The sequence below is a fragment of the Pseudomonas fluorescens genome (genome assembly GCF_902497875.1).
GTDB lineage: Bacteria > Pseudomonadota > Gammaproteobacteria > Pseudomonadales > Pseudomonadaceae > Aquipseudomonas > Aquipseudomonas fluorescens_BR.
The window spans coordinates 1-115,343 of the sequence record NZ_CABVHY010000014.1; the positions used below are offsets into that span (position 1 = coordinate 1).

A 115,343-nucleotide genomic window follows, 5' to 3' on the forward strand; every position below is an offset into this window, starting at 1 on the left:
AGCAAGCTCCCTCGCCACAGGTTCTGCATTCGGCGCCTCGACACTTGACTGACTGGCATTCGCCCACTCCCATCACTCACATCGATGTTCACCATCGACCCAATGAAGTTCTCATAAAAATCCTGTCGCGTAACATCAGCTCCATACCAACTTATGACACCCCGGAGCACACCACCATGAAACGCCAAATCTTCCTCAGCATCGCTTTCTCGGTACTTGCAGCCAACGCTTTTGCCGCTTCCTCGGTTCAGCCAGTCCTCGCTGAAGGAGGCTCGGATCGCTTGATCGAAAGCCGCGTCGCTGAAGGTGGTTCGGATCGTCTGATCGAGAACCGCGTTGCTGAAGGTGGTTCGGATCGTCTGATCGAGAACCGCGTCGCTGAAGGTGGTTCGGATCGTCTGACCCAGAATCAGAACCATGCATGAATAGCCTTACTGCGGCACTCAACCCAAAAGCCCGGCTTGATCAGCCGGGCTTTTTTATGGGTGATCAGTTCGCACGGTCAACGACCCGCTGCCCTTTTCATGCAGCGCTGATGGCGTTCGTCGACCCGTTTGGCGAACCAGGCGGTGGTGAGTTTTCGGGTGATTTTCGGGCTTTTCAGCACGATACCCGGCAACACCGCACGGGGCAGTGGTTTACCTTCAGCCTGCTCGGCCAAGGCGAAGACTCGCCGGAAGAGCGTGCTGTCTTCGAATTCCAGGCTGTCGCCCTGCTCCAGCTGGCGTCTGATCGTCGGGTTGCGCAGGCCAAGCTGCTTGCCCAGGGTGCGCACCGCCAGTTCCGTGGTCCCGGGCATGATTGAGCCGTGGAGAATCAGGTCGCCATCGAGGGCCAGGGGGATGCCCGAAGCGCTGCTGACGGCATTCTGGAAAGCGGCGTTGCGGCTGGCGTACCAACCGGCATTGAAATCGGCGAAGCGATACAGCGGCTTGGAGTAACTCACCGGATAACCGAGCAAATGCGCGATACCGAAGTACAGGCCACCGCGCCGGCTGAATACTTCCCGGCGAATCGAACCTTCCATGGGATAGGGATAGTCCTGCGCCTGACTTTCGGCAAAGTCGATGCTGACTTGCATCGGGCCGCCGGTATGTACCGGATTGAAACTCCCGAAAAGGGTGCGGCCCATTGGCACCATGCCGATGAAGTCGTCGAAAATGCCGCTGATTTCCTTTTCGGTGCGGGCGGCATTCAGGCGTTCGCTGTAGCTTTTACCGTTCGACGAGCGAGCCATCAGGGCACCGTTCACCAAAAGACTGGGGACATGCACCGCTGCCGCGCGGCGGTCGATCTCCTCCCGGGCGATTTTCCCCAGCCCCGGCACTGCGGGATCAACCTGGAAAGTCGACTCCTGTTCGGTCACTGCCAGTACTGAACAGAGGTTTTCCGTGGTCGGCGCAAGGCCTTGCGCGGCGAAAGCTGCATAGATGTCGGTGGCCCAGCCCTCACGGTCAACGGTCTTGGGCGGCAATAGCCGAACAAGCTTCGCCTTCACCTCGGCCGGTCGTGCCGGCGCCTCCTGGGTGCGTTGGCTGCCGCAGCCGGCCAGCACCAGCAAGGTGGCGATACCCATGATTAATCGATTTGCGCGCATGTTTCCCCGAATCAAGCTGTTGGGCCAATGGAGCGACTATGAACAAAGCCACCGCGGATATCGACCCTTGAGCCGAACGGCTGTTCAATATCAGGTGTCTGCTCCGCACCCTTGGCAATGGAAAAGGAAATGCCGTTGTACTTCAATTGAGATTCTGAGGACTGCGCATGCTATTACAGGCCATGCGCAAAACTTGTGGCGAGGGGGCTTGCCCCCGTTCGGCTGCGAAGCAGTCGTAAAATCAGTGGATGCGTTTTTCCTGAAAAATTGCGGTTGCAGATTTTAGGGCCGCTTCGCGACCCAACGGGGGCAAGCCCCCTCGCCACAGGTCTGTGCTCGGCTCTCCGTCTCTTGACCATCCTTTCCCTCACACGCTGAGCTGCCAGACGGACAACATAGGCGCACAATCCACCCCATGGAATTGATCTCTATCGGAGGACAACGACATGAACCGCTGCGACGTTCTGATCGTCGGGGCCGGGCCGACCGGTCTGGTTCTGGCACTCTGGCTCAGCAAGCTGGGGATCAAGGTGCGAATCCTCGACAAGACCGCGACGCCCGGCACCACATCGCGCGCCCTGGCGGTCCAGGCGCGAACCCTCGAACTCTACCGCCAGCTCGACCTCACAGACGCCGTCCAGCAGGCTGGCCACAAAGTGCGGGCGGCGAATTTCTGGGTCAAGGGTAAACAGACTGCGCGCCTGCCCCTCGAGACCATCGGCAAGGGCCTCACGCCCTACTCGTTCCTCGAAATCTATCCTCAGGATCAACACGAACAGCTGCTGATCGAACGCCTGGAAAGGTTCGGCGTTTCGGTCGAGCGTGAAACCGAACTCAAGGGTTTCACCGAAGCCGACGGTTGCGTCATGGCTCATTTACTCTACGCTCAGGGTCAGGAAGAGACCTGCGAGGCGCGTTACCTGGCTGGCTGTGACGGCGCCCGCTCGACCGTGCGCAAGACCCTCGACATGGACTTCCCCGGCGGCACCTATCAGCAGGTTTTCTACGTGGCCGACGTGGACGCGCAAGGTCCGGCAATCAATGGCGAGCTGCATGTGGATCTCGACGAAGCAGACTTCCTGGCCGTCTTCCCCTTGTCCGGCACTGGACGTGCGCGGTTGATCGGCACGGTCCGCGACGAGCGCGCCGAACACGCCGAGACGCTCAAGTTCGAGGACGTCAGTCGCCGGGCGATCGAGCACCTGCAGGTCCAGGTGCTCAAGGTGAACTGGTTCTCGACCTATCGCGTGCATCACCGGGTGGCCGAGCAATTTCGCACTGGCCGAGCGTTCCTGCTCGGTGATGCGGCGCATGTCCACAGCCCGGCTGGCGGCCAGGGCATGAACACCGGGATTGGCGACGCGATCAATCTGGCCTGGAAACTCGCCGCGGTGCTGACCGGCAAAGCCTCGGACAGCCTGCTCGACACCTATGAAACCGAGCGCATCGGCTTTGCCCGGCGGCTGGTGGCAACCACCGACCGGGTGTTCAGCTTCGTCACCGCCGACGGGCCGATTGCCGGCCTGGTGCGAACCCGCCTTGCGCCGCTGCTGATCCCCAAAGTCACTTCGCTGGAAGCGGTACGTGAGTATCTGTTCCGGACGATTTCGCAAATCACCCTGAACTATCGAGAGATGCCCCTGAGCAGCGGCAGCGCTGGCGAGGTGCATGGCGGTGATCGGTTGCCCTGGGCACCTGATAGCGATAGCGACAACTTCCACTCACTGACGAGCCTGTCCTGGCAGGTCCATGTCTATGGGCTTGCCAGTGATCCACTGGTTGCCTGGTGCCTGGATCACGGTGTAGCGCTGCACATCTTTCAATGGAAAGCTGCTTATGAAACGGCCGGTCTTGCACGCAACGGCTACTATCTGCTGCGGCCCGACACCTATGTGGCACTCGCGGAACTGTCCAGCGATCCAAAGATTCTCGACCGTTACTTCAGCGAACGCGGGATTGAGCCATGAGCGCTTGAAGATCGCAGACCCGCTGGGAATCAACCCTTCAAGGAAGATGATAATGATGGAGTGTGAAGTTCGTTTGGCGAGGGAAAGCGATGCAGCGTCCATTAGCGCCGTCATTCTGGCGGCGTTGCGCACAACCAATGCCAAGGATTACCCGCCGAGTGTCATCGAGCGAGTGGAACTGAGCTTCAGTCCTGCCGCCGTGTTGATTTTTTTGGCCCGGCGCAAGGTCTTCGTCGCCCTGACCGACGATCACCTCGTCGGCACCGCCAGCCTTGATGGCAGCATCGTGCGCTCGGTGTTCGTAGCCCCCACGGCGCAAGGGCAAGGGGTCGGCAAACAGCTCTTGAATGAACTCGAACGAAGCGCACGGGAGATGGGCGTGACCTCACTGAGCGTACCGTCCACAGTCACCGCCGAGCGCTTCTACTCGACGCTCGGCTTCAGGGCGGTACGCGACAGTTACCATGGCGATGAACGTACCATCATCATGGAGCGGGATCTGGATAACTGAGATCGCCCCTCTCTACAGACTCTGTTTGGGGATTTCCAGACCGCGAATGACCGCCGGCCGCGCCACGAAGCGCTCCAGCGCCCGCAATACGTTGGGGTAGTTGTTGATCTCCACCAGATCACCTGCTTCATAAAACCCGATCAGATTGCGTACCCACGGAAAGGTCGCGATATCGGCGATGCTGTAGCGATCGCCCATGATCCAGTTGCGCCCGGTGAGCTGCAGTTCAAGCACATTCAGCAAGCGCTGGCTCTCTGCGACAAAACGGTCGCGCGGGCGTTTGTCTTCGTACTCCTTGCCGGCGAATTTATGGAAGAAGCCGACCTGGCCGAACATCGGGCCGATGCCCGACATCTGGAACATCAACCACTGGATCGTCTCATAGCGCGCGGCCGACTCTTGCGCCAGCAGTTGCCCGCTCTTGTCGGCGAGGTAGATCAGAATCGCCCCGGACTCGAACAATGCCAGCGGTTGATCGCCGGGGCCGTGGGGGTCGATGATCGCCGGAATCTTGTTGTTGGGGTTGAGCGAGAGAAACTCGGGAGACAGTTGGTCATTGCTGTCGAAACTCACACGGTGCGGCTCGTAGGGCAGACCGATCTCCTCGAGCATGATCGACACCTTGACGCCATTGGGAGTCGGCAAGGAATACAGCTGGATCCACTCTGGATACTGCGCCGGCCATTTTTTTGTGATGGGAAAAGCAGAGAGATCGGTCATGGTGCACTTCCAGTAACGGTAAGGATTGCTGAGAGCGGGTCGCAGACCTGCCCTCTCGGCGGTTGGATTCCAGGTCGACCTTTATTGCAATAGCCGACTGACACTGTCAACCATGGGGCTTTGCGTCTGCCCCTTCTTAAATCCGAAATATATTGTCGATAACCTTGCTATCAACCACGCCCCAGCCCGGATAAAGTGCTGTGAACTGGCAGGGATCGAACCAAACGGCTTCAACGGACTCTGAAAAGTATCCTTTTGGTAATCGACCCCAAGCTGCACCCTTAACGACATGGAAAACCACACAGAGCCGGGAGCTTGTAGTGGACAGGTTTGTCAGCCTCAATCGAATGCGCTGAAGATCAACTATTCAATGAAGAACCCGCTGAATTTCGTCAAACGCCTGAAACACCGGCCCTATATAGCCTTGTCCGCGCTGCTGGTGACCGGTGCGTTGTTCCTGGCACTGGAGGCCCGCGAAAGCCTTGCCCAACCGGCAGACGGAGTTCAGACGCTGGTATTCCTGCGCCATGCGGAAAAACCTGCCGGTGGCCTCGGGCAGCTCAACTGCCAGGGACTCAACCGTGCCATCGATCTGGCCACCCTGCTGCCGGAAAAATTCGGCAAGGCCAATTATGTGTTTGCCGCCAACCCGACCCGCAACGTCGAGGAAGGCGAACAAGACAACTCCTACAGCTATATCAGACCGCTGATGACCATCAGTCCCAGCGCGATAAAGCTCGGGCTGCCGGTGAACATCAACTTCTCCGCCAACGACACCAGCGACCTGGCGAACGAGTTGCTGGAAGACAAGTACCACAACTCGACCATCTACACCGCCTGGTCCCACGGCTATCTGCCGGAACTGATCAACAAAGTGGCGGAAGAAGCCGTCGGCGAAAAACGCACCATCACCGATGACTGGAAATCCAGCGATTTCGACTCGTTGTTCGTGCTGACGCTGACCTGGCACAACGGCAAGGCGACCTTGCTCAGTCACAGCTACAAGCAAGGCCTGGACGACGGGGCAGAGGATTGCCCGACATAGTCGGTCGGCTGCAAGCCACGCGCAGTGGGGTATACGGCTCTGAGTTATGAATCTCCCACATCGGTGTACATCCGCGAGAGACAGTCCGGCTGTCAGGCCGCCTTCGCAGGCAAGCCCACATTTTATTTAGGTACATCCGTGAGAGACAGGCCGGCCGGTCGGCCGCCTCGCTGTTGCTTTGGCTTTTGATCTGGCTTTTGATCTACCCGCCCCTTCGGAAGGCCGAGTGGAGGCGTTCATCAGGGGGGTGGCGCGAAGCGCCGTCAGCGCAGCTGACTCCGCCGCATTGCGGCGCCCCCTGATGGACGCCGGAGCGAGGGAACACCGAGCCTTGGCGAGGTGCCGTACGCTCGGGGCGAGACCTTTGGTTACTTTGGGGCGATTGCCAAAGTGACACGCCGTAAGGGCGGAACCATAAGTGGCCGTTACCGCAGAAATGGATATGTACACCTTCAAGGGATAGGCCGGCCGCCAGGCCGCCATCGCGAGCAAGCTCGCTCCCACAGTGGACCGAGTCCAGCTACCAGTTTGGCGATCAACACGCGATCTAATGTAGGAGCGAGCTTGCTCCGGGCGGCGTTCCAACGATGGGGCCGAAGAGCCCCAACACCTGACCCATTCAATCACCGAATCTGACCCGCTCCCGCAGATACTCGAGCACGGCAGCCTGCTCACCGACGAACTCGATGCGATCGCCTTTGCTCTCACGCTGAAAGGCATACATCGGGTCGTAGTACTCACTCAGCAAACCTTCGATCCAGGCACGGTGCTGATCCACCGCCCCGCTGCTCGCCTGCTGCGCCAATGCCGCCTCCATGAGCGCCAGCATCCGCTGGTGACGCTCGCCGCCCAGGCGCTTGTGAATGTTGTTCAAGCTCGCCAGCAAGCGCTCGGAAAACAGTGCAAAACCCTGCTCGCCATGCACCGCAATGAACTCCGCACACAGGTCGATCACGTAATCGCGCAGGATCCGCTCGACTCGCCCTTGCAGGCTGTCTTCGAGCCAGACCATGGGGAAGCGCTGCATGCCCTGATACAGCGGCAGTGGCAAGGCGCAGCTACCGACCATGCGACTCTCATCCTCCAACACGAATTGTTCGATGCCCCTGGCGCGCTTCTTCAGCACATCCACGGCCAGGCGGTTCTCAAAATCGATGTTGGAGGGTTGGCCGGTCGCGCGTTTGCCGAAACTGGAGCCGCGATGATTGGCGTGGCCTTCCAGGTCCAGGCCGTTGCTCAACTGCGTGAGCAGCTCGGTCTTGCCGGTGCCGGTCATGCCGCCGAGCAAAATGAAATTGCACTGCGCGATAGCTTGATCCACCGTCTCCAGCAGGAAGGTGCGCATCGCCTTGTAGCCACCACCGACGCGCGGATAGTCGATACCAGCCTCGTCCTTGAGCCATTGCTGGACGATCTGCGAACGCAAGCCACCGCGAAAGCAATACAAATAACCGTCGGGATTGGCCCGGGCAAAATCGGCCCAGGTCTGGATGCGTTCGGCTTTGATGGCGCCGTTCACCAGCTGATGACCGAGGACGATGGCCGCCTGCTGGCCATGCTCTTTGTAGCAGGTACCCACCCGCTGCCGCTCGTCGTCGGTCATCAATGGCAGGTTGATCACCCCGGGAAAGGAGCCCTTGGTGAACTCGACCGGCGCACGGGCATCCATCATCGGCCGGTCGTTGAGGAAGATGTCGCGGTAGTCGGTGGTGTCGATGGGCATCAAAACACCTCTACCGCGTTAGTCTGTCGGGCCACCAGTTCACCGATCGGCTCAAGGCTCAGACCCAGCTCGGCGGCAACCTCGAGGAACTGCGGGTTGCCCTCGGGAGTCACCGCCACCAGCAAACCACCACTGGTTTGCGGATCGCAGAGTACCTGCTTGTGCAGCTCCTGGACCGGACCGAGCCGGTTGGCATAGCTGTCGAAGTTGCGCAGGGTTCCGCCCGGCACGCAGCCTAGATCGAGGTAGTACTCGACACCCGGCAGTCGCGGCACGCGATCATATTCGATGCGCGCGGTCACGCCACTGCCATCGGCCATTTCCACCAGGTGCCCGAGCAGACCAAAACCGGTGACATCGGTCATGGCCGTCACGCCCGCCAGCTTGCCAAATCGACTGCCCGGCTTGTTCAGGGTGCACATCCAGTCGCGAGCCAGACCCACATCGGCGTCGCGCAGCTTGCCCTTCTTCTCCGCCGTGGTGAGGATGCCAATACCCAGGGGTTTGGTCAGGTACAGCAGGCAACCGGCGGTGGCGGTGTCGTTGCGCTTCATATGGCGCTTTTCCACCAGCCCGGTGACGGCCAGGCCGAAGATCGGCTCCGGTGCGTCAATCGAGTGCCCGCCGGCCAACGGGATCCCCGCCTCGTCGCAGATCGAACGCCCGCCACGAATCACTTCCCGGGCAATCTCCGGCGCCAGCACGTTGACCGGCCAACCCAGGATCGCAATCGCCATCAAGGGATCGCCGCCCATGGCGTAGATGTCACTGATGGCGTTGGTCGCGGCAATACGCCCGAAATCGAACGGGTCGTCGACGATCGGCATGAAAAAGTCAGTGGTCGATACCACGCCACGCTCTTCGTCGATGGCATACACCGCCGCGTCATCGCGGGAGGCATTGCCGACCCAGAGTTTCGGATCGAGGTTCTGCGCACCACTGCCGGCCAGAATCACCCCCAGCACCTGGGGCGAAATCTTGCAGCCACAGCCTGCGCCGTGGCTGTACTGGGTCAGGCGGATCGGCTCGCTCATGGGGTGCACCTCGTCATATCAAGGTGAGTGATTCTACAGCAACGTCGCCCCGCAGGAGTTTCCACAGAGTGCAATCTTCGGGTGGTTCGCCAGCTGGCCAGAATCAGAATCATAATCAGAATCAAAAGATCGCAGGCTGCGCCAGCTCCTACGCCAACCTCGTACACCCTGGATTAAACAGGTGTACACAAATCTCCGTGTAGGAGCTGCCGCAGGCTGCGATCTTTTGATCTTGCTCTTCGACAAGAAGTCAAAATCGCCAAAAGATCGCAGGCTGTGCCAGCTCCTACGACACCTCGCGCAACGGCCTACAACTGGGCCGGAATCCGCCGGCTTGTGCGCCTCGCTACCCGCCTCTATCGTTCCCCAGTCGCTGCCAATTCAGCGACCGGGTTTGGTAGCCCGATTTCATCAGGGCGCACAGCGCCAACTTTTTCAATCGGTTGACGTTTTGGTATCTCAAGGAGCGTCACCATGATCAAAGTAACCCCCAATACTCCCGAAACCGAAAGCACCTCCCCCTACACCTCCCTCGATTCAAAAAAGCTCCACCAAGCCGCCGAACGCGCCCTCGATTTCCACCTGCTGCCGTGCGAATCAAAACCAAAAACCGTCCCGATATCGCCGAACATCTTCACCGTGGTCGACGGCATCGATACCGAGCGCCTGTTGGTCAACCTCAGCGAAACCCTGGCCTCGGCCAATGTCATGGCCAGCGACCTGGCGTTCGAACTGGAAGGCTCGCGACGTCATTTCGCGCTGGGCATTCAGCAGATGATCGAACTGGGCGAACTGTTGGCGAATCGTGTGCTGGATAAGGTCGATCCACGGATCTAATGAAGTAGCAGGTCAAACCCGGCCGTGGCGCCTGACCCTGTGGGAGCGAGCTTGCTCCGGGCGGCGTTCCGACGATGACGGTCTAACATTCAAAAATCATGTGACTGTCTGTCCGCTATCGCGAGCAAGCTCGCTCCCACATTTTGGACCTATGGTTGTGGATCGCATTTCTCTGCAGGCGCCAATCCACTCAAACGGATACCATGCCATGAAAAATCAAACCCGCTCGGACCGCGTAGCATGACGACATCTAACAAGATGTTTCAATCCGCCATTTCGAGTGAATTTTCCGTGACGCCAGGGATCACTTGATTTACCAACAGGGAGGAATAGCGGATCTATGAACAACGCAAAACTTTTCGTCATTGAATACACACTGCACGGCACGCCAAAGTCTTTCATCATCCGCCTGGACAAAATGGACAATGCAGAGGCTTGGCACTGGGCGAGTTGTGATGCGGGGGTCGGCCGGATAGGTCGGTTCGGCCTGGAGAAAGTGAAAAAAACCAGCAGACCGGTGGCCGAGAAATTCGGCATCGAAAACGTCACCTGGCGACCGACCAATTGATCGTCGATTCGCTACGCCGGACGGCAGGCCGATCAGCGCCTGCCGTACCAGGCTCCCTCTTCAATCAGCAAGCAGCAACGTCAGCCGTGAGCACCCTTGGCACACTTGCAGCCGCTTGAAGCGCACGCTTCTCCATTGGGGTGATGATCGGCACACGCCTGGCAGCAATAGTGTTTGCCGTGACGGACGATGGAATGCTCGCCGATTTTGCAGTTGCAGTCTTTACAGGCACAGATGTCATTTGCCATGAGTTCGACTCCATTGTTGTGGTCGTCAAGGCACAGCTTAGCAGCCATACATTAATCAGCGACCGCCCCTTTCCACTGCGGGTTCCTGCCTGTCGGGAACCTGATCAGAGGCTAGTGTCCATGCCACAGGCTCACGTCCATCCCTCAAGCCGCAGCGTCGCTCGGACCAGGCGCTGCTCTTCGTTTTCGATTTCCTTGAGGTTCTCGCAAATGCTCTGAATGTGCGCGATCGCCGCCTTGCGAGCCTGCTCGGGCAAGCGCCCGGTGACGGCGTTGTAGAGCCGCGCATGCTGGCGGTCGATCTGGCGTTTTTGCGGTTCACGGTGGTAGAGGTTGTTGACCGAGGCGAACACCGAGTTGAGCAACAGGTCGGTCAATGAGCGCAGGGTCTGCACCAGCACCGGATTGTGCGAAGCCTCGCAGATCGCCAGGTGGAACGCATGATCGAGCCGGGCATGGGCCGAGGCATCGAGCGCCTGGGTGTGGGCCTCGACCAGGGCCTGGTAGCTGCGGGTGATCAGCACGAAGTCCGCCTCGGTGCCGCGCAAGGCGGCCAGTCGAGCGGACTCGCCTTCCAGCAGGCTGCGCACCTCGAACAGATCGTAGAGGGTGCGTGGCTGTGAGCTGAACAAGTGCATCAAGGGTGACGTCGGGGTATGCCCCGACAGCTGCGCGACAAACGAGCCCTTGCCCTGCTCGGTCTCGATGATCCCTCTGGCACGCAGCAGCTTGAGCCCCTCGCGCAGCGCGGTACGCGACACTCCGAGTTTTTCCGTCAACCGGCGTTCGGAAGGCAGCAGCTGTCCGGTCTTGAGCACCCCATCGACAATCAAGCGCTCGATGCGCTCGCACACTACATCCGCGACTTGCGGGGACCGGCCGGATTCACTGCTGTTCATGCCACCTCCAACTGGTATGACCAGTGATAACAATAAAACCAACCATGCCGATCAAAGCCATTAAGCATCTGAAATCATTAAGCTTTAATCGAAACACATAAATTAACCTGAAGAAAAACTGGTTCGACCAGCCTCACGACACATGGACAGTAATTGCCCCGAGGCCAATGATGCAAGTCAGCCGTTCCCATGAACGGGTCTAAAATAGACCTTATAAAAACAACTCAGGGTCATCAGCCACCCATGAACATTCTCTACGACGAACGCGTCGACGGCGCACTGCCTGACGTTGACAAGGATGCGCTGATCCGGGCGCTGCAAGAGCAATTGCCCGATCTGGATATCCTGCACCGCGAGGAGGAACTCAAGCCTTACGAGTGCGACGGTCTGTCCGCCTACCGCACCACGCCGATGCTGGTGGTGCTGCCGCGCACTCTCGAACAGGTAGAAGGCCTGCTCAAGCTGTGTCATGAGCGCCGGGTACCGGTGGTGGCACGCGGCGCCGGCACCGGGCTTTCCGGGGGCGCGCTGCCGTTGGAGAAAGGTGTGCTGCTGGTGATGGCGCGCTTCAACTGCATTGTGCACATCGACCCCGCCGCCCGCAGCGCCCGCGTGCAACCCGGCGTACGCAACCTGGCGATCTCCCAGGCCGCGGCGCCCTTCGGTTTGTATTACGCGCCGGACCCCTCCTCGCAGATCGCCTGCTCCATCGGCGGCAATGTCGCGGAGAACGCCGGGGGCGTGCATTGCCTGAAGTACGGGCTGACCGTGCATAACCTGCTCAAGGTCGAGATCCTCACGGTCGAAGGCGAACGGCTGACCCTGGGCAGCGACGCCCTGGACTCGCCGGGCTTCGATTTGCTGGCACTGTTCACCGGCTCCGAAGGCATGCTCGGGATCATCACCGAAGTCACGGTCAACCTGCTGCCCAAACCACAAATTGCCAAAGTACTGCTGGCCGCCTTCGACTCCGTGGAAAAAGCCGGTCGTGCGGTGGGCGACATCATTGCCGCCGGCATCATTCCCGGGGGCCTGGAGATGATGGACAACCTGGCGATTCGTGCAGCGGAAGACTTCATCCACGCCGGCTACCCGGTCGAGGCCGAAGCCATTCTGCTCTGTGAACTCGATGGGGTCGAAGCGGACGTCCACGACGATTGCGACCGGGTGCGCGCGGTACTTGAACACGCCGGTGCCACCGAAGTCCGCCAGGCCCGCGACGAAGCCGAACGGGTGCGATTCTGGGCTGGACGCAAAAACGCCTTCCCGGCAGTCGGACGGTTATCGCCGGACTACTACTGCATGGACGGCACCATCCCGCGGCGCGAACTGCCAGGGGTGCTCAAAGGCATCGCCGCATTGGCCGCCGAATACGACCTGCGCGTGGCCAACGTCTTTCATGCCGGTGACGGCAACATGCACCCGCTGATCCTGTTCGATGCCAATCAACCCGGCGAACTGGATCGCGCCGAAGCCCTCGGCGGCAAGATCCTCGAACTGTGCGTCAAGGTCGGTGGCAGCATCACCGGCGAGCACGGTGTCGGCCGGGAAAAAATCAACCAGATGTGCGCCCAGTTCAACAGCGATGAGTTGACCCTGTTTCACGCAGTGAAAGCCGCGTTCGACCCCAGCGGCCTGCTCAATCCTGGCAAGAACATTCCGACCCTGCACCGCTGCGCCGAATTCGGCGCCATGCATGTGCACATGGGCAAGCTGCCCTTCCCCGAGCTGGAGCGTTTCTGATGGGTGCCGAACAGAATATCGACGGCAGTGCGGCACTGCTGGAGCAGGTCAATCAGGCGCTCGCCAGTGCCACACCGTTGCTGATCCAGGGCTCCAACAGCAAAGCCTTCCTCGGCCGCCCGGTCGCCGGTGAAATACTCGACACCCGCGGGCATACCGGCATCGTTAGCTACGACCCGACTGAACTGGTGATTACCGCCCGCGCCGGTACAGCACTCAGTGAGCTATCCGCCGCGCTCGAAGCGGCCGGGCAGATGTTGCCCTGCGAACCACCGTCTTACGGCGAGGGGGCGACCCTCGGTGGCATGGTCGCCGCTGGCTTGTCCGGTCCGCGCCGGCCGTGGTCCGGTTCGGTGCGTGATTTCGTCCTCGGAACCCGAGTGATCACTGGCCTTGGCAAGCACCTGCGCTTCGGTGGCGAGGTGATGAAAAACGTCGCCGGTTACGATCTGTCGCGCTTGCTGGTGGGCAGTTACGGCTGCCTTGGCCTGCTGACCGAAGTGTCATTGAAGGTCCTGCCCAAGCCACGCTTGTGTGCCAGCTTCTCTCTGGAAATGGACAGCGCCCGGGCCTTGGCCAGGCTTGCCGAATGGGGTCAGCAGCCGCTGCCCATCAGCGCCGCCAGCCATGACGGTGAGCGACTGCATCTGCGCCTGGAAGGTGGCGAAGGTTCGGTGGCGGCTGCCCATGATCGCCTCGGCGGCGAACCGCTCGACCCTGGTTACTGGAACGAACTGAATGAACAGCGCTTGGCCTTTTTCGACGAAGGCCAGCCACTGTGGCGCCTGTCAGTGCCCAACAACACCGGCCTGCTCGACCTGCCGGGTGAGCAGCTGATCGATTGGGGCGGCGCTCAGCGCTGGCTGAAATCCGATGCCGATGCCAGCGTTATTCGTTCGATTGCCCTAGCGGCCGGTGGCCATGCGACCTGCTACAGCCACGCGCTCATCGACAGCCCGTTCCAGCCGTTGCCCCCGGCGTTGCTGCGCTACCACCGGCAACTCAAGGCGCAACTCGACCCGCAAGGGATCTTCAACCCGGGCCGAATGTACGCGGAGCTCTGAACCATGCAGACCACCCTGAGCGAGCAGGCCAAACGCCTGCCCCGCGCCGAAGAAGCCGAAAGCATCCTGCGCACCTGCGTGCACTGCGGCTTCTGCAATGCCACCTGCCCGACCTATCAGCTGCTCGGCGATGAGCTGGATGGCCCGCGCGGGCGGATCTACCTGATCAAGCAAGTGCTGGAAGGCCATGAGCCGACCGCCAAGACCCAACTGCACCTGGATCGCTGCCTGTCGTGCCGCAATTGTGAAACCACCTGCCCCTCCGGGGTGGACTACCACAACCTGCTGGACATCGGCCGCGCGGTGGTCGACGCCACCGTGCCTCGCCCCCTCGGCCAGACGCTGCTCCGTGAGAGCCTGCGGGCAGTGGTGCCGAACCCCGGGCTGTTCAAGTCGCTGATCAAAACCGCAGAGGCCTTTCGCCCGCTGTTGCCGCAGGTACTCCAGATCAAGTTGCCGCGCACCGTACACCCGGCCAAGCCACGGCCGACCACCCAACATGCGCGGCAGGTGCTGATGCTCGAAGGCTGCGTGCAACCGAGCCTGTCGCCCAATACCAATGCCGCCACGGCGCGAGTCCTCGACCGCCTGGGCATCGGCATCACGCCAATCAGTCAGGCCGGATGCTGCGGCGCCGTGGACTATCACTTGAACGCCCAAAAGGCCGGGCTTGATCGGGCCCGACGCAATATCGACGCCTGGTGGCCAAGCATCGAAAACGGTGCCGAGGCCATCGTGCAGACGGCCAGCGGTTGCGGAGCCTTCATCAAGGACTATGGTCATCTGCTGGAACAGGATCCGGCCTATGCGGCCAAGGCCAAGCGGGTCAGCGCCCTGGCCAAGGATCTGGTGGAGGTGCTGCGTGACGAGCCGTTACAGCAACTCCAGGTCAAGGCAGCAACCCGTATCGCCTTCCATTGCCCTTGCACCCTGCAGCATGCGCAAAAGCTGGGCGGCGCGGTGGAAGAACTACTGACCCGGCTGGGCTTCAATCTCACGTCGGTGCCCGACAGCCATTTGTGCTGCGGCTCGGCGGGCACCTATTCGCTGACCCAGCCGGAGCTGTCCCGGCAGCTGCGCGATAACAAGCTCAACGCCCTGGAAAGCGGCAAACCCGAGGTGATCGTCACCGCCAACATCGGCTGCCAGACCCACCTCGACGGCGCCGGCCGAACCCCTGTCAGGCACTGGATCGAACTGGTCGAAGCTGCCCTGTCTTAATCGAACCCCTGGAGCACCCCATGAAAACCAAAGCCGTATTGAGCCAGACCGAAGTCAGTCAGATCCTCGCCGCCGCCCGCAGCGAAGCCCAGAACAATCAGTGGGCGGTGACCATCGTCATCGTCGACGACGGCGGCCATCCACTGGCGCTTGAGCGTCTCGATGGTTGCGCGCCGATTGGCGCCTACATCGCCACGGAAAAAGCCCGCACCTCCGCCCTCGGCCGGCGTGAATCCAAGGGCTATGAAGACATGGTCAACGGTGGCCGCAGCGCCTTTCTTTCGGCGCCCCTGCTGACCTCGCTGGAAGGCGGCGTGCCGATCATCGTCGATGGCCAGGTGATCGGCGCAGTCGGGGTGTCGGGGGTCAAGGCCGAGCAGGACGCCCAGGTGGCCAAGGCCGGCGCCCAATGCCTGAATTGACCGCCGCTTCGCCAAGCCAACAGCGCCTGTGGCGCTGAATCGACAACCTCTGATGGAGACCCTGTGATGACCGATTTCGTCAACTGCCAGCGCCTTAAGGTGGCGGCTATCCTGCAACGCTTCATCGATGAGGAAGTCCTGCCAGGTACCGGCCTCGATCAGCAAAGTTTCTGGAGCGGCTTCGATGCGCTGGTGCATGAACTGGCCCCGAAAAACCGCGCCTTGCTCGCCGAACGCGATCGTCTGCAGAGCGAACTCGACAGCTGGCACCGGGCTCATCCGGGACCGATAAACGACATGCCGGACTATCGCAGCTTTCTCGGCTCCATTGGTTACTTGCAGCCACAAACGGCCCAGGTGCAGGTCAGCACGACCAATGTCGATAGCGAAATCAGCAGTCAGGCCGGCCCGCAACTGGTGGTCCCGGCGGTGAACGCCCGTTATGCGCTGAACGCGGCCAATGCCCGCTGGGGTTCGCTGTATGACGCACTGTACGGCACCGATGTGCTGTCCAATGAAGACGGCGCAGCGCCAGGCGCGACTTATAACCCGGTGCGCGGGGCGAAAGTCATCGCCTTTGGCCGGGCTTTTCTCGATGAAATCGTGCCATTGAACACTGGCTCCCACGCGGATGTGAGCAGCTACCGGATTGAGTCCGGCCAGCTGCAAGCGACCCTGAAGGACGCCAGTCAAACGACTCTGCAACAGCCTGAAAAATACCTGGGTTATCAGGGCCAGGCGTCGCAACCCACCGCCATTCTGCTGAAGAACCATGGCCTGCACGTGGAAATCCAGATCGACCCGGCCAGCACCATCGGCCGCGTCGACAACGCCGGAGTAAAAGACCTGCTGATCGAGGCGGCGCTGTCGACCATCATCGATTGCGAAGACTCGGTCGCCGCGGTCGATGCCGACGACAAAGTGCAGGTGTATCGCAACTGGCTGGGCCTGATGAAGGGCGACTTGAAGGAGGACCTGCAAAAAAATGGCAAAACCATTACCCGTCGCCTCAATCCGGATCGAGAGTACAGCGCTGCCGATGGCCGTTCCCTGACGCTGCACGGTCGCTCGCTGCTGTTTATTCGTAACGTCGGCCACCTCATGACCAGCCCGGCGATTCTTGACGGCGAAGGTCTGGAGGTCCCGGAAGGCATCCTCGACGGCGTGGTCACCAGCCTGATTGCCGTGCATGACCTCAAGCGCCGTGGCAACTCGCGCAGCGGCAGCGTCTATATCGTCAAGCCGAAAATGCATGGTCCCGCCGAAGTGGCGTTTGCCGAGCAGCTGTTCAGCCGCATCGAAGACCTGCTCAAGCTGCCACGGCACACCCTGAAGATGGGGATCATGGACGAAGAGCGACGCACCAGCATCAACCTCAAAGCCTGTATTGCCGCCGCCTCGTCGCGGGTGGCCTTTATCAATACCGGGTTCCTCGACCGCACCGGTGACGAGCTGCATAGCGCGATGGAAGCCGGCGCCATGTTGCGCAAGGGCGACATGAAAAACAGCGCCTGGATCCAGGCCTACGAACGCAACAATGTGCTGGTGGGTCTGAACTGCGGCCTGCGCGGCCGTGCGCAGATCGGCAAAGGCATGTGGGCGATGCCCGACCGGATGGCCGACATGCTCGAACAGAAAATCGCCCACCCCAAGGCCGGAGCCAACACCGCCTGGGTGCCGTCGCCCACTGCGGCCACCCTGCACGCACTGCATTATCACAAGGTCGATGTCCGCGCAGTGCAAGAAGTGCTGGAGCAAGTCGATCTGGCCGCGGTCAGCGAAGAGATTCTCAATGACCTGCTCAGCGTTCCGGTGGCCACGTCAAGCCAATGGTCAGTCGAGGAGATTCGCGAGGAAGTCGAAAACAACGCCCAGGGCCTGCTCGGCTATGTGGTGCGCTGGGTCGAGCAAAGTATCGGTTGCTCGAAAGTGCCGGATATTCACGATGTCGGGCTGATGGAAGATCGCGCGACCCTGCGCATTTCCAGTCAGCACATCGCCAACTGGCTGCGGCACGGAGTGATCGACCAGGCACAGACTTTGGAGATCCTGCAACGCATGGCCCGCGTGGTCGATCAGCAGAATGCCGGGGATCCGCTTTACCGGCCCATGGCCGCCGACTTCGATGGGTCACTGGCTTTTCAAGCAGCCTGCGCGCTGGTGTTCCAGGGCTGTGAACAACCCAATGGCTACACCGAGCCATTGCTGCACAAGTTCCGGGCGGCGTTCAAGGGGGCTCGGCGCTGAGACAGTTGAGCATCAAGCACCGCTAAAAGATCGCAGCCTGCGGCAGCTCCTACAAGGATTGCATACACCTACAACATCGCGGGTGTACTCGGTCGGCGTAGGAGCTGCCGCAGGCTGCGATCTTTTGACGATTTAAAACACACCAAAAATCTCTGGTTCAGCCCCCCTCACCCAAACTTCACCAGATTCAACGCCGGCAACGGCCCGCCAGGAAACTGCACCAGCCGCGCACTGATGCCGGCCAAAACCCGGGCCTTTATCGACTTTGTGGTCGAGGCCTTCGAGCGCGAGCGCCTGGCCGAGCGGTTTGCCGGGAGTCGGGGTTGAGCAGGTTTACCGAGTCATCGTTCATCGCGAGCAAGCTCGCTCCCACACTTGATCTTCGCCGATCACAAAAATGTGATACGGCGCAAATCCAATGTGGGAGCGAGCCTGCTCGCGATGAGGCCCTCACAGGCAACACATTGCCTGGCGAACGCATCTGGACATATAGACGGCCACGCCCAAGGGTGAAACACCGTGCTTAAGCCGAGTATGCTGTGGCGATGCCACTACCCTGGATGTGCAAGACCGGCCATGAAGACTGACGCTCAACCTCCATTAAGGCACCAGATGACCAACAGGACCCCGCCCTATCTTCAACCCGGCGACCGCGTCGTGTTGTTCGACGGAGTCTGCAAGTTATGCAACGGCTCGGCGCGATTCCTGATCCGGCATGACCGCCACAGGAAGATCAAGCTGGCGTCCATGCAATCGGTCGAAGGACAAGCGCTGCTGGCCTGGTTCTGCTTGCCGACCGAGCGTTTCGAGAGCATGGCCTTCATTGAAAACAACCAATTGTATGTGCGCTCGGAGGCGTTTGTGCGGGTCATGAAGCATCTGCCACAGCCCTGGCCCCTAATGACGGTGATCAGCGTCATTCCCAAGGCAATCAGGGACTGGTGCTACGACCGCATCGCCCGGAATCGCTACCGGCTGTTCGGCCGTTATCCTGTCTGCCAGTTACCCAGCCCGGATCATAAAGGACGGTTCCTGGATGATCAGGACTGAACCGGTTGCCTGGGGCCCGGGCACAACTCTCATATTCCGCCGAGCACACTACAGCCTTGAGCGCTGGCTTTGCGGCCTGTCACTCTCAGGTATTGTTCAGTGCTGATTCTCAAACTGTTGGTGGTCCCCGGATTTTTATTGCTGGTTTCTCTGGCTGGCAGACGCTGGGGGCCTAGCGTTGGCGGATGGTTGGCGGGGTTCCCGGTGGTGGTCGGGCCAATTCTGTTTTTCCTCGCCGTCGAACAAGGTCAAGTGTTTGCCGCTCAGGCCTCGATTGCGGCACTGTTGGCGGTATTTGCGATGATCGCGTTCAGCATCGTCTACGCCCAGGTCGCGCAAAAGCTCGCGTGGCCCTGGGCATTATCGATCGCCGTGGCGGTCTGGGCGGTGACGGCCGCGGCACTCTCGTGGGTCCCCGGTTCCATCGTGTTTTCGACCCTGTTTGCGGCTACCGCGCTGCTCGCTGCGCCACACTTGTTCCCAGTTGTACAACCGCTGGCAGCAGCGCCAGCGCCCAAGTCGGACAAACTCCTCTTTCGCATGCTCGCCGGCGCATTGCTGACGCTGGCGGTGACCACGCTGGCGAGCACCGTGGGCGAGCGCTGGAGTGGGTTTCTCGCGGTGTTCCCGGTGCTCGGCAGCGTACTGGCGGTGTTCTCCCATCAAAGCCGCGGCCCGGCGTTTACCGCCGCATTGCTCAGAGCCACGGCCACCGGTTTGTATTCGTTCGCTGCGTTTTGTCTGGTGCTGGCACTGGCCTTGCCGACGTTTGGATTGTTGGCCTTTGTGCTGGCCATCGCGGTTTCGTTACTGGTGTTGGCTGGCAGCAAGCGTCGGGTAGCCGGCCAATCGAAGAGTACCTACACCACAGCGACTGGCCGACAACCAAGACCTTGAGGCATGATGCCAGCAACACCCGCCAATGGAGAGGCGCACATGACTGAGTTGAGCCAGGTTTCTACCCATAGCAAAACCGCAAACTCCGCTACTGCCATTGGCGTGATCGCGGTGTTTCTCTGGTCCTGCCTGGCGCTGCTGACCACCCTGACTGCCGGTATCCCACCGTTCGAACTGCTGGCCTTGAGCTTTGCCGTGGCGTTCGTCGCGAGCCTGGTGGTTCTCGGTCGTCGCGGCATTGCCGGGTTTCGCAGCTGGCGTCAGCCGTGGTCGGTATGGGTCACCGGGTTTGTCGGGATTTTCGCTTATCACGCGCTGTATTTTTTTGCCTTGAAAGCCGCGCCTGCAGCCGAAGCGAGCCTGATCGCCTACCTGTGGCCGCTGCTGATTGTGCTGCTGTCGACCTTTTCCAGTGGCGAGCGCTTGAGGAAACGCCAACTGCTGGGAGCCTTGCTCGGGCTGGCTGGCACCGCCTTCATCATGCAACTGCGCACTGCGGATAACGTCGCCGCGGCGCCGATTGCCGGCTATCTGGCCGCCTTCGCCTGCGCCCTGGTGTGGTCGACCTATTCGGTGCTCAATCGACACTTTCGCGAAGTGCCGAGCAGTATCATCGGCGGGATCTGCGGCCTGGTGGCGGTGGCCGGGCTGGTCTGCCACCTGGCATTCGAAACCACGGTGCGCCCGGACTTCAGCCAGTGGGCGGCGATCATCGGCCTGGGTCTGGGACCGGTTGGCCTGGCCTTTTTCGCCTGGGATCACGCGACCAAACACGGCAGCCTGGCGATGCTCGGCGCCCTCTCTTACCTGGCCCCGCTGATCTCGACCCTGCTGCTGATCGCAATCGGGCAAACCCATGCCAGCCCGATGCTGATTCTTCCCGCGCTGCTGATCATCCTCGGTGCGGTGATTGCAACAGTGCAGCGGCGAACCAACATATAGAGGAACGCCCGGGAGCGGCCCCTAACTCCCCACAAATCACCTTTCGGACCATCGCACTGGAGTGATTCACCACGTCCATGGGATGATCGCGTCCCCCGCGCGATCACCCTGGAGAGTTTGAATGTCATTGTTTGGGAAAAAAGCCGCTGCCTTGTTCTTCGCAGCGATTACCAGCTTCGGCGCCATGAGCGCTCATGCGGCCACCCAGCCAGCGGCAAATACCTCGACTGCGCAAGAGATCTTCGCCCTGGGCGGCAAGTTCGCCTTCAACCTGCCTCAAGGCTTCGAGGCCAACCCGTTGCCCCCTGGCGATTCGGCCAGTGGCACGGCGGGTGCGATGGGCACCCTGTACACCAACCCAACCACCAAGACGGTGGTCATGGTCGCCGAAAACCTGCGCACCGATGGTGTGCAGATCAAAGACAACGACAGCCAGTTCCTCGACAGCGCAGTGGAAAGCTTCCTGCAGAAACAAGACACGACCTTGCCCGACTTCAAGAAAACCGGCGAAAAGAAACTGACCATCAAAAGTCTTGGCCTGCGCCAGGTCGACAGCACCGCGACCATGGGCGGCGGCAAGACCCTTGGCACTACGTTACTGGCCGGCTCAGGCATTCGCATCCTGGTAATCCAGATCATCTCCCGTGCCGATAACCCCACTGGACATGCGGCACTGGTCAGGCAGATTACCGGAGGGAAATAACCACGCACGCAGTGGCTCACAGCGCTTTATTGATTGATGCGCTGCAACCAGTTGTTCAGGTCCTGCATTTCAGTAGCGTTAATGCTGTGACCCATTCCCGGATAGGCATGGAACTCAGGCTTCAGGGAGAGGCTTTTCAGCAGGCTGTCGGCATCGCTGCCGTCGCTATAGGGAAGTAGCCGATCGGCCGTGCCGTGACCGATGAAAATCGCCAGGGATTCGAGGCTTTTGTCGGGTTTGAGCTGAGACTGCAACACGGGTAAAACCCGGCCACTCAACGCCGCGATCCCGCGCACCAACTGCGGATGGCGCAGGCCCACCTCGTAGGACATCATTGCCCCCTGGCTGAAACCCACCAGAAAAACCTTGTCGCTTTGAGTGTGATACTTCGTGGTGGCCTGGGCGATGAAGTCGACGAGCAGCCTGGCGCTGCTGCTCAGGTCATTGGTCTCGCCGTCGTAAGCGCCCTCGCCTTTCTTGTGAAACCACTGATAACTGTCCGCATCCAACGCCTGCGGCGCCCGTACCGAAACTACGGTATACCCGGCTGGTAGCTCATCCTTGATGCCGAACAGATCCTCCTCGTTGCTGCCATAACCATGCAGCACAATCACCAGCGGCTGGTTGCGTGAATCAGGGGTGACCTGCTCCAGATACTGCAGCGGCAGATCGCTTTGCAGCGCGGTTTGCGGGTGTGCGGCGGTGGACACCAACAACAGCGCCATGGCCAAAAACTTCAACATAGTCCTTCCTTTACTGCACAGCGGGTTCGCGCCAGAGCCTAGCACTGTGAAGCTGGATCACGAAGGTTCTTGCCCTAATGCCAGTCAGTTAAACTTTTACGCGGTCCGTAGCAGCTGCCGAAGGCTGCTACGGGCTTTGCCCGCGATTACTCGCCGTACACGTCGAACTTGAAGTACTTGTCTTGCACTTGTTTGTATTTGCCGTTGGCGCGGATTTCGGTGATGGCGGTGTTGAATTTCTCCGCCAGCTCTTTATCGCCTTTGCGCACGGCGATGCCGGCACCGCCGCCGAAGTATTTCGGATCGTTGGATTCCGGGCCAACGAAAGCGAAGCCTTTACCCGCGTCGGTTTTCAGGAAACCGTCATCGAGGTTGACCGCGTCGGCCAGCAGCGCATCGAGACGACCGGAGACCATGTCCAGGTTGGCTTCCTGCTGGGAGCCATAGCGCACCAGCGTGACACCGGCCGGCTGCAGCACTTCGGTGGCAAAGCGGTCGTGGGTACTGGCGCGCAGCACGCCGACTTTCTTGCCCTTGAGTTCGGTCAGCGGATCCTTGATATCGGTGCCGGCCTTCATCACGAAGCGCGCCGGGGTGTGGTAATACTTGATGGTGAAATCGACGTTCTTCTTGCGGTCGTCGGTGATGGTCATGGACGACAGGATCGCGTCGATTTTCTTGACCTTGAGCGCCGGGATCAGGCCATCGAACTCTTGCTCGACCCAGGTGCATTTGGCTTTCATCTGTTCACACAGCGCATCGCCGATGTCCACGTCGAAACCGGTGAGCTTACCGTCGGGCGTTTTCATCGAAAATGGCGGGTAGCCCGCTTCTATGCCGATGCGGATCGGTTTGGCATCGTCGGCCACGGCGGACAGGGACAATACGGACAGTGCCAGGGCACCGAACATTGCTAACTTCTTCATCTGTAGCTCCTGATGCGCAGATTCTTGTTTGGCAGATAATTCGATTGGCAGAAATCGAAGTGACCGGCAGTCTAGAGAGGCGCAACAGTAGCCAATTGTGTCGATGCGACATTTAGTTATAAAAAAATCACGACCATGTCAGAGACTGATACAGAGGAATCGCAGTGTCGAACAATCCGACTTCGCTGAACCTGATCCAGCACCATCCTGCCGAAGGACCGGGCGCCATCGCTCTCTGGGCCAAGGCCCGGGGGGTGAGCCTTAAGGTCTTTCGCGCTGACCTTGGCCAACTGCCGCCCATCGGCAGCATGCCAGTGATCATTCTGGGTGGACCGTACGAGTCCGGTGCCGGGCCGCACTGGCTGGCTGAAGAACGTCGCTGGTTGGCAGCAAGCCTGGCTGAAGACGCGCCGGTATTCGCCATCTGCCTGGGTGCGCAATTGCTGGCGCGGGCCCTGGGCGGGAATGTGCGGCGTATGGCCGAGACCGAGACCGGCTGGACCGAGGTGACCTTTGCCGATGGCATATCGCTGCAGGTGCTGGAATGGCATGAGGATGCGATCGATCTGCCGCCAGATGCGCGGTTACTGGCCAGCAGTGCCCGGTGCGAACAGCAGATGTACTCTGTCGGCCCGACGCGGTTGGGTTTGCAGTTTCATCCGGAGTGGAACGCTGAGTCAGTGGCACAACTCAATGCGCACTTTGCCGAGGAATCCCCCCTGCTCCGGGATCAGGATGACAGCGTCGCCCATGGGCAAGTCTTTGACTGGCTGCTGGGGACACTGGATGAGTGGTGGGCGGCTTCCACCCGGGCTTGATGTCAGGCACAACCCTGTGGCGAGGGGGCTTGCCCCCGCTGGGTCGCGAAGCGGCCCTAAAATCGGCAATCGCGGTTGTTCAGACAGAACGCATCAGCCGGTTTTACGACTGCTGCGCAGCCGAGCGGGGGCAAGCCCCCTCGCCACAAATGATCGCTAGACTGCAGGTTCACATCAGGGCTGTATCCTCAACAATCACAACTCACCACCGCACTCACCGGCCGTTCGACTGCGCCGGTCAACTGGAAACCACCGACCACATCGTCCAGTTGTGTGGCTACCGCTCGGTGGAAAGTTTTCGTGTGGCGTTTCGTACGGTGGTCGGTTTGCCGCCGTCGGTGTATCGCGAACGGTTTGGGGGTGGGGTCAAGGCTGGGAAATGCGCGGTGTTTGAGGGCCAATCGCGAGCAGGCTCGCTCCCACTTTAAATCTCGTCGAACCAGTAAGATGTGAACGACATAGATCCACTGTGGGAGCGGGCTTGCTCCGGGCGGCGTTCCGACGATGAGGCCAGGACAGACAACATGGTTTTCTGCTCAGTGCTCACTCACCACGCTTGCGCAACAAATAGGTATCCATGATCCAGCCATTGGCCAGCCGCGCCGCTTTACGCACCCGTTCGATCTCGTCGGCCACGTCCTTGAGCTTGCCGGCGATCAGGATTTCATCGGGTGTGCCCAGGTAAGCTCCCCAGTAGATATCCAGGTCCTGGTCAGCCACCCGCTGATAGGAATCCTCGGCATCGAGCATCACCACCAGGCTGTCAGCATCGCTGACCAGCCCCGCCGCGAGCCTGCGCCCGGTGGTGATCTCGACCGATCGGCCGATGCTGTTCAATGGCACTTTATGCTGTGCCGCCAGCGCCTGGACGCTGGTGATACCGGGAATGACTTCGAACTCGAAACTGCAGCGCCCGCCTGCAAGGATCGCCTGGAGAATACGGATGGTGCTGTCGTACAACGCCGGGTCGCCCCACACCAGAAACGCCGCGCATTCGTCGTCGGCCATTTCATCGCTGATCAGCCGCTCGAAGGTCTGCTGCTTGTCGCGGTTCAGCTCTTGCACGCTCGCGGTGTAGTCCACCTCGCCACGCACACGCTCGGGGCTGTGGGCCTCGACAAAACGGTAGTCGCGCCCGGTGATATAGCGCTCGCAGATGTCATGCCGCAGGTCGGTGAGTTTGTCCTTGCTGCGGCCTTTGTCCATGATAAAAAAAACATCGACCCGATTCAGCGCGTTGACCGCCTGCAGGGTGATGTATTCGGGGTTACCGGCGCCGATGCCGATGATCAGGATTTTCTTCATGGGGTCATCATCTCCGTGTCTGAGCGGTATTCCTGCAAGCGCAGGCGCCAACGTCCGTTGAAGCGCAATTCGGTGCTCGACAACGGCTCGACATCGATCACATTGAAGGCCGCGGACGGGCACTGCATGACGTGCATGATCGCTGCACGAATAACGAACGGGTGAGTGATCGCCAGGAAATGCCCCGGCGTACTGCGCAACGTCTCCAGCCATTCGGCCACCCGCGCGCAGAGTTGTTCGACCGACTCGCCGCCGTGGGGCGCGCAACTGCTGTCGGTCAACCAGGCTTGAAGTGCCTCGGGCTCATGTTTTTGCAGATCATCGATGGGCAGGCCCTGCCAACGGCCCATGGCGCAATCCGCCAGCGCGGGCACGATCTGCATCTGCCCCCCGAACAGTTCGGCGGTTTGCCTGGCCCTGGCTTCCGGAGCACAGAGCAGTTGCGGCGGGCGCTTGAAGGCGCCGGCGCGCGAGCCTCGCGCCGCTTGCCAATCCATTTCGAGCGGCTCATCGAGGGCAAAACGCGCCAGCTTCCAGGCGGCGGTACGGGCATGACAGATCAGGGTCAAGCGGGTGGCTTGCACGGTGAATCGCTCAGGTGATGGCAATCGCTGGATTTGTACCATGTTTGGAGGAAAGCTTCAGAGGGTTCGCCAAACTCAAGCCCCGCCTCCCTCGCGGGTCCTCTGGCGAATGCTTGACTATAAATGACAGTGGGCGAAACGCGATGTCAGTGATCGTCCGGGTAAAAACACGAGAGGGCGCGCATGCACACCTATCAGGTACTGATCATCGGCAGCGGTTTTGGTGGCCAATGCGCGGCGGTCAATTTGCTCAAGGAAGGCATCAGCGACTTCCGTATGCTGGAGCGGCGCGACTTTTTCGGCGGCACCTGGTGCCAGAACACCTACCCGGGCGCGGCGGTCGATGTGCCGTCACCGCTGTATTCGCTGTCATTCGCTTCTTATCCGTGGACCCGGATGTTCGCCGAGCAGGACGAGCTGCACCGCTACACCCAGCAGGTGGTGGAGCACTACGCGCTGCGCGACAAAGTCGAGCTGGAGGCCAACGTCGAACGGGTGCAATGGGACGATGCCGTCCAACGCTGGGCCGTGCAGACTTCGAGAGGGAGTTTTTACTCACAGTTCATCATCAACGCCTCGGGCCCGCTGAGCCAGCCGGTGATTCCGCACGTCGAAGGCCAGGAGCGTTTCAAGGGCAGGAGCTTTCACAGCAACCAGTGGGATCATCAATTCGACTACCGCAACAAACGGGTCGCCGTGATCGGCAGCGGTGCCAGTGCGGCTCAGATCATCCCGGCCATCGCTCCGCAGGTTGAGCACTTGCATGTGTTCCAGCGCACACCGCACTGGGTACTGCCACGGCCGGACCGCACCTTCAGCCGCTTCGAGCGCTGGTTGCTGGGGATCAAACCGGCTTACACGCTGTTGCGCTGGCTGATCTACTGGCAGCTCGAGACGCGGGTGATTGCCTTCAAGTACTCGAGACCGGCGATCCACCTGGTGCAGCTGCAGGCCTTGCGGTTGCTCAAGCGTCAGGTGAGCGATGCCGAGCTGCGCCGCAAGTTGACGCCCGACTACACCCTCGGCTGCAAGCGGGTGCTGCTATCGAGCACCCTGTATCCGGCGCTGTGCCGCGCCAACGTGACGTTGCACAGCCGCGAGCAAGGCATCGCGGCGATCGACGAAAGCGGGATCCTCACCCATGACAATCAGCATATCGAGCTGGACTTGATTGTCTGGTCGACCGGCTATGACGCTACCGACGGAGTGATTTCCTACCCGGTCCAGGGCAAGGGCGGCACCCTGCTCAGGGATGTCTGGCAGCAGTACCCGCGCGCTTACCTGGGCACCAGCATTCCGGAGTTTCCCAACCTGTTCATCGTCACCGGCCCCAACACCGGCATTGGCCACACCTCGGCGCTGTTCATTATCGAATCGCAGATGAACTACATCCTCAGTTGCATCCGCACCCTGCAGCAACAAGGCCTGCGGACCATCGAAGTGCGCAAGGACGCCGAAAACGCCTACACCCAAATGATTCATCGCGAGATGGAAAGAACCGTGTGGAAATCCGGTGGCTGCCACAGTTGGTATCAGAGCAGGAGCGGTCACGTCATCGCGATTTTTCCGGGGTTCAGTTTCACCTACCGTCGGCTGACGCGAACGCTCAAGCCTGCCGATCACATCCTGTCCTGAACACGCCTGGGGATAGCGCTCCATGTGAATGATCCTGGTACTTGCCGCGGCCTTCATCATTTTCAGTTGGTGGACCTGGCCGCGTCTCGGCCAGCTGCTGTATGACCTGAGCATGGCACTGGAGGCGCGCCTCTATCGTCTGCGAAAAGTGCCGGTGCCGATCGCCGAAATGACGCTAGTCACCTATCGGGGAGGTCCGCCCAAGGCGCCGACACTGTTGATGCTCCATGGCTATAGCGCCGACAAAACCGTCTGGCTGCGTTTTGCCCGGCACCTGGTCGATGATTACCGGGTCATCATCCCCGACCTGGCGGGCCACGGTGAAACCGGCTTTCGGCCACGCGGCAGTTACGACATTCCCTCCCAGGCCCAACGATTGATCCAGCTGCTGGATGCCTGCGCGGTCGAGAAAGTCCATGTGATCGGTAATTCCATGGGCGGCTACATCGCTGCCTGGCTCGCAGCGACTTACCCCGAGCGGGTTGCATCGCTGGCGCTGATCGACCCGGCGGGTGTCGCCTCGCCGCTGCCCAGTGACATGGAGCGCCTGCTCGCCCAGGGTAACAACCCGTTTCTGATCCATTCACGCGCCGACTTCGATCAGTTCTACGCCATGACCATGGCTTCGCCACCCTGGGTTCCCGATAGGGTGCTGGCGGCCCTGGCCGAACGTTATCAACGCAGGTGCGACGAACTGGCGGAGATCTTCCAGGACTTCCATGGCAGTGAACCGCTCGAGGCCCGGTTGGCAGATATCCAGGCCCCCACCCTGCTGTTGTGGGGGCGCCAGGATCGGCTGCTTCACGTCAGCAGCGCGCAAGTCTGGGCCGAGGGTATTGCCCGGATTCACCTGGAGCTGTGGGATGGCATCGGCCATATGCCAATGGTCGAACGCCCGGCCAGGACTGCGCAGCTGTATCGAGAGTTTTTGCAAGGGCAGGCCTGAGGCCTTCTTTCATGTGGCGGACATTTGTGGCGAGGGGGCTTGCCCCCGTTCGGCTGCGTAGCAGTCGTGAAACCGGCTGATGAGTTCTACCTGACACAATGCGGTTACCGACTTTAGGGCCGCTTCGCTGCCCAGCGGGGGCAAGCCCCCTCGCCACAGGTCTTGTGCTCGACATCAAATGCCGGTTTCACACGAGCAGTCATTTGCAGAATGAAGTTCGGAAGAAACTTCGTTTGTCAGCATCCCCTGCCCCGAACAGAATCGGGCAACGAAAAACCACCGTTGAACCCACGATATTCATTGTTCGGGAATTATCTCTATGAGCATCCAGAGCTTCGTCAGCCCTGACCTGATTCGCCAACGCTTTTCGCGGGCGATGTCAGACATGTACCGCGAAGAGGTGCCGCTGTATGGCGCGCTGATGGAGCTGGTGGCGCAGACCAACGCCCAGGTGCTGCGCGACGACAGCCGCGTTGCGCAACAGCTGCGCAACACCGGGGAAGTCCAACGTCTGGACCTTGAGCGCCATGGCGCGATCCGTATCGGCACCGCCGAGGAACTGGCGACCATCAGCCGCTTGTTTGCGGTGATGGGCATGCAGCCGGTCGGCTATTACGACCTGACACCCGCCGGGGTGCCGGTACACTCCACCGCGTTCCGCGCGGTGCATGAAGCTGCGCTGCAGGTCAGTCCGTTCCGGGTGTTCACTTCATTACTGCGCCTGGAACTGATCGAAAACCCCGAGCTGCGCGAGTTTGCCCAGTCGGTCCTGGCCAGACGCTCGATCTTCACTCCGGCCGCGCTGGCTTTGATCGACAAAGCCGAAAACCAGGGCGGGCTTGACGAACAAGACGCCAAGGCATTCATCGAGCAGGCGCTGGAGACCTTTCGCTGGCACCACAGCGCAACCGTCACGGCCGAGCAGTATCGGCAGTTGAGCGCGCAGCACCGGTTGGTTGCCGATGTGGTGGCCTTCAAAGGGCCGCACATCAATCACCTGACCCCACGCACCCTCGACATCGACCGGGTCCAGGCGCAAATGCCCGAGCATGGCATTACCCCCAAAGCCGTGATCGAAGGCCCGCCGCGCCGTGAGTGCCCGATCCTGCTGCGCCAGACCAGCTTCAAGGCCCTTGAAGAACCCATCGCCTTCCCCGGTCAGAGCAGCGCTAGCCACAGTGCCCGCTTCGGCGAAATCGAACAACGCGGCGCTGCCCTGACCCCCGTGGGTCGGGCGTTGTACGACCGCTTGCTGAATGCCGCTCGCGATGAGTTGAAGGATTTCCCCAACGAAGAAAATGCCCAGCGCTACAACGCACTGCTGCAAGCCCACTTCGTTGAATTCCCGGACTCCTGGGCCGGCATGCGCGAACAAGGACTGGCCTACTTCCGCTATTTCGTCACCGAACAGGGTCTCGCCGCGAGTGGCGATCTGTCGGTTTCAGAGACGTTGGAGGGGTTGCTCAGCCGAAACTATATTCGCTTCGAGCCACTGGTCTACGAGGACTTCTTGCCGGTCAGTGCGGCGGGCATCTTCCAGTCCAACCTGGGTGACGACGCGCAAAGCCACTACGCCAGCCAGTCGAACCAGCAGGAATTCGAAAAGGCCCTGGGCCGCTCGACCATCAACGAACTGGCGCTGTATGCCGAGACTCAACGGCGCTCGATCCTGGAGTGCTGCGCCACACTCGATCTGCCGCCATTGGCGTGAGGGTTGCCGAAAGAGAGTTCGCCCAGCGCGCTGGCCTGGCAATCCATGCACCGGTAAAGAACCAATACACTGGGCGAACGCGGGTATTTTAATTGAACGTACACAATAAGTCCCCGCTCAGAATCTGATAAATCCGGACACAATATTTCCAGTCTGAACTCACCAGTGTGAACATCCGGAAACGTTTCCATCGGTTCAATACCCGGTCATTTCCAGATAGCCGCTGCCGGTATGACTGCCACTCAACTGCACCGGGCCTTCCCAATAAGCAATCCGCAGCGCCATCCAGGCCTGGGGATTGAGCGCCTGCGCGGTGATGTCGAGGCCTTTGCCGGGAATCTTGATCGACCAGCGAGTCGGCATCTGGCGCCCCGCCACCGCAGTGGAATCCAGCGGCGTGAGACTGATGTCGTCCCTGGACAGCAGCTCGGTGCGACCATCGGCAGCGATCCAGGTCCCGGTCAGGTACGCGCTGCCATCCTTTTCGCGTACCCGAAACAGCATCACCTGCTCGGCGTTATCCAGGTGCAGGGAAAACCAGTCCCAGCCGGTTTGATCGGCGGTCAATGGCTGGCTGCTCCACTCACGATCGAGCCAGGCCGGACCGCTGACCTGATAGCTCTGGCCATCGATCTCAAGGCTGCCCTGCGCCTGAAAAAACGGCTGGCTGTAGTAATACGATGCCTGGCCGTGTTCGGATTTCTGGCTGTAACCCTGCTCGCCTTGCAGCACCAGAGGTTTGCTGGAGGTCAGGCGTAGTTGATAGCTGAAGCCCTGCCCGCGGGCGTGCAGCTGCATATCGGCCAAAGGGTTTGCAGGGTTTGACTGGCTGCTGAAACTCCAGTCATCAATCCAGGCGCTGAACGGTGCGCCAGTGACTCCGGCCTGCCCTACTCCGCCGCGGGCGTAACGTTCAGCCGCGTAGTGCCGAGTGGCCGAGGTCACCGCGGCATGGCCCAGCCAGACGGTCTGGCTGCCCCAGCCGGGTTGCTCGGGCCCGGCTTTCAATGCGTTGCGAAACAAAGTCCATTGCACCCCAAAACTGCGGCCCTGAGCGTCCTTGAGGTTGGCGGTGATGTACCACCACTCGATGCGAAAGCCCTCGTGAGGCCCGTGATCGGCGGGAAAGCTTAAGGTTTTGCCGGGAACCACCGGGGTGAACTCAGCGGCCTCGCTGCCCAGCCCGGCAAAACTTTCGGGATTTTTCGGCGAGTCATCGCAACCACTCAGTTGCCACAGCAGTAACAACAAGACGCCAGACCGCAGCCGCTTAATCTTCATGGGCAAAGGTCCTGAGCAGATCGGCCGGCCGGCTGCGGTAGAGTTTGAACAATGGCCAGGCCGACGCCAGCAAAGTCGCCAACAACGCCAGAGCGGTCAACTGCAGCAGTTGCAGCGGGAAGATCCGCAACGGCAGGCGCCAGCCAAAAGCCTGGACATTGATCACCGAGTTCAGGCACCACGCCAGCACCATTCCCAGCGGCAACGCCAGCAGCAAGGTCAGCACCGCCAACAGCCAGGTCTGCCCCAGATTGAGCAGCATCAGTTGGCGCCGGGTTACCCCCAGTGCCCATAACGGCGCCAGTTGCCCGAGACGACTCTGGCTCTGGGTCAGCAGGCTGATGAACAACGCGACACCCGCCACCCCCAGGGTCAGGCTGTTGAGCGCCGCGGTGGCGGTAAAAGTGCGTTCGAACACTTGAGTGGACCAACCCTTGAGTTGCGCCTGATCGACGATGCGATTGTCGTCCAGGGTAAAGCGCGCTTGCAGGGCTTGCACCAGCGGCGTCACGGACGCGGGGTCGACGCGCAGGTTGAAACGACTCGGCGCCAGCTGCGGCCAGTAACGTTGCAGGTGCCCGACATTGACCAGTAAATGGCCCTTCGGATTGCCGTAGTCGGCATAGATCCCGACGATGCGTGGCGACCACTGACCTTGCGGCGTGGGAATCACCAGTTGATCGCCCAACCGCACCTTCAGGCGACGGGCCAGTTGTTCGCTAAGCATCAGCGTGTCTTCGTCGACCAAGCGCTCCCAGGGATCGTCCCCCTGCGCCTGCAGCAACGGCCAGTGCTGGCGATAGCTCGGGTGATCGATGATGCCGTACACCTCGGCTGGCCAGCCTTGCAGCTGGATCGACAGCTGCCAGCTGGGCAATAGCGCAGAGACCAGCGGTTGTTCCTTTAACCACACTTGAAGCTCACGAGACTGAGTCGCACTGGTTGGATTGATATACAACTCGGCAGTCAGGCGTTGTTCGAGCCAGTCGCCGAAGGTCTGCCGAAAGCCGGCGGTCATGCTGCCAGCACCGATATTGGCGGCCAGTGCCAGCAATAGCGCCATCAACGCCAGACTCAAGGCCGGTAATTGCTGGCGGCAATCGGCAATAAACCACTGCCCCAACACCGAGCGATTGCGCCTGAGCAGCAGGTTCAACAGCCCATCGAGCAGCACGGGCAAACTCAGTGCCGCTGCCAGCAACAGGCCGGCCATCAGCACAAACCCACTGGCCAGACTGTCCCCCAGCAACCAGGCCAACAGCCCCACCGCGGCGGCAATTGCCGCCTCCCAACCCTGGCGCCGCAACCAGCGGGCATGAGCCTGGTGCCAGGCTTGCGGGTTGGCCAGCGCGAGCAGCGGCAGGCGTGCCGCACGCAACAGGCTGTTGGCGCCAGCCAGCAAGGCGCCCAGCAGACTCAACCCCACTCCACTGAGCCACCAGAGCGGGCCGAGGCTCAACCGCCCCGCCACCTCGGCCCCGTACAGCCCACGCAGGCTGGCGGCGACGTCCGGCAACAACACAGCGGCCAGCCAATACCCACTGACCACCCCGGCAATCCCGCCCAGCAAGGCCAGACCACCCAGCTCAACGCTCAGGCTGAAGATCAACATGCGTGCACTGACCCCGCAGGCTCGCAGGGTTCTCAGCAGACCACGGCGTTGCTCCAGGGCTAGGCCGATGGCGGCATGCACGATAAACAGGCCGACCACGAACGACAGAAAACCCAAGGCATCGAGGTTCAGATGAAAGCTTTCGGTCAGGCGCGACAGGTTGTTTTCTTCACCGCTGCGTTTGAGCACTAATTGCTCGGCAAACGCTTCAGGCAACCGCGGCTGCGACGCCGCGAAATCCTTGGGCAGTAACAGCCGCGAAAGCTGGTCTGGCATCCCCAGCAACTGTTGCGCGAAGCCGATATCCACCAGCAACACACCCGGTGCCATGTCGACCTGGCTGTGCAGCGGCGGCAGGCGCTGGCCACTCACCGTAAAGGGTTGGTCGCCCTCGCGATACCCCAGGGCCTGCAAGGTTTGCGGGGCGATCCAGGTATTGCCGGGCGGGCTGATGAAGTCGACCATCCGCGCCAGCTCCAGCGCCTGTCCGGCCACTGCCGACCCGGCTGGAAGCGATAACGGTTCGATGCCGATCAATTGCAGGCGATGATCTTCCCGGCCCTTGAGCGACAGCCGCGCTTGCAGCAGCGGCGACACCGGCCAACCGGCACGCCGCAGGCTGATGAACAAGGCTTGGGAGAAGGCCCCGCCATTCGGTGCCGCGAGACTGGCCTGGGGTTCGCCGCCAATCAACTGGCTGGCCCGCGCATAGCTTTCCCGCGCCTGGCTGTTCAGCGCTTGCACCCCGGTCAACAGGCTGGTGGCCAGCCAGAGCCCGGTCAGCACACTGAAGAACTGCACCGGATGCTGCCGCCAATGGCTGAGCAAGGCCCGCATCGTGCCCTGAAAAACCCGCACCTCAGCCCCCGCCTGCGTCGACCAGACGCCCGTTATGCAGCACCACTCTTTGTGCCAGACGGGCCGCGACCCGCGGGCTGTGGGTAACCATCAGCAGGCTGGTGGGGCTGTCGACGAGCAGCTCCAAAAGCAACTGCAGCACTTGATCGCTGGTGCTTTCATCGAGGCTGCCGGTGGGTTCATCGGCCAGCAGCAAACCGGGACGCGACGCCAGCGCACGTCCCAGCGCCACCCGTTGCTGCTGGCCGCCAGAGAGTTGTTCGGGATAACGCTCGAGCAAGTCCCCCAGCCCCAACCGCTCGATCAACTGCGCTTGCCAGACGGGATCAAGGCGCCCGGCCAGGCGTGCCTGAAAGGCCAGGTTGTCTTCGACCCGCAGGCTGCTGATCAGGTTGAATTGCTGGAACACCAGGCCCACCTCGGTACGCCGCCAGTTGGCCAGCTGCGCTTCGCTCATCCGCTCCAGCGAGTGCTCGCCAATGCGGATGGTCCCGCCATCCACCTTGTCCAGCCCGGCGACCAGGTGCAGCAAGGTGCTCTTGCCACTGCCCGACTCGCCCATCAGCGCCAGGCTGCTGCCCTGTTGCAGCTGCAAGTCGACGCCCTGCAGTACCGCCAGCGGGCCTTGCGGGGTCGAATAACTCTTGAACACGCCTTGCACCTGAAGCATGGGAACACTCGATTGACCGAAGCTGAAGCCAAGGATAGCGGTTGTGGCCGAGCGAAGCGGCGCTGCGGCATTCCGGTTCCCACAGGTTGTGCACCGATCATGTGGGAGCGGGCTTGCTCGCGACACAGGCGATGCGTTCTTTCAGACCCACCTCGTCATCGTTCATCGCAGGCAAGCCCGGCTCCCACAGGTCCTGCATCGATCTTGTGGGAGCGGGCTTGCTCGCGATGCAGGCGCTGCGGTACATCAGGCCCACCGCGTTATCGTTCATCGCGGGCAAGCCCGGCTCCCACAGGTCCTGCATCGATCTTGTGGGAGCCGGGCTTGCTCGCGATGCAGGCGCTGCGGTACATCAGGCCCACCGCGTTATCGTTCATCGCGGGCAAGCCCGGCTCCCACAGGTATTGCGCCGCTCTTGTAGGAGCGAGCTTGCTCGCGAAGCGGACGGCGCGGTGCATCAGGCCCACCGCGTTATCGTTCATCGCGGGCAAGCCCGCTCTCGCGTTAGATTTTCTTGACCTCTACGTTAAGCCTGTGCGGCATGTACACAGTTTTATTTCTGCCCTTTGATTGCTTACGGACATTTTCCAGCTACAAATGACAAGGTGGTGAGACGAGATGTGGGGGTCCGGTGTCGTGACTTTGATTGTCATGATCCGGACGTCGAGGAATGACGCGAGTTCCAGGGATGATCAGGCACATGGCTCAAAACAAGTACCGTTCCGATATCGACGGGCTACGAGCAGTGGCGGTGATTGCAGTCTTCGTCAATCACCTGAACAACAGCCTGTTGCCGGGTGGCTTCATTGGCGTCGATATCTTCTTCGTCATTTCCGGGTTCCTGATCACCTCACAGGTTTTTTCCGAGGTAAAACGCAACGCCTTCTCGCTGAAAGGCTTTTATCAGCGGCGCATCAACCGCATTGTTCCCGCCCTGGTGGCGGTGCTCCTGGCCACTGTGATCGCCGGAGCCTTCATCCTTTCCCCGGCCGACCTGACGCGACTCAACGCCAGCGCACTGTTTTCATTGCTCGGCGTCTCGAACATCTACATCTGGATGAAGTACGGCAATTACTTCGCCGGGGATGCCAGTGAAGCCCCCTTGTTGCATACCTGGTCGCTGGGCATTGAAGAACAGTTCTACGTAATCTGGCCGTTGTTCATCGTGCTGCTGTATCGCTGGGCGCCACGCTATATGTTGCCCGTACTGGTCGTGGGAGTGGTGGCCGCCATCGGCCTGTCAGAATACGCGACCGGGGTGTTTGCCACCGCCTCCTACTACCTGCTGCCCATGCGATTTTTCGAACTGATGCTGGGCGGGCTGCTGGGCATTTACCTGCACCAGCCACGCGTCATCGGCAAGCTGGCAGCCTATGGTTATGCCTTGGTGGGCTCGCTGCTGATCGGGGTTGCGCTCTTTGCCTTGAGCGAAGGCGCGCCCTTTCCCGGAATCAATGCCCTGGTACCGTGCCTGGGGGCCGCCTTGCTGATCCTGGCCGGCAGTGGCGACGTTCGTTTACCTTTACTGACCAGCCGGCCGATGGTGTTTATCGGCTTGATCTCCTATTCGCTCTATCTGGTTCACTGGCCGCTGATTGCCTACCTGAACTATCTGGATATCCGCATCGATCTGCCGGTGGCGCTGCTGGTGGTGCTGGGCTCGGTAGTCATGGCCTGGTTGTCGTGGCGTTTTGTCGAAGTGCCCTTTCGCCGCTCCGGCGCGCCTTTGCGCTTTTCGCAGGTGTTTACCCGGCGCTTTGCCCTGCCGGCCCTGGCATTGGCCTTGTTGGCCGGGTTGAGCCAGCAGTGGGATGGGTTCCCGAAACGCTTCAGCCCGGAAGTTTCGACGCTTGAGGCGATGACCCTGAACAAACCCAGTGAGGTTCGCAGCGGTTGCCATGTAGCCAATGCGCTGTACCGTACCGACCCCAATGCCGAATGCCGTCTGGGAGCAACGAAAGAGCGGCTCGACGGCATCATGATCGGCGATTCGTTTGCCAATCACTTTACCGGCATGGTGGACATCCTGGCCCGGCCCGATGGCATCACGCTCATGGATTACACCCTGGACTCCTGCCCACCGATTCTCGGTTATAGCTGGGGGATGCCAGCGGTGTATGCCGCCCATTGTGCGATACGCAACGAACGGGTGTTTAACCTGATCGAGCAGAATAAATACCCTTATGTGGTATTGGCGGGGAGTTGGCCCAAGGATGAAGCGGCAGAAGGCATCGTCGAAGCGAGCCTCAAGCGCGTGGTGGAAAACAGCGGTCAGGTCATCGTTATCCTCAGCAATCATTACATTAAAGACGCAGCCACCTGCCCTATCCGCCGGTTAATGTTCGGTCGCGAGCGCGAGTGCTCGACCACCCAGATTGCCAATCCACTTTACTGGGCGCAATTGCGCGAGAAATTCCCGCAGGTGCGCTTCATCGATCCCAACCAGGTGATTTGCCCGGAAAAACTCTGCAGCCCGATCATCGAGGGCAATCTGTTGTACCTGGATAACGGGCACTTGAACGAGACGGGATCGCGCTTCATCGGCCGCACGCTATTGGATAAAGGCTACTCGTTGTTGCGCGATCCTGCGGCGAGATCCTGACTCTGGGGTGCGAAGGCGGCCTGGTAGCCGGCCTGGCTCTTGAGGGTCGGTGTACATATCCATTTCTGCGGTAACGGCCACTTAGGGTTTCGCTTTTACAGCGACTCACTTTTTCAGACGCCAAAAAGTAAGCAAAAGGCTTCGCCCCGGCGTTCGGCACCTCGCTTAGGCTCGGTGTTCCCTCGCTCCGGTGTCCATCAGGGGGCGCCGCAATGCGGCGGAGTCAGCTGCGCTGACGGCGCTACGCGCCACCCCCCTGATGAACACCTCCACTCGGCCTGCCGAAGGGGCGGGTAGATCAAGATCAAGATCAAGATCAAGATCAAAAGCCAAGCCAAGCCAAGCCAAGCCAAGCCAAGCGAACGCGAACAAGCGAAGCAATAAGACGTCCCTGACACTGGTGGGCAACAAGCAAAGCCATGTTAGCGGGAAGGCTCAGGGCGTGAAGGCGGCCTGGCAGCCGGGGGTCCGGCAGGCACAGTTGGGCAAGCCGGCCACAGAGGGCGTAGCGGTAGTGCAGGCGGCCCCGCTTTGCTGCTCGGTAATCAGTCGGTCCTCCAGGTCGTATTGGTACTCCAGCGGCCACTGACCATCATCGACACTGACCAATTGCTGGGAAATGATGTCGAGAAGGTTCGAGAGGCTGGATAGGAGCTTTCTTTAAATCAAATGGAAAGATCAACAACGAAAGAGCTGTCGAACGCAAAACCTGTGGCGAGGGAGCTTGCTCCCGTCGGCCGGTCCGCGCTCGGGCGCAGCAAACGTAAATCAGTCAATTCGGTACATCTGAAAGAAACAGATTGCAGGGCTTTGGGATCGACTGCGCGACGTGGCTGAGCGACATTCGCGGCGTAGCCGAAGATCAAAAGATCAAAAGATCAAAAGATCGCAGCCTGCGGCAGCTCCTACGCCGACCGCGTATCCCCCTACCCTCCCGCCGCAAGGCCCGTCTGCGCCTGCTCCGGCGTGACGATGTCCTTGAGGTCGATATGTTTCCAGGCCGGTTTCGCCCCCAGACGCGCATTGAAGCGGATGTTGAAGGTAAAGTCGTCCTCGGTCGGCTCGCTCAGTGACTTGCCATAGACCGGTTCGATTGCCGCCAGGTCGTAGCCCATCAACTGCAGCAAGGTGGGAAAGATGTTGTAGTGGCTGGAGCGATCTTTATTCCTCGCCAGCGCGCTCTTCCAGTCGAGGGTGTGCAGGTTGCTGCCCTGGATCACTACCAGCGGCACCAGGCCCTCCTCCTCCACCGGGTCACCGCCGCAATGGGTATTGAGGCCCGGGTTGCCACGTTCGTGCAGGTCCTGGCCATGGTCGGAGGTGTAGATCAGCACCGCATTGCTCAGGTCCGCCTTGGCGAAGACTCGCGAGAAAAACTCGCCGACGGTCCACAGCAAGGTGTTCTTGTAGGCATTGCGGTACAGCATCCAGTCATCGGTCTGCCCGCTGAAGCCGTCACGCGAGCCGGTGTCGGCGACTTCGACATACTGCCCGCGTGACAACACCGGACGGTAGGCCATGAAATCATCCGGGTATTTGTCATGGACCGGGAAGTGCGCGCCGACCTTGTTGATGACCACCAACTGCGGCTGGCCGTCGTTGAGCAGCTCGATCAGTTTCTGCGCAGCCGCCATATCGCGGTCGCGCACGCTGGTCTGGTCGAACTGGACGAACTCGTCGATGTCCTTGCGTTCAAGCTCGGTCATCCGGTTCTGCAGGAAGCCGCCGGTACGCTGGGCATCGATGTACACCGTGCGCAGCCCTGCCTGCCTGGCGTACTGCCAGATCGACGGCAGGGTCGAGTTGATGCGCATGTAGTCACCGCGCGTACCACCGTAGCGCAACGTGACGTTGGTATCGGCGCTGCAGTTGGTGATGGACGCGGCATAGCCATAGTTGTAGATGTCCACTCCCGGACGGGGCTCCTTCAGGTTGCTGTGCACGCCGAAGGGAGCGTTGATATCCAGGTAATTGCCGGAGATGCTTTCATCGATGATCAGCACGATATCGTGGCCGACAGCCTGCGACTGTCGCGTCAGGTTTACCGCCTCACGGGGGCCGACGGTGTCCCGCGCGGCCTCGTAGGCGAACAGGTTCAGGTACGCCAGCGGCGTGTACATGATCGGCAAGCCTCTGGCGCCCTCGCCCGCGCGCAGGAACAACACAACCGAAAGCAGCAGCACCCCGAACAGCGGTGCCGCCATCAGAACGTAACCGGGCAGCGCCAGGCGCCGACGCGGCTTGAGTCCGATGCCCAGCAGCAGCAACAGCCCGCTGGCCAGCGAGCCGAGAATGACCCAACGGTATTGATACGCCGCTTCCAGAATGAACCCGCCCGAATAGACCAGCGAGATGAAACTGTTATAGGTCAGGTAATCGGCGGTGACCTTGGTGAAGATGTCGAAAAATACCGCCGAGATGAAAAACGCCAGCGCGAACATATGACGCACCAATGTGTGGCGAATATTGGCGGTCAATAACAGGGCGAAGACCAAGGCGATGAACATTCCGGCAAACAACAGCACCGGCAAACCGAAGCCCATCGCCCCAATGCGTTCAAGGTAATAATCATAGTTTTTCAGCAAGTACAGAACGATCAGCAGTTCCTTTAAATAACTCGCCATAAATCCCTCTTTTTGAATGGCGTTTCAGCTCCGCCGCCCAGTGTAAACATCCGTTAATACACAGAAAGGGACGTAAAAGGGTAACTCCCGATCGTCCTTACCACCCCAAAATACCAAGTCAATTAATTGACGACTACGATTCGCCTCACTCATCGACATCAGTAACTTCACTGAGACATTAGCAGCGCACCATCAAAGCGCAACCCGCTGTTTCATCCGTGAACGCGTCAAAAAAAAGGTGACTCAAATCTGACACACCTTCATCGCTGAGAGCCAAGCAGATCAAGCCGTAGGACCGTTCGTCGCTTAGTTTGACAGGCTTTTTTAAAGTACAAATTCGTCCAAAGCCTTGGCCACAAAGCGTCTGATGGCAAAACGCCTAAAAAGCCACGAATTGCTAGGCACGAAGAACATGCCATTTCGTTGACACGTTTTTTCAAGGCTGGTCTATACCCACTTCATCAGTCTCATCCCAGTTACATCCACCGCACTTTGCGAGGCGCGCCAATATGGACGTGAGCGTATTCGGTACGGGCTACGTTGGCCTGATTCAAGCAGCCGCACTGGCAGACGTCGGTCACCGGGTTTTGTGTGTCGACGTCGATCTGAAGAAAATCAAGCAGTTGCAACAGGCTGTTCCACCGATTAGTGAACCTGGGCTTTCCGGGATGCTGGAAGACAACATCAAGGAAGGCCGGTTGCTCTTCAGTACCCAGGCCAGTGATGCCGTCGCCCACGCCGAATTGATCTTCATCGCCGTCGGGACTCCGGCCGATGAAGACGGCTCGGCCGATCTCAGCCATGTGCTGACGGTTACCCGGGAAATCGCCCGCTGCATGGAAGCCGATCGCACCCTGATCATCAAATCCACGGTTCCGGTGGGAACCGCTGACAAAGTCGCCGCCTGCGCCCTCGAAGAATTGCAGCTCAGAGGCAAGGGCCAGCTGAACGTACGGGTGGTCTCCAACCCCGAATTTCTCAAGGAAGGCAGCGCGCTCGCCGATTGCATGCGCCCTGACCGGATCATCGTCGGGACCAGTGACGAGGTCGCCCGCGGCCAGCTGGCCGAGCTCTACGCGCCATTCGGCCGCAACCGTGAAAAATTGATGTTCATGGATAACCGCAGCGCCGAGCTGACCAAGTACGCCGCCAACGCCATGCTGGCGACCCGCATCAGCTTCATGAACGAACTGGCCAACCTGACTGAACATCTGGGTGCCGACATCGAGGCGGTCCGTAGAGGCATTGGTTCGGACCCACGCATCGGTTATCACTTCATTTATCCCGGCTGCGGCTTTGGTGGTTCGTGCTTTCCCAAGGACCTGCGTGCCTTGCTGCATACCGCCGAGCAGAACGACATGCCGTTGCGCCTGCTGCGCAGCGTGTGCGATGTGAATGATACCCAGCGGCATATTCTCTTCGGCAAACTCCAGCCGTATTTCCCCCAGGGCCTGGCCGGCAAGTCGATTGCCATCTGGGGGCTGGCCTTCAAACCGAACACCGACGACATGCGTGAAGCCCCAAGCCGCTACCTGATGGAAGCGCTATGGCACGCAGGCGCAACCGTTCGTGCATTCGATCCGGAAGCCATGGCCGAATGCCGGCGGATCTACGGTTACCGCAACGATTTGCAACTGTGCGCCACCCGTGACGACACCCTGGAAGATGCCGATGCGCTGGTGATCTGCACCGAGTGGAAAAACTTTCGGGTGGTCGACCTCGAACTGCTGGCCAGTAAATTGCGCTCGCGGGTGATCATCGACGGCCGCAACCTCTACAACCCGGAAACGCTTGCCGCCGCGGGGCTGCACTATCGTGGTATCGGCCTGCGCAACATTGCTCCAGAAGGAGCGAACGAATGAAAATCCTGGTGACCGGCGCCGCTGGTTTTATTGGAGCCCACTGCGTCCTGCGCTTGCTGCGTGACGGACACCAGGTGTTTGGGCTGGACAATTTCAACGACTACTACGACCCGGCTTTGAAGGAAGCCCGGGTGCGTTGGGTACAGGAACAAGCGGGCGACTTCCCGCTGTTTCGCCTGGACCTGGCCGACAACCAGGCCATCGCCGAACTGTTTGCCCGCGAACAACCGGAGGTGGTTATCCACCTCGCCGCTCAGGCCGGAGTGCGCTATTCGCTGGACAATCCGCGGGCCTATGTCGACAGCAACCTGAACGGGTTCTTGAATATCCTCGAAGGCTGCCGCCATCACCCGGTACAGCACCTGATTTACGCCTCGTCCAGTTCGGTCTACGGGGCCAATCAGCACACTCCCTATTCGGTGCAGGACGGCGTCAACCATCCGCTTTCGCTGTATGCCGCAACCAAGAAAGCCAATGAGCTGATGGCGCACAGCTACAGCCACCTGTTCGGCATCCCGTGCACCGGCCTGCGCTTCTTCACCGTATATGGCCCTTGGGGTCGCCCGGACATGTCGCCGATCCAGTTTGCCCAGGCGATCGTCTCGCGGCGCCCGCTGAAGCTGTTCAACCATGGCCAGCACCAGCGCGACTTCACCTACATCGACGACATCATCGAGAGCCTGACCCGGCTGATCGAGCGTGCGCCGCAGGCCTCGTCGAACTGGGACCGTGAACATCCGGATCCGGCCACCAGTATGGCCCCATGGCAGCTCTACAACATCGGCGGCCAGCGTCCGGTCGAACTCAAGGATTACCTCGCCCTCCTGGAGAAACATCTGGGCATCAAGGCTGAGGTCGAGCTGCTGCCCCTGCAACCGGGCGACGTGCTCAACACCTGTGCCGATGTTTCGCAACTGGAGCGAGACACCGGTTTCCATCCCCGGATCGAACTGGACGAAGGGCTCGCGCGCTTCGTTTCCTGGTTCCGTGATTACTACCCAATGCCTGTAATTGAAGCGCCGCTCGACAGTGGGACTTCGTCACTGGCAGTTCCTGTGCAGCAGCGGAGAAGTCTATGACCGGTCAGCAAAAAGATGTGCCGCTCGCGGAGTTAAGGCGAGACAAACGCATGGACCCCAATCATCGCATGCGCCTCGACGCTGCGATTCATATGCAGGGTCGGTGCTGGATCACTGGTCGTGACGGCGGTCGGCCGTGGACCCTGTCGCGGACCAATCGACTGCTGGCCGGCCTGGGTGCCCTGGTGCTGCTGGTACTGCTCTCGCCCCTGCTGCTGACACTGGCCTTGATCGTCAAGCTGACCAGCCCCGGCCCGGTGATGTTCGTGCAGAAGCGCACCGGTTATCGCGGACGTGTATTCGGTATGTACAAGTTCCGCACCATGGTGGCCAACGCCGAAGAACTCAAAGAGTCGGTGCGCCACCTGAACAAACATGGTGCCGATGCCATCGACTTCAAAATCGACCAGGACCCACGGGTCACCAGCATCGGTCGTTGGTTGCGACGCAGCAGCCTGGACGAGTTACCCAATCTGATCAATGTGATCACCGGCGACATGCGCCTGGTGGGTCCGCGTCCTACTTCATTCAATGCCTACCGCTACAAGGACAACCACTTGGCGCGGCTAAGCATCTACCCCGGCATGACTGGCCTCTGGCAGATCTCCGGGCGTAGCAATATCGACTTCGACCAACGTGTGGAACTGGACCTGAGTTACATCGCAGAACAGAGCCTCATGCTTGATTTGAAGATCCTGTTGAAAACCCCCTTCAAAGTATTCAGCGGCCACGGAGCAAGTTGAGATGGACGGTTCAACCAAAAAAAGCTTGACCATCGCGAACCCGAGCGAGACTAACCTGACCTCGACCGTGCTCGATCAGGATCTACGGATCCTCCTCATGACCGCTGCCAGCACCGGCAGCGGCACCAGCACCAGCGCCCTGGCGCTGGCCAGTCAACTGGCGCAGATGAGTAGCGGCCAGGTGCTGTTGGTGGACGCGAGTCAGACCACATCCAATCTCAGCACGCAGCTGGGTTTACAGAAGGAGCGCGGCTTTCGCGACCTGCTGTTCAACCAGGACAACCCGCCGCTGCTGCAGGATTGCATCGTGCACATCTCGAGCCTGCCGTTCCACATCCTGCCCAACGGCCGGTACATCCGCGGCGCCGATCACCTGAATCCGGAGCAACTGCGCCCCCTGCTCAAGCAGCTCGGTGCGCGATATCGCTTCGTGGTCCTCGATGGCGACGCAGTGTATTCGGCCGCCGACACCCTGGTCATCAGTACGCTGGTGGACGGTGTGGTGCTGGTGGTGCGCTCCGAGGACACCCGCTGGGAAGTGGCGCAAGCCGCCAGCCAGCGCCTGACCCAGGCCGGCGCGAAACTGGTTGGCGCGGTCTTCAACCGACGCAAGTACTACATGCCCAAGTGGCTCTACAACAACCTCTGAGCAGCAGCCAAAGGATGACGACATGAAAGCTAAATGGCTTCCCCTGCTGTTGCTGCCTCTTGCAGGTTGCTCCAGCAATGAAACCCAGAACACGCCGGTGCAGATACTCACCGCCGCACCGGCCGATGCCCAGGCCACCGAGGTGCTCCAGGTCGAGCAGACGTTACGGCCACAGGACGTGCTCGATGTGATCTTCCACATCAGCACCAGCGGTTCGGACGCTTATCGCGTGCAGCCCGGTGACCAGGTCGCACTGAACTTCACCGCTGCCACCCAACTCAACGGCACCCAGAAGGTGCTGCCTGACGGCACCATCGAACTGCCCAGCGCCAACACCTCGGTGAAAATCGCCGGCCTGACCACCGAACAGGCACGCCAGGAGATCCAGCGGGTCTACCAGCAAAAAGCCCTGTTCCAGCCCAATCGCAATCAGCTCAGCGTGCAGGTCACTAGCCCGCAGAGCACCGAGCAGAGTCTCAGGAGCGACCTGAACCACCCGGGCACCGGGATGAGCCGGGAGATCATCGTGGGCAACGACGGCCATGCGAGCTTTCCGGAAATCGGCTCGGTGCCGTTGCAAGGGATGACCATCAACCAGCTGGAAACCTTCCTCAACTCGCGTTACGCAAAGTTGCCAGGGCGGATGACGGTCGATGTGATGCTCAAGTCGACCAAGGGCAACGAGATATTTGTACTCGGTGAAGTCGGGCAACCCGGTGCCTACCCTATCCGCCGGCCGGTCTCGATTCTCGAGGCATTGACCCTGGCACGGGGTACGAACGTCAAGGCGGAACTGGGTTCGGTGGTCGTCATGCGCCGCACTGGCAACGTGGTCCACGCACACCGCTACGACGTCGACAAAGCGCTGGCGGGCGATGCTTCGCAGTTCGCCTACCTGCAGGCCGACGACATGCTCTACGTACCCAAGACCAAACTGGCCAACGCCGGCGAACTCGCCCGGCAACTGGCTGACGTGGTGCTGTTCCAGGGTTTCGGCTTCAGCTTCGCCTATCGCGTCGATAACAAAGACAGCGGCAACGACTAACCCCCAGGCAGGTGACATATCATGAATCCAAAGGAAAACTACCTGCATGAGTTCTTCAGGATCTTCTTCGCCAACCGTCAGACGGTGAAGCGAGTCTTCCTGGTCTTTGCAGTGATCGCACTGGCGTTGCCATTGATGCTCAAACAGAGCTTCGATATCACCGCCGAAGTCATCGTCCAGTCCAAGAAGTTGTCCCAAAGCGATGCCGCCACGGCACTGACGCAAGAAACCGACAAGTTCATTCCGCCTTCCCTGGCGGACATGGAAACCGAGAGCAATATCTTGCGTTCACCGACGCTGATCCGGCAGACCATGACCCAGTTGCGTGAACAGGGCGAGTTTATTACCACCCCGGGCATGCTCGACAAGCTGGTGTTCGCCCCGCTGAACCAGTACCTGATCAATCCCTTTCGCGAGCATGTGATCAACCCGGTACGCGAGGTCATCGGCCTGGAGTCCGAGCCGGTACGTGACACGACACTGGATGCCCTCACTCAACAAGCGATCGCCGACCTCAAGATCGAAACACTCCCCGGCTCCAACGTGATTTCGATCGTCTACAGCTACGACGACCCGGCCCTGGGCACCAAGTTCGTCGACCAGTTGCTGAAAAACTATCTGCAGAACCGCCAGGACCTGCAGTCCAACGAGCTGCCACTGGCCTTCTATGAACAGAAGAAAAACCAGTACCAGGTGCGTCTCGACGGCCTGGAAGGCAATCGCCTGGCGCTGCTGCAACGCATCAGCAGTTCCGATCCCAAGGAAGAAATTACCTTCCGCCTGAATGCCATCAACACCGAAGAGCAGGCACTCAACCTGTACCGCGACCGCCTGCTGCAAAGCCAGCGCTGGCTCGACTACCTGAAGACCAGTCTGACCGCTGCCAACGGTACCAAGGTCAGCGACTACACCTTCCCCTACACCTTCACCACCACGGCGGACAACGTTGTATTCGAAGACCGCGAGATCAGACAACTCAGCGAACAGCTGACGAGTCTGGTCACCCGCTACAACAACGATCTGGCGATTTTCCAGCCGGGCAGCGAACCGATGCTGTTGACTCGCGAGCAGATTGGCCGTGCGCGCCAGCAGTTCCTCAAGGTGGTCAACAATCGTATCCTGGAACGGACCAACGATCTGGCGATCGTCACTTCGGTGATCAACCAGAAGACCGCGCGGATCGCCGAGTACAAGAACCGCGTCCATCAGCTGCAACAGACTCAGAGCAAACTGCGGCAAATGGACACCGAGATCGACGCGCTACATGCGGCGTTCTTCACCTATACCCAGCGTTATGAAGAAAGTAGCAGCGAGCGCTCGCTGGGCAGCGACCTGTCGAACGCGCGAATCCTCAGCCCGCCGTATGAACCAACGGAAGCGGCCTTTCCGAAACCGCTGCTGATCATTCCGTTCGGCCTGATCACCGGGCTGTTGCTGGCTATCGCGATCGTCTATGTGCGTGAGTTCTTCGACCATCGTTTCAAACATCCAGCGCAAATCACCCATCAACTTGGCCTGCCAGTGTTGCTGGTGATTAACGATCAGCACGTCGATCAGCCCAATCCACACCGCAACTGGTCGGTACCCAGCTTCATGCATTGGGTGCGCAATTGAACGCGCAGCTCAAACCTGCGCTGGCGATCATCCATCTGCTCAGCAGCGGCGGGTTCTACGGGGCTGAGCGGATGTTGCTGGATCATTGCCTGGCGACACCGGGGCGGCACCAGGTGCTGTTCCTCGACGCGCCGCAGGAGCTGATCGCGCGCTTTCGTGAAGCCGGTGTCGACTGCAGCGGCTGTTCGGGGCTCGCCGGGTTGTTGCGCTACCTGGGTCAGCGGCGCAAGGAGCGGCCGCTGATCAACACCCATAACTTCAAGGGCCTGTTGTTTGGCTGGGTGGGTGCCACGCTGTGGCGCCTGCCGCTGGTCATTACCCAGCACGGTTTCACCCCACGCAGCACCAAGCAACGCTTCTATACCTGGCTGAGCCTGCAACTGTGCCGCACGCCTTCGGTCAACCGAGTGGTCTGCGTGGCAGAGAGCATCGCCCTGCTGCATCGCCGGGCCAGCGTGCGGGCAGACAAACTGCAAGTGATTCCCAACGGTCTGCCGACGGCCCCCGCCCTGCCGCCGCGCTCCGCCGACAATCGCCGCTGGCTGGCCGGCTACGTCGGTCGGCTGAGCAGCGAAAAAGGTCCCGACCTGTTCCTCGATGCACTGATCCCGTTGTGCCAGAAGCACCCGCAACTGCATGCGGTAATGCTCGGCGACGGCCCCGAACACCCGGCATTGCTGGCGCGTATCGAGGCCGCCGGATTGCTTGAGCGTATCGAGCTGCCAGGCTACCAGACTGACATGCGCCGCTGGTGGGCCGAACTGAATGTGCTGGTGATCAGTTCGCGCACGGAAGGTACTCCGATGATTCTGCTCGAGGCCATGCAAGCCGGAGTACCGGTGGTGGCTTTTGGAGTCGGCGGGATTCCCGACGTGATCCAGCACCGGCACAACGGGCTGTTGGCCCAGGCCAACGACAGCGGCGAACTGGCCAGCCAGATCGACTCCCTGCTGCGCGACCCGGAACTGGTGCAGACCCTGGCCAACCGCGCGCGCCATACCCAGCTCGACCGTTACGACCTTGCGGCCCTGGCACAACGTTGGTCGCAGCTTTATATCCATACTGCACGGGGGGCATACGCGTGATCATTCCGCTCTCGATGATCGGCCTGCTGGCCGCACTCTGCCTGGCCCTGCTGGCCAGCCCCTACCCGTACCTGGCACCCGGTGCGGTAGTGGGGCTGGTCGGGGTGGCCATACTTTACCGACGGCCCAGTTGGGGCGTGCTCGGGATTGTCGCGCTGGTGCCTTTCGAGGGCCTGATGAAGGACAGCAGTTTCTCCGGGGCAAAATTCCTCGGCATCTCGCTGGCCTTGATCCTTTCCCTGCAGCTGCTGCTGCGCCAGCTTCCGGCCAGTCGCCTGCGGAGCAATTTATGGCCGCTGTTGCTGGGGTTCATGACGCTCTACCTGCTGAGTCTGTGGACGTCCGATAACGTCGGACTGTCCGTCACCCATCTGCGCGACCTGATCGTCGGTTTGCTGCTGTTCGTCATCACCCTGCTGGTCGGGCGCGAGATGAACATGATCAACTTCTGCCGCATGGCCACGCTCAGCGTCACCATCACCAGTGCCGTCGCAATGTTTTCCACCCAGTACCAGGAACAGGGGCGAGCGTCAGCCATGCTCGACCCCAATGCCCTGGCCATGCTGATCGCCTTCGCCATTCCCCAGGCACTGCTGCTCGCGCAGAAAAGCCCGAACATGTTGCAGCGCCTGGGTTGGCTGGCGTGCTTCGCGCTGCTACTGGGGGGCATGACCAAGACCGAATCTCGCTCGGGGCTGGTGGTGCTGCTGATCAGCCTGGCTATCGGCATCTATCACTACCGGGCACAGTTGCCGCGAATCCGTCCGCGTCACCTGGGCTTTGCCATGCTCGGCATAGCGATCGTCATACCCTTGGCGATCTATGCCATGCCAGCGGGTTACATCAAGCGCATTCAATCCCTCAGTATGCTGTCATCTGACACTCGGGGCTACACCGACGAGTCCCTGGGACGACGCGCGTCCTACATCGTGGTCGGCAGCAAGATGATCCGCGAGCATCCGCTGCTGGGAACCGGTCCCGGCACCTTCCCGCTGCATTACGCGGTCACCGGCTACGCCAAGGCCTTCTCGTCCAAAGGCAAGGAAAGCGACCTTTACCGGCGGGCGCACAACACCTACCTGGAACTGTTCAGCGAGCTCGGCATTCCCGCCGCGTTGCTGTTCGTGTCGATGCTTGCCCTCGCTTTGCGCAATATCCTGCGGGCCCGTTCGGCCTGGCTGCAGCGCCGCAACTGGGACCAGGCGGACCTGGTCACGCACCTGGGCGTGAGCCTGCTGTCGCTGTCGCTGTTCCTGATGTTCCTCAGCGCGCCCAACCTGAAATACCTGTGGATCATGCTGGCACTCTCTTGCGTGCTGCGCTTCAAGGCTGAAGAAAGCCCGCTGCCGGAGCCGCGCCCATGAGCCTGATCAGCATCGTCATCCCGATGTACAACGAGGCCCGGCACATCGCCAGGACCCTGCAGGCGGCACGCCTGGCCGCCAATGCCGCGGGCCTTGAGTGCGAGCTGCTGGTGGTCGACAACGGCTCCCAGGACCAGGGCCCGCAGATCGCCCGAGAACTGGGTGCCCAGATGCTGACTCTGCCCGACCTGCACATCGGCGCCTTGCGCAACCACGGCGCCGCCATCGCCGGCGGAGAATGGCTGGCCTTCCTTGATGCCGACATCGAGATGCCACGCAACTGGCTCTCGTTATTGCTCGAACTCGAGTCTGGTGGCCAGGCCGATGTGCTCGGTCTGGACTGCGACACGCCGACTCAAGCGCCATGGTTCGCCCATGCCTGGCAGCGCCGCACATTGCGCCCCAATACCCAAAGCCTGCACCCGGCGCAATGGCTGCCGACCGCCAATCTGCTGATGCGCCGCGAGTGGTTCGTCCGGGTCGGCGGTTTTGACGAGAGCCTGCGCACCGGCGAGGACAAGGACTTGACGATGCGCCTGGCCCAGGCCGGAGCGCGCTTGCTGGCGGTCAATGAGAGCGTTGCCCTGCATTGGGGTTACGAGGGCAGTTGGCGCGAGTGGATGGGCAAAGAGCTGTGGCGTCAGGGCAGTCATCTGCAATTGCTGCGCAGCCACGGTATCAGCTTGCGCCTGCTGCGCTTCCCGCTGCTGTCACTGGGCGCCTGGGCGCTGGATGCCATGGCGCTTTCGGCATTGCTCGACGGCCTGCCCCACCTGGCGCTGCTGCTGTTGCTGGTGACCAGCCTGCCGGCCCTGGTGTTGAGCCTGCGCCAGAGCCTGAAACATCGTGACCCGCGCCTGACCCTGCAACTCTGGGGCCTGCACTGGTTACGCTTGCACCTGGCTGGAGCCGCGTTCGTGCTCAGCCTTTGTCATTGGAAAGCCAGGAGACCTGCCCGTGGCTGAATTCATTTTCTGGTTGTGCCTGCTGTTGCCGCTGTATGCCTATCTGGGTTACCCGCTGATGCTGACGCTCCTCGCGCCGTGGTTTCCCAAACGTCGCTACCCGGCGGCCGAACCCCTGGCGGTGAGCATCGTCATCGCCGCGCACAACGAAGCCCGGCATGTCGAAGAGAAACTGCGGACCTTACTGGACCAGGACTATTCGGCGCTGGCCCTGCAAGTCATCCTTGCCAGCGACGGCTCCAGCGATGACACCGTGGCCTGTGCGCAACGGGTGATCGATCCGCGCATTCAGGTGCTCGACCTGCCCCGCCAGGGCAAGGCCGCCACCCTGAATGCCGCCGTCGCGCTGAGTACTGGCGATATTCTGGTGTTCACCGACGCCGACAATCAGTGGTCAACCAGCACCCTCGGACACCTGCTGGCGCCACTCAATGATCCACAGGTCGGTGGCTGCGCCGGGCACATGGTGATCCCGATCCCGGGTAAAGGCCTGAGCCTGGGCGATAGCCTCTACCGCCATTACGAAGGCTGGCTGCGGCGGGTGGAAAACCGTACCGGCTGCATGGTCTCCGCCGACGGGGCCCTGCTCGCCCTGCGCCGTGAGCTGTTCCAGACCATTCCGGCGCAGGTCAACGATGACTTCTTCCTCAGCACCTGCGCGCCGGTGGCCGGCAAACGCATCGTCTACGTTGAATCGGCGCAGGTGATCGATCAGGGCGTCGATGAAGCCGACAAACAGTTTCGCCGCCGTCAACGGGTGACCGTCGGCGGCCTGCAAAGCCTGGCGCAACGCCGTGAACTGCTCAACCCGTTTCGTCACGGCCTGTACGCACTGGCGCTGATCAGCCACAAACTGATTCGCCGGCTGGCGCCGGTGCTGCTGGTGCCCCTGCTGCTGAGCAACCTCTGGCTGTGGGGCGAACACGATTTCTACAACCTGGCGCTGATTGCCCAACTGCTGGGCTATAGCGTCGCCGTCGCCGGCTTGCTCGATGTACAACACCGTTTGCCCAAACCCTTTCGCCTCGCCGCCTTTTTACTGGTGACCCTTGCCGGGATGAGTGTCGGTCTGTGGCAGTTCCTGCGTGGCCAGCGATATAGCCAATGGAATCCCGATCAGAATCGATGAGAGTGCCGTCCCATGCCGATCAAGCAAATGTTCAAGCGCACCAGTGGCTGGCTGTACCTCAACTCGCCACTGGGCCGCAGTCAGCTGCGCGGCGCCGGAGTGATCCTGATGCTGCATCGGGTGCTCGCCGACGACCGCAGCGCCGAGCTGCCCCATCGCAATGAGCTGAGCGTCGGCCCGCACGCCTTCGAACGACTCCTGAAGTGGCTCAAGCGGCATTTCGATTGCGTGACGCTGATGGACTTGCTGCAGGCCGACGCCCATCCGAACACCTCGGCACGACCGAAAGTCGCCCTGACTTTCGACGACGGTTGGCGTGACAATGCGCTGAATGCTTTTCCGCTGCTGCTGCAGCATCGGGTGCCGGCAAGTATTTTCCTCTCCACCGACTTTATTGGCAGCCGCCAGCGCTTCTGGTGGGAAAGCCTCGGTGAAACCCTCTGGGGCAGCCATGGCGGCGACTCACGTCAACGCCTGATCCAGCACTTGAAACACATCGGCCGACCATTACCCGCGGCGTTTCTCGGCGAAGGCAACGAACGGCAACGCAGCCTGGCCCTGGCCAATTACTTGCAGAGTCTGAAAAGCCTGGCGCCGCAAGACCTCAACAACCTCACCGATGCGTGCCCGACCGAATCGCTGCCGCAAGCACTGGACTGGCAGCAAGTGCGCACCCTGGAACGCTCCGGACTGATCAGCTTCGGTCCCCACGGCGCCAGCCACTCGATCCTCACCGGACTCGATGACACCCGCCTGGACCAGGAACTGAGCCGCAGCCACGACGCGCTACGGCGGGGCTGCCAACAACCGCTGCCGGTCTATTGCTACCCCAATGGCGATCATGATCAGCGCGTCCGCCAACGCCTCGCCGCGCACCGCTACGCCTTTGCCCTGGGCACCAGCGCCGGGATCTATCGCGGCAATGGCGACCCGCTGGCACTGCCACGCATCGGCGTCAGCCAGCGCAATGCCAGCCGCCCTTCGCTGCTGGCCTGGCGTATCAGCCAGGGTGGTCGCCCATGAGTAGTAATCAGTATCTGCGCCACCTGGCGCTGAGCATGGGCACGCGGCTGGCAATGATCGCCCTGCGCCTGTTGCGCAACGTGTTGCTGGCACGGATTCTCGGCCCCAGCGAACGCGGCCTGTTCGCCCTGCTCAGCACCTTGCCGGACCTGATCAGCGCCGCCACCAGTGGCGGGCTGAATTCGGCGGTCGGCTACCAGGCAGCGCAACAGCGCTCGATGGGCTTGCTGCTCAGCCAGGTACTGGTGTTCGGCTGCTTGCTCGCCGGCGTGCTGACCTTGATCAGCGTCACCCTGCTCCGTGAGTTCGGTACCACGCTGGACATCGCCACCCAGCTTGGATTGCTCGCCTGGTTGCTGCTGTTGGCGGTGCCGCTGACGGTACTCAAGAGCGGTCTGCTGACCCTGCACAATGCCTCCGGTGGGGTGGTGGCCTTCAACACCCTGCGGCTGATCGAGTCGCTGGCACCGCTGTTGCTGTTTCTCGCCCTGTTCTGGATGTGGCAAAGCGCAGCGCTGGAAGCGGCGCTGATCAGCTGGCTGGCGGGCATCAGCCTGGTGGTCCTCGCTGGCTGGTTCTGGCTCAGCCGCAGCCAGGAAGTCAAACTCTGCTGGGACCGCAGCAGCCAGCGGGAACTTTTGAGCTTCAGTGCCAAGAGCCATCCTGATCTGCTGTTCCAGCAGGTGATCCTGCGCTCTGACTACCTGTTCATCGGCGCCATCCTCGGAAGCACCGCCCTGGGCCATTACGCCATGGCCAGTGCCGCTGCCGAGTTGCTGCTGATCGTTCCCGAAGCGGTCACCACGCCGCTGATGAAACGCCTGCTGCAACAAGAAAAAGGCATCGAACGCCTGACACCACTGGCCCTGCGTTTGACGGCCACGGTGATGCTCGGCGCCTGCCTGAGCATGGCGCTGATCGGTGAATGGTTGATCGTCACGCTGTTCGGCGTGGCCTACCAGCCGGCCTACCCGGCGCTGTTGGCGCTGCTGCCCGGGTTGCTGGGCCTGTGCTACGCCAGCATCCTGCGCCTGGACCTGCTCGGGAAAAATCGTCCGGGCAGCATCTCGCTGCTGATGGGCCTGGGCGCGGTGCTCAATCTGGCGTTGAACCTGGTGCTGATTCCAGCCTACGGCATCGTCGGTGCGGCGATGGCCTCGTCCATTGCCTACCTGGCGGTGACCGTGGCCTTGCTGGGATTGTATTGCCGGATCAGTGGCGTGTCCGTGTGGCAGACCCTGGTGATTCTGCCCGGCGATCTGGCGCCCCTGTGGCAGATGTTGCAGCGGAGGCCAGCATGAGCCGCGCCCCCGTGTTGACAGGCCTCTGCCTCTGTCTCTGCCAGGTGTCGTTGCCTGGAGGGTCTCATCAGCTTCGAAGTGCCCGGCGAAACCTTGCTCCCCCTGACCTGGAGCACATATTGAAACACCCGAACATGCCCCTCAGCCCAGGGTGCCCGATTTCCCCCAACAATGCCTTGCCCGGCGTGCGCTCATGGACTTGCCGCACCTCGTGCATACAGGCGGTTACTGCTATCTCACACAGCCAGCCCCATCTGGAGGCATCATGAGCGCAATGCAGAAGCTCAATGACAGAATCAAAAAAAAGGGCCTTCGCAGCACCATTCATGCCCTGTGGAAGCACCTTGTGTTTTTCCATTGGGAGCTGTTGTGGATGGAACGCGATCTGGTCACTCCGGTACTGCCGCACAAACTCAGGCCCTACTCGCCATTGCGCCTGGAAGTTATCACCACGGAAAATGTCAGCGCCTTCGCCAAACACTTCGGCGACCGCGTCGAAACCATGCGCGAGCTGGCCTCCGAGGGTCACACCGGGCACATGTACCTGGACGACAAGGGCGATGCGGTGTCCTTTATCTGGGGCAGTGCCCGTAACTACCATGATCGCCACTATTACGGCTGCTGGTTTCCGGTCAAGGAAGGCGAGTTCTTCGAATTCGGCGGCGAGCTGATTCGCGCCTACTGGGGCACGACCTTGTCGGTGGATCTGCAACTCGATCTGTGGAAAAGCATGCAAGAAAAGGGCTGCAACAAGGTAGTGGATGTCTGCGAGACCCATAACATCCCGGCCCTCAAACTGCATATGCGCATGGGGTATCAGGAGCAAGGCCGAATCATGCATGTGTATGGCTTGTTCGGCCTCTGGCGTTTCTATCGCGAGACCCGCTACAGCGGCTCGCGACTGGACGCCTTGCGCAAACCCGAACGGCCCGCCATCCCTACACCTGCGGCTTGACTACTATGACGATAACCTTCGAATGGCGCACTTCGCTGCGCACAACAGACTTCCCGACCGCGGCCTACGAAACCTTGCGCAAGCAGGTCGCGGGCCATACGCCGTTCAACACCCTGGCCTGGATGTGCGCGGCCGAGGGGGCGCTGAATGCCGACGAAGAGTTGCATGTGCTGCTCGGCTGGCAGGCCGAGGAGCTGTGTCTGTGCTTGCCGCTGGTAGCCTACCGCGCATGCTTCGGCGGAATGCAGATGCGGGTGCTGCGCCACCTCGGCTTTCCCCTCAGCGACCGCATCGCCCTGCTCGCCACCCTGGAAGGCGCCAGCGCGCGGCAGGCCCTGCGGCAGATCCGCCGCCACCTGCCCCACGCGCTGTTGCAGCTCAATGAGTTGACTGACCCTGACGCTCGGGCCAGCCTCCTCAAACAGTGGAAACGCCAGAGCTCCACCGGCGAACAGCGCCTCAGTTGCCGGGCGCCGGTGCACCAGATCACTGAAGCCGACCGCCAGGAAGTTTCCGGCGACCCGCGCTATAAGCTGCGGCGAGCGCGAAAGCGGATCGCTGCCTGTGGTGCGGTGGTGCGGCGACTGGTGCCGGACGCCACGAGCATGGGGCCATTGCTGCAAGTCATCAGCGAGGTCGAGGCCGTCAGCTGGAAAGGCGACGAAGGCGTCGGGATCTTTTCCGATGCCCGGCGTCGGGAATGGATGGACCGGGCCTTCACCGCCCTCGCCGACCGGGGCCTGGTGCGGGTGGTGGTGCTGGAACTGGACGGGCGTTGCATCAGCTACCGGCTCGGGCTGCTGGAGCAAGGTCGACTGTATGACTACAACCTGGCGTTTCTGCCGAAATTCGCCGATCTGGGCAGCGGTCGGGTGCTGCTCGATGAGTGGGTTCGCTGGGGCCTGGAAGAAGGCTGGGAATGGATCGACGCTTCACGGGTCAGTCTGGAGAATTCCAGCCACCAACTGCACGAACGCATGACCGGGCAACTTGAACACTGGCGCTGGAGTTTCTACTCCTGGCGTCCCAGCGGGCTTTACCTGGGCATCGCCCTGCGCCTTTGGAAACTGCTAAAACCGCACATGCAAAAACTGCGGGCCAGACGCGCGGCGTCCGCCAAGCCTGTCGTTGCCAGCCCAATTCCTCTGGAGGGTCACAATGCCTCAGCACGTCATAGTCAACGCTGACGACTTCGGCCTCAGCGAGAACGAGAACGCGGTGATCCTGCGGGCGTTCCAGACCGGCTTGATCAGCTCCGCAACCGCGATGGCCAGCATGCCGGCGTTTCCCGCCGCCTGCGCCATGGCCCAGCATCCCCTGTTGCAGGGGCGAATCGGCCTGCACTTCAACCTCACCTATGGGCGTCCGCTCAGCGAAGCGATTCTCGAACAACCGGCGTTCTGTAGCCCCAGCGGCGAATTTGATCTGAACCTGTCCCGCCATAGCCTGTGGCTTGGCCGCAAGGACCGGCAAGCGGTGCTGGAAGAACTGGAAGCCCAATGGCAACGCTGTCTGGAATTCGGCTTGCAACCCAGTCACCTGGACTCGCACCAGCACGTCCACAATATCTGGCCCATCGGCGAAATCGTCGCCCGCTTCGCCGCCAGGCAGGGCGTGGCGGTGCGTCTGGCGCGCAACCTGGGGGGAAATATCGGCACCGGCAAACGCCTGTTCAAGACCTTGCTCAACCGGCGTCTACGCAGCCTCGCCGGCACTACCGCCGACCACGTCTGTACCCCGGCCGACCTGCGCAATGCCGCCCCGCCCACGGACGGCCTGCTGGAGGTGGTCACTCATCCCAACCTGCTCGGTGCGGATTTCGGCGATGCGTACCTGAAGCCGGGGGAATCCTTGAGCCAGGTGCTGGAAAGTCGCCTGTCGGGTATTCCGCGAGTCCCCTACAGCGCGGCAGGCAAAACCCTGCCGGCAGCGGGTATTGGAATAGTCCAGCCATCAAAATAGCCAGAATCGCAGCCTGCGGCAGCGCCTACACGAGATTGCAGACACCCACGACATTGCAGGTGTTCACGGTCGGCGTAGGCGCTGGCGGAGCCTGCGATCTTTTAGCTGTGCTGGAGATTGCCCAGGAACAAGATCAAAAGATCGCAGCCTGCGGCAGCTCCTACACGAGATTGCAGACACCCATGACATTGCAGGTGCTCGCGGTCGGCGTAGGAGCTGGCGGAGCCTGCGATCTTTTAGCTGTGCCGGAGATTGCCCAGGAACAAGATCAAAAAATCGCAGCCTGCGGCAGCTCCTACACGAGATTGCAGACACCCATGACATTGCAGGTGCTCGCGGTCGGCGTAGGAGCTGGCGGAGCCTGCGATCTTTTAGCTGTGCTGGAAATTGCCCAGGAACAAGATCAAAAAATCGCAGCCTGCGGCAGCTCCTACGCAAGATTGCAGACACCCACGACATTGCAGGTGTTTGCGGTTGGCGTAGGAGCTGGCGGAGCCTGCGATCTTTTAGCTGTGCCGGAGATTGCCCAGGAACAAGATCAAAAGATCGCAGCCTGCGGCAGCTCCTACACGAGATTGCAGACACCCATGACATTGCAGGTGCTCGCGGTCGGCGGAGCTGGCGGAGCCTGCGATCTTTTAGCTGTGCCGGAGATTGCCCAGGAACAAGATCAAAAGATCGCAGCCTGCGGCAGCTCCTACACGAGATTGCAGACACCCACGACATTGCAGGTGTTTGCGGTTGGCGTAGGCGCTGGCGGAGCCTGCGATCTTTTAGCTGTGCTGGAAATTGCTCAGGAACAAGATCAAAAGATCGCAGCCTGCGGCAGCTCCTACGAGGGAACGCGTAACCTCAGGCCGGCCGGTCGGCCGCCTCGCTTTTGATGTTGATCTTGATCTTGATCTACCCGCCCCTTCGGCAGGCCGAGTGGAGGCGTTCATCAGGGGGGTGGCGCGCAGCGCCGTCAGCGAAGCTGACTCCGCCGCATTGCGGCGCCCCCCTGATGGACACCGGAGCGAGGGAACACCAAGCCTTGGCGAGGTGCCGTACGCTCGGGGCGAGCCTTTTTGGGTCCTTTTGTGGCGCTTGACAAAAGGGCCTCGCCGTAAGGGCGAAACCCTAAGTGGCCGTTACCGCAGAAACGGATATGTACACAGCCCCTCAAGAGCCAGGTCGGCTGCCAAGCCGCCTTCGCACACAGCCCGTCTGTCAGATTGCTATCGCGAGTAAGCTCGTTCCTACAGAGTCCTCAGCGGGGAACGCTGAACGGTGTGAAAATTAAGTGAAAAATATGTTAAATTTCTTGTCCTGATGGGTTTCCGGGATAAAGGACTATCAATGCGACACGAAAAACATCAGTTTCTCCAAAGCTTCCCCTTCACCAGCAGCCATCTTCGGTCGACGATTCATTTCACCAATCCGCCCACTCCAGGCATGACCGAGGCGCTTCAGGGGCTGATCAATCAAGGCCGCCAGACCAGGCGCGTCAGCGCTGCCCTGCCGGCGTCAGATGCGGCATTGTTCGTCAAGACCCAGCCCCTCAACGACTTCAAGGCCAGATGTCGGGTGACCTGGGGCTACCCCAAGAGCGACGGCATGTTCGACTGGCCGGTCGAAGAGCTGATCAATAGTTTTGAAGCATGGCAACGCGGTGCGCCGGTGCCTTCGCTGCTAGGGTTCGGCTATCGCAAGACGCGGCTCGGGATAACCGAAGAGTTTTTCATCATTTCCCAGTTGCTTGAGGACCACATTGACGCGATGGACTGGCTGCAAGAGCAGCCCGATCGTATTGAAAGCCTCATCCGCAGTGCATTCGCCCTGATGCTCTCGCTACACCAGAAGCGCATCACCCACATGGACTTGTGGGCCGCCAATATCATGCTGTCCAAAGCGGACACCACCCAGGCCAAGGCCATTGACCTGGAAAACTGCTTCTTTGAGGGCTCCCGATACCCGAGTGAAACCCTGGGGTTCCAGTTCGGTTTCTTCTACTATCGGCAAATCTACCGCTTCATTACCGAATCGTGCTACGACGCATTGGTCTACGAGGCCCTGGAGTCGTTCCCGGCGCTCGATCAGGAAAAATTCGCGGAGTTCTATACGGCCTGCAAACACGAAAAAATCGGCCGCAAGGAACGCCGGGAAATCTTCCTCAGGGGCAAACTGATCATTGGCTGACGTCGTCCCTGACGTCTCACCTACCCTCCTTTCTTTTCAGCCCTAGGCAGTAACCGGGCTCGGAAATGCCTGATCGCCAATCGGCGCCTTGAGCAGCAGGAAGTACGCCAGTGCCGAAAACACCGCCACCACCGCGCTGATCATGAAGGCCGTGGTGAACGAGCCGGAGTATTGAATACTGAAGCCGGTGACGATAGGCGCGACGGACCCGGCGATGTAGCCACCGAAATTCTGGATCGAACCAAACGACGCCACGCGCCGTGTATCGACGATGGTATTGACGATCATCCAGGCCGAGGCGCTGGCCATGTTGATGCTGAATAGCGCCAGGCACAGCAGGATGATGCAACCGGTCAGGCCGCTGACAAACGACAGCGGCACGGTGAATGCCGCGGCCATCAACAGGCCGCTGATCACGGTAAACTTGCGACCGCCAAGGATACCCATGCCGCGTTTGACCATCGCGTCACACACCCGCCCGGCCAGAATCGTCCCGAAAGCCCCGAACAGATAGGCCAGGGAAACTACCCAGGCGGTCTGGTACAGATCCAGGCCGTGTTCACGCTGGAAATACCCCGGCAACCAGGTCAGGTGCAGCCACAGCATGTAGATCACACCCATGAAGCCAAGCACTGCGCCCCAGGTGCTGCGGTGTTTGAACAGATCGAGCCAGTCGGCAAAGAACGACGCCTTGGGCGCCGAGCTATCGACCGTTGCTACCGGAGGCTTTTTCAGCGCTGGTGGCAGCTCGCCGTTGGCCTCCAGTTCGGCCAGGTACTGGGCCTTGCTTTTGTAGAAGGCAAACCAGCACAGCCCCAGCACCAGGCCGATGACACCGGTGATGATGAACATCCCGCGCCAGCCGAAGTTGACCATTAACAGCGTCAACACCGGTGGCGCCAGGCAAGGTCCGACGCAGGTGGAAGACCAGACGATACCGGTGGGGGTGCCGCGCTCTTCAGCGTCGAACCACTCCGACAGGGCCTTGGCCGCCGAAGGAAACATCGGTGCCTCGCCTATGCCCAGCAGGACCCGCAAGCCGAAAAACCCGCCGAAACTGGTGACCAGCCCCGTCATCGATTGCGCGACCGACCAGGCGATCAATGAACCGCCCAGGGCGATCTTGGTCCCCAGCCGATCGATGACCATGCCCAATGGCAACTGGGCAAAGGCATAAGCGAGGGAAAACGCCGAGAGCAGGATGCCCATCTGCGAAGGACTGATCATCATGTCCTTCTGGATCGAGGTGTTGGCAATCGACAAGGCACTGCGGTCCAGGTAATTCACGATCCCGATCAGCAGCAAAAAAATGACCGTCAGCGTTTGATACTTCTTGAGTGTCTTCATGGGAGTCTTTTTTATTATTGTAAAACATGGAAACCAAACCAGCTGCGATCCCTCAGCGGCCCAGACCTTCATCCATTGAACAACTGGCGTTCATTGAACAACATTGGAGTCAGGCTTGATGAGCGGTTACCGCCACCTGTAACAATCCGCGGCGGTTCAGGCTGTCGAGCAACGCCCGCACACCGAAGTCCCAGACCGGTGCCTGGTCACTGGTGGTGACGCGGTTGCACAGCGTGCCAAGGTGGTCGTTGCTGATCGCGACGATATCGCCCTGCTTGTGGGTGAACCCGGCACCGGGTTGATCGCGATCCTGTTTGGGGGCGAACAGCGTACCAAGAAACAGCACCAGGCCGTCGGGGTACTGGTGATTTTCGTTGAGGGTCTGCTGCACCAGGTCGACCGGGTCGCGGCTGATCTGGCGCATGGAGCTGCGACCTTCGAGCACGAAGCCATCCTCGCCGGTCACCCGCAGGTCCACCTCGGCCTGACGCACATCATCCAGGCTGAAGCTGTCGTCAAACAAGCGCAGGAATGGCCCCAGCGCCGTCGAGGCATTGTTGTCCTTGGCCTTGGACAGCAGCAGCGCGCTGCGGCCTTCAAAGTCCCGCAGGTTGACGTCGTTGCCGAGCATCGCGCCGTGGATCCTGCCGCTGCTCGACACCGCCAGTACCACTTCCGGCTCCGGATTGTTCCAGCTGGATTTGGGATGGATGCCGATCGCCGCACCATGCCCCACTGCCGACAATGGCTGGGCCTTGGTGAAAATTTCCGCATCCGGACCAATCCCGACTTCCAGGTACTGCGACCACAATCCTTGCTCTACCAGCACCGCGCGCAGCGCTTGGGCTTGTGCCGAGCCGGGCACAATCTGCGACAGATCGGCGCCAATCTGCGCGACCAGGGTGTCGCGGATCGCCTCGGCCCTGGCCGGATCGCCCTTGGCCTGCTCTTCGACCACCCGCTCGAGCATGCTCGCGGCAAAGGTCACGCCCGCGGCCTTGATCGCCTGCAGGTCAATCGGCGCCAACAGCCACGGCAGTTGCGCATCGCGCTGCGCCGGGTCGCTGTTGTGCAGCAGCGCTTGCAGCTCGATCAGTGGCTCGGCCAGCGGCAGGTTGCGCAACCAGCTCACCGGATCCTCGAGTTCCAGCAGCGCCGATACCGTCGACACCTGGGCGCTAATGTCATACACCGCAGCGTTGTTCAACAGGACCACGGACGGCCCGAGCTCAGGCCGCCAAACGCGCCCGACCCAGGTCCCGGTGTCAAATACATGAGCATTCACGCCAAGGTCCAGCGAGCCCGTTAGAGCAGTTTTGTTATTCATCTCAGCACTCTTTTGTGGGTGTCAGTGTGGTGATGTCAGTTGAGGTGTTGCGGCTCAGTGAGCGAGCGGCGCGAGCTGTAGGGATTCGGCGGTGCGATTCAACTCGGCGAGCACCGCCTGCGGCAATTCGAGCCCGTCGCGCAGGCGCGCTTCGCGAAGCTTCAGACCGGCCTGCCCGGGCAACCTGACCGGTCGTTGCGGATCGACCGCGCGGCTTTCGAGGATCAGCCCACTGAGGAACGAGGTTTCCGCGGTGAAACTTTCCAGCCCGCCGAAAAACTCCGGATCAATCGCCATCACCGTGACTGAAGCGCCCCACTGCTGCGGAGCGTCCTTGCGACCATGTCCGGCGAGAGCCGAGGTCAGCGCCTCGACCAGAATTCCCAAGGCAAAACCCTTGTGCCCGAAAGCCTGCCCACCGAGGGGCAAAATGCTGCCCGGGGGGTTGGTGGAAAACGCTTCCGGGTCGTCGGTCAATTGTCCGCTATTGGACATCAGCACCGGATGCGGCAGCTTTTTCCCGGCCTGCCGGCACTGGCCGATCAGCCCCAGGGTAATGGTCGACATGCTGACATCGAGCAGAATCGGCTCGCCATCGGTGGGGATCCCGGCGGCGATCGGGTTGGGCGTGTAGATCGGATCGATCCCGCCATGGGCCGAGACCGAGGCCACCGAAGGATCGGAGCTGTAGATGATCGCCACCAAGCCCTGGTCGGTGATCGGCTTGAGGTAGGCCGCCAGGCAGCCGATGTGCGAAGAGCGACGGACCACTGCCATGCCCAGCCCATGGGCGGTGGCGGCTTGTACCGCAAAGTCCAGCGCCTTGCTGACGCAGTACGGACCCAGCACATAGTGGCCATCGAACAGCCCCGACACGCTGCTGGCCGACAGCTGCTCGAACTTGCTCCCGTCGGCCTGGGCATCGCCGGCCATGACGCCGGCAATGTAGCGGCTGACCAGGTTCACGCCGTGGGTATGATGCCCCAGCAGATCACCTTCGAGCAGGACCCGGGTCACTGTCCGGGCCACTTCCGAGTCCGCCCCGGCCTTCTCGAACAGCTGCTGGATAAAGCCCAGCAGCGTCTGGTAGTCGTAACGTTGCGGATTGGGCATATCAGTCATCTGCGCTACTCCTTTCATGCCGCTGCTCAACCCAAGGTTCGGCTGCTGATCTGACCGTCCACCAGCCGGGCGATGCCCAGCGGATTGGCGTTTTTCAGCGGCTCGGGCAAGTGCGCGTCGGGAATATTCTGGTAGCACACCGGACGCAGGAAACGCTCGATGGCCAGGGTCCCCACCGAGGTGCCCCGGGAGTCGGAGGTTGCCGGGTAAGGTCCGCCATGCACCATCGCATCGCAGACTTCGACGCCGGTCGGGTAGCCGTTGAGCAGCACCCGGCCGACCCGTTGCTCGAGCAGCCCGAACAGTTCGGCAAAGGCCGTCAGGTCAGTCTCTTCAGCCAGCAGCGTGGCCGTGAGCTGACCCTGCAACGCGCCTACCGCCTGTAGCAGTTCATCCTTGTCGGCGGCCAGGATCACGATGGAGCAAGGGCCGAAGACTTCTTCCTGGAGCAGGTGATCGTGCTCCAGCAACAGCCTGACATCGGCCTCGAACAATTGCGGCTGGGCCTGATTGCCCTGTTGTGGTTGACCGCTCAAATGCTTGATACCCGGATGGCCGAGCAACGCCTTCAAACCATTGCCATAGCTGCGCAAGGTGCCGGCATTGAGCATGGTTTGCGCGGGTTGCTCGGCCATGTGCCCGCGCAACTGCTCGACAAACCCGTCCATCTGCGGCGAGCGAATGCCCAGGACCAGGCCCGGGTTGGTGCAGAACTGGCCGCAGCCCTGGACCACCGAAGCGCTCAACTCTTTAGCGATCGCGGCACTGCGCGCCTGCAGCGCCTCGGGCAAGACAATCACCGGATTGATACTCGACATCTCGGCGAACACCGGGATCGGTCGTGGGCGGGCGGCCGCCATGTCACACAGGGCACGTCCCCCCTTGAGCGAACCGGTGAAACCTACCGCCTGGATCCCCGCATGCTTGACCAGTGCCTCACCGACACCGGAGCCGAAGATCATGTTGAACACCCCGGCCGGCATCGCGGTTTTTTCCGCGGCACGGATCAGCGCAGCAGCGACGAGCTCGGCGGTCGCCATATGCCCGCTGTGGGCCTTGAACACCACCGGGCAACCGGCCGCCAGTGCGGAGGCGGTATCGCCGCCGGCCGTGGAGAACGCCAGCGGGAAATTACTCGCGCCGAACACCGCCACCGGGCCGACAGCAATCTTGTACTGGCGCAGGTCCGGACGTGGCAGCGGCGTGCGTTCAGGCAGTGCCTGATCGATCCGCGCGCCGTAGAAATCGCCGCGCCGCAGCACTTGGGAAAACAGCCGCATCTGGCCGCTGGTGCGACCGCGCTCACCCTGAATCCGCGCCGCCGGCAATGCGGTTTCGCGGCAGGTCAACGCCACCAGTTCATCGCCCAGTCCATCGGGCTCGTCGGCAATCGCTTCGAGAAACTCCGCGCGTCGGCTGGCCGGCAGGTTGCGAAACAGCGGATAAGCTTGCTCGGCCGCCAGTACCGCGGCGTCCACCTCGGCCAGGGTTGCCTGGTAAAAAGCCCCGGGCAATTGCTCGCCGGTGCTGGCATCGACGCTGTGCAGCAGGGTGTCGCCTTGGGCGCTGCGTTGACCGCCGATAAAGTTGTATCCGGATACGCTCATATGATTTTCTCGCCTCATGAAGTAGCAGCGCCACCGGGCCTGGGGCCGGCGGTGGTTCATAGGGTTGCGCTGCTGTTACGGGGAATGGCTGTCAAAGCCGAAAAGGGATGCTCAGGTCACTGCGCCGATCTGCCAGGGCACGAATTCGTTCTGCCCATAACCGTGCTGCTCGCTCTTGCTGCGCTCGCCGGAAGCGATGCTCAGCATCAGTTCGAAGATGTGCGCGCCGCGCTCCTCGATGCTGGTGCTGCCGTCCGCGATGCCGCCGCAGTTCACATCCATGTCTTCTTCCTGGTGCTCGAACACCCGGTTGTTGGTCGCCAGCTTGATCGACGGCGCGGGCGCGCAACCGTAGGCCGAACCGCGCCCGGTGGTGAAGGCAATCAGGTTGGCGCCACCGGCGACCTGGCCGGTCGCCGATACCGGGTCGTAGCCGGGGGTGTCCATGAACACCAGGCCTTTGGCCCGCACCGCCTCGGCGTATTCGTAGACTTCGACCAGGTTGCTGGAACCGGCCTTGGCCACCGCCCCCAGGGACTTCTCGAGGATGGTGGTCAGGCCGCCAGCCTTGTTGCCGGCCGAAGGGTTGTTGTTGAGTTCGGCGTTCATCCGCTGGCAGTACGCTTCCCACCAATGGATGCGGGCGATGAGTTTTTCACCCACCGCGCGGCTGACTGCGCGGCGGGTCAACAGGTGTTCGGCACCGTAGATTTCCGGGGTTTCGGAAAGGATCGCGCTGCCTCCGGCGGCCACCAGACGGTCCACCGCATTGCCCAGCGCCGGGTTGGCGGTGATGCCCGAGTAACCGTCGGACCCCCCGCATTGCAGGCCGACAATCAGGTGCCGGGCACTGACTCGCTCGCGCTGCACCTGGTTGGCCTGGGCCAGTAGACCTTTGACTTGTTCGATGCCGCTGGCGATGGTTTTCGAAGTACCACCGATGCCCTGAATGGTGAATGCCCGCAGTTGATCGTTTTTGACCAGGCCCTGAGTCGAGAGCAGATCCTCGATCTGATTGGTTTCGCAGCCCAGGCCGATGATCAGCACCGCGGCAAAATTGGGGTGTACCGCATAACCACCGAGGGTCCGCCGCAACAATCCCAAGGCCTCGCCGCTCGGGTCCACGGCGCAGCCGGCGCTGTGGGTCAGCGCCACCACTCCGTCGACATTCGGGTAAGCCGCCAGCGCTTCGGGATGGATATCGCGCCGAAAGTAATCGGCCACGGCCCGGGCCACGGTGGCCGAACAGTTCACAGAGGTGAGGATCCCGACATAATTACGGGTCGCGACCCGCCCGTCAGCCCGCACGATGCCCTGGAAAAACGCCTCGGTCGCCGGCAGCTGATGAGCATCGACGCCGAAGGCATAGTCACGGGAGAAATCACCCATTTCGACGTTCTGCACGTGCACATGCTCGCCGACCTCGATGGTCCGCGAAGCGAAGCCGATGATTTGCCCGTAGCGGCGCAACGGCTGGCCCTTTTCGACTCGCACCGTCGCGACTTTGTGCCCGGAAGCAATTGTTTGCCGAACGGTGATCTGCTCCTGCTCCAGACGCAAACCTTCAGGCAGCACCTGGCGGGCGATCAGTACATTGTCCAGGGGATTGAGGCGGATAACGGCAGCACTGCTGTCGTAGGCTGGAGTTTTGGCAATCAGTTCCATGGAACCTCTCAGGGACGGTGATGCCCGGTGCTGACGTCAGGTCGCTGAGCTGACGGACGTCCGGTACCGGCGGGTAAGTTCTTGTTATTACAGGTTCGATCTGCACCGAACGGGTCTGCAATCACTGTAGGGAGCTACCCGCACATTTCCCAATGAAAGGTTCCGATTGATCGATAACCCTGGGTTATCGAATCAGCCGAGAGCTGTTCTCAGACGATTTCCCCCGCGCGGCGCTGCCGGGCAAATTCGAGCAAGATATCGGCGAACTCCCGGGTCGCGCCGGTGAGCCGTTCGTGCTTGCGGGTGAGGATCCCGTAATCCAGAGGCGCCAGCTGTAGCGGCGTGTCGAGCACCTTGAGCAGGCCGTTCTGGATATGCCCCTGGACCATCGACTCGGGCAGCATGGCGATCATCGGCCCCGACTGCAGCAGGTGCAGAAAGATCGGCATGGAGATGGTGTCCACGGTATTGGCGGGCGTGGGAATCCCGACGGCGCTGAAGGCGGCTTCCATGCGCGTGCGAATCGGCGCGCCGACCGGATAGAGAATCCACGGCCAGTCGCTCAACGCCTCGACCGGCGTGGGCCCCTGGGTGCTGAGCGGATGGCGGTGGTTGACCACCAGGCAAAAGGGTTCCGGCCCCAGGGGCTGGAAATCGAAGAGCGGGATAAAGCGTTCGTCGGTGAAGCGGCCGATGATCAGGTCGAGTTTGTTCTGCTCGAGCATTTCCAGAAGGTGATCGCTGGACTGCTCCACCACTTCGATCGACAGCAGCGGGCTGCGGCTCTTGATCAGCGCGATGGCTTCGGGCAGCACCACCGAGGTCGCGGCAAAAATTCCGCCGACTTTCAGAGAACCATGGCCACCCTTGCGCAACCGATTGACCTGATCGACGAAGCGCTGCGAATCGTTCAACGAAACCTGGGCATAACGCACCACGTGCTCCCCCAGTTCGGTGGGCGGCATGCTGCGCGGCAGGCGCTCGAACAGCGCGAAACCGAACTGGTCCTCGAGGTCGCGCAACATTTTGCTCAGCGCCGGCTGGCTGAGGTTCATCAGTTGCGCGGTGGTGTGCATATTGCGCGTGCGCGCCAGGGTATCAATCAGCACCAGATGCTTGAACCGCAACCAGCTGCAGAACGCGGAAGAGGAAATGTCCGTGGGCATCGGAAAAAGACCTTGGGGAGATGGCAGCGATTCTAGCCGCTGGTGCAGGATTGAGTCCTGCCTATATCAGTGGGCGCCTTTCAACCCTTGCCGTGCTCCTTGAGGTAACCCAGTAGTTTGCTCACGGCCGCCGACAAGGGCCGCGCCTGGCGCGTCAGCAAGCCGATGTTGACCATGGAAATAGGCAGCTCGACCGGCAGGATGGTGACCATGCCATAGCGCAGGTAGTGCTCTGCCACGTCATTGGGGACCACGGCGATCATGTCCGAAGCCTCGATCATCGAGGTGGTTGCCAGGATCGAGGCGGTTTCGACAATGTCCAGGGTCTGCACCATGCCCCCGGCCTTCAGCGCGCTTTCCACCCGTCGACGCATCGGGCTGCCGAGCGGATGGAGGATCCAGGTCAGCGGCACCAGGTCGGCCAGGCTGAGTTTCCCGGCCGTGGCCAGCCCATGGCCCGGGCGCGCAATGACACGCATCTGCTCGCCCTTTTCGAACAGTTGGATATCCAGGCCCTGGCTGTCGATCTGGTCCGGCAGGCGTCCCAGCACTACGTCGAAATCGCCGCGAATCAATGCCGGCAGCAAGGTGTCGCTGGTGCCGACTTCAATGCAGATGCGCACTTTCGGGTTATCCGCCTTGAATGCCAGCACGCCACGGGTCAGCAAGGTCGGCACCGGGCCCATCACCGTGCCGATGCGCACCAGCCCCGAGGCACCGCGTGCCAGTTCCGCCAGTTGGGCTTCGGCGTGCTCGAACTCATGAATCGCGCCTTGGGCGTAGCGAATCATCACCTCGCCATAAAGCGTCGGTTCCATACCCCGCGGCAAACGCTCGAACAGTTTGGCGTCAAGCCGTTCTTCCAGCTGTTGCAGCAACAGGCTCGCCGCCGGCTGCGTGGTGTGCATCGCAGCCGCCGCGCGGCGCAGGTTGCGGAACTCGCCGAGGGCGTTGAGCAGGGCAATCTGGCGACTGGAGATCTTCAGCGGGCTGAAGTTTTTCGGCGAAACCGGGCTGGTGAAGGTCGGGACTTTCGGCTGATCTGACATATCAATTTTGATATCCATCTATACGAATCGACGATTATGCCTATATCGCCGACCACCCTACAGTCGAGCTCCCAAGTGGTCACCAACAAAAAGAGTCCTCCATGAGCATTCGAATCACCCACCTGAGCGTTCGCGACATCCGTTTCCCTACTTCCCGGTCACTCGATGGCTCTGACGCGATGAACAGCGCGCCTGACTATTCGGCGTCCTACGTGGTGCTGCACACCGACTCGGAACAAGGCCTGGAAGGCCACGGCCTGACCTTCACCATCGGCCGTGGCAATGAAATCTGCGTCGCCGCTGTGCAATCCCTGGCGCCGCTGATCGTCGGCCTGACCCTGGAAGAGATCACCGCCGACATGGGCGGCTTCTGGCACAACTTCACCGTTGGCGACAGCCAGTTGCGCTGGCTGGGCCCGGAAAAAGGCGTGATTCATCTGGCCACCGCCGCCATCGTCAACGCGGTGTGGGACCTGTGGGCCAAGGTCGAAGCCAAGCCGGTGTGGAAACTGCTGGCGGACATGACCCCGGAGCAACTGGTGGCGTGCCTGGACTTCAGCTACGTGACCGACGCCATCACCCCCGAAGAAGCCATCGCCCTGTTGCGCCGTCAGGTTCCCGGCAAGGCCAAGCGTGAAGCCCAGATGCTGCGCGAAGGTTATCCCGGCTACACCACCGCCCCGGGCTGGCTGGGTTATTCGGAAGAGAAAATGCGTCGCCTGGCCCGCGAAGCGGTGGCCGATGGCTGGACCCACTTCAAGCAGAAAATCGGCGCCAACCTGGAAGACGACCTGCGCCGCGCGGCGATCCTGCGCGAAGAAATCGGCTGGGAGCGGACCTTGATGATGGACGCCAACCAGGTCTGGAGCGTCGATGAATCGGTGGCCAACATGCGTCGCCTGGCGGCATTCGACCCTTGGTGGATCGAAGAGCCGACCAGCCCGGATGACATTCTCGGGCACGCGACCATTCGTCAGCGGATCGCCCCGATCGGTGTCGCTACCGGCGAGCACTGCCACAACCGGGTGATGTTCAAGCAAATGTTCCAGGCCAAGGCGCTGGACTTCTGCCAGCTGGACGCGGCACGCCTGGGCGGCCTCAATGAAGTGCTGATCGTCTTGCTGATGGCCGCCAAATTCGAGGTGCCGGTGTGCCCGCATGGCGGCGGCGTCGGCTTGTGCGAGTATGTGCAGAACATTTCGCTGTTCGATTACATCGCGGTATCCGGCTCGCTGCACAATCGCGTGCTGGAATACGTCGACCACCTGCACGAACACTTCCTCGAGCCGGTAGTGATCCGCAACGGCCGCTACATGCCACCACAGCGCCCCGGCTACAGCATCGAAATGAGCGCCGAAACCCTGGAACGCTACCAGTACCCCAACGGCCCGGTGTGGCTGGACCTGGAGCAAACTCCGGACAACTGAGTTTTCAGGTACGACTCGATTCTTGTGGGAAGCGGCTCCCAGCCCTTCCCACACTGAGCTCTTCTGCCAGATGCACCTGCCCGCATTAGGACTATAAAAATGACAATCCTAAGTACCGCCGCAGTGGCTCAAGCCCCTGCCCTTGCCGATGAAAACCGGCTGACGAATCTGCTGCTGCGCAAACTGATGCCACTGCTGGTGGTGGTTTACGTGATGAGCTTCCTCGACCGTACCAACATTGCCCTGGCCAAGGCCAGCATGGGCATTGACCTCGGGCTTTCCGCCGCGGCCTATGGCCTGGGTGCGGGGTTGTTCTTCCTGACGTATGCGTTGTTCGAAGTGCCGAGCAACCTGATCATGCAGAAGGTTGGCGCGCGGTTCTGGATCACCCGCATCATGATCACCTGGGGCCTGCTCTCCGCCGGCATGGCCTTCGTCCAGGGCGAAACCTCGTTCTACATTATGCGTCTGTTGCTGGGCATCGCCGAAGCCGGTCTGTTTCCCGGGGTCATGCTCTACCTGACCTATTGGTTCAACCGCGAACAACGTGCGCGGGCCACCGGGTATTTCCTGCTCGGGGTGTGCCTGGCGAATATTCTCAGTGGTCCGTTGGGTGGCGCGCTGTTGCAACTCGACGGCTGGCTCGGCTGGCATGGCTGGCAGTGGCTGTTCGTGCTCGAAGGCTTGCCGGCGGTAGCGCTGGCCTATGTGGTGTGGAAAAAGCTGCCCGATGGCCCCTCCTCCGCGCCCTGGCTTTCGAAGGCCGACGCCAGGGCAATCGAAGAGCGCCTGATCGCTGAAAAAGCCGCCTCGCCACAACAAAGCCGGCTGAGTCAGATGCTGCGCGATAAACAGATCTGGTTGGCGATCGTTGTCTACTTCGTGCATCAGATCACCATCTACACCGTGATCTTCTTCCTGCCCGGTATCATCGGCACCTACGGTGTATTGTCGCCGCTGCAGATCGGTCTGCTGACCTCGGTGCCATGGATCGCCGCCGCCATCGGTGCCGCCACTTTTCCGCGACTGGCCACCTCGCCACAGCGTTGCCGGAGGATTTTGTTCTTCGGCCTGCTGACCATGTCCGCTGGCTTGCTGCTGGCCTCGTTCGCCAACTCATTCATCGGCCTGATCGGCTTTTCCATGACCGCGCTGATGCTGTTCGTGGTGCAGTCGATCATCTTTGTCTTTCCCTCCAGTCGTCTGAGCGGCACTGCCCTGGCCGGCGGCCTGGCGTTCGTTACCACCTGCGGCTTGCTCGGCGGATTTGTCGGGCCGTCGGTAATGGGCCTGATCGAACAAGCCACCGGCAGCACCCGCAATGGCTTGCTGGTAATCGCCGGCCTGCTGGTAGTCGCGGCACTGGTCAGCACCCGATTGCGTCAGGGCCAGGAAAAATAACTGCGCAACAGTTGCGATCTTTTGATCTTGATCTTCGACGGTCTTCAATATTGCTAAAAGATTGTGGGCCTACTCAGGTTGAAGCTGTGCTACGAGCGCTCGTTCAATAATTCATCCTCAAGCCACTGAATCAGCGCTCGAGTCTCTGGCCGATCGGCCCCAGCGTGGCGCTGGTACACCGATATCGCCTGAGGCAAAGGCACACTCTGCGCACATGGCCTCACCAGTGCGCCACTGTCGATAAGCCTGCTGGCTGTTCGGCGCCACCCCATCGCGATGCCATGCCCCTCGACGGCGGCCTGAAGCATCAAGGGATAGCTGTCAAAAAACCTGTCGTTCGCCTAGTTACCCAAGGACGCTCCAAAGATGCCCAGCCAACTGTCCCATTCCATCAAATGGGGTGGTGTCGCGCGATGGTGCAACAGCGTGTGCCGAGGTATGTCTGCTATATCCAGCAGTTGCCCATGAGCCGCCAGGTAAGCCGGGCTGCACACCGGAAATACTTCATCGGAGGCGGTGAACGCCAATACATGCAAGCCACTGGCGCGCCCGGTGCTTTGCAGGGCGACGTCGAAGTGCTCGGTGAATTCTGTCAGCGGTTTGGTCGATGTCGCGACCTGGATTTCGATTTCCGGGTGAAGCTGATGAAACCTTGAAAGACGCGGCATCAACCAATAGAACGCTTCGCACAACTGGCAGAGTAAAACCACTCGGTTTTTGCGCAACTCGCCACGCAGAGCCTCGGCACCCGAACTGATGCTGTGCAAGGCCTCACTCACCACCCGCCCCAGTTCTCGCCCTTCCTGCGTAAGAAAAACCGCGCGATTGCGCCGGCAAAAAAGCGTGACCCCAAGGTTGGCTTCGAGCCCACGAATCTGCCGGCTTATCGCCGCTTGGGTGATGTGCAATTCATCGGCGGCCCTGGAAAAACTTTCCAGTCGGGCAGCAGCTTCAAATGGCAGCAAGCTGGACAATGGCGGCAAGGATTTACTGAGCGCATTCATAATCTGAGGTTATGCATTCAAGACGGAGAACTCGTTTGTAGCATGGATCTTGCGCTGTGCACCATGGGCTCATGCCCACCCACGGACGAGCGTTCCATGACCACAAGTACTTCAAATACAGCCATCGGAGTCGCTCTGGCGATATTCGCGACCTTGAGTTGGGCACTGAATTTCATTGCGCCCTACGTCACCGGTGGCTATAGCATCTATGACTTGATGGCCCTGCGCTTTTTGTTTGCCGGGGTACTCGGAGTACTTATCGTTGGGGTCTATCGGGCTCAAGTCCGACTGTTGCGCGCAGATCAGTGGTTGCGTGCGCTCGGTCTGGGGGCCATGGGTTACCTGGGGTACAGCACCTGTATTGCCGCAGGCGTTATTATTGCCGGGCCATTACTGACTCCGGCACTGATTGGCATGGTCCCGGTGTTGCTGGCACTGCTCGGCAATGCGCGGAGCAAGACCCTGGCGTGGCGGCGATTGGCGACACCGCTGGCGTTCCTGGTGAGTGGCCTGCTACTCACCAACCTGAGCGCAATAAACCAGCCGGGGGTATCGGCAGGCTCTTTCCTGACAGGTCTGATCTTCTCGTTGCTGGCCGTTGTTTTGTGGATCGTGTTCAGTCTGCTCAATCAGACCGAGCTGGAAAAGCTCCCTCCGAGCACTACCGCTGCATGGACCGGACTGATGATGACTGGTGGAGCAATCGGCACCTTGGGTCTGCTCCCCCTTGGCTTGGCACTGGAGGTTTTCAAGCTGCCGTCGCTGGGGTTCGATTTCGCCAGCGCCGGGCATTTATATGCCTGGGCACTGCTGATCGCGGTGCTGTGTTCATTGATTGGCGCGTGGGCCTGGAACCTGGCTTCGCGCTATCTGCCGATGGTACTTTCAGGGCAACTGATCGCCCTTGAGTCACTGTTCGCGACCCTCCTCGGACTGATTTTTCATGGCCGCTTACCGACACTTATGGAAGCGTTGGGGCTAGTCGCAGTGTTGACAGGCGCGGTCCTGGCGGTGCGGGTCATCCTTGCACCCCTTGGCAGCCGGGTTGTGCGCCTCAAAACGGAATCGTCAGCCGATCTGCGCAAAAATTGACAATAATCATTATTATTCGCAAGAAAGCTTCCTAGACTCGGCCCCCTAACTTGTCAGTGCCCAGGAAGACCTCATGCGTACCACCTTTTCGCTGTCTCTCGCCGTGCTGTTGCTAGCCCCCCTGGCTCAGGCCAAGGAGTATCCGATTGGCGAGCCGCAATTGTGTCCGGGGCTGGAAGTTGCGGCGGTGTATCTGCAGCCGATCGAGATGGCGCCTGCCGGCATGATGCGCGCCACCGCGGATTCCGATGTTCATCTGGAAGCCGACATCCGCGCCACCGCGGACAATCGTCAGGGCTTTCAGGAAGGCAGTTTCGTGCCCTACCTGAATGTCTCTTTCAACCTGAAAAAGCAGGGCAGCGAGACTGAACTCGAGGGCGACTTCCATGCCATGGTGGCCAATGACGGCCCGCACTATGGCGACAATGTGAAGCTACTCGGCCCGGGCAAATATCAACTGACCTTCAGCGTCCTGCCACCCGGCGGTCACGGTTCCCTCGGTCGCCACACCGACAAGGAAACCGGCGTGGCGCCCTGGTTCGAGCGCTGTGAACTGCACTATGAATTCATCTACGCCGGGATTGGCAAGAAAGGCGGCTATTGAATGAGCCGTACGCCGTCGACCCATCGCGGCCGGTCAAGGTTTGCCTGTGCTCACCCGCGTCTTGCCTGGCTGCTGCTGGCCTGGGCGATCACGCCATTGGCCGCACAGGCCCAATTGCCGACCTATGAGCTGACCCTGCGCGACGGGCACTTTACCCCGGCATTGCTCGAGGTGCCGGCCGGGCAACGTTTCAAGATCGTCCTGAAAAACATCGGCCAGGGGCCGGCAGAGTTCGAGAGCACACCTTTACGGGTGGAAAAAGTCCTGTCGCCGGGGGTGACAACCTTCGTGGTCATTCACCCCTTGCGACCCGGTCATTATCCGTTCTTCGACGAGTTCAATCTGCAATTGCCCGAAGGCGGCATCCTCGCCAAATAACCGGGTCGTCCACGGAGCTTTCCTTCAAGGAGCTTTCCATGAATCAATCAATGTTCATCGTCTGGCGCGAAAGCGTCGAGGCGTTGCTGGTAATCGGCATTCTCCAGGCTTGGGTCAGCCAGCAAAGCCAGGGCAATCGACTGCTCAGATACCTGTGGGCCGGGGTGATGCTGGGGTTGATGTTGTCGGGGTTGCTCGCGGTACTGATTCTGTTTGCCGGCGAGGCCATGAGCGGATCGGCCAGCGAATGGTTCCAGGCCACGCTGGCGCTGGTTGCCAGTTTGCTGATCGTGCAAATGGTCGGCTGGATGCACCACCACGCCCGGACCCTCAAGCAGGACCTGCGCCGCCACGCCGACAGCCATCTGGCCCGACAAGGCGGCCTCGGGCTGTTGCTGCTGGCGATGCTCGCGGTCAGCCGTGAAGGCAGTGAAACCGTGGTCTTTCTCTATGGCGCCGGGGCTCAGTTGCGTGGCCCGCAACTGGGTTTGTTCGCCGTCGGCGGGCTGGCGGGACTGGTGCTGGCGGGGTTGACCGTCTACCTGTTGCAGAGCAGTCGCCGGTTCATTTCATGGCCCAGGTTTTTTGCCCTCAGCGAAGCCCTGCTGCTGATGCTCGGCGCGGCGCTGCTGGTCAGCGGCATCGAGCGCATCGGCGGGCAACTGCTGGCCCTGGATGTGCCGGAGCTGGTCTATAGCGTGTTTGGCGAAGCCCTTTGGGACAGCAACCCGTTGCTCAGCGACAGCCACGGCCTGGGCAGTTTCCTCGCCGGCTTTGCCGGTTATCGAGCGACCCCCAGCTGTGCGACCCTGGTGGTTCTGATCGGTTACTGGCTGATCGTTGCTGGCTGGTTGCGCCAACGCCCGATGGAAAAAGCCCTATGCCCGAGCTGAGTCGGCGCAATCTCTGGCTGCAGCATCTCGGCGACGGGATGCGCCGCCACGCGCCGCTGATTCGTGCCGTGCAGTGGCTGGTGGTGCTGATCTACGGATTACTGTTGTTGCTACCGGCGCTGCTGCCACTGCCGGACAGCCAGGCAAGGATCCTCGACAACCTGACCCTGCTCGCGCAGTTTCTGTTCTGGGGCATCTGGTGGCCGTTCGTGCTGCTGTCGATCGTGCTGTTCGGTCGCCTCTGGTGCGGCGTGCTGTGCCCGGAAGGCTCGTTGAGCGAATGGGCCAGCCACTACGGCAAAGGCCTGGGCGTACCGCGCTGGCTGCGTTGGGGCGGCTGGCCAACCCTGGCGTTCTGCCTGACCACCCTCTATGGCCAGTTGATCAGCGTCTATGACTACGCCCAGGCCGCGCTGCTGATTCTGGGCGGCTCGACGGTCGCAGCAGTCATCGTCGGCCTGCTGTTCGGCCGCGGCAAGCGAGTCTGGTGCCGTTACCTGTGCCCGGTCAGCGGTGTCTTCGCCCTGCTCGCCCGCCTGGCTCCGGTGCACTTTCAGGTGGACGAACAACGCTGGCTGGAAAATCCCGCCCCAAGACTGCCACCACCCAACTGCGCACCCTTGCTCGATATCCGACGCATGCAAGGCGCCAGCGACTGCCACGCCTGCGGACGCTGCAGCGGACAACGCGGCGCGGTGCAATTGATCGCCCGCTCCAGCAACCAGGAAATCCTCCAGTCCAGCGCACGCACCCTGTCGGTCTGGGATGCACGCTTGCTGCTGTTCGGCGTGATCGGCCTGGCCATGGGCGGATTCCAGTGGACCGTCAGCCCCTGGTTCGTCGCCCTCAAACAACAGCTCGCGGCATGGCTGATCGAACAAGACCTGCTCTGGCCCTTGCAAGACAACGCCCCTTGGTGGCTGCTCACCCACTACCCGCAACTCAACGACAGCTTCAGCTGGCTCGACGGCTTCAGCATCGTCGCCTACCTGGGCTTGAGCTCGGTGCTGTTGGGCACGGCGTTGCTGATTCTGTTGCGACTGACGGCGCGGCTGGCGGGAAATCCGGCGCTGTATTCCCCCCTGGCAATGACCCTCACACCCCTTGGTGGTGCCGGGCTGTTTCTCGGGCTGTCGGCGACTACCGTGAAATTGCTGCGCTATGAGGGCTTGCTGCTGGAGTGGGTGCAGCCGACTAGGGCATCGCTGTTGATCGCGGCGATGGCGTGGAGTTTGGTGTTGGGGTGGAAGCTCCTGGGGCGTGAGGACGTGTCGTTGGCTCGGCGGCTGGCGGGCAGTGGGTGCCTGTTATTGGCGAATGGGTTGGTGGGGTATGGTTGGTGGTTGCAGTTTTGGGGGTGGCCATAGCCCCACCTCTCGCCATGCGGCGCCCTTCACTGTAGACATGACTGGGGCTCCGGCAATTGCAACGGGGTCTTGATCGGGTACTCGGGGCTGCCGTAGGCGTAGCAGGAGGTGCTGACTTGCAGCTCATCGCAAGGCAGGAAGTGCACGGTGATGCCGCAGACTTTCTGGCCGGTGTAGTCCGGCACCGGTACCACCTTGCTGTGCTGGCGTTTTTGAGCTCTGATTTTTTTCGCCCATGCTTCGTACTTGGCCTCATCAGCAAAACCGGGAAATCCATCGGGATATGCCACGCCGGTTTCCCAATCAACGCGCACCGTCATGCCCGGCTGCCAGCGCGCCAGGGCGATGTAGCAGCAGCCTCCCCCGCCACCCTGGTAAGGGCCGATGATGTCGATGCCCGAGCGACCATCGACGCTGAAATGGTTGATAGCCCAGTGGGTGTGGTTGATGCCTTCGATAGTGCTGGCCTGGGCGTTTTGCGCGAGCACGGTGGCAGCCAGGCCGCAGAGCGCCGCGAGCAGCGCACGCCACGAGGTGGGCTTGAGCAGGGGCTGGGGCTGGGTGCCTTGCGCAGGACGAAGGAGGACAGGTTCAGACCGGCGCATTGTTCACCTCTGCGGCCTTGGCGTCATGGGCCCGCCAGAGCGCATCGATGTCTTGCCGGGCTTGAGCCAGGCGCTCGGCGGTCATGACCGGAGGCTGTACCACACCGGGCTGTTCAACCCCTCGCAAGCGCGCGTCACTCGCCACTATCGGCTGATCGTTTTGGTCATACAGCGCCAGCTTTCTTGAGTGGGTATCACCGAAGAACACCATGCGATCAGTAAGATAACTGCCCAATGGCTCACGCATGCCTGTGCCCAGGAGGCTCAGGTGGGCGGCATAGAGAAACCAGGCGCGGGAGTCGTGGACCTGATCGTCGAACAGTGCGCGCAACAGCCCCTCGGGCTGGGTGGCGTTGCGGCTTTCGTCGACATTGCCGCGCTTGTTTTCATCAACGTAGTCGTACTCATGCTGCGGGCGCGGGAACAACTGGCGGACCCTGGCCTGCCCTGCCGCTTTCATCCTCAGGCGATCGGCCCGCGCACCGGGCATAGCTCCCGGAAGCGCCATACTTGCCATCCATATCGCGACAGTGACAGAGAGACCGGCGCGGTAATCCATGCCGAACTCCTCGGCGGCTTCGCGCAACTGGGTTTGCGCCATGTCCGGATCGAAGTCCTTGACGCCGGGTTCCATCGGCCTTCTCGGTTCGCGGCCGAAGCGCTCGCGGGCCAGTTGCTCCTTGCGGCGCGTTACGACCTTCGCCTGTTCCTCTTGGAGTTTGCTCTCGGCGACGCTGCGTACCGCGTTGTCGGCCTGGGTATCAAAGGCCTGGAGATAGAACGCCGCCTGCTTCAGGCTGGCAAACGCATAGCGGTCGATGCGCCAGGCGGTGATCCAGGCCATCTGCTCACGCAGTGCCTGTTCCAGAGTGTCCTGGGCCGGTAGCGGCTGGTAATGTTCAGCCCGCTCGACGGGCAGCGGTTGCGTCCCGGGGATCAGGCCCAGGGTCACCTGACGCCAGGCGTTGAAGCGGTCGACCAGGATAGGGGCAACACGAAACTCTTCCATCACCTCAAATTCCATCGCCCGCCAAAGCTCATGGCGCAACTCTGTTGGCAAGGCATCCTTCGGTACTTTAAAGGGGGCGCCGTGGGCGAAGGCGTCAGCATACAAATCGTGCAGGGCGATCTGCGACAGCAACAGACCGTCATTCTCGCCAATGGCCTTGCCCTGATCCCCAGGCGGATAACCACCGCCCTGGTCGGAATGCACACCGGGGTAGATCACTTCAGCGCTATTGACCGGGTAACCACCGCCCTCGCGGCGGATCGAGTCCAGCGGGAAGCACAGGCGTTGCTCGTGGCTGGCCACGATATGCAGGCAACGCCTGACCAGGCTGCTGGTGGGCAGTTGCTGATTGCCGTCGGCCCAGCCCATATGGCCGGTCGCCCCCGGCGCAATGTCGGCAATGCCCACCGAAGCCACGGTGTCCAGCAGCCCCAGGTATTCCACGCTGATGGGCAGCGTCACATCGACCAGTTTCAGCGACGGCGTCGCTTCGGAGGGGGACAACAGCTGGTTCAGCCAACTGACAAAAGCCCGCGCCGCCGCCGCGCCACGGGAAAACCCATAGACATACAGCTTGATGCCCAGCAGCCTGCACTGACCGGGCCGTTGGCTCAGGGCGAGGCCCAACGGTTTCATCAAAGGCCAGAACTGCGTGTAAAACTCGCGGCGGCGGTTAGCGGGGCCGGTCACCGATTCCATCCCGTGCGAAGTCCCCATGGACTTGACCGCGGCCAGCAGGCTGGCGTTGTCCTGCCGTGGCAGCCCCAGCATGCGCCGCAAGGCGTCGATGAGCATCAACAGGCCCCAGTTGATCCGCTCTTCGCCATAACCGGCGAAGGCCAGGCCATGATTGCCGTAGTCCAGGTCGCCCACCTCCGGGAAGGGCGTGCCCACACCGGGCATGTAGTACTTGAAATACTGGCCATTACCGGTGCCCGCCGCATCGGTCAAGCCACGGACCTTGCTGCTGTGGCTGGTGCCGCCGGCATAGCCGTCGCCGATGCTCGCGCGGAACAACCGAGCGATATTGGTCGGGTGCGGGATACCGGACTCGTACAGGTCGTTGTTGAGGTTATTACCGGTTCCGTCGAAGCACAGACTGATATGCAGGGTCTTGCAGCACGGCGGCATACCCCGGCGCCCGGCTGCCACACTCAGGGCATCATGGTAATCCGACTCCAACTGGCGCTGGCGCCGCAGATTCTGATGGACCTGCGCGGCACGACTGGGCAAGCGCCCCTGCACCGGAAACTGCGGCGGGTACCAAAGGGGGGAATGTTTCACTTCGGACATGACTGGGGCTCCGGCAATCGCAAGGCGGATTTGATCGGGTATTCGGGGCTGCCGTAGGCGTAGCAGGAAGTGCTGACCTGCAGCTCATCGCAGGGCAGGAAATGCACGGTGAGGCCGCAGACTTTCTGGCCGGTGTAGTCCGGTACCGGTACCACCTTGCTGTGCTGGCGTGTTTGCGCATCGATTTTTTTCTCCCACGCCAAATACTTGGGCCAATCGGCAAAACCAGGAAAGTCATCGGAATAAGCCGAGCCGGTTTCCCAATCAACCCGCACCGCCATACCCGATTGCCAGAGCGCCGGCGCGATGTAGCAGCAGCCTCCCCCGCCGCCCTGATAAGGGCCGATGATGTCGATGCCCGAACGACCATCGACGCTGAAATGGTTGATGGCCCAGTGGGTGTGGTTGATGCCTTCGAGGGTGCTGGCCTGGGCGTTTTGCGCGAGCACGGTGGCGGCCAGGCCACAGAGCATGGCAACGACAACGTTGGTGATTGAGGGTTTGTGTTGGTAGAGGCGGAACTGTTTGCCGCGGCCGAGCAGCACCAGGCGCGGCTCGAGGGTGATTTCGTAGAGGGCTTCGTCGAGGGAGCCGGACAGGCGTTTGAAGGCGGTACTCATCCCGTGCAGCATGCGCAGCGGCTTGATCGTGGGCACGGGCAGGCCGTGGAACGGCAGCTTTTGCGGCGCGGCGTGCAGGCTGAAACGGGCGTCCCGACCGAGCAGCTGTTCGGCGGCCAGGTCGTGCTGGGGACAGGATTCGCCATAGGTGAACGGTTGGCTCAGGCGTTCTTCGCCGTGGAAAGCGAGCGGGGCCTCGACATTGCGGACCTGGAGTTTATGCCGGCGGTGGTCGAAGAAGGTGCGCAGTTGGCTGGACATGTTCAGGCCTCCCTGGTCTGTATGGGGTGTACAGAGGGGCTTTATTTCCACCCTCGTTCAAGCGCTCGCAAGCTTTCACGATGGGGGCTGCGGTGAAAATAGGGTTCTTCTGATGGGCGCGTAAGACGTTTCTTTATATTGAAAGCCAGGGCACCTGCGAACAAGTCCGAAACCACTAAGTGGCCGTTACCGCAGAAATGGATATGTGCACCAGCGAGAGACAGGTTGGTTGTTAGGCCGTCATCACGCCCTGAGCCTTTCCGTCAACACGGTTTGGCCTTGTCCGGCTCGCTGATCAAAGGCCGGCCGATAGGCCGCCTCGCTTTGGCTTTTGATCCTGATGTTGATCTTGATCTTGATCTACCCGCCCCTTCGGCAGGCCGAGTGGAGGTGTTCATCAGGGGGGTGGCGCGTAGCGCCGTCAGCGCAGCTGACTCCGCCGCATTGCGGCGCCCCATGATGGACGCCGGAGCGAGGGAACACCGAGCCTTAGCGAGGTGCCGTACGCTCGGGGCGAGCCTTTTGGTTACTTTTTGCTGGGCCGGCATTCCGGCGTCTGAAAAAGTGACACGCCGTAAGGGCGGAACCCTAAGTGGCCGTTACCGCAGAAACGGATATGTACACCCTCCAAAGATAGGCCGGCTGTCAGGCCGCCTTCACAAGCAGGCTCCCACAGTAGGTCGGCGCCACACACGATCTAGATCTTGAACCGCGCCACCGTCGTATGCAACGCCCCCGCCATCTCGGCCAGCTCCTGCCCGGCCGTGTTGGTATGTTGAGCGCCAAGCAAGACCTGCTCGGAAAAACTACGAATCCCGATCAGATTGCGATCCACTTCACGCGCCACCAATGCCTGCTGCTCAGTGGCGCTGGCAATCATCATGTTGCGCTCATTGATCTGTGAAATAGACCGGGTAATCTCGTCCAGGGCGTCACCCGAGCGCTGTGCGACTTCAAGAGTAGCGAGGACCAGGTTGCTGCTGCTTTGCATCGCACTGACCACATGGCCGGTGTCCAGGCGAATATTGCCGATCATCTGTTCAATTTCCTGAGTAGACACCTGAGTACGATGGGCCAACGCCCGGACCTCATCGGCGACTACCGCAAAACCTCGCCCGGCGTCGCCTGCGCGAGCCGCTTCAATCGCCGCGTTGAGGGCCAGCAGATTGGTTTGATCGGCAATACTGCGAATCACATCCAGGACCTTGCTGATATCCTGCACCCGGCCGGCCAAGTGCTGAATGCGAGCCGAGGTATCGGTCACGCCGGCAGCCAGTTCCCCTATCGAGACAACCGTTTCCTGAACTTGCTCACGACCGCGCTGGGCGGTCAGCTCGGACTCTCGGGAGGCTTCAGAAGTGCTGACCGCATTGCGCGCCACCTCGTCGACCGCTGCGGTCATCTGGTTCACTGCCGCTGCCGCTTGCTCGATTTCAAGTCCCTGCAACTGCAAATTGCTGCTGGTCTGGCTGCTGACCGCACTCAGTTCTTCGGAAGAACAGGCAACCCGATCAACCGAGGCGGCGATATGCCTGATCATCACATTCAGGTTCTGCTGCATTTCATGCATATTCATCATCAGGCTGCCGCCATCGGTTGGGCGCAGCGGCACTTGAATCGTCAGGTCACCCTGGGCGATTTGACTCAATACGCGTGCCGCAATATCTGGCTCGCCACCCAAGGGCCTGGTCACACTGCGCGTCACGATTACCGCGGCGGCGATGACCAGGGTCAGACAGAATAGAAACAACCCCAGCATGTTACGCCGGGCATCGCTGTAGAGTTCTAGCGCGACCTGTTCACGGTCGGCGAATATTTGTCCTTGCAGCGTCATCAGCCCATCCAGGCTCTTATAGACCTCAAGTTCGGCCGGAATGACTTTTTGTTTCAGCTGCGCCATTGCTTCATCGAAGGCACCTTGCCGGATCAGCGCCTGCACTTGAGTGAACGCGCCGACATAGGCCTCGCGATGCTTTTTCAGGGTTGAATAGGCGACTTTACCTTCAGGAGAAGAGAACAGCGGTTCAAGAGTTTCAAGCGCCGCCGTAATACGTTTTTTTGTGCTGTCGATAGACTGCTGCACCTGCTGGTTGTCTTTATCGATCAGCAAATCCCGGGTATTCCTGGCGTTATCGCGCACGCCTGTGGCAATGACCATGATGGGGCTGATTTTCGGCCAGTCCTGTTGGACGATAATGACCGACTGATCTTTGAGCGTTGCCAGGTCGTGCAGTGCATATAACGCCAGGCCCATCAGCGCCAGCGGTGCAATGGCAAAACCCAACAAAATGCGTTTGGCGGTACTGAGTCTGGTCATGTCAAATGCTCCCCGATTGATACCTTGATCATCATCCATGGCAACGCCTAGCCTCGTAATACAAACTGCGGAAACAACTCGCGCATGGCCGCCCATAGTTCGGCCTGCTCGGCCTGTGCGGAAATACTCGACAGATGTGGATCGAGCATCCGCGCAGTCCTGACCAGTTGCACGGCAAAGCGCTTGACGCCTAGTGCGCTCAGCCGCCGGGCCAGGATCAACAAACGCTCCGGGTCGAACAAGTGCCAATGCACCGTGGTGCGGCACTCATAGTCGACACCGCTGGCCAGCAGATACTCCAGGCTGCGCCAGTTGGCAGTGCCGCTGCCGGCGATGCGGGTGATGGTCTGGCAATCCTCAGGCAAAGCCTTGATATCGAAGCCGACCCAATCGGCCTCTGTCACGACCCTGGCAAAGCTCGCCGGTTTGATCCCGGCGCTGTGCAAGCCGATGCGAAAGCCCATCTCCCGCACTTCATCCATGGCCCCGGCCAGGCCGTCCTGCAGCGTCGGTTCACCACCGCTGAACACCACGGCGTCGAGCAAACCCTGGCGCCGCTGCAGAAACGCCAACACCCGACACCAATCCACTTCTTCGCTGCCGCGAGGCGGGATCAGTTGCGGGTTATGGCAATAGCGGCAGCGCCAGGCGCAACCCTGGCAAAACAGCACACAAGCCAGTTGGCCCGGATAGTCGAGGGTGGTCAGGGGCACCATGCCCCCGACCCGAAGCGTTCGACTCATTTGCGCCCGGCCAGTGCCGCGCTTTCAGTGAAGTGAACCCGCTCGCGGTGCTCGGACTGCTTGCCCGGATTGAACGCCGCTACCGGACGGTGATAGCCCATCACTCGGGTCCAGACTTCGCAGCGTTGACGTTGGGCCAGGGGCAGGGTTTGCGATGCATTCATGATGAAGTTCCTTGCAGTTGAGTGAAGCGGAATCAATGAGCGGTGCCGAGGTTCTGCTCACGCAGCAGCAAGACCTCGTCGCATTTGGGACAGAATTCATGTTCGCCATCGAGGTAGCCATGCACCGGACAGATGGAGAAGGTCGGCGTCACGGTCAGGTAAGGCAGGCGGAAACGGCCGAGGGCTTTGCGCACCAGTTGCTTGCAGGCCTCGGTCGAGGAAATCCGCTCGGCCATGTACAGATGCAGTACGGTGCCGCCGGTGTACTTGCATTGCAGTTCGTCCTGAAGCTCCAGCGCCTCGAAGGGATCGTCGGTGAAACCCACCGGCAGTTGCGAGGAGTTGGTGTAGTACGGGGCCTCGACGCTGCCGGCCTGGAGAATGTCGGGGTAACGCTTGCGATCTTCCTTGGCGAAGCGGTAGGTGGTGCCTTCGGCCGGAGTCGCTTCGAGGTTGTACATGTGGCCGGTTTCCTCCTGGAATCGCAGCAAGGTGGCGCGCACATGGTCCAGCAGATCCAGGGCAAATTGCCGGCCTTTCTCGGTGTGCATGCCCTGCTCGTCGCCGGTGTAATTGCGCAGCATTTCATGCATGCCGTTGAGGCCGATGGTGGAGAAATGGTTGCGCAAGGTGCCCAGGTAACGCTTGGTGTAGGGGTATAGACCGGCATCCATATGGTGCTGGATCACCTTGCGCTTGACCTCCAGGCTCTCCATCGCCAGTTCCATCAGGGTGTCCAGGCGCTTCAGCAAGCCGCTGGTGTCGCCCTTGAAGACATAGCCCAAGCGCGCGCAGTTGATGGTGACCACCCCCAGCGAGCCGGTCTGTTCCGCCGAGCCGAACAGGCCGCCGCCGCGCTTGAGCAACTCGCGCACGTCCAGTTGCAGGCGGCAGCACATCGAGCGCACCTGATTGGGTTGCAGATCGGAATTGAGGAAGTTCTGGAAATATGGCAAGCCGTAACGCGCGGTCATCTCGAACAGGCGGTCGGCGTTTTCACTGTCCCAAGGGAAGTCATGGGTAATGTTGTAGGTCGGTATCGGAAAGGTGAACACCCGCCCTTTTGCATCGCCGGCCTGCATCACTTCGATGTAGGCGCGGTTGAGCAGGTCCATTTCGACTTGCAGGTCGCCATAGGCAAACGGCATTTCCTCACCGCCAATGCTCGGAATCTGTTCGCGCAGATCCTGCGGGCAGACCCAGTCGAACGTCAGGTTGGTAAAGGGTGTCTGGGTGCCCCAGCGCGAGGGCACGTTGAGGTTATAGATGAACTCCTGGATCGCCTGGCGTACTTCCTGGTAGCTCAACTTGTCCTGACGCACGTAGGGCGCCAGATAGGTATCGAACGAGCTGAACGCCTGGGCGCCGGCCCATTCGTTTTGCAGGGTGCCGAGGAAATTCACCATCTGCCCCAGGGCGCTGCTCAGGTGTTTCGGCGGGCCGGCTTCGACACGCCCGGGGACCCCGTTCAGGCCCTCGTGCAACAGGGTGCGCAACGACCAGCCGGCACAGTAGCCGGCGAGCATGTCCAGGTCGTGCACATGCAAATCCGCCTCGCGGTGAGCCGTACCGATCGCCTCGCTGTAGACCTCGTCCAGCCAATAGTTGGCGGTGACCTTGCCCGACACGTTCAGCACCAGCCCGCCCAGGGAATAACCCTGGTTGGCATTGGCCTGGACCCGCCAGTCATCACGGTCCAGGTACTCGTTCATCGAAGTCGCCACCTCGACCATGGTCCGCCGGTCACGGCGCAAGCGCCCGTGCTGTTCGCGGTAGACAATGTAAGCGCGCATGGCGAGGAAATAGCCGGCGTCCATCAGCACCCGTTCGACCCGATCCTGGATCTGCTCGACATTCAGTCGCGCCTGCCCTTCCAAACGGGCCAGTACCGCGTCGAGCAACCCCTCGGCCTCGGGTTCGGCGAATTCGCCGGTGGCCTTGCCGGCGGCAATCAACGCCTGGCGGATCTTGTCCGCATCAAAGGCAACCAGACTGCCATCGCGCTTGTGCAAGCGGTTACACCCTACTGAGATCAGCGTGCTCTGCATTTGGTCTCCAGACACTACATATAGATGTTTTAAAAGCTATAAACACAACATGCAGTGAAGACTACGGAAAAAGTTCCGATCTGCAATTGATCGACATCAAGAATTCGCGGTCAAAAAAAGCCGCCAGCGGCGGCTTGAGGATTTCTGGCTTCACACATTCCCTCGTAGCAGCTGGCGAGCCCGCGAGCCTGCGTTCGGCTGCGAAGCAGTCGTAAAATCAGGCACTGAGGTCTTACAGGTTAACCGCGCTGATCTGATTTGCGACTGCTTCGCAGCCGAACGCAGCCTCGCGAAACTCGGCAGCTGCTACGGGACCGCGTAGCTGCCTAAACATCACCCCCCACTGACACTCATGAACCGCAAGATCTGCACCGCCCCTTCCGGGTTGAAGTCGTGGCGCAATGGCTTGCCGCGCAAGGCCTTCTGCACCGCGTTGATCAGCGGTTGGTCATCCAGCGGGTAACGACGCAGCAAGCCGCGCAAATCCAGCGAGTCTTCCTGTCCAAGGCATAGCAACAACCGCCCTTCAACGGTCATCCGTATCCGGTTGCAGCTGGCGCAGAAGTTGTGGCTGTTGGGTGAAATGAAACCGATCCGGGTATCCGGATGGCGTTCCAGGCGCACATAACGCGCAGGTCCGCCGCTGCTCTCGGTACTGTCGAGCAAGCCATGACGGCTGGCGATCAGCGCCCGCACTTCGTCACTGGAACAAAACGATTCGCCCCGGGAGCGTCCGACTTCGCCCAAGGGCATTTCTTCGATAAAGCTGATATCGATCTTTTGCTCGATGGCGTACTGCACCAAGCCCAGGACCTCATCGAAGTTGCGGCCTTTCATCACCACGCAGTTGAGTTTGATCCGCTCAAAGCCGGCACCGCGCGCTGCTTCGATGCCGCCTAGCACTTGATCGAGATCGCCGTTGCGGGTGATCGCGCGAAACTTCTGGCCATCCAGGCTATCGAGGCTGATGTTCATCCGCTTGACCCCGGCTTCGGCCAACGGCCTGGCCATGCGGCCGAGCTGCGAGCCGTTGCTGGTCATCACCAGTTCACGCAAGCCGGGCAAGGCGGCGATGTTGCGACACAGCCCGACGATACCCGGGCGGATCAGTGGCTCGCCGCCGGTCAGGCGGATCTTGCGCACGCCCAGGCCGACGAACAGTGTCGCCAGGCGCTGCAGTTCTTCGAGCGTAAGGACCTGCTGACGCGGCAGGAAGGTCATGTTTTTCGCCATGCAATACACGCAGCGAAAATCACAACGATCGGTCACCGACATCCGCAGATAATCGATCTGCCGTCCAAAACCATCCTGCATGACACTGCTCATCAGATTTCCCCGGTTGGCCTGCTGGTCACTGCACCAGCGGTGAGTCGGCGCCCTGCAAGTGGATACCGCGAATATCCGCGGCACCGATCAGGGTTTGCAGGTATTGCACCAGGGCTTTCTGCCAGACGCCCTGCTGCAACTGTGTGTGGATCGCCGTCGAGACCACCTCATAGGGCAGCGGCATGCCTTCGATGCGCTGATCGACGCTGACCACGTGCCAGCCGTAACGACTCTCCAGCGGTTTACTGGCCAGGCCCGGCGCCAGGGTAAACAGCTGACGCTCCAGTTCGGGCACAGTCTGGCCTTTGCTGATCTGCCCCAGCGAACCGCCCTGGGCCTTCGATGGACAGGCCGAATAGCTCAGCGCCAGCTGGGCGAAGCTTCCGGGAAAATCACCCAGGCGCTGCAGCAGGACTTCGGCCTGATCGTGCGCCAGGCCGCGGGCCTCGGCATCCTCCGGGTCACATTCGAGCAGAATGTGCCGAATCGCCAGCAACGGCGCACTGTGGAAGCGTGCGCGATTGTTGTCGTAGTAACGAAGACTGGTCTCCTCGTCGCACTGCGGGACCACTACCTCCTGTTCAAGTAACAAACGGGTGGCCGCTTCCTCTTCGTTCTCACCGGCAGCAATCTGCAACGACAGGCCGAGTTCGGCGATTCGCTGCTGCAACAATTCACGGATCACCAGTGCCCGGGCGGCCAGATAGACCGCCTCTTCGCGGCTTTCGGCCGGGTGATATTGCAGCTCCTGGGCCATCGCCTCAGGGGTGATCGATACCTCGTTGACGCTGATGATCGGCCACTCCTGCTCGCTGCTGGCGATCAGTTGCGCCGCAGCGCCGTCGCCAGCTGCCGCCGGTTCAACCGGCAGCGCTTCAAACTGCACTGCTCCGGCCGGCGCGATGTCGACCACGTCTGGCGCCACCGACTCGGCTTTTTTTGAAGAACCGCAGCCACCGCTGCCCCCTTTACCGCCGCCACATCCACATCCACCTGACATGATTGTCTCCTCAGATTTTCTGCCGAACGATTTGATAACGCCGTCCCAGGTACCAGATCGGTGCACTGACCATGTGTACAAGACGGGTGAAGGGGAACAGCACAAACAGGGTCAAGCCGAGAAACACGTGCAGCTTGTAGATCAAGCCGACCGGCGCGATGGCCGCCGCTGCTTCCACCGGACGCAACAGCACCGTGTTCTGCGCCCAATCAGCGAGCATCACCATTACCGAGCCGTCCATATGGGCGGTGGATGCGCCAATGGTCAGCAGACCCAGCAACAACTGCACCAGCAGTACCAGCAGCACCACAATGTCCGAAGTACTGGAGGTGGCGCGCACCCTCGGGTCGCTCAGCCGCCGGTTGACCAGCATCACCAGGCCGACCAGGCACAGCAGGCCGAAGAAGCCGCCGGAGACCATCGCCAGTAGCTGCTTGTTCTCGGTGCTGATCACATGGTGATAGATCGACGCAGGGGTCAGCAGGCCGACGAAGTGCCCGGCCAGCACGAACAACACACCGATATGGAAGAAGTTGCTCGCCACGCGCATCCCGCGCTGGTTGAGCATCTGGCTGGAGCCAGCCTTCCAGGTGTACTGCGACAGATCGAAGCGCGCCCAGCTGCCGATCAGGCAAACCGCCAGGGCAACGTAGGGATAGACCCCGAATAACAACAGATTCCATTTAGACATTACCTACCTCCTTGGCTGGCACGGCGGCCGGCCCTTCTTGCTGAAAATCCACCCAGTGCAACGGCACCGGGCTTTCCTCGCGGGCCTTGCCCGGGGCGCTTGGCAGTGAACTGCAACGGTCCTGCTGTTCGGCCTGGAGAAAGTCCACGGCCTCCTCTTCCCAGATCTTGTCGAGGGCTTCGAGGGAGTCGTCGCGAGGTTCCGCCGCGACCTGCGCACGCAGATCGGCCACCGCCTGATGAGGCTCGGCCCCGGCAATTTGCAGCAGTGCCCGGAAGCAGCTGGCATAAGCGCTCTCGCGCTCCTCCAGACGTGCCGCGAGCAACGCCAGCAGATGCGAAACATCCGCCAGGCCCTCACGGGCCTCGAGGTCTTCGCGGGTGGAGAGGTACTCCAGGTACAGCGGGATATAGTCCGGCAGCTCTTTGACGCCGATGGCAAACCCGGCCTCTTCGTATTGCGCCATCATGTCGACCATGGCCTGGCCACGGTCGCGGGATTCGCCGTGGACATGCTCGAACAGCAGCAGCGACAGCGAGCGCCCGCGGCCGAACAGCGCACCGTAGTGCTCCTGCCCGTCCATCAGGTCATTGCCGCAGATCAGCTCGAGCAGCTCAAACAGCGCACCACGCTGCGTGGGGCTGATTTCCCGGGACTGGATAATCGCCTGCTCCAGTTCGTCACGGCCGGCGACCAAAGTCTCGGTCGGATAATCGAGCAGCAGCGAAATCACTTTGAGAATGCGCATGCTCATTCCTCCCACACTTTGACGGTTTTCGCGATGTCGCGGCGGTTGGCCTTCTTGGCGCCGAACATGTTGTCGTCGGAGCTGCCGCTACAGCCGCTGCCGAAACTGAAACCGCAGCCCGAGCGTTCGGCAAAGGCGTCGCTCATGGCGTCTTCACGGTGGGCGCTGGGCACCACGAAACGGTCTTCGTAGTTGGCGATCGCCAGGTAGCGATACATCTCTTCGACCTGGACCACGCTCAAGCCGACATCCTCCAGCACTTGCAGATCCTGGACGCCGTCGACTTGCTGGGAACGTTTGTAGGCACGCATTGCCAGCAAGCGTTTGAGCGCACGTTTCACCGGCTTTTCATCGCCCGCGGTCAGCAGGTTGGCCAGATAACGCAGCGGAATCCGCAGGCTGTCGACATCCGGGATCACCCCGTTCATGCCCACGGTACCGGCGGTGGCGGCGTTCTGGATCGGTGACAGTGGCGGCACGTACCAGACCATTGGCAAGGTGCGGTATTCCGGGTGCAGCGGCAGTGCCAGCTTCCAGTCCACCGCCATTTTGTAGACCGGCGAACGTTGTGCGGAATCGATCACCGACTGCGGTACACCGTCGGCCAGGGCCTGGCGAATCACTTCCGGGTCATTTGGATCGAGGAAGATCTCCAGTTGTTTCTCGTACAGATCCTGCTCGTTGGGGGTGCTCGCCACTTCGCTGATGCGGTCGGCGTCATACAGCAGCACACCGAGGTAGCGAATTCGACCGACACAGGTTTCCGCGCAGACAGTCGGCATCCCGGCTTCGATACGTGGGTAGCAGAAAATGCACTTCTCGGATTTGCCGCTTTTCCAGTTGAAGTAGATCTTCTTGTACGGGCAGCCGCTGATGCACATCCGCCAGCCGCGGCATTTCTCTTGGTCGATCAGGACAATCCCGTCTTCCTCGCGCTTGTAGATCGCCCCGCTCGGGCAGGCCGCTGCGCAGGTAGGGTTGAGGCAGTGCTCGCACAGCCGCGGCAAATACATCATGAAAGTATTTTCATACTCGCCGTAGATGTCGGCCTGGATTTTGTCGAAGTTCTTGTCCTTGCGGCGCTTGGCGAATTCGGTGCCGAGGATTTCTTCCCAGTTCGGGCCCCACTCGATTTTTTCCATGCGCTTGCCGGAGATCAGCGAACGCGGGCGCGCGGTCGGTTGGTGTTCGCCCAGCGGTGCGGTGTGCAGATGCTGGTAGTCGAAGTCGAACGGTTCGTAGTAATCGTCGAGACTCGGCAGGTCCGGGTTGGCGAAAATATTCGCCAACACGCGGAATTTGCCGCCAATGCGTGGGTTGATCGTGCCGTTGGCATTGCGGATCCAGCCGCCTTTCCACTTGTCCTGGTTTTCCCATTCTTTCGGGTAACCGATCCCGGGCTTCGACTCGACGTTGTTGAACCAGGCGTATTCCATGCCTTCGCGGCTGGTCCAGACGTTCTTGCAGGTGATTGAGCAAGTGTGGCAACCGATGCACTTGTCCAGGTTCAGAACCATGCCGATTTGTGAGCGAATCTTCATCTCAGTTCTCCTCAATATCAGTCGGCAGGGGACGCGGCAGGTCATCGCCACTGGAACCATCCAGCCAATCGACTTTGGACATTTTGCGCACCACGACGAATTCATCGCGGTTGCAACCGACCGTGCCGTAATAGTTGAAACCGTAGGCTTGCTGGGCGTAGCCGCCGATCATGTGGGTCGGCTTGAGCACCACCCGGGTGACCGAGTTGTGGTGGCCGCCACGGGTCTTGGTGGTTTCCGAACCGGGCACGTTCACGATCCGTTCCTGGGCGTGGTACATCATCACCATGCCATCCTTGACCCGCTGGCTGACCACCGCCCGGGCGGTCAGCGCGCCGTTGACGTTGAAGCACTCGATCCAGTCGTTGTCTTCGATGCCGGCGCTTTTCGCGTCGTTCTCCGAGAGCCAGACAATCGGCCCGCCACGGCTGAGGGTGAGCATCAGCAGGTTGTCGCTGTAGGTGCTGTGGATGCCCCATTTCTGGTGCGGGGTGATCCAGTTCAGGACGATTTCCTTGTGGCCGTTGCTGCGCTTGCCTTTCACCCCTTCGATGGTGCGGGTGTTGACCGGCGGCCGATAACTCATCAGCTGCTCGCCGAACGCCTGCATCCATGGGTGATCCTGGTAGAACTGCTGGCGACCGGTGATGGTGCGCCATGGGATCCCTTCGTGAACGTTGGTGTAGCCGGCGTTGTAGCTGACGTGATCGTCTTCCAGACCCGACCAGGTCGGGCTGGAAATGATCTTGCGCGGCTGTGCCTGGATGTCGCGGAAACGAATCGCTTCGTGGGCCTTGGACAGCGCCAGGTGGCTGTGGTCGATGCCGGTGAATTCCGACAGCGCGGCCCAGGCCTTGACGGCGACCTGGCCGTTGGTTTCCGGCGCCAGGGACAGAATCACTTCAGCGGCGTCGATTGCCGTGTCGATTTTCGGCCGACCCTGGCTGATACCGGCGTCGCCTTCTTTGTGATTGAGCTCACCGAGGAACTTCACTTCATCGTCGGTGTTCCAGTTGATGCCCTTGCCACCGTTGCCGTGTTTTTCCAGCAATGGCCCAAGCGAGGAAAACTGCTTGTAGATGTTCGGGTAGTCACGTTCCACCACGTGCAGGTTCGGCGCGTTCTTGCCCGGCTCCGGTGCCACGCCGGCGCTTTTCCAGTCGGTGCCACCAAATGGCTGAGCCAGTTCGCCGATGCTGTCGTGCATCAACGGGATGGTCACCAGATCCTTCTCCACTCCCAGGTGCCCGACCGCCATGCTCGAAAACGCCTTGGCGATGCCTTTGTAGATTTCCCAGTCGGAGCGCGATTCCCAGGCCGGGTCGATGGCCGCCGACAAGGGGTGAATGAACGGGTGCATGTCCGAGGTGTTCATGTCGTCTTTTTCGTACCAGGTCGCCGTCGGCAACACGATGTCGGAATAGACGCAGGTCGAGGACATGCGGAAGTCCAGCGTGGTGACCAGATCGAGCTTGCCAATGGCGCCCTCGTCCACCCATTCGGCTTCTTCGGGTTTGCAGTCACCGACCTTGCCGATGTCTTCGTTCATTACACCGTTCTTGGTGCCGAGCAGGTACTTGAGCATGTACTCGTGGCCTTTGCCCGAGGAGCCCAGCAGGTTGGAACGCCAGATAAACATGTTGCGCGGGAAGTTCACCGGGCTGTCCGGCTGTTCGCAGGAGAAGCGCAGGGAACCGTCCTGCAGCGACTTGACCACGTAGTCCTTGGGGTCCATGCCGGCGGCTGCGGCATCGCGACAGATATGCAGCGGGTTGGTATTGAGTTGCGGTGCGCTGGGCAACCAGCCGGCGCGTTCGGCGCGGATGTTGTAGTCCAGGGCATGCTCGGGGAACTGGCTTTTATCGGCCAGTGGCGAGAGCACGTCGTGCATGCTCATCTTCTCGTGGCGCCATTGCGAACTGTGGGCGTAGAAGAAGCTGGTGCCGTTCATTTGACGGGGCGGACGGTTCCAGTCCAGGCCGAACGCCAGGGGCAGCCAGCCGCATTGCGGACGGAGTTTTTCCTGGCCGACATAGTGCGCCCAACCACCACCGGTCTGGCCGACACACCCGCAGAGCATGAGCATGTTGATCAGCCCGCGGTAGTTCATGTCCATGTGGTACCAGTGATTCATCGCCGCGCCGACGATGATCATCGAGCGACCCTTGGTCTTGTCGGCGTTATCAGCGAACTCACGGGCGATCTGGATGGCTTTCTCGCGGCTGACGCCGGTGATCTGTTCCTGCCAGGCCGGGGTCCCGGGTACGCTGGCGTCGTTGTAATCCTTGGCGACGTTAGCGCCACCCAGGCCGCGATCGATCGCCAGGTTGGCAGCCGACAGGTCGAACACGGTGGCGACTTTCGCCACGCTGCCGTCGGCCAGCACCACGTTGTGCACCGGCACACGTCGGTATTGCACGGCCTCGCCAGCGACGTGCTGGAAGTGCTCGTGGGACTCGCCGGCAAAATACGGGAACGCCACTTCGGCGACGTCGTCACCGATCAGGCTCAGCTTCAGATCGATCTCGCGGCCTTCGCCACCTTCACGGGGAAGGATGTTCCACTTGCCCTTCTCGCCCCAGCGATAACCGATGGAGCCCTGGGGTGAAACCAGCTCACCACTGACATCCAGGGCGATGGTTTTCCATTCCGGGTTGTTTTCCTGGCCGAGGTTGTCGGTCAGGTCCGAGGCGCGCAGGAACCGGTCCGGCTGGTAACCGGCACCGGGTGCCACGTCGACCATTTGCTTGAGCAGCACCAGCACTGGCAAGTCGGTGAAGCGCTTGGCGTAGTCGGTGAAATAGGCGCTCGGTTTGTCCAGGTGGAATTCTTTGAAAATTACATGGTTGAACGCCTGGGCCAGCGCCGCATCGGTGCCTTGCTTGGGGTTCAGCCACAGATCGGTGAGCTTGGCCACTTCCGAATAGTCCGGAGTGATGGCGACGGTCTTGGTGCCCTTGTAGCGGACTTCGGTGAAAAAGTGTGCGTCCGGGGTCCGGGTCTGCGGAACGTTGGAGCCCCAGGCAATGATGTAGTTGGAGTTGTACCAGTCGGCCGATTCCGGCACGTCGGTCTGCTCGCCCCAGACCATCGGCGAGGCCGGTGGCAAGTCGCAGTACCAGTCGTAGAAACTCAGGCAGGCGCCGCCGATCAGCGACAGGTAACGCGAACCCGCGGCGTAGCTGACCATCGACATGGCCGGAATCGGCGAGAAGCCGACGATCCGGTCAGGGCCGTATTGCTTGATGGTGTAGACGTTGGAAGCGGCGATGATCTCGTTGACTTCTTCCCAGTTGGAACGAATGAAGCCACCCATGCCGCGCTTGCTTTTATAGGAGTCGGCCTTGACCTTGTCCTCGACGATGCTGGCCCAGGCTTCCACCGGTGCCATGGTCTGCCGCGCGTCGCGCCAGAGCTTGAGCAACGGCTTGCGGATTTTCGGGTACTTGAGCCGGTTGGCGCTGTAGATGTACCAGCTGTAGCTGGCACCACGCGGACAGCCACGGGGCTCATGGTTAGGCAAATCGTTACGGGTACGCGGGTAGTCGGTCTGCTGGGTTTCCCAGGTAATCAGACCGTTCTTGACGTAGATTTTCCAGGAGCAGGAGCCGGTGCAGTTCACCCCGTGGGTGGAACGCACGATCTTGTCGTACTGCCAGCGGGAACGGTAAACGTTCTCCCAATCGCGGGACTCTTTGCGGGTTTCTCCATGACCTTCGGAGAACTCGCCTTGCTTGCGATTGAAAAACCGCAACTGATCCAGTAAATGACTCACGGTGTATACCTCTCAGGCTTTGTCGCGGAGTCTGTGCCCCGCCCACGCAATAGTTGGATTCGGCTCGGCTTAGCAGGGTGTCGCGGCGCCTTTGCGCGCGTACCACCACCAGGTCACCACGATGCAGCTCAGGTAAAAGCCGACGAACATGTAGAAGGCCATCTCCGGGCCGCCGGTCTGGGCCATCGAAGTGCCGAAGGATTTGGGAATGAAGAACGCGCCGAAGGCACCCATCGCCGAGCTGAAGCCGAGCACTGCGGCCGACTCCTTGCCGGCGTTCTTCAGGGCCTGTTCACGAATGGCCGGCGATTGCCCGGCAGACTCTTTTTCATGCTGGGTGCGGAAGATCACCGGGATCATCCGGAAGGTGGAGCCGTTGCCGATGCCCGTGGTCACGAACAGCAGCATGAACATGCCGAGGTAGCCGTAGAAGTTGCCCGGCTCGCCGTTCTGCGGCAGAACGCCGTGGCCGCTTTCTGGTAGAAAGTGCATCACGCCGAAGACCATCACGATCATCGCCACGAAGTTCCACAAGGTCACCTTGGCGCCGCCGAGCTTGTCCGCCAGCCAGCCGCCCAATGGCCGCACCAGGGCACCGACCAGCGGGCCGAGGAAGGCGAATTTCAGGGCGATGACATCGGGGAAGGACGTCTTGATCAGCAGCGGAAAGGCCGCGGAGAAGCCGATGAACGAACCGAAGGTCGCCAGGTACAACCAGCACATCAGCCAGTTGTGCTTGCGCTTGAAGATCACCGCCTGTTCGCTGAACGAGGCCCGGGCGCTGGACAAGTCGTTCATGCCGAACCAGGCAATCAGCGTCACCGCGATAATGAATGGCACCCAGATGAACCCGGCGTTCTGCAGCCATAACTGGCCACCGTCCGGCAGCACTTGCGGCGATCCGCCCATGAAGCCGAACACCCCGAAGGTGATCACCAGTGGCACACAGAACTGCATCACCGAGACGCCCAGGTTACCCAGGCCGGCATTCAGGCCAAGGGCCGTACCCTGCTGGGACTTGGGATAGAAGAAGCTGATGTTGGACATGCTCGAGGCGAAGTTGCCGCCGCCAAAACCGCAGAGCAAGGCAATCAGCACGAACACGCTATAAGAGGTGCTCGGGTCCTGTACGGCGAAGCCCATCCAGATCGATGGCAGCAACAGCGACGCGGTGCTCAGGGCGGTCCAGCGGCGGCCACCGAAGATCGGCACCATGAACGAATAGAAGATCCGCAAGGTCGCCCCGGACAGCCCCGGCAACGCCGCCAGCCAGAACAGCTGGTCGGTGGTGAAGCTGAAGCCAATGGCGTTCAGGCGCACGATCACCGTGCTCCAGACCATCCACACGGCAAAGGCCAGCAACAGCGCGGGAATCGAAATCCACAGGTTGCGCGTGGCGGTCTGTTTGCCGCTACGCCCCCAGAACGCTGGGTCTTCCGGGCGCCAGTCATGAATGACCGGGCCTGAATCAGGCTTTTGCAGAACGGACATGTTCTTCTCCTAGGGCAATGCTGGAAATCGGGGAAGGGGTCAGCAGCGGCTCTTTACCAAACACCGGGCTTTTGCGTATTTCGCTGAAGTACATCCAGGTGAGGGAGACCCAGACCACGCCGTACATCAACATGAAGCAGGAGGAGCGCACGCCGGTCAGGTCCACCAGGGCGCCGAACAGAATCGGCAAGACGAAACCGCCAAGGCCGCCAGCGAGGCCGACAATGCCGGACACCGCACCCATGTTTTTCGGGTAGTCGTTGGCGATGTATTTGAAAACCGAGGCTTTGCCGAAGGCGAAGGCGATGCCCATGATGAACAGCAGCACGGTGAACAGCGTGGCGTTCAGGCCGATATGGAAATCCATCGGGCCATTGATGGTCTGCACTTGCAGTTGGGTCTGGGGATAGGAAAGCAAGAACAGGCAGACCCAGCTCACCCACAACACCCACCAGGTCACGCTTTGCGCGCCCCAGCGATCCGACATCCAGCCGCCGACGGCGCGCAGCACACCGCCGGGCAGAGAAAAACAGGCCGCCAGCAGCGCCGCGCTTTGCAGGTTGAAGCCGTATTCCTGCACGTAGTACTTGGTCATCCACAAGGCCAGGCCGACGTAGCCGCCGAAGACGATCGAGTAGTACTGGCAGTAACGCCACACCGCCGGATCCTTCAATGCACTCAGCTGCTCACGCAAGCTGGCGCCGGTGGCACTGCGGTGCCCTTTGTTTTCTGTGGTCAGGAACCAGAACAGCAGCGCAGTGATGAACAGGATCGCGCTGAAGACTTTCGGTACCAGCTGCCAGCTGCCGGCGGCGATCAGCGCCGGGGCGAGAAATTTGGTCACTGCCGCCCCGGCGTTACCGGCGCCGAAGATGCCCATGGCGAAGCCCTGGTTCTGCTTGTCGAACCATTTAGCGACGTAGGCAATCCCCACTGAAAACGAGCCGCCGGCCAGGCCGACGAACAAGCCCAGCACCAGAAACTGCCAGTAGGCGGTGGCGTGGCTGATCAGGTACAGCGGCGCCACGCAGGCCAGCATCAGCAGGAAGAACACGCTGCGCCCGCCGAAGCGGTCGGTTAGCAAGCCCAGTGGCAAACGCACCAGCGAACCGGTCAGCACCGGGGTCGCGGCCAGCAGGCCGAACTGGGTTTCGTTGAGCTGGAGAAGCTCCTTGATCGGTACCCCGAGCACGGCAAACATCATCCAGACCATAAAGCACACGGTGAAGGCCAGGGTACTCATACCCAGCACCAGACCTTGTTGTACGCGCGGTTCGGCCACAATGTTCTCCAGTCAGTTAGCCATGGCCGCAGACTAGAGAGGCGCACCCCGCAAAAACTTGATCCACGTCAACGAAGCCCGAGGGGGTATAGGCCTATGCTGGCCCCGTCTACCTCTAAGGTGGTAGTCCTTAAGACCAGAAAAACCCTTTGTTTATCAATGTATTAATCCTGTTTGCCGAAGCTTTTACTGACACGGAGCGGCCGACAACTCTTTAGAGGTAGTGCGCCCGGGATCGGCTGCAAAACCATTGCTCGCCTTATTCTGGAGCTGCACATGCTCTGCCTGCGCAACAACTTCCTGCTTATTGCACCGGATCGACACTGATGCTGAACTGGCTACGCAGCTCCCTGCCCGCTCGCGCCGGGCTCGCGGTGATCCTGATCGCCGTGCTGGCGCTCGCCAGCTCGCTGAGCGCCGGGCTGATCGCCTGGTTCAGCCAGGGTGACGCGGCCGCGATCAACACTGCCGGCTCCGTGCGCATGGAGACCTACCACCTGAGCTGGAAACTCGCCTCGGGGGCAACCGCCGAAGAAGTCGCCAGCGTCACCCAGAGTTTGCAACAGCGACTCAACAGCCAGTCGCTCAAGGCGGTGCTGGAAGACGGCCCGAACACTTCGCTGCAGGCCAGCTATCAACACATCCAGCAGCGCTGGAACGACGATTTGCGCCCGGCGCTGGAACGCGGCGACTCGGCGCTGTTCCAGGCCAGTGCCCTGCCCTTCGTCGAACAACTGAACCAGTTCGTCAGCCTGTTGCAGCAACAAAGCGAACACAAACAAGGCTGGCAGCAGGCGATCCAGGGCATGGCCCTGTTCACCACCATGATTATTCTGCTGATCGGTTTGTACGAGTTGCAGAACGGCGTGGTCTCGCCCCTGCAAGAGTTGGTGGATGCCACCCAACGCTTTCGTGTTGGTGATTTCAAAGTGCGGGTCAACCATCGGTCGCAAGATGAGCTGGGTCAGCTGGCGTTGAGTTTCAACGCCATGGCCGAGACAATCGAAGACTCGCACCGCACCCTGGAGAGTCAGGTCCAGCAAAAGACCCTGAACCTGCAACAAGCCAATGCCGCCCTCGAGTTGCTGTATCAAAGCAGCCGCAGCCTGGCCACCCGCCTGGCCAACGCTGAAGGGCTGGATGAGTTGATCCGGCGCTTCCAGCAACGGCTGCCGGGGCTACGCTTGTTGCTGTGCCTGCAAGGGCAACTGCAGGCCCCGGCCCAGCAATTGCTCGCCCTGCATGGCGAAAACAGCCGCGAGGTCTGCGCCAGCAGCGATTGCGCCACCTGCCAGAAGCACCACAAAGCCAGCCCGCAAACCTTCAGCATCAGCAACCAGGGCAATGAACTGGGCGAACTCAAGGCGCATTTTGTCGACGGTCACCCGGCGCAAATCTGGGAAACCGAACTGATCCAGGCGCTGGCCAACCTGATTGGTACCTCGCTCTCGCTCAAGCGCCAGCGCGAACAGGATCATCGCCTGCTGTTGCTCGAAGAGCGCACCATCATCGCCCGGGAACTGCACGACTCACTGGCCCAGGCACTGTCCTACATGAAGCTGCAAGTCAGCCGCATGCAGACCCTGATGCGTCGTGGCGAACCGGTGGAAACCCTGGAAACCGTCACCGCCGAACTGCGCGAAGGGCTGAACAATGCCTACCGCCAGTTGCGCGAACTGCTGACCACCTTTCGCTTGCAGATTCATGACGCGGGGCTGGTGCAGGAACTCAAGTCTACCGCCCAGGAGTTCTCCCGCCGGGGCGATTTCCAGGTCCACCTGCATGTCGATACGCTGGCCTTCGAGCTGTCGGCCAGCGAGCAAATCCATATTCTGCAGATCACTCGCGAGGCGCTCTCCAATTGCCTGCGCCACGCCCATGCGCAAAACGCCTGGCTGCAACTGCGTCAGGACGGCGAAACCGTCAGGCTCTCGATCGAAGATGACGGGCGGGGATTTGGCGGCGATGTCGACCAACGCGAACACCACGGCCTGAACATCATGAATGAGCGAGCTCGCAGCCTGCGCGGCGAGCTGCAGATAGTTTCCCGCACGCCCCAGGGCACCCTCGTCCAACTGGAATTCCAGCCGGAGTTTCTCGGGCAGCAAACACAAGGTAGCGTGTCATGACCACTCCCCTGCAACACCGCATCCTGCTGGTAGACGATCATCCGATGATGCGTCACGGCATCCGCCAGATGCTCGAACTGGAAGAGGATTTCCTGATCGTCGGTGAAGCCGGCAACGGTGAAGAAGCACTGAGCCTCATCGAACCGCTGCAGCCGGACCTGGTGCTGCTCGATAACAATATGCCGCAGATGAATGGCCTGGAAACCCTGCGTCACTTGCGCGCCATGAACTACCGAGGAAAAGTGCTGCTGTTCACCGTGTCCGATGCCGAAGACGATATTCGCGATGCGCTGCGTCTGGACGCCGACGGCTATCTGCTCAAGGACATGGAGCCCGAGCTGTTGATTCAGTACATCCACGACGCCCTGAACGGCGCACTGGTGATCAGCCCCGGCCTGACCCAGGTCATGGCCCAGGCCCTGCGTTCACCGCCACGGCTGGCGGTGGTTGACCTCACCGAGCGCGAACGCCAGGTGCTGAAAACCATTGCCAGCGGTTTCAGCAACAAAGTCATCGGGCACAAGCTCGGTATCACCGAAGGCACGGTCAAGGTTCATGTGAAAAACCTGCTGCACAAACTCGGTTTGCGTTCGCGGGTAGAGGCTGCGGTGTGGGCCATGGAGCATTTGCGCAGTGCGAACTGACAGCCATCCCTCTTTCGAGGTAGACCGGCGGAGGCATAGGCCTCGCGGTCCGCACTCTCTACTATGATCGTCAGCGGAGGTACGCCATGCTGACCCACCCTTCCATCGTTTTAATCTTGCGCCGGCACCACCTGTTCAGCCAATTGCCGGAAAAGGTCTTCCAGGACGTCTGCGCCCTGGCCAATCTGAAACGCCTGAGCTGTCACGCCACCCTCATGCATCAAGGCGATCCGGCCAAGCGCTTTTTCCTGCTGGTCAGCGGTCAGATCAAGCTGCACCGGGTCACCGGTGAAGGCCAGGAAAATCTGGTGGAGATCATCCACGCCGGGCAAACCTTCGCCGAAGCCTTGCTGTTCAGCCAGGCCCGGCTCTACCCGGTGAGTGCCACGGCGCTGAAGGACAGCGTGCTGGTCAGTATCGAAGGCGCTCACTACCGCACAGCCCTTGAGGATCAGCCGAAAATCTGCCTGGCGATCCTCGCGAGCATGAGCATCCACCTGCACCAACGGCTCAAGGACATCGATACCCTGACCCTCGCCAACGCCAGCCGGCGGGTCATCAACTTCCTGTTCCAGGAACGCGATCCCGTCAGCGGGCATATTGTCCTGCAGGTGTCCAAGCGCCTGGTAGCCTCGAAACTGGGGATTCAGCCGGAAACCTTCTCGCGAATATTGCATCGCCTGGTCGAGGGCGGCCTGATCGCGATGGAGCGGCGCAATATCAGCATCCTCGCCGAAGAGGACCTGGCCGCTTACCAGCAATAGCCGGGCGACCGACAGCCTTGACCATGGTCAAGGCGCGATGCAGCCAGCCTTGCACACTGACAGAGTCCCCTCTGTGGAGAACCCTCATGTCCGATTCAACCCTGCCTCTGGTCTACTCCTGCTCCGGTTGCTCGAACGTCGCGCAACTGGCCAATACCCTGGCCCTGCGCCTGGATCGCGCCGGCCTGGCTGAGATGTCGTGCATCGTCGGAGTCGGCGGGCACGTGGCGTCGCTGGTCAACAAGGCGCGCTCGGGCCGCCTCATCCTCGCGCTGGACGGCTGCCCGCTGCAATGCGTCGAAGGCTGCCTGAACCAGCACGACCTGCACGCCGATGTGCATCTCATTCTGAGCGAGCATGGTTTGCGCAAGCGCTATGGCGAGGACTGCAGCGAGGAACAGAGTGATGAGTTGTTTGAAGAGGTCAGGCGATTGATTGGTGGGGAGGATCTTGAGGAAGATAACCGCATGATCGAAGTCACCGAGACGATGGCTTGAGGTCTTGATGCAATTAAAATTTAATGTGGGAGCGACGGTGCGGCGATCCGACTTGCTAACGATAAATGCCTGACATTCAACATTGATGTCGCCTGACACTCCGCTATCGCGAGCAAGCTCGCTCGCAAAAAAGACTTCCAAATTTGGTGAAATACGCACCTCACACGAACCGAACGGTTGAGCCCCGATGAAACAGATGTCCTTCGCCGATGCCGAGTATGCCGGCAAACGAAAGCAGACCCGCCGCGAGCGGTTCCTGATCGAGATGGATCAGGTCGTGCCCTGGAAGGGTTTGATTACCTTGATCGAGCCACATTATCCGAAGGGTGAAGGCGGTCGTCCGGCGTATCCGTTGCTGGCCATGTTGCGGGTTCATCTGATGCAGAACTGGTTCGGCTACAGCGAACCGGCGATGGAAGAGGCACTTTACGAGACCACGATTCTGCGCCAGTTTTCGGGGCTGCACCTGGATCGGATTCCCGATGAAACCACGATCCTCAACTTCCGCCGTCTGTTGGAAAAACATGAACTGGCCGGCGGGATTTTGCAGGTCATCAATGGCTATCTGGGCGATCGCGGCTTGCTGTTACGCCAAGGCACGGTGGTCGATGCCACGATCATTCATGCGCCCAGTTCGACCAAGAACAAGGACGGCAAACGCGATCCCGAAATGCACCAGACCAAGAAAGGAAATCAATATTTCTTCGGAATGAAAGCGCATATCGGTGTCGATGCCGAGTCGGGTTTGGTGCATAGCCTAGTGGGCACGGCGGCCAATGTGGCGGACGTGACTCAAGTCGATCGGTTGCTCCATGGTGATGAAACGTACGTCTCTGGCGATGCTGGGTACACCGGTGTAGACAAGCGTCCCGAACACCAGGGTCGCCAGATGATCTGGTCGATTGCCGCTCGGCCCAGCAACTATAAACAGCATGCGAAAACGAGTTTGATCGGTCGCCTGCGCCGCAAGATCGAATATGCGAAAGCGCAAGTGCGGGCCAAGGTTGAGCATCCGTTTCGAGTGATCAAGCGCCAGTTTGGCTATACGAAAGTGCGCTTTCGTGGTCTGGCGAAAAACATCGCTCAGCAGACGACGTTGTTCGCGTTGTCGAACCTGTGGATGGTGCGAAAGCGATTGTTAAATGCAGGAGAGGTACGCCTGTAATGCGGGCTAATCGCCCTGAAACAGCGCGATTAGAGGAAAAGTCATGAATTAAAAAGTGGAACGGTTTGATTTCCGACCGAATCAGCGTTTTTTGAACCTCACGCAGCGAGGGCATCAAAAATCGGTGGGTACTTCAGACCGTCCCTAAAAGCAGAGCGACATCCTCAACTACGTCAAGTACGATACAAAAAATTAACCTGATAGTTGATTAGCGAACTGTCCGACTGCACTTACGACCTTTTTAGCACCATCTTGAATTTCAACAATTACAGTGCCAGCCTGTGCTGACAGCTCAAGCCCTTGCTCCGCATGCTGCTTACCTTGCTCGATGATCCGAACAGCTTCTTCAGCCAGCTTTTGGTTTTGCATAACCACACCAACGATTTCTTCGGTCGCTTTAGTCGTCCGTGAAGCAAGCTGCCTAACCTCATCGGCAACGACTGCAAAGCCTCGCCCCTGTTCACCAGCTCGTGCAGCCTCAATCGCAGCATTCAGGGCCAGCAAATTAGTCTGATCAGCGATACCACCAATATTCTTCACAATGCTGCCAACAATTTGGGACTGCTTATCCAAAGCGGCAATCCCTTCTACGGCAGCCTCCATCTGAACAGCCAGTGCTCGCATCACGTTAACCGTTTCTTGAACAACACTACTGCCGCGTTTGGCACTGGCATCAGTCTGCTGAGATGTGGTGTAAGCAATATCAGCCGCTTCCGATACGGCCATTTCACGATTAACTTGATCAGTAATTACAGTCGCAAACTTCACTACCTTATAGAGCCTATCATGGGAATCCGATATAGGGTTGTAGGTTGCTTCCAGCCACACAATTCGACCAAAACTGTCCACTCGCTTAAATCGATCAGCTATATACTCACCGCGACGAAGCTTCTCCCAAAATAACTCATACTGCGCCGACTTATATTCCTCTGACTCACAAAAAATCTTATGGTGTTGACCTACTAGCTGCTGAAGACTATAGCCCATCGAACTCAAAAATCTGTCATTAGCTGTTAATACTACGCCATCCAAATCAAACTCAATAATAGCTGTTGAACACTGAAGAGCTTCAATCAAATTTTGATGCTCCCGTGACGCTTCGATAGTGCGAGTTAAGTCATTAGCATACACAGACACGTGAGTAACTTGTCCAGAGATGTCTTTGATAGGCTGAACAATGGCACGAAGCCATGCCTCATCATCATTTCCTCGTATCATTTGTAAAGCACCCGCCCAATGCTCACCCTTCCGAATAGCATTCTTCATTCGTTTGAAGTGATCCGTACTCTGTGCGTAATGAGGAACCATATCAAAAAGCACTTTACCAATTAACCTATCGGTCAAAAAAAACATTTCCTGTAGAAAATTGGCGTTTGCGTAAACTATTTCTCCCTGAGGGTTTAATTTCAGCACTAGCATTTCGCTGTCAAGGCTATCTCGAACTTGCTCTAACGAGGAAAGCTTTTGGTTGGCTTCCAACAGTTCTTGCCTAAGCCGCTTGTTTTTAAAAAACATATAAAACACCTTAAAAAATCAAGTAATTATAATTATAGAGGGCTAGCAATCCCGATACTTATCCATCCAAACTTCAAGATCTTGGGGATTGAGTGGCTTAGACAGAAGATACCCTTGAGCAACATGATACCCCTGCTCTTTCAGGATTTTATATTGACCTTGCTCCTCCACTCCCTCAGCAACAACCTTCAATCGCAAGCTGTCGCCAATACGCAGAACCGCATCACTGAGAGCACGACTTGTTTCATCAGTTTCAAGATCCAAAACAAAACTACGATCCAGTTTCAGCTCTTGAATTGGGAGTTTTCGCAAGTAACTCAGGCTTGAATAACCCGTGCCGAAGTCATCCATCGCCAACTTAACACCCTGAGCATGGACCTCATGAAGAACCTTCATAGTGCTTGGATTCGTATCAAGCAAGACACTTTCAGTCAGTTCAAGTGTAAGATCACCGGCGATTAGATTATGCTGGTCAAGTGTTCTCATAATCATTCCAGTCAGGTCAAGATTATGAAAATTACTGGGTGACAAATTTACCGAAACAGACGGAATTTTCAGTCCCTTCCTTCGCCACACAGCCAGTTGTCGGCATGCTTCCTGAACAGCCCAATTACCAAGCTCACCAATCAGCCCACACTCTTCTGCTAGCGGAATGAACCGTGCTGGGGAAACCTCACCAAATTTCGAGTGAGCCCAACGCGCTAACGCCTCAACACCATATAGTTTCCCGTCATCCATATTAACTTGCGGTTGATAACTAAGTCTCAACTCGTCATTTTCAATTGCATGCCGTAACGCACTCTCTAAAGCTTGACGTTCCTGTGCAAGCTGATTCAGCTCGTAACTGAAAAAGCTGAATCTACCACGCCCCACACCTTTGGCTTGGTACATTGCCATATCTGCCCGATGTATGAGAGTCCCCATATCATGACCATCTTGCGGATATATACTAATACCTATACTTGCCGATGGCGAAATCAAAGAGCCTGCTATCTGACATGGTTTCGAAATAGAGAGCTTAATTTCTTCTACAATATCAGTTACACACCCACTACTACAATTTGGCAGCACTACTACAAACTCATCACCAGAAAGCCTACCTACAATATCTGATGACCTACGATTGGAGTGAAGACGCTCAGCAATAACTTTTAGCAGTTCGTCTCCAGCAGGATGACCTAGCGAGTCGTTTACTTGTTTAAAGCGATCTAAATCAATAAACAAAACCGCCATTGAAGTTTTTGTACGTCTTGCTTCGATCAAAGCATGATCTGCCTTGGCGTGCAGCAAGCTACGATTGGGAAGCTCCGTCAAGCTATCATAAAACGCGAGTTGCCGTATGTTCTCCTGATTGACCTCCCTCTCCATAGCAAGCGCACATAGGGGTGTAATCACATCAACCATCTGCTGATGTAGAGGCGAAGGCATACGTTTCTCATCATAGTAAAATGCGAGAACCCCAATAGATACTCCCTTAGCACCTTTTATGGGAGTTGACCAACAGCTCTTTATACCCAGCGGCAGAAAATCATCACGTATCACAACCCAAGTTGAATCACTCTCTATATCACTAGCGACCACAGACTCTCCGAGGAAGGCTGCTGTACTGGACGACCCAATACAATCGCTTATTGACATCCCCTCTATTATTTTCGCATAGGTCTCAGGCAAATTCGGTGCAGAAAGTAGATGCATGCACCCATCTTCATCGATTTGAATTACCGATGCTTTGACATCTGGAGCTATACGCTCAACCTCGTTACACACTAGGTCCATGACGGCTTCCAGCGGCGTTTCGCGGACCATTGCATCAAGAATACAAAACTGTAACACCTCATGAACTTTCGAACTCGTTATATCCGCGAGCACAGTCACAGTATTAGTAAGCTCTCCACTCCCACTGAGTATTGGGCTAATCGCTATATTGCACCAGATTCGCTCACCGTTTTTTACCTGCGTCAACTCTTCGGTTCTCAACGAAAGCCCACCAGACAGTTTCTCATGTATAGCACTAACATTGGACTCAGGTAAGTGCGGTGTGAGTAATGCGGCAGGTCGCAAACCTTCGACTTCGCTGAGAGCGTAGCCAAAAATCCGTTCAAACCCTCTATTTACGTACACAATCTTCCAGCTATTATCCGTTATAACTATTGCATTTTCAGTCTGATCCGCCACCAAGGACAAAAGTTTAATTCGCTTTTGCTCCTTACGGTGGACAGTTACATCCTTTACAAAAGCTGTAAATAAAATCTGCCCTTCACTTTCAACCCGAGAAATGGACATTGCCCCCCAACGTTGACTCCCATCCTTCCTGTGGATAGGCACTTCCCGAGTCGCACCAACAATTTTATTTACGCCAGTACGCCGATTCGAATCGACATAACCATCATGTTTATCCCGAATAGTCTCTGGAACCAGCATCTTTACATTTTGACCAATTACCTCCTCCCGATCAAACCCCCACAACTCTTCTGCCGCACGATTAAAAAGGACAACGCAGTTCTTAGTGTCAACTACAACAACACCATCAACAGCCTGCTCAAGGGTTTGTGTAAATATATCAGAAAGATTTTGGGTAATTGGCATCAGCTCAAATCCGAAAGAGCAACTTTATAATTCACAAAACCAGCTTCATGAACTGTGTGCATTCCATTCAACACATTACCGTATACGCCGTCAAAATCGACGTAAGCCCCCAGCCCGGTGGCGGGATAGCTTAATGCCATCTCCAGAAAAAGTCATCGCCAAAACACGGTATTTCTTTAATCGTTTATGCACTTTCCCTCTTCTCCAAGTCAACTTACCGGCATGAAGCGAAGTCTACGAAGCTAGTGGACTAAGCGGTTAATTCATTTATTTATTGGTAACGATATACTGTGCGTCCAATGTCATGGATTGGTTATGCGCATGGCCCGACCGACTTCCCCCTTCGCTTTAACGCCTTCTGATCTCATCGCCCTGCAAAGTTGGTTGCGTATGAGTACGCTGGAACAGAGCCTCGCCCAGCGAGCGCGCATTCTGCTTCTACTGGCCGATGGATTGACGCCCAAGGCTGTCAGCGAGCAGTTGCAGGTCACGCCGCCGACGGTATTCAAGTGGCGAAAACGTTATCTGGAGGCGGGAATCGAAGGGTTGAGCGATCTGCCGCGCAGCGGCCAGCCACTCAAACTTGGGCCTGAAAAAATCAACGAAATCCTGACACTGACTACCCGGCGTGTCCCCCAGGAAGCCACTCACTGGAGCGTTCGTTTGATGGCCAAGTATGCGCGGGTCACCACGTGGCAGGTTCGGCAAGTCTGGGCCGCTTCCGACCTCAAACCCCATCGTCTGAAGACCTTCAAAATCAGCAACGATCCTCATTTCGCCGACAAGGTAGTCGACGTAGTCGGGCTCTATCTGAACCCACCGGATAACGCCCTGGTGTTATCGGTTGACGAGAAAACCCAGATCCAGGCGCTGGATCGCACCCAACCGATGCTGCCGCTACGCCCAGGCCAAGTTGAGCGTCGGACGCATGATTACAAGCGCCATGGCACGGCGAGTCTGTACGCGGCTTTCGACATCATGACCGGCCAAGTAATCGGACGGATTACCCAGCGCCATCGAGCCAAGGAGTTTCTGGCTTTTCTGCAACAGATTGAACGCAGCACGCCAGCCGGACTGGATCTGCATGTGATTCTAGATAACAGCTCGACCCACAAAACGGCTGCAATCAAGCAATGGCTGGAAAAGCATCCGCGTTTCAAATTGCACTTCACACCGACCAGCGCGTCTTGGCTGAACGCCGTGGAAGACTGGTTTGCACAGCTGGAAAGACGAGCGCTGTACCGGGGCGCCTTCACCAGCGTCGCCGACCTGAAGGCGGCTATCCGCCAATTTATCGAGGCTCACAATGAGCATTCAGCCAAGCCGTTCAAGTGGAATAAAACGGCTGAGGCCATCATTAGCTCGGTACATAAGGCGAAGCTGAGCGTGATAAAAAATAAATGAATGGATTAACCGCTCAGGCCACTAGTGCTCTGTCTCTGAAATAACTTTCTAACCTAAGTAGCAAGATCATAAGATCGCAGCCTGCGGCAGCTCCACAGGAGATCTGTGTACATCCGCAAGAGCCAGGCCGGCTATAAGGCCGCCTTCAGGCAAGCCACACACCGCATCTGCGTCAGTCACAACCATACAGATTCTCACCCCGCCGCCAACCCCTTCCCCGCCCGCTCCAGATTACGCCACAGCCAAACAGGCAGGACATCCGGATCAAGGCTGTCGATCAGATTCTTCAACCCCAGCCCCAGCTCGGTATCACCCTCGATCACCAACCGCCGACGAAAAAACAGCGTGTCCGGATCTTCCTGACGGCTGGCCAGCAGCAAAAACTCCCGCCAGTTGCCGCTGATCGTCACCTGCGCCTCAGCGCGCTCGGCGATCTGCAAGCCGTTACGCCCCAGGGTCAGGTACCAGGACAGACCCAGGTCGGGAATCCGCAGGCACAACCAGCGCCCACGCAACAGCTCGAACCCGCCATCACGCAACGGCTCGGCGAGGCAACGATTGAGCGCCTGCTGCAATGCCAGCCGCTGCACGGCAAAAGGCACCCGGCGTACCAGCGGCAACAAGCGGTCGGCACCTTTGAGCAACCATTTTTTTCGGTTCAACACAGGCCGACCTCCTCGACGCGCAACATCCCGGCCTGGCCATGCCAATAACCATTACAGCCTTCGACAAACAGCGGCGGCGTCTCGCCCAGGCGCACCCGTTGAAACGCCGCGACCACCTCGGCCATGCCCTGGGCACGCGGGCTCAGGCGCAAAATATCGGCACCGCAGGCCACCAGCCCGGAATAATCCGCCAGCAAGTTGGTCACCTCGGCGGACATCGTCTGGATGCCGTTGAGGGTGAACAGCGGCTGACCTTCCTGACTGGTCAGGGCCATGCCGTCGGGGTAGTTGATGCAGCAAAACTGGCAGTCGTCCTTTGGCCGGTTTTCCGCCCGGGCGGTGAAGCAGCGCGCGGAATAGGCCAGGGGCAAATGCCCATAGGCGAAAATCTCGACTTCCGGCACCGTACGACCCAGTTCGCGCACCTGCTCGATCACATCGCCAATCAGCGCCGCCGAGCACTCCACCGGCGGGACCCAGCGAGTCATTCCACTGTCCACCAGTTGGCTCAGCGAATGACCGTTGTACAGATTCAATGCCGGACCACCGACAAAAGGCAGTTTGCGCTCGGCCATCAGCTGCACCGCGCCCATGTCGTTGGCCTCCACCAGTAACTGGCCGTTGTCGCACAGGCGGCGCAGGCTGGAGAGTTCGGACGCCGCTTCGATCAATGTCAGGCTGGAAATCACCAGTTGCGCCTGGCTGCACTGTTGCAGCTCGCGCCCCAGACCCAGCCACTGGTCCAGGGAAAATGCCCGGCGCTTCGAGCACACGGTTTCCCCCAGGTAAATCACATCCAGGGGCAAGGCCGACATCTCGGCGTAAAAATTGCTAAGTTGCTGTTTGTCCCAATAAAACAGGACCGGTCCCAGGCTGAGCTTCATGTCCCGTCCCTCATTGCCATGATCGATGATAAGCACCCAGAGTGGTCTGGCTGCCTTCGGACAAACCGGCCAACACCCGACGCCATTCATCCTTGACCCGAAAGTTGCCGGGCGAGCCGCGATGGGCATCCAGGGCGGCGCGCCAGACGCGGGTGACTTGCTCCACATAGGCCGGGCTGCGCTGGCGGCCTTCGATTTTCACCGCTGCGACGCCAATCGCCGTCAGTTCCGGCAGCAGGTCCAGGGTATCGAGGCTGGTGGGCTCCTCCAGCGCGTGGAAGCGCTTGCCATCAACCAGGAAACGGCCCTTGCACAGGGTCGGATACCCGGCCGGTTCGTCCGGGGTGTAGCGGTCGATCAGCACCTCACTGAGGCGCGCAGTCAAGCCTTGGGAATCCTCGCTCCAGCGCACCGCCTTGGCCGGCGAACAGACGCCACAGAGGTTCGGCGATTCGCCGGTAATGTAGGAAGAAAGATGGCAGCGCCCTTCGGCCATGATGCACAAGCTGCCGAAACCGAACACTTCAATTGGCACCGGGCTGCTGGCGGCGACGTGGCGCACCTGGGCCAACGACAGCACTCGCGGCAGCACAGCGCGGCGAATACCGTAGCGCTGCGCATAGAAACCCAACGCCGCGGCATGGGTCGCCGAGCCCTGGACAGACAAGTGCAACGCCAGTTGCGGGTAACGCTGGCTGGCATAGTTGAGCACCCCGGGGTCGGCGGCGATCAGTGCATCCACGCCGAAATCGGCGGCGCGATCCACCGCCCGCTGCCAGCGCGCCCAGCCCTTGGGCTGAGGGTAGGTGTTGACCGCGACATAGAGCTTGCGTTGATGTTGACGAATGAACGCGACCGCGGCGTCGAACTGTTTGTCGTCCATATTCAGCCCGGCGAAATGCCGGGCATTGGTGTCATCACGAAAACCGACGTAGACGGCATCGGCGCCTTGGCGTACTGCCGCCTTGAGCGCAGGCAGGTTCCCTGCCGGGCAGACCAGTTGCATGGGTAATCCTCATCAAAGAGCTCGTCTCGACCATCGGCTGACAGCTGTCGCGCGCGATTGAAAAAATCCGCTGCCAGTCTAGCGAGGCCCACCGCCACGGCCTTGACGGCAATCAATTGCACTCAATGCAGCAACTCGGCAAAGGACAGGAACCGAACGTTGTCGTGCTTGAGCACTTGCTGCTCGCACTCGATCACGGCAAGCCCGTCAGCCCAGCAGGCGGCGCTCAACATCGCCGAGCTTTGCTGCGGGTGCAGCTCCACGCTCAATCGCCCGTCGGCGCCCGGGCTTAGCCTGGCCCGCAGGTACTGCCGACGCTTGTTGCGCAGCAACCAGTCGAACCCGGCCGGTATGGCCAATGGCAGCGGCAGCACTTCCTCCACACCCTGGGCCCGCAGCAGGAACGGACGCACCACCACCAAGGCGGTCACCAGCGCCGCCGACGGATTGCCCGGCATGCCGATCCAGGGTTTGCCAGCCACCTTGCCAAAGGCCAGGGGTTTGCCTGGCTGGATCGCCAGCCGCCAGAAATCCACGCTACCGAGTTCCTCGATCGCCTGTTTGAGATGGTCTTCCTCGCCCACCGAGACCCCGCCCGAGGTCAGCAGCACGTCGCATTCGGAAGAGGCCAGGCTCAAGGCATCGCGGCTGGCCGCCAACTCATCGGCCATGACCCCGTAGTCATGCACCTCGACTCCCCAGCCGCGCAACAACGCCGCCAGGCAGTAACGATTGCTGTTGTAAATCTGCCCCGGCGCCAATGGCTCGCCCGGCTCGCGCAACTCATCGCCACTGCTGAGCAGGCACACCCGCAGCGCTCGATAGACCTCGACCTGCGCCACCCCTGCTCCGGCCAGCAGCCCCAGCTCCTGGGCGCGCAAGCGCTTGCCGGCCTTGAGCAGCAGCTGCCCGCGACGGACTTCTTCGCCCTCCTTGCGCACATGCTCGCCAACGCTTGTCGGCGGGAACCAGACGCGTTCGCCTTCGACCCGGCAACGCTCCTGCGGGACCACGGTATCGGCACCCGGCGGCAGCGGCGCACCGGTAAAGATTCGCACCGCCTGCCCGGCCAACAAGGCTGCAGCTTTGCCATCCCCCGCGGCAATCCGCCCGACCACCCACAGATAACCTCCCACCCGAGGTAGATCAGCCGCCTTGAATGCGTAGCCGTCCATCGCGCTGTTGTCCCATGCCGGCAGGTTCACCGGGGAGTGAATGTCCGCTGCCAGCACTCGCCCCAGGCATTGATCCAGGAGGATTTTTTCTACGGGGGGCGGTGGTGGTGCCTGGTCCAGCAGGCGGGTAATGGCTTCGTCCACCGGCATCAGCTTGCCGCTGTCGCACACCAGGCCGCTCATGAGCGTGCCTCACAGGCGTCGATAGTCTGCTGCGCCTGCGGCTTCAAATGCGGGGCGAAATTGCACGGGCCAGTGCGGCTGTCCAGTTGTTCCAGGAGGATCTTGTTCCAGGCGGTTCGGCATGCGCCTGGTGAGCCAGGCACACAGCACACCAGCACGCCGTTGCTCATCCCGGCCAGTGCCCGGGACTGCAGACTGGACATGCCGATCTCCGCCAGGGAGACCTGACGGAACAGTTCGCCGAAACCTTCCACATGCTTGTCCAGCAACGGCAGGACTGCTTGCGGGGTATTGTCGCGAGCAGTGAATCCAGTGCCGCCGGTCATCAGTACCACCTGTACCTGAGGGTCGGCGATCCAGCGGGAGAGTTTTGCGCGGATCTGATAAATATCGTCCTTGACCAGATCACGATCGATCAGCACATGCCCTGCGGTTTGCAGCAAGTCTGTCAGGGTCTGTCCCGAAGTGTCGGTATCGAAAGTTCGCGTATCGCTGATGGTCAGCACGGCGATGTTCAGGGGTTGAAAAGTGCGTTGCGCAAGATGGGCCATATCCAAGCCTTCCTGTTGATAAGGGTATGGCCCAGCGTGAACCGGAATGTGGATGGAGCCTATTCCTCCGAGGAGGTACCTCCTCCGGTGCAAGAGATTGATGTGTAGGAGCGAGCCCACAAGGTGTTTATCCCTCAAGGCGCCAATCGATTACGCTTCCACACCCCCTTGCACAAGCGGTAATCAAAACGATCATGCAAGCGATCCGCACGCCCCTGCCAGAACTCCAGGCGTTCTGGACGCAGGCAGTAGCCACCCCAGTCCTCGGGTCGCGGCAGGGTCTGGCCGACGAAGCGCTGTCCGGTTGCTTCCAGCAAGGATTCCAGCGCGGCGCGACTGGCCACCGGACGGCTTTGCGGCGAAGCCCAGGCGCCGAGGCGACTGGCCAGGGGTCGAGAGTCGAAGTACGCATCCGAGAGCTGCGTGTCGAGCCGGGACACCTGGCCCTCGATACGCACCTGACGCTCCAGGGCAGGCCAGAAAAAGGTCATGGCCACATGGGGATTGCCCGCCATGTCCAGCCCTTTGTCACTCTGGTAATTACCGAAAAAAGTGAAGCCTTCATCACCCAGGCCCTTGAGCAGGAGGATCCGGCAATGCGGGTGCCCTTGGCTGTCGACTGTCGCCAGCGCCATGCTGTTGGCCTCGACCGGTGCGCTCTCGGTGTCGCGGGCCTCTTGCAGCCACTGGCGGAACAAGGCCAGTGGATCGTCCAGCGTCAGATCGTCCTGCAGACCATCCAGGGTGTAATTGCGGCGCATATCAGCCAGGGAAAGGGGCATGGCGGTGTCTCCGGTAGGTTACACCTCAGTGTGCGAGCCACTGCGCGACGTAACCTTGACCAATATCAACACTATGCAACGACGGACCTGCTCTGCGTCACTTGAGCCGCAAGCGTCGGGCCAGTTTGTGCAGGTTGCTCGGATCGACTTCCAATAACCGCGCGGCGCTGGCCCAGTTTTCCCCGGACAGGCTCAAGGCGTGGAGGATTTTCTTCCGTTGGTAATCGTCGATGGCTTCGCCCAAGGGCTGGAACGGCAGGTCGGAGGCCTCGTCCATGGGCAGTTCAGTGACCAGACGCGGCGCACCGATCGCGCTATCGAGATCCAGTAGCTCGACCTCCAGGGTCATGATCTGGGTGCGAGTGGTACCACGGCTGAGCTGCTTCAACGCAGCTCGGCTGATCACATGTTCCAGTTCCCGCACATTGCCCGGCCAGGCATACCCCAGCAACGCCCGTTCGGCCGCCGGCGACAGGCGTAAACCGCGCAGGCCGAGTCGCGCCCGATTGAGTTCAAGGAAGTACCCGGCCAGCATCAACACATCATTGCCGCGCTCGCGCAGGGGTGGAATCGGCACCGGATACACCGAGAGCCGATGATACAGATCGGCGCGAAACAGGCCGTCGCGGATGCTGTCCGGCAGATGGCGGTTGGTCGCGGCGATGATTCGCACATCGACATGCAGCGGCTTGTCGGCACCCAGGCGCTGGATCTCACCGTTCTGCAATGTGCGCAGCAATTTGGCCTGCACCGCCAGCGGCAGCTCGCCGACCTCATCGAGAAACAGCGTGCCGCCGTTGGCCGCATCGAAACGTCCGGCGCGATCGCTGGTGGCTCCGGAAAATGCGCCTTTGACGTGCCCGAACAACTCGCTTTCCGCCAGCGATTCCGGCAAGGCGGCGCAATTGACGTGCACCAGGGGCTTGTGACGCCGTCGTGAAAGTCGGTGCAAGCGCCGGGCGAACAATTCTTTGCCGACCCCGGTCTCACCCAGCAGCAATACCGGCAGTTCGGAGTCGGCCAATACCTCCAGCTCATTGAGTAGCTGGTGCAGCACCTCGCTCTGACCGAGAATCTCGCCTTCTTCCGCCGGCATTCGCACGTCCTGGGTATCGCTGCGGGACAAGCGCAGGCTGCGGTTCTCCTGCTCGAGCCGAGTCACCCGCACGGCGGCCTCGATCTGCAAGGTACAACGCTTGAGCTCTTCGCGCGCATGGCTGTCGAAGGTCCCGGCATGCAGCGCGTCAAGGGTGATCGCGCCCCAGATCCGCCCTTCCACGTACAGGCTCACGCCCATGCAGTCATGCACCGGCAGCGGTTCGCCAACATGACCGTCGAGCAGGCCGTCATAAGGATCCGGCAGGCGACTGTCGGGTTCGAACCAGGTCGGCTCGCGCGAGGCCATGATCGCCGCCAGTCGCGGGTGCTGGGCGATGACAAAGCGCCGTCCCAGCGCTTCGTGAACCAGCCCCACCGTCGCCACCGGCCGCAGGCTGTCGTCATCCAGGCGCAGCAATCCCACCGCGCCACTGTTGAAGTATTCGCGCAGGGTCTGGACCAGACGTTGCAATCGCACCGCATTGGGCAGCTCGACGATCAAGTCGGCGGCCAGGCTTTCACGCAGCATGGTAGTAATTACCCTCTATGGTTCCATTCACCCTATGCCGTCAGGGTGCTGATCACCACAACAATAAATTAATCGAATATTTTCAATAGCTTAAATATGGCATGCGGGATGCAATAGAACCGGGGAACCTGTGAAATATAAAAGGAACCCTGATGAGCCTGAACCTTCTGGAACAAAGTCTCGGCCAACTGGCCTGCGACATCCCCGGCGCCACCCGGACTTTTCACGCCTTCAATCTGGACTTCTGTTGCGGCGGGCAGAAAAGCTTGCGCGAAGCCGCCCTTGGCAAAGGCCTCGATCCGCTGCTGATTGCCGATGCCCTGCACGCCCTGCAAGACGCCGGTGAAACCCAGCACGACTGGCGCAACGAACCCGAGGAGTTGTTGATTGCCCACCTCCTGGCGCGCTACCACACCCGTCACCGCGAACAGCTGCCGGAACTGATCCGCCTGGCCCGCCGCGTCGAGCAGGTGCATGGTGCGCGCGATGGCTGCCCCAACGGCCTGGCCGATCACCTGCAGGACATGCAGCAGGAACTCGAAGGGCACATGCTCAAGGAAGAACAGGTGCTCTTCCCGATGCTGCAACACGGGATGGGCCCGCAGGCCGCGCCCCCGATCCGGGTGTTGCGTTTTGAACATGATCAACACGGTGAAGCCCTGGAGAAAATGCTCGCCCTGACCAACAACATCACCC

The 115,343-nt window shown here is 60.3% G+C and carries 97 protein-coding genes and 5 pseudogenes (1 of these 102 running past the window's edge); 52 read left to right on the plus strand and 50 right to left on the minus strand.

The window, feature by feature from the left end; genetic code table 11:
• Positions 1 to 176: 176 nt before the first annotated feature.
• A pseudogene (locus F8N85_RS15475) lies at positions 177 to 413 on the plus strand (hypothetical protein); the annotation flags it as partial.
• Between the two features lie 89 nt (positions 414 to 502).
• On the opposite strand, the gene F8N85_RS15480 reads toward F8N85_RS15475, so the two are convergent.
• Positions 503 to 1,597: a DUF1615 domain-containing protein gene (locus F8N85_RS15480; protein WP_150804438.1), complete on the minus strand. Its 1,095-nt coding sequence runs from the start codon at positions 1,595 to 1,597 to the stop codon at positions 503 to 505.
• 446 nt (positions 1,598 to 2,043) lie between these two features.
• Here F8N85_RS15480 and F8N85_RS15485 point away from each other — a divergent pair, with 446 nt between their 5' ends.
• Both F8N85_RS15485 and F8N85_RS15490 read left to right on the plus strand, forming a co-directional pair.
• Positions 2,044 to 3,564, plus strand: a complete 1,521-nt coding sequence (locus F8N85_RS15485; RefSeq protein ID WP_150804439.1) for an FAD-dependent oxidoreductase — start codon at positions 2,044 to 2,046, stop codon at positions 3,562 to 3,564.
• A gap of 52 nt (positions 3,565 to 3,616) precedes the next feature.
• Positions 3,617 to 4,075 (plus strand): GNAT family N-acetyltransferase, encoded by a 459-nt coding sequence (locus F8N85_RS15490; RefSeq protein WP_224795692.1) that lies wholly within the window; start codon positions 3,617 to 3,619, stop codon positions 4,073 to 4,075.
• Positions 4,076 to 4,087: 12 nt separating this feature from the next.
• On the opposite strand, the gene F8N85_RS15495 is transcribed toward F8N85_RS15490, so the two are convergent.
• On the minus strand, positions 4,088 to 4,795 hold the full coding sequence (locus tag F8N85_RS15495; protein ID WP_150804440.1) for a glutathione S-transferase N-terminal domain-containing protein: 708 nt from the start codon (positions 4,793 to 4,795) through the stop codon (positions 4,088 to 4,090).
• A 370-nt stretch (positions 4,796 to 5,165) separates the two neighbouring features.
• Here F8N85_RS15495 and F8N85_RS15500 point away from each other — a divergent pair, with 370 nt between their 5' ends.
• Positions 5,166 to 5,840, plus strand: coding sequence for a histidine phosphatase family protein (locus tag F8N85_RS15500; RefSeq protein ID WP_150804441.1), 675 nt, complete (start codon positions 5,166 to 5,168; stop codon positions 5,838 to 5,840).
• Positions 5,841 to 6,459: 619 nt separating this feature from the next.
• Here the strand turns inward: F8N85_RS15500 and mnmH are convergent.
• Positions 6,460 to 7,563, minus strand: coding sequence for a tRNA 2-selenouridine(34) synthase MnmH (gene mnmH / locus F8N85_RS15505; RefSeq protein WP_150804442.1), 1,104 nt, complete (start codon positions 7,561 to 7,563; stop codon positions 6,460 to 6,462).
• Positions 7,563 to 8,597, minus strand: a complete 1,035-nt coding sequence (gene selD, locus F8N85_RS15510; protein ID WP_150804443.1) for a selenide, water dikinase SelD — start codon at positions 8,595 to 8,597, stop codon at positions 7,563 to 7,565. The genes mnmH and selD overlap by 1 nt, the downstream gene beginning before the upstream one ends.
• A 474-nt stretch (positions 8,598 to 9,071) precedes the next feature.
• On the opposite strand from selD, the gene F8N85_RS15515 reads away from it, so the two are divergent.
• Both F8N85_RS15515 and F8N85_RS15520 read left to right on the plus strand, forming a co-directional pair.
• On the plus strand, positions 9,072 to 9,434 hold the full coding sequence (locus F8N85_RS15515; protein ID WP_150804444.1) for a DUF6124 family protein: 363 nt from the start codon (positions 9,072 to 9,074) through the stop codon (positions 9,432 to 9,434).
• A 340-nt stretch (positions 9,435 to 9,774) separates the two neighbouring features.
• On the plus strand, positions 9,775 to 10,002 hold the full coding sequence (locus tag F8N85_RS15520) for a DUF6555 family protein (protein WP_150804445.1): 228 nt from the start codon (positions 9,775 to 9,777) through the stop codon (positions 10,000 to 10,002).
• Positions 10,003 to 10,082: 80 nt separating this feature from the next.
• Here F8N85_RS15520 and F8N85_RS15525 read toward each other — a convergent pair whose 3' ends face one another.
• Positions 10,083 to 10,250 carry a metallothionein gene (locus tag F8N85_RS15525; protein ID WP_150804446.1) on the minus strand — a complete coding sequence of 56 codons (168 nt, stop codon included), beginning with the start codon at positions 10,248 to 10,250 and terminating at the stop codon, positions 10,083 to 10,085.
• Positions 10,251 to 10,381: 131 nt separating this feature from the next.
• Entirely contained in the window at positions 10,382 to 11,149 is a 768-nt protein-coding gene (gene glcC, locus F8N85_RS15530; protein ID WP_150804447.1) for a transcriptional regulator GlcC, read from the minus strand.
• Positions 11,150 to 11,392: 243 nt separating this feature from the next.
• Here glcC and glcD point away from each other — a divergent pair, with 243 nt between their 5' ends.
• The 9 genes from glcD (at position 11,393) to F8N85_RS15580 (ending at position 21,438) form a co-directional block, all read left to right on the plus strand.
• Positions 11,393 to 12,892 (plus strand): glycolate oxidase subunit GlcD, encoded by a 1,500-nt coding sequence (gene glcD, locus F8N85_RS15535; protein ID WP_150804448.1) that lies wholly within the window; start codon positions 11,393 to 11,395, stop codon positions 12,890 to 12,892.
• Complete coding sequence (gene glcE, locus F8N85_RS15540) at positions 12,892 to 13,956, plus strand: glycolate oxidase subunit GlcE (RefSeq protein WP_150804449.1); 1,065 nt, start codon at positions 12,892 to 12,894, stop codon at positions 13,954 to 13,956. The genes glcD and glcE overlap by 1 nt, the downstream gene beginning before the upstream one ends.
• A 3-nt stretch (positions 13,957 to 13,959) precedes the next feature.
• Positions 13,960 to 15,177, plus strand: a complete 1,218-nt coding sequence (glcF, locus tag F8N85_RS15545; RefSeq protein WP_150804450.1) for a glycolate oxidase subunit GlcF — start codon at positions 13,960 to 13,962, stop codon at positions 15,175 to 15,177.
• A 20-nt stretch (positions 15,178 to 15,197) separates the two neighbouring features.
• Positions 15,198 to 15,599 (plus strand): heme-binding protein, encoded by a 402-nt coding sequence (locus tag F8N85_RS15550; RefSeq protein WP_150804451.1) that lies wholly within the window; start codon positions 15,198 to 15,200, stop codon positions 15,597 to 15,599.
• Positions 15,600 to 15,665: 66 nt separating this feature from the next.
• Positions 15,666 to 17,846, plus strand: coding sequence for a malate synthase G (locus F8N85_RS15555; protein ID WP_150804452.1), 2,181 nt, complete (start codon positions 15,666 to 15,668; stop codon positions 17,844 to 17,846).
• Between the two features lie 576 nt (positions 17,847 to 18,422).
• On the plus strand, positions 18,423 to 18,896 hold the full coding sequence (locus F8N85_RS15565; protein WP_412072493.1) for a thiol-disulfide oxidoreductase DCC family protein: 474 nt from the start codon (positions 18,423 to 18,425) through the stop codon (positions 18,894 to 18,896).
• Between the two features lie 99 nt (positions 18,897 to 18,995).
• Positions 18,996 to 19,793, plus strand: a complete 798-nt coding sequence (locus F8N85_RS15570) for a hypothetical protein (protein WP_150804453.1) — start codon at positions 18,996 to 18,998, stop codon at positions 19,791 to 19,793.
• 39 nt (positions 19,794 to 19,832) lie between these two features.
• Entirely contained in the window at positions 19,833 to 20,735 is a 903-nt protein-coding gene (locus F8N85_RS15575) for a DMT family transporter (RefSeq protein ID WP_150804454.1), read from the plus strand.
• A 121-nt stretch (positions 20,736 to 20,856) separates the two neighbouring features.
• The gene (locus tag F8N85_RS15580; RefSeq protein WP_150804455.1) at positions 20,857 to 21,438 is read left to right on the plus strand and encodes a hypothetical protein; all 582 of its coding nucleotides are present in this window, start codon (positions 20,857 to 20,859) and stop codon (positions 21,436 to 21,438) included.
• A gap of 26 nt (positions 21,439 to 21,464) precedes the next feature.
• Here F8N85_RS15580 and F8N85_RS15585 read toward each other — a convergent pair whose 3' ends face one another.
• Together F8N85_RS15585 and F8N85_RS15590 are read right to left on the minus strand one after the other, a co-directional pair.
• Positions 21,465 to 22,181 carry an alpha/beta hydrolase gene (locus F8N85_RS15585; RefSeq protein ID WP_150804456.1) on the minus strand — a complete coding sequence of 239 codons (717 nt, stop codon included), beginning with the start codon at positions 22,179 to 22,181 and terminating at the stop codon, positions 21,465 to 21,467.
• Positions 22,182 to 22,327: 146 nt separating this feature from the next.
• The gene (locus F8N85_RS15590) at positions 22,328 to 23,107 is read right to left on the minus strand and encodes an ABC transporter substrate-binding protein (RefSeq protein WP_150804457.1); all 780 of its coding nucleotides are present in this window, start codon (positions 23,105 to 23,107) and stop codon (positions 22,328 to 22,330) included.
• Between the two features lie 164 nt (positions 23,108 to 23,271).
• Here F8N85_RS15590 and F8N85_RS15595 point away from each other — a divergent pair, with 164 nt between their 5' ends.
• Entirely contained in the window at positions 23,272 to 23,925 is a 654-nt protein-coding gene (locus F8N85_RS15595) for a type 1 glutamine amidotransferase (RefSeq protein WP_150804458.1), read from the plus strand.
• Positions 23,926 to 24,170: 245 nt separating this feature from the next.
• A pseudogene (locus F8N85_RS35765) lies at positions 24,171 to 24,353 on the plus strand (hypothetical protein); the annotation flags it as partial.
• A 115-nt stretch (positions 24,354 to 24,468) separates the two neighbouring features.
• On the opposite strand, the gene cobF reads toward F8N85_RS35765, so the two are convergent.
• Together cobF and F8N85_RS15610 are read right to left on the minus strand one after the other, a co-directional pair.
• Positions 24,469 to 25,230, minus strand: coding sequence for a precorrin-6A synthase (deacetylating) (gene cobF, locus F8N85_RS15605; protein ID WP_150804459.1), 762 nt, complete (start codon positions 25,228 to 25,230; stop codon positions 24,469 to 24,471).
• Positions 25,227 to 25,814, minus strand: a complete 588-nt coding sequence (locus F8N85_RS15610; RefSeq protein WP_150804460.1) for a histidine phosphatase family protein — start codon at positions 25,812 to 25,814, stop codon at positions 25,227 to 25,229. Before F8N85_RS15610 ends, cobF begins: the two co-directional genes overlap by 4 nt.
• A gap of 183 nt (positions 25,815 to 25,997) precedes the next feature.
• On the opposite strand from F8N85_RS15610, the gene F8N85_RS15615 reads away from it, so the two are divergent.
• The 3 genes from F8N85_RS15615 (at position 25,998) to F8N85_RS15625 (ending at position 30,106) form a co-directional block, all read left to right on the plus strand.
• Entirely contained in the window at positions 25,998 to 27,449 is a 1,452-nt protein-coding gene (locus F8N85_RS15615) for a flavin-containing monooxygenase (RefSeq protein ID WP_150804461.1), read from the plus strand.
• Positions 27,450 to 27,477: 28 nt separating this feature from the next.
• A complete protein-coding gene (locus tag F8N85_RS15620) occupies positions 27,478 to 28,395 on the plus strand; it encodes an alpha/beta fold hydrolase (protein WP_224795693.1) in 918 nt (305 codons plus the stop codon).
• Positions 28,396 to 28,714: 319 nt separating this feature from the next.
• The gene (locus F8N85_RS15625) at positions 28,715 to 30,106 is read left to right on the plus strand and encodes a VOC family protein (RefSeq protein WP_150804462.1); all 1,392 of its coding nucleotides are present in this window, start codon (positions 28,715 to 28,717) and stop codon (positions 30,104 to 30,106) included.
• Positions 30,107 to 30,301: 195 nt separating this feature from the next.
• Here F8N85_RS15625 and F8N85_RS15630 read toward each other — a convergent pair whose 3' ends face one another.
• The 5 genes from F8N85_RS15630 to F8N85_RS15650 all read right to left on the minus strand — a co-directional run bounded on the left by F8N85_RS15630 (position 30,302) and on the right by F8N85_RS15650 (position 34,985).
• A complete protein-coding gene (locus F8N85_RS15630; RefSeq protein ID WP_150804463.1) occupies positions 30,302 to 31,387 on the minus strand; it encodes a lipocalin-like domain-containing protein in 1,086 nt (361 codons plus the stop codon).
• Positions 31,377 to 33,857 carry an ABC transporter permease gene (locus tag F8N85_RS15635; protein WP_150804464.1) on the minus strand — a complete coding sequence of 827 codons (2,481 nt, stop codon included), beginning with the start codon at positions 33,855 to 33,857 and terminating at the stop codon, positions 31,377 to 31,379. Before F8N85_RS15635 ends, F8N85_RS15630 begins: the two co-directional genes overlap by 11 nt.
• A gap of 1 nt (position 33,858) precedes the next feature.
• A complete protein-coding gene (locus F8N85_RS15640) occupies positions 33,859 to 34,527 on the minus strand; it encodes an ABC transporter ATP-binding protein (RefSeq protein ID WP_150804465.1) in 669 nt (222 codons plus the stop codon).
• Between the two features lie 97 nt (positions 34,528 to 34,624).
• Positions 34,625 to 34,798 carry a hypothetical protein gene (locus F8N85_RS15645; protein WP_191636193.1) on the minus strand — a complete coding sequence of 58 codons (174 nt, stop codon included), beginning with the start codon at positions 34,796 to 34,798 and terminating at the stop codon, positions 34,625 to 34,627.
• Positions 34,788 to 34,985, minus strand: coding sequence for a hypothetical protein (locus tag F8N85_RS15650; RefSeq protein WP_150804591.1), 198 nt, complete (start codon positions 34,983 to 34,985; stop codon positions 34,788 to 34,790). The genes F8N85_RS15645 and F8N85_RS15650 overlap by 11 nt, the downstream gene beginning before the upstream one ends.
• Before the next feature lie 242 nt (positions 34,986 to 35,227).
• Here F8N85_RS15650 and F8N85_RS15655 point away from each other — a divergent pair, with 242 nt between their 5' ends.
• On the plus strand, positions 35,228 to 37,129 hold the full coding sequence (locus tag F8N85_RS15655; RefSeq protein ID WP_150804467.1) for an acyltransferase family protein: 1,902 nt from the start codon (positions 35,228 to 35,230) through the stop codon (positions 37,127 to 37,129).
• Positions 37,130 to 38,055: 926 nt separating this feature from the next.
• Here F8N85_RS15655 and F8N85_RS15660 read toward each other — a convergent pair.
• Entirely contained in the window at positions 38,056 to 39,753 is a 1,698-nt protein-coding gene (locus F8N85_RS15660; protein WP_150804468.1) for a sulfatase-like hydrolase/transferase, read from the minus strand.
• 509 nt (positions 39,754 to 40,262) lie between these two features.
• On the opposite strand from F8N85_RS15660, the gene F8N85_RS15665 reads away from it, so the two are divergent.
• The 17 genes from F8N85_RS15665 (at position 40,263) to F8N85_RS15745 (ending at position 58,707) form a co-directional block, all read left to right on the plus strand.
• Positions 40,263 to 41,615: a UDP-glucose dehydrogenase family protein gene (locus F8N85_RS15665; RefSeq protein WP_150804469.1), complete on the plus strand. Its 1,353-nt coding sequence runs from the start codon at positions 40,263 to 40,265 to the stop codon at positions 41,613 to 41,615.
• Positions 41,612 to 42,694 carry an NAD-dependent epimerase gene (locus F8N85_RS15670; RefSeq protein WP_150804470.1) on the plus strand — a complete coding sequence of 361 codons (1,083 nt, stop codon included), beginning with the start codon at positions 41,612 to 41,614 and terminating at the stop codon, positions 42,692 to 42,694. Before F8N85_RS15665 ends, F8N85_RS15670 begins: the two co-directional genes overlap by 4 nt.
• On the plus strand, positions 42,691 to 43,437 hold the full coding sequence (locus F8N85_RS15675; RefSeq protein ID WP_150804471.1) for a sugar transferase: 747 nt from the start codon (positions 42,691 to 42,693) through the stop codon (positions 43,435 to 43,437). Before F8N85_RS15670 ends, F8N85_RS15675 begins: the two co-directional genes overlap by 4 nt.
• A 1-nt stretch (position 43,438) precedes the next feature.
• Positions 43,439 to 44,086 carry a CpsD/CapB family tyrosine-protein kinase gene (locus tag F8N85_RS15680; protein ID WP_150804472.1) on the plus strand — a complete coding sequence of 216 codons (648 nt, stop codon included), beginning with the start codon at positions 43,439 to 43,441 and terminating at the stop codon, positions 44,084 to 44,086.
• Between the two features lie 22 nt (positions 44,087 to 44,108).
• Positions 44,109 to 45,131, plus strand: a complete 1,023-nt coding sequence (locus F8N85_RS15685; RefSeq protein ID WP_150804473.1) for a polysaccharide biosynthesis/export family protein — start codon at positions 44,109 to 44,111, stop codon at positions 45,129 to 45,131.
• Positions 45,132 to 45,152: 21 nt separating this feature from the next.
• Complete coding sequence (locus tag F8N85_RS15690; protein WP_150804474.1) at positions 45,153 to 46,745, plus strand: GumC family protein; 1,593 nt, start codon at positions 45,153 to 45,155, stop codon at positions 46,743 to 46,745.
• Positions 46,742 to 47,830 (plus strand): glycosyltransferase family 4 protein, encoded by a 1,089-nt coding sequence (locus F8N85_RS15695; RefSeq protein ID WP_224795694.1) that lies wholly within the window; start codon positions 46,742 to 46,744, stop codon positions 47,828 to 47,830. Before F8N85_RS15690 ends, F8N85_RS15695 begins: the two co-directional genes overlap by 4 nt.
• Complete coding sequence (locus F8N85_RS15700) at positions 47,827 to 49,194, plus strand: O-antigen ligase family protein (RefSeq protein WP_150804475.1); 1,368 nt, start codon at positions 47,827 to 47,829, stop codon at positions 49,192 to 49,194. The genes F8N85_RS15695 and F8N85_RS15700 overlap by 4 nt, the downstream gene beginning before the upstream one ends.
• Positions 49,191 to 50,159: a glycosyltransferase family 2 protein gene (locus tag F8N85_RS15705; protein ID WP_150804476.1), complete on the plus strand. Its 969-nt coding sequence runs from the start codon at positions 49,191 to 49,193 to the stop codon at positions 50,157 to 50,159. The genes F8N85_RS15700 and F8N85_RS15705 overlap by 4 nt, the downstream gene beginning before the upstream one ends.
• Positions 50,152 to 51,288 (plus strand): glycosyltransferase family 2 protein, encoded by a 1,137-nt coding sequence (locus F8N85_RS15710; protein ID WP_150804477.1) that lies wholly within the window; start codon positions 50,152 to 50,154, stop codon positions 51,286 to 51,288. The genes F8N85_RS15705 and F8N85_RS15710 overlap by 8 nt, the downstream gene beginning before the upstream one ends.
• 12 nt (positions 51,289 to 51,300) lie before the next feature.
• Positions 51,301 to 52,311 (plus strand): polysaccharide deacetylase family protein, encoded by a 1,011-nt coding sequence (locus F8N85_RS15715; RefSeq protein ID WP_150804478.1) that lies wholly within the window; start codon positions 51,301 to 51,303, stop codon positions 52,309 to 52,311.
• Positions 52,308 to 53,612 (plus strand): oligosaccharide flippase family protein, encoded by a 1,305-nt coding sequence (locus F8N85_RS15720; protein ID WP_150804479.1) that lies wholly within the window; start codon positions 52,308 to 52,310, stop codon positions 53,610 to 53,612. Before F8N85_RS15715 ends, F8N85_RS15720 begins: the two co-directional genes overlap by 4 nt.
• A 265-nt stretch (positions 53,613 to 53,877) precedes the next feature.
• Positions 53,878 to 54,567, plus strand: coding sequence for an N-acetyltransferase (locus F8N85_RS15725; RefSeq protein ID WP_150804480.1), 690 nt, complete (start codon positions 53,878 to 53,880; stop codon positions 54,565 to 54,567).
• A gap of 5 nt (positions 54,568 to 54,572) precedes the next feature.
• Positions 54,573 to 55,754: a GNAT family N-acetyltransferase gene (locus F8N85_RS15730; RefSeq protein ID WP_150804481.1), complete on the plus strand. Its 1,182-nt coding sequence runs from the start codon at positions 54,573 to 54,575 to the stop codon at positions 55,752 to 55,754.
• The gene (locus F8N85_RS15735) at positions 55,726 to 56,529 is read left to right on the plus strand and encodes a carbohydrate deacetylase (RefSeq protein WP_150804482.1); all 804 of its coding nucleotides are present in this window, start codon (positions 55,726 to 55,728) and stop codon (positions 56,527 to 56,529) included. Before F8N85_RS15730 ends, F8N85_RS15735 begins: the two co-directional genes overlap by 29 nt.
• A 59-nt stretch (positions 56,530 to 56,588) precedes the next feature.
• Complete coding sequence (locus tag F8N85_RS15740; RefSeq protein ID WP_150804483.1) at positions 56,589 to 57,413, plus strand: hypothetical protein; 825 nt, start codon at positions 56,589 to 56,591, stop codon at positions 57,411 to 57,413.
• 454 nt (positions 57,414 to 57,867) lie between these two features.
• On the plus strand, positions 57,868 to 58,707 hold the full coding sequence (locus F8N85_RS15745) for a lipopolysaccharide kinase InaA family protein (RefSeq protein WP_150804484.1): 840 nt from the start codon (positions 57,868 to 57,870) through the stop codon (positions 58,705 to 58,707).
• A gap of 42 nt (positions 58,708 to 58,749) precedes the next feature.
• Here the strand turns inward: F8N85_RS15745 and F8N85_RS15750 are convergent, their stop codons facing one another.
• The 7 genes from F8N85_RS15750 to F8N85_RS15780 form a co-directional block, all read right to left on the minus strand.
• Positions 58,750 to 60,054 carry an MFS transporter gene (locus tag F8N85_RS15750; RefSeq protein ID WP_150804485.1) on the minus strand — a complete coding sequence of 435 codons (1,305 nt, stop codon included), beginning with the start codon at positions 60,052 to 60,054 and terminating at the stop codon, positions 58,750 to 58,752.
• 109 nt (positions 60,055 to 60,163) lie between these two features.
• Positions 60,164 to 61,381 (minus strand): fumarylacetoacetate hydrolase family protein, encoded by a 1,218-nt coding sequence (locus F8N85_RS15755; protein ID WP_150804486.1) that lies wholly within the window; start codon positions 61,379 to 61,381, stop codon positions 60,164 to 60,166.
• 54 nt (positions 61,382 to 61,435) lie between these two features.
• On the minus strand, positions 61,436 to 62,494 hold the full coding sequence (locus F8N85_RS15760) for an Ldh family oxidoreductase (RefSeq protein WP_150804593.1): 1,059 nt from the start codon (positions 62,492 to 62,494) through the stop codon (positions 61,436 to 61,438).
• Positions 62,495 to 62,529: 35 nt separating this feature from the next.
• Positions 62,530 to 64,110, minus strand: coding sequence for an aldehyde dehydrogenase (NADP(+)) (locus F8N85_RS15765; protein ID WP_150804487.1), 1,581 nt, complete (start codon positions 64,108 to 64,110; stop codon positions 62,530 to 62,532).
• A gap of 111 nt (positions 64,111 to 64,221) precedes the next feature.
• Positions 64,222 to 65,775, minus strand: coding sequence for a UxaA family hydrolase (locus F8N85_RS15770; RefSeq protein ID WP_150804488.1), 1,554 nt, complete (start codon positions 65,773 to 65,775; stop codon positions 64,222 to 64,224).
• A gap of 209 nt (positions 65,776 to 65,984) precedes the next feature.
• The gene (locus F8N85_RS15775; RefSeq protein ID WP_150804489.1) at positions 65,985 to 66,941 is read right to left on the minus strand and encodes a LysR family transcriptional regulator; all 957 of its coding nucleotides are present in this window, start codon (positions 66,939 to 66,941) and stop codon (positions 65,985 to 65,987) included.
• Between the two features lie 80 nt (positions 66,942 to 67,021).
• Positions 67,022 to 68,008: a LysR family transcriptional regulator gene (locus F8N85_RS15780; protein WP_191636190.1), complete on the minus strand. Its 987-nt coding sequence runs from the start codon at positions 68,006 to 68,008 to the stop codon at positions 67,022 to 67,024.
• 83 nt (positions 68,009 to 68,091) lie between these two features.
• On the opposite strand from F8N85_RS15780, the gene F8N85_RS15785 reads away from it, so the two are divergent.
• Together F8N85_RS15785 and F8N85_RS15790 are read left to right on the plus strand one after the other, a co-directional pair.
• Positions 68,092 to 69,417 (plus strand): L-fuconate dehydratase, encoded by a 1,326-nt coding sequence (locus F8N85_RS15785; RefSeq protein WP_150804490.1) that lies wholly within the window; start codon positions 68,092 to 68,094, stop codon positions 69,415 to 69,417.
• 99 nt (positions 69,418 to 69,516) lie between these two features.
• Entirely contained in the window at positions 69,517 to 70,818 is a 1,302-nt protein-coding gene (locus tag F8N85_RS15790; protein ID WP_150804491.1) for an MFS transporter, read from the plus strand.
• Positions 70,819 to 70,907: 89 nt separating this feature from the next.
• Here F8N85_RS15790 and F8N85_RS15795 read toward each other — a convergent pair.
• Positions 70,908 to 71,822 (minus strand): annotated as a pseudogene (locus F8N85_RS15795) (LysR substrate-binding domain-containing protein).
• 96 nt (positions 71,823 to 71,918) lie between these two features.
• On the opposite strand from F8N85_RS15795, the gene F8N85_RS15800 reads away from it, so the two are divergent.
• The 5 genes from F8N85_RS15800 to F8N85_RS15820 all read left to right on the plus strand — a co-directional run bounded on the left by F8N85_RS15800 (position 71,919) and on the right by F8N85_RS15820 (position 76,156).
• Positions 71,919 to 72,914 (plus strand): DMT family transporter, encoded by a 996-nt coding sequence (locus F8N85_RS15800; protein ID WP_150804492.1) that lies wholly within the window; start codon positions 71,919 to 71,921, stop codon positions 72,912 to 72,914.
• A gap of 73 nt (positions 72,915 to 72,987) precedes the next feature.
• Positions 72,988 to 73,518 (plus strand): iron transporter, encoded by a 531-nt coding sequence (locus F8N85_RS15805; RefSeq protein WP_150804493.1) that lies wholly within the window; start codon positions 72,988 to 72,990, stop codon positions 73,516 to 73,518.
• Complete coding sequence (locus F8N85_RS15810) at positions 73,519 to 73,896, plus strand: cupredoxin domain-containing protein (protein WP_150804494.1); 378 nt, start codon at positions 73,519 to 73,521, stop codon at positions 73,894 to 73,896.
• A gap of 38 nt (positions 73,897 to 73,934) precedes the next feature.
• On the plus strand, positions 73,935 to 74,789 hold the full coding sequence (locus F8N85_RS15815) for an FTR1 family iron permease (protein WP_150804495.1): 855 nt from the start codon (positions 73,935 to 73,937) through the stop codon (positions 74,787 to 74,789).
• On the plus strand, positions 74,777 to 76,156 hold the full coding sequence (locus F8N85_RS15820; RefSeq protein ID WP_150804496.1) for a 4Fe-4S binding protein: 1,380 nt from the start codon (positions 74,777 to 74,779) through the stop codon (positions 76,154 to 76,156). Before F8N85_RS15815 ends, F8N85_RS15820 begins: the two co-directional genes overlap by 13 nt.
• A 26-nt stretch (positions 76,157 to 76,182) precedes the next feature.
• Here F8N85_RS15820 and F8N85_RS15825 read toward each other — a convergent pair whose 3' ends face one another.
• From F8N85_RS15825 to F8N85_RS15895, 16 genes and pseudogenes are all read right to left on the minus strand, one after another.
• Positions 76,183 to 76,761, minus strand: a complete 579-nt coding sequence (locus F8N85_RS15825) for a DUF3304 domain-containing protein (RefSeq protein WP_150804497.1) — start codon at positions 76,759 to 76,761, stop codon at positions 76,183 to 76,185.
• Positions 76,748 to 79,063 (minus strand): T6SS phospholipase effector Tle1-like catalytic domain-containing protein, encoded by a 2,316-nt coding sequence (locus tag F8N85_RS15830; RefSeq protein WP_150804498.1) that lies wholly within the window; start codon positions 79,061 to 79,063, stop codon positions 76,748 to 76,750. Before F8N85_RS15830 ends, F8N85_RS15825 begins: the two co-directional genes overlap by 14 nt.
• Positions 79,051 to 79,536 (minus strand): DUF3304 domain-containing protein, encoded by a 486-nt coding sequence (locus F8N85_RS35450; protein ID WP_263596379.1) that lies wholly within the window; start codon positions 79,534 to 79,536, stop codon positions 79,051 to 79,053. The genes F8N85_RS15830 and F8N85_RS35450 overlap by 13 nt, the downstream gene beginning before the upstream one ends.
• A gap of 36 nt (positions 79,537 to 79,572) precedes the next feature.
• Positions 79,573 to 79,944 (minus strand): annotated as a pseudogene (locus tag F8N85_RS35455) (contractile injection system protein, VgrG/Pvc8 family); the annotation flags it as partial.
• Between the two features lie 697 nt (positions 79,945 to 80,641).
• The gene (locus tag F8N85_RS15840; RefSeq protein WP_150804500.1) at positions 80,642 to 82,261 is read right to left on the minus strand and encodes a methyl-accepting chemotaxis protein; all 1,620 of its coding nucleotides are present in this window, start codon (positions 82,259 to 82,261) and stop codon (positions 80,642 to 80,644) included.
• Positions 82,262 to 82,308: 47 nt separating this feature from the next.
• On the minus strand, positions 82,309 to 83,004 hold the full coding sequence (locus F8N85_RS15845; protein WP_224795695.1) for an anaerobic ribonucleoside-triphosphate reductase activating protein: 696 nt from the start codon (positions 83,002 to 83,004) through the stop codon (positions 82,309 to 82,311).
• Positions 83,001 to 83,168 carry an anaerobic ribonucleoside-triphosphate reductase gene (gene nrdD / locus F8N85_RS35460; RefSeq protein ID WP_150804501.1) on the minus strand — a complete coding sequence of 56 codons (168 nt, stop codon included), beginning with the start codon at positions 83,166 to 83,168 and terminating at the stop codon, positions 83,001 to 83,003. Before nrdD ends, F8N85_RS15845 begins: the two co-directional genes overlap by 4 nt.
• A gap of 32 nt (positions 83,169 to 83,200) precedes the next feature.
• Positions 83,201 to 85,216: a ribonucleoside triphosphate reductase gene (locus F8N85_RS15855; RefSeq protein WP_150804502.1), complete on the minus strand. Its 2,016-nt coding sequence runs from the start codon at positions 85,214 to 85,216 to the stop codon at positions 83,201 to 83,203.
• Between the two features lie 333 nt (positions 85,217 to 85,549).
• The gene (moaA, locus tag F8N85_RS15860) at positions 85,550 to 86,542 is read right to left on the minus strand and encodes a GTP 3',8-cyclase MoaA (RefSeq protein WP_150804503.1); all 993 of its coding nucleotides are present in this window, start codon (positions 86,540 to 86,542) and stop codon (positions 85,550 to 85,552) included.
• 25 nt (positions 86,543 to 86,567) lie between these two features.
• Positions 86,568 to 87,542 (minus strand): peptidylprolyl isomerase, encoded by a 975-nt coding sequence (locus tag F8N85_RS15865; RefSeq protein WP_150804504.1) that lies wholly within the window; start codon positions 87,540 to 87,542, stop codon positions 86,568 to 86,570.
• A gap of 10 nt (positions 87,543 to 87,552) precedes the next feature.
• Complete coding sequence (gene narI, locus F8N85_RS15870; protein WP_150804505.1) at positions 87,553 to 88,233, minus strand: respiratory nitrate reductase subunit gamma; 681 nt, start codon at positions 88,231 to 88,233, stop codon at positions 87,553 to 87,555.
• Positions 88,226 to 88,981: a nitrate reductase molybdenum cofactor assembly chaperone gene (narJ, locus tag F8N85_RS15875; protein WP_150804506.1), complete on the minus strand. Its 756-nt coding sequence runs from the start codon at positions 88,979 to 88,981 to the stop codon at positions 88,226 to 88,228. Before narJ ends, narI begins: the two co-directional genes overlap by 8 nt.
• A 2-nt stretch (positions 88,982 to 88,983) precedes the next feature.
• Positions 88,984 to 90,522, minus strand: a complete 1,539-nt coding sequence (gene narH, locus F8N85_RS15880) for a nitrate reductase subunit beta (RefSeq protein WP_150804507.1) — start codon at positions 90,520 to 90,522, stop codon at positions 88,984 to 88,986.
• Position 90,523: 1 nt separating this feature from the next.
• Positions 90,524 to 94,297, minus strand: coding sequence for a nitrate reductase subunit alpha (locus tag F8N85_RS15885; protein ID WP_150804508.1), 3,774 nt, complete (start codon positions 94,295 to 94,297; stop codon positions 90,524 to 90,526).
• Positions 94,298 to 94,366: 69 nt separating this feature from the next.
• Positions 94,367 to 95,788 carry a NarK family nitrate/nitrite MFS transporter gene (locus F8N85_RS15890; RefSeq protein WP_150804509.1) on the minus strand — a complete coding sequence of 474 codons (1,422 nt, stop codon included), beginning with the start codon at positions 95,786 to 95,788 and terminating at the stop codon, positions 94,367 to 94,369.
• Positions 95,766 to 97,070: an MFS transporter gene (locus F8N85_RS15895; RefSeq protein WP_150804510.1), complete on the minus strand. Its 1,305-nt coding sequence runs from the start codon at positions 97,068 to 97,070 to the stop codon at positions 95,766 to 95,768. The genes F8N85_RS15890 and F8N85_RS15895 overlap by 23 nt, the downstream gene beginning before the upstream one ends.
• Before the next feature lie 326 nt (positions 97,071 to 97,396).
• On the opposite strand from F8N85_RS15895, the gene F8N85_RS15900 reads away from it, so the two are divergent.
• The 5 genes from F8N85_RS15900 (at position 97,397) to F8N85_RS15920 (ending at position 102,269) form a co-directional block, all read left to right on the plus strand.
• Positions 97,397 to 99,199 carry a HAMP domain-containing protein gene (locus F8N85_RS15900; RefSeq protein WP_150804511.1) on the plus strand — a complete coding sequence of 601 codons (1,803 nt, stop codon included), beginning with the start codon at positions 97,397 to 97,399 and terminating at the stop codon, positions 99,197 to 99,199.
• Complete coding sequence (gene narL, locus F8N85_RS15905) at positions 99,196 to 99,843, plus strand: two-component system response regulator NarL (protein WP_150804512.1); 648 nt, start codon at positions 99,196 to 99,198, stop codon at positions 99,841 to 99,843. Before F8N85_RS15900 ends, narL begins: the two co-directional genes overlap by 4 nt.
• 86 nt (positions 99,844 to 99,929) lie before the next feature.
• Positions 99,930 to 100,607, plus strand: a complete 678-nt coding sequence (locus tag F8N85_RS15910) for a Crp/Fnr family transcriptional regulator (protein WP_150804513.1) — start codon at positions 99,930 to 99,932, stop codon at positions 100,605 to 100,607.
• Between the two features lie 86 nt (positions 100,608 to 100,693).
• Positions 100,694 to 101,104, plus strand: a complete 411-nt coding sequence (locus tag F8N85_RS15915; protein WP_150804514.1) for a putative zinc-binding protein — start codon at positions 100,694 to 100,696, stop codon at positions 101,102 to 101,104.
• 187 nt (positions 101,105 to 101,291) lie between these two features.
• Positions 101,292 to 102,269 carry an IS5 family transposase gene (locus tag F8N85_RS15920; protein ID WP_150804515.1) on the plus strand — a complete coding sequence of 326 codons (978 nt, stop codon included), beginning with the start codon at positions 101,292 to 101,294 and terminating at the stop codon, positions 102,267 to 102,269.
• Positions 102,270 to 102,461: 192 nt separating this feature from the next.
• Here the strand turns inward: F8N85_RS15920 and F8N85_RS35770 are convergent, their stop codons facing one another.
• The 3 genes and pseudogenes from F8N85_RS35770 to F8N85_RS15930 all read right to left on the minus strand — a co-directional run bounded on the left by F8N85_RS35770 (position 102,462) and on the right by F8N85_RS15930 (position 106,370).
• The gene (locus F8N85_RS35770) at positions 102,462 to 102,995 is read right to left on the minus strand and encodes a methyl-accepting chemotaxis protein (protein ID WP_412072495.1); all 534 of its coding nucleotides are present in this window, start codon (positions 102,993 to 102,995) and stop codon (positions 102,462 to 102,464) included.
• A gap of 12 nt (positions 102,996 to 103,007) precedes the next feature.
• Positions 103,008 to 103,784, minus strand: a pseudogene (locus F8N85_RS35775) (PAS domain-containing protein); the annotation flags it as partial.
• Positions 103,785 to 103,826: 42 nt separating this feature from the next.
• Positions 103,827 to 106,370, minus strand: coding sequence for an EAL domain-containing protein (locus F8N85_RS15930; RefSeq protein WP_150804517.1), 2,544 nt, complete (start codon positions 106,368 to 106,370; stop codon positions 103,827 to 103,829).
• A gap of 321 nt (positions 106,371 to 106,691) precedes the next feature.
• Here F8N85_RS15930 and F8N85_RS15935 point away from each other — a divergent pair, with 321 nt between their 5' ends.
• The gene (locus F8N85_RS15935) at positions 106,692 to 107,774 is read left to right on the plus strand and encodes an IS630 family transposase (protein WP_150804518.1); all 1,083 of its coding nucleotides are present in this window, start codon (positions 106,692 to 106,694) and stop codon (positions 107,772 to 107,774) included.
• A 194-nt stretch (positions 107,775 to 107,968) separates the two neighbouring features.
• Here the strand turns inward: F8N85_RS15935 and ubiT are convergent, their stop codons facing one another.
• The 7 genes from ubiT to norR all read right to left on the minus strand — a co-directional run bounded on the left by ubiT (position 107,969) and on the right by norR (position 114,647).
• Complete coding sequence (gene ubiT, locus F8N85_RS15940; RefSeq protein ID WP_150804519.1) at positions 107,969 to 108,439, minus strand: ubiquinone anaerobic biosynthesis accessory factor UbiT; 471 nt, start codon at positions 108,437 to 108,439, stop codon at positions 107,969 to 107,971.
• Complete coding sequence (locus F8N85_RS15945) at positions 108,433 to 109,323, minus strand: U32 family peptidase (RefSeq protein ID WP_150804520.1); 891 nt, start codon at positions 109,321 to 109,323, stop codon at positions 108,433 to 108,435. The genes ubiT and F8N85_RS15945 overlap by 7 nt, the downstream gene beginning before the upstream one ends.
• Positions 109,324 to 109,333: 10 nt before the next feature.
• Positions 109,334 to 110,329, minus strand: coding sequence for a ubiquinone anaerobic biosynthesis protein UbiU (gene ubiU / locus F8N85_RS15950; protein ID WP_150804521.1), 996 nt, complete (start codon positions 110,327 to 110,329; stop codon positions 109,334 to 109,336).
• 122 nt (positions 110,330 to 110,451) lie between these two features.
• Entirely contained in the window at positions 110,452 to 111,687 is a 1,236-nt protein-coding gene (gene glp / locus F8N85_RS15955; protein ID WP_150804522.1) for a gephyrin-like molybdotransferase Glp, read from the minus strand.
• Complete coding sequence (gene moaB, locus F8N85_RS15960) at positions 111,684 to 112,238, minus strand: molybdenum cofactor biosynthesis protein B (protein WP_150804523.1); 555 nt, start codon at positions 112,236 to 112,238, stop codon at positions 111,684 to 111,686. The genes glp and moaB overlap by 4 nt, the downstream gene beginning before the upstream one ends.
• Positions 112,239 to 112,372: 134 nt before the next feature.
• Positions 112,373 to 113,020, minus strand: a complete 648-nt coding sequence (pdxH, locus tag F8N85_RS15965) for a pyridoxamine 5'-phosphate oxidase (RefSeq protein ID WP_150804524.1) — start codon at positions 113,018 to 113,020, stop codon at positions 112,373 to 112,375.
• Between the two features lie 97 nt (positions 113,021 to 113,117).
• Positions 113,118 to 114,647 carry a nitric oxide reductase transcriptional regulator NorR gene (gene norR / locus F8N85_RS15970; RefSeq protein ID WP_150804525.1) on the minus strand — a complete coding sequence of 510 codons (1,530 nt, stop codon included), beginning with the start codon at positions 114,645 to 114,647 and terminating at the stop codon, positions 113,118 to 113,120.
• Positions 114,648 to 114,799: 152 nt separating this feature from the next.
• On the opposite strand from norR, the gene ytfE reads away from it, so the two are divergent.
• On the plus strand, positions 114,800 to 115,343 hold the 5' portion of the coding sequence (ytfE, locus tag F8N85_RS15975; RefSeq protein ID WP_150804526.1) for an iron-sulfur cluster repair protein YtfE. Its footprint extends 131 nt past the window's final position; 544 of the gene's 675 nt are visible here — the first part of the coding sequence; its start codon is at positions 114,800 to 114,802; the stop codon falls past the right edge of the window.

Coding starts and splice junctions, on each gene's coding strand:
- selD (WP_150804443.1), bottom strand. CDS start 8,597: ATGAGCGAGCCGATCCGCCTGACCCAGTACAGCCACGGCGCAGGCTGT.
- F8N85_RS15890 (WP_150804509.1), bottom strand. CDS start 95,788: ATGTCCGTTCTGCAAAAGCCTGATTCAGGCCCGGTCATTCATGACTGG.
- narI (WP_150804505.1), bottom strand. CDS start 88,233: ATGTCTAAATGGAATCTGTTGTTATTCGGGGTCTATCCCTACGTTGCC.
- F8N85_RS15800 (WP_150804492.1), top strand. CDS start 71,919: ATGACCACAAGTACTTCAAATACAGCCATCGGAGTCGCTCTGGCGATA.
- F8N85_RS15910 (WP_150804513.1), top strand. CDS start 99,930: ATGCTGACCCACCCTTCCATCGTTTTAATCTTGCGCCGGCACCACCTG.
- ubiU (WP_150804521.1), bottom strand. CDS start 110,329: ATGCAACTGGTCTGCCCGGCAGGGAACCTGCCTGCGCTCAAGGCGGCA.
- F8N85_RS15495 (WP_150804440.1), bottom strand. CDS start 4,795: ATGACCGATCTCTCTGCTTTTCCCATCACAAAAAAATGGCCGGCGCAG.
- F8N85_RS15590 (WP_150804457.1), bottom strand. CDS start 23,107: ATGAAGAAGTTAGCAATGTTCGGTGCCCTGGCACTGTCCGTATTGTCC.
- F8N85_RS15785 (WP_150804490.1), top strand. CDS start 68,092: ATGAGCATTCGAATCACCCACCTGAGCGTTCGCGACATCCGTTTCCCT.
- F8N85_RS15715 (WP_150804478.1), top strand. CDS start 51,301: ATGCCGATCAAGCAAATGTTCAAGCGCACCAGTGGCTGGCTGTACCTC.
- F8N85_RS15750 (WP_150804485.1), bottom strand. CDS start 60,054: ATGAAGACACTCAAGAAGTATCAAACGCTGACGGTCATTTTTTTGCTG.
- F8N85_RS15805 (WP_150804493.1), top strand. CDS start 72,988: ATGCGTACCACCTTTTCGCTGTCTCTCGCCGTGCTGTTGCTAGCCCCC.
- F8N85_RS15675 (WP_150804471.1), top strand. CDS start 42,691: ATGACCGGTCAGCAAAAAGATGTGCCGCTCGCGGAGTTAAGGCGAGAC.
- F8N85_RS35770 (WP_412072495.1), bottom strand. CDS start 102,995: ATGGCCGTATCGGAAGCGGCTGATATTGCTTACACCACATCTCAGCAG.
- F8N85_RS15490 (WP_224795692.1), top strand. CDS start 3,617: ATGATGGAGTGTGAAGTTCGTTTGGCGAGGGAAAGCGATGCAGCGTCC.
- F8N85_RS15820 (WP_150804496.1), top strand. CDS start 74,777: ATGCCCGAGCTGAGTCGGCGCAATCTCTGGCTGCAGCATCTCGGCGAC.
- F8N85_RS15830 (WP_150804498.1), bottom strand. CDS start 79,063: ATGTCCGAAGTGAAACATTCCCCCCTTTGGTACCCGCCGCAGTTTCCG.
- F8N85_RS15825 (WP_150804497.1), bottom strand. CDS start 76,761: ATGCGCCGGTCTGAACCTGTCCTCCTTCGTCCTGCGCAAGGCACCCAG.
- F8N85_RS15680 (WP_150804472.1), top strand. CDS start 43,439: ATGGACGGTTCAACCAAAAAAAGCTTGACCATCGCGAACCCGAGCGAG.
- F8N85_RS15745 (WP_150804484.1), top strand. CDS start 57,868: ATGCGACACGAAAAACATCAGTTTCTCCAAAGCTTCCCCTTCACCAGC.
- F8N85_RS15520 (WP_150804445.1), top strand. CDS start 9,775: ATGAACAACGCAAAACTTTTCGTCATTGAATACACACTGCACGGCACG.
- F8N85_RS15615 (WP_150804461.1), top strand. CDS start 25,998: ATGCACACCTATCAGGTACTGATCATCGGCAGCGGTTTTGGTGGCCAA.
- F8N85_RS15650 (WP_150804591.1), bottom strand. CDS start 34,985: ATGCACCGCGCCGTCCGCTTCGCGAGCAAGCTCGCTCCTACAAGAGCG.
- F8N85_RS15550 (WP_150804451.1), top strand. CDS start 15,198: ATGAAAACCAAAGCCGTATTGAGCCAGACCGAAGTCAGTCAGATCCTC.
- F8N85_RS15670 (WP_150804470.1), top strand. CDS start 41,612: ATGAAAATCCTGGTGACCGGCGCCGCTGGTTTTATTGGAGCCCACTGC.
- glp (WP_150804522.1), bottom strand. CDS start 111,687: ATGAGCGGCCTGGTGTGCGACAGCGGCAAGCTGATGCCGGTGGACGAA.
- F8N85_RS15780 (WP_191636190.1), bottom strand. CDS start 68,008: ATGGATATCAAAATTGATATGTCAGATCAGCCGAAAGTCCCGACCTTC.
- F8N85_RS15625 (WP_150804462.1), top strand. CDS start 28,715: ATGAGCATCCAGAGCTTCGTCAGCCCTGACCTGATTCGCCAACGCTTT.
- F8N85_RS15760 (WP_150804593.1), bottom strand. CDS start 62,494: ATGCCCAATCCGCAACGTTACGACTACCAGACGCTGCTGGGCTTTATC.
- F8N85_RS15730 (WP_150804481.1), top strand. CDS start 54,573: ATGACGATAACCTTCGAATGGCGCACTTCGCTGCGCACAACAGACTTC.
- F8N85_RS15480 (WP_150804438.1), bottom strand. CDS start 1,597: ATGCGCGCAAATCGATTAATCATGGGTATCGCCACCTTGCTGGTGCTG.
- F8N85_RS15845 (WP_224795695.1), bottom strand. CDS start 83,004: ATGAGTCGAACGCTTCGGGTCGGGGGCATGGTGCCCCTGACCACCCTC.
- F8N85_RS15565 (WP_412072493.1), top strand. CDS start 18,423: ATGAAGACTGACGCTCAACCTCCATTAAGGCACCAGATGACCAACAGG.
- F8N85_RS15770 (WP_150804488.1), bottom strand. CDS start 65,775: ATGGAACTGATTGCCAAAACTCCAGCCTACGACAGCAGTGCTGCCGTT.
- F8N85_RS15930 (WP_150804517.1), bottom strand. CDS start 106,370: ATGCCAATTACCCAAAATCTTTCTGATATATTTACACAAACCCTTGAG.
- cobF (WP_150804459.1), bottom strand. CDS start 25,230: ATGAAGAAAATCCTGATCATCGGCATCGGCGCCGGTAACCCCGAATAC.
- F8N85_RS15500 (WP_150804441.1), top strand. CDS start 5,166: ATGAAGAACCCGCTGAATTTCGTCAAACGCCTGAAACACCGGCCCTAT.
- mnmH (WP_150804442.1), bottom strand. CDS start 7,563: ATGCCCATCGACACCACCGACTACCGCGACATCTTCCTCAACGACCGG.
- F8N85_RS15815 (WP_150804495.1), top strand. CDS start 73,935: ATGAATCAATCAATGTTCATCGTCTGGCGCGAAAGCGTCGAGGCGTTG.
- norR (WP_150804525.1), bottom strand. CDS start 114,647: ATGCTGCGTGAAAGCCTGGCCGCCGACTTGATCGTCGAGCTGCCCAAT.
- F8N85_RS15935 (WP_150804518.1), top strand. CDS start 106,692: ATGGCCCGACCGACTTCCCCCTTCGCTTTAACGCCTTCTGATCTCATC.
- F8N85_RS15665 (WP_150804469.1), top strand. CDS start 40,263: ATGGACGTGAGCGTATTCGGTACGGGCTACGTTGGCCTGATTCAAGCA.
- pdxH (WP_150804524.1), bottom strand. CDS start 113,020: ATGCCCCTTTCCCTGGCTGATATGCGCCGCAATTACACCCTGGATGGT.
- moaA (WP_150804503.1), bottom strand. CDS start 86,542: ATGAGCAGTGTCATGCAGGATGGTTTTGGACGGCAGATCGATTATCTG.
- F8N85_RS15575 (WP_150804454.1), top strand. CDS start 19,833: ATGACTGAGTTGAGCCAGGTTTCTACCCATAGCAAAACCGCAAACTCC.
- F8N85_RS15790 (WP_150804491.1), top strand. CDS start 69,517: ATGACAATCCTAAGTACCGCCGCAGTGGCTCAAGCCCCTGCCCTTGCC.
- F8N85_RS15765 (WP_150804487.1), bottom strand. CDS start 64,110: ATGAGCGTATCCGGATACAACTTTATCGGCGGTCAACGCAGCGCCCAA.
- F8N85_RS15840 (WP_150804500.1), bottom strand. CDS start 82,261: ATGACCAGACTCAGTACCGCCAAACGCATTTTGTTGGGTTTTGCCATT.
- F8N85_RS15585 (WP_150804456.1), bottom strand. CDS start 22,181: ATGTTGAAGTTTTTGGCCATGGCGCTGTTGTTGGTGTCCACCGCCGCA.
- narH (WP_150804507.1), bottom strand. CDS start 90,522: ATGAAGATTCGCTCACAAATCGGCATGGTTCTGAACCTGGACAAGTGC.
- F8N85_RS15640 (WP_150804465.1), bottom strand. CDS start 34,527: ATGCTTCAGGTGCAAGGCGTGTTCAAGAGTTATTCGACCCCGCAAGGC.
- F8N85_RS15485 (WP_150804439.1), top strand. CDS start 2,044: ATGAACCGCTGCGACGTTCTGATCGTCGGGGCCGGGCCGACCGGTCTG.
- nrdD (WP_150804501.1), bottom strand. CDS start 83,168: ATGAATGCATCGCAAACCCTGCCCCTGGCCCAACGTCAACGCTGCGAA.
- F8N85_RS35450 (WP_263596379.1), bottom strand. CDS start 79,536: ATGCTCTGTGGCCTGGCCGCCACCGTGCTCGCGCAAAACGCCCAGGCC.
- F8N85_RS15620 (WP_224795693.1), top strand. CDS start 27,478: ATGATCCTGGTACTTGCCGCGGCCTTCATCATTTTCAGTTGGTGGACC.
- glcE (WP_150804449.1), top strand. CDS start 12,892: ATGGGTGCCGAACAGAATATCGACGGCAGTGCGGCACTGCTGGAGCAG.
- F8N85_RS15725 (WP_150804480.1), top strand. CDS start 53,878: ATGAGCGCAATGCAGAAGCTCAATGACAGAATCAAAAAAAAGGGCCTT.
- F8N85_RS15900 (WP_150804511.1), top strand. CDS start 97,397: ATGCTGAACTGGCTACGCAGCTCCCTGCCCGCTCGCGCCGGGCTCGCG.
- F8N85_RS15920 (WP_150804515.1), top strand. CDS start 101,292: ATGAAACAGATGTCCTTCGCCGATGCCGAGTATGCCGGCAAACGAAAG.
- glcF (WP_150804450.1), top strand. CDS start 13,960: ATGCAGACCACCCTGAGCGAGCAGGCCAAACGCCTGCCCCGCGCCGAA.
- F8N85_RS15555 (WP_150804452.1), top strand. CDS start 15,666: ATGACCGATTTCGTCAACTGCCAGCGCCTTAAGGTGGCGGCTATCCTG.
- moaB (WP_150804523.1), bottom strand. CDS start 112,238: ATGGCCCATCTTGCGCAACGCACTTTTCAACCCCTGAACATCGCCGTG.
- F8N85_RS15855 (WP_150804502.1), bottom strand. CDS start 85,216: ATGCAGAGCACGCTGATCTCAGTAGGGTGTAACCGCTTGCACAAGCGC.
- F8N85_RS15660 (WP_150804468.1), bottom strand. CDS start 39,753: ATGGCGAGTTATTTAAAGGAACTGCTGATCGTTCTGTACTTGCTGAAA.
- F8N85_RS15630 (WP_150804463.1), bottom strand. CDS start 31,387: ATGAAGATTAAGCGGCTGCGGTCTGGCGTCTTGTTGTTACTGCTGTGG.
- F8N85_RS15655 (WP_150804467.1), top strand. CDS start 35,228: ATGGCTCAAAACAAGTACCGTTCCGATATCGACGGGCTACGAGCAGTG.
- F8N85_RS15645 (WP_191636193.1), bottom strand. CDS start 34,798: ATGAACGATAACGCGGTGGGCCTGATGTACCGCAGCGCCTGCATCGCG.
- F8N85_RS15945 (WP_150804520.1), bottom strand. CDS start 109,323: ATGAAGCTCAGCCTGGGACCGGTCCTGTTTTATTGGGACAAACAGCAA.
- F8N85_RS15580 (WP_150804455.1), top strand. CDS start 20,857: ATGTCATTGTTTGGGAAAAAAGCCGCTGCCTTGTTCTTCGCAGCGATT.
- F8N85_RS15720 (WP_150804479.1), top strand. CDS start 52,308: ATGAGTAGTAATCAGTATCTGCGCCACCTGGCGCTGAGCATGGGCACG.
- narL (WP_150804512.1), top strand. CDS start 99,196: ATGACCACTCCCCTGCAACACCGCATCCTGCTGGTAGACGATCATCCG.
- F8N85_RS15685 (WP_150804473.1), top strand. CDS start 44,109: ATGAAAGCTAAATGGCTTCCCCTGCTGTTGCTGCCTCTTGCAGGTTGC.
- F8N85_RS15515 (WP_150804444.1), top strand. CDS start 9,072: ATGATCAAAGTAACCCCCAATACTCCCGAAACCGAAAGCACCTCCCCC.
- F8N85_RS15915 (WP_150804514.1), top strand. CDS start 100,694: ATGTCCGATTCAACCCTGCCTCTGGTCTACTCCTGCTCCGGTTGCTCG.
- narJ (WP_150804506.1), bottom strand. CDS start 88,981: ATGCGCATTCTCAAAGTGATTTCGCTGCTGCTCGATTATCCGACCGAG.
- glcC (WP_150804447.1), bottom strand. CDS start 11,149: ATGAACAGCAGTGAATCCGGCCGGTCCCCGCAAGTCGCGGATGTAGTG.
- F8N85_RS15755 (WP_150804486.1), bottom strand. CDS start 61,381: ATGAATAACAAAACTGCTCTAACGGGCTCGCTGGACCTTGGCGTGAAT.
- F8N85_RS15810 (WP_150804494.1), top strand. CDS start 73,519: ATGAGCCGTACGCCGTCGACCCATCGCGGCCGGTCAAGGTTTGCCTGT.
- F8N85_RS15735 (WP_150804482.1), top strand. CDS start 55,726: ATGCCTCAGCACGTCATAGTCAACGCTGACGACTTCGGCCTCAGCGAG.
- F8N85_RS15865 (WP_150804504.1), bottom strand. CDS start 87,542: ATGTCAGGTGGATGTGGATGTGGCGGCGGTAAAGGGGGCAGCGGTGGC.
- F8N85_RS15705 (WP_150804476.1), top strand. CDS start 49,191: ATGAGCCTGATCAGCATCGTCATCCCGATGTACAACGAGGCCCGGCAC.
- F8N85_RS15690 (WP_150804474.1), top strand. CDS start 45,153: ATGAATCCAAAGGAAAACTACCTGCATGAGTTCTTCAGGATCTTCTTC.
- F8N85_RS15525 (WP_150804446.1), bottom strand. CDS start 10,250: ATGGCAAATGACATCTGTGCCTGTAAAGACTGCAACTGCAAAATCGGC.
- F8N85_RS15775 (WP_150804489.1), bottom strand. CDS start 66,941: ATGCCCACGGACATTTCCTCTTCCGCGTTCTGCAGCTGGTTGCGGTTC.
- glcD (WP_150804448.1), top strand. CDS start 11,393: ATGAACATTCTCTACGACGAACGCGTCGACGGCGCACTGCCTGACGTT.